Origin of the sequence: Agriterribacter sp. (assembly GCF_035497235.1) — a bacterium.
In the GTDB taxonomy this organism is placed as follows: domain Bacteria; phylum Bacteroidota; class Bacteroidia; order Chitinophagales; family Chitinophagaceae; genus Agriterribacter.
The window spans coordinates 1-115,343 of sequence record NZ_DATJEB010000058.1; the positions used below are offsets into that span (position 1 = coordinate 1).

Sequence of the window (115,343 nt, forward strand, 5' to 3'; positions counted from 1 at the left end):
GCGTGATCTTCTTCGGGGCGGCCGCCGTCGCCGCGGCGGGGCCCAGCGCCAGCAGGGCCACGGCGGCGCTCGCCTGTACCGTATAGCCTTGTGCGCATTCCTGCTACAATTTCATCTATTGGCGTGTGCATAATCTCTCCACCAATCTGTGTCATTTTTGTAAAAAATCCTCCCGAAAAAGTGATGCGTGAAAAAAATGGATGCCGGCCATTCAGGCTGTTTGCATACTCAGTTTTGTTGCACATCAGGTATTGTGCGTAAACTACCTTCCTGAGATTTTCATACGCTTCGGAATTAATGAGAAATGAAGTGCCTCTGAAGGTATACAAAATCGGATCTACAATTGCAGCAAAAGTGTAAGAATAGGCATTGTAATGGCTATAGTGGTGAAAGGCAGTTCCATCAGGTTTCATGCCATCGGTATTACCCATTTGTACCTGCAGGAACTTTTCAATATAAAGTGTCAGACGCTGAATATCCCGTACAGCGTGGGCATCATCGGGACTAAATGCTACAAGGCAGAGATAGGCATCCTGCAATACATAAAAATTATCTTCATCAAACTTGCCATCACTATTGTTCTCGCCACCCAGGTTTATACCCATGCTCCATTGCAGCCAGTCCCATAGCTGGAATTTTAAGTCTTTATCAACAAAAACTGAAGCATTGATTAATGCTTTAAAAAACACCATATCATCGTATCCCCAGGAACTTCCCGCAAACCACCTGCCGCTGCCACCGGCTAATCCTCCATCCAGCATTTGCCTGAGCAGGTTAATGGCCTTATCCCTGCTGTCTGTATTGTTAGTGTGGATATAGCTCCTGGTAAAAGTGGAAAACATATCTCCTATTTCCGAGGGATCTGCAATGTCCTTCCCCCTAATAATATCTCCTTCCACCTCAATGTTATACGTGGTATATTTAAAATTGGCATCATTTAATTCAGCTCCGGAAGGTTTTTCTCCTTTCCCCCTTTCCAGTATTCGTTGTTTTATGGTACCCACTTCTTCCATTTGCTTTGCAGTAGGTGGTATTACAGGCGGGGTTGAAGATAGCGTATCTAACCTATAATAAAAATCACTTGAGTAATAAGTTTCGCTGGCTAATGCATAGAGGTCGGGCATTTGCCTGTCGGAGTACTTCATTTCTGAAGTTCGAATGTATTGTATATTATCAATATATATTGACCCGTTTCCTGTAGTTGGAGCGAGTACGTAAATTTTATCTACGTTCCACCAGTATTTATCATATTGTACATACTCTTTCAGCATGTCGTGCCTGTAACTGCGCAACAACCTTCTCCAACCGTTATAATTTGTATTGAAGCTAAAGCGAAATTGGTCGCGTCCCTGCCAGTTAATAAATTCAATATTAAAAGTGTCTGTAGCAGGTGTTTCATTGTGCACCCACATTTCAAAATGGTTTTGGCCCCATATCAGCAAATTGGCATTTACCAGTTTCTCTTCCTCAGCATCCAGGTCTATAATAAGCGTATCTCCGGCAACCCAGTCCCAGCGCAAAGATTGCATTCCCAGCCGGTAGTGCCGGTTGCTTATAGAAAGAGTTCCTTTTTTTGCTGTATAATTTAAGGGAACAGCTCCTTCCAGGTTGGGCTGGGCGTAACTGAGTGTACTGGTTATAGCCAGCACCATTCCCACAATGATAATTTTATATATCATGTTAAGTGTCAGCCTGCGCGGAATGTGCCATATTACCGCTGCTAATATTTTTGAAAAACGGAGAGAGGGATTAGCCTTAATGGTTAATTGCATGATGCGTTATATCTTCTGTTACGTAACTAAAGTAATAGTATTGAAACCCGGCAGATTATTTTATACTGTGTATACCTTTTCCTGTTCTGCCTGAATATGGTTTTAAGGGTATTGTGAATAATTGTACTATATCAATTATTAAAAGAGGAGAGTTCCTTATAAAAGGTTTTCACTCCTTAAATAATTAAAGAATACTTAAAAATTCTAATTTGTATGAATCGGGGTAATGCAATTATTTATGACCTTCCTGTTCGCCATTCAGTTCAACATCTACTTTTCCCAGGCATAATTGTATGCCTGATGTAGAAAAGACTCAATGCAATAATCATGCAATATTTATGATAAGATAAATTCAGGGAGCTATTGTAACTATGCCTTTGTTCAACATAATGTTGGAATGATATGGGATGCCTGGATGATGTGACAATAGGCATAAAATCCATAAGCATTAATCTTTCAATGGTTTATGCGTTTGCAGGTATTGCTGCCTTGTTACTTTTGCCGTTTTATGTTCCCCGGTGTGGCTCCATCCCGGGGGCATAATTAAATACAATAATTTATTTTTGAAACCGGGCGCCCTGCGAATATCCTGCCATAATACGGCAAACTCACCAAAATTTACATCCGCAAAGCTGTTGGCATTCATGGGCCGGGTAATGCCGTATTCGATGGGCATTTCTTTGTGTTCATTTTCAAAAGTTCCAAAAGCCTTGTCCCATATATTCAGCAGGTTGCAGAAATTAGTATCCATATACAACGGGTTCCTGGCATGATGTACCCGGTGATGTGACGGGGTAAGGATGATCTTATTTAGAAATCCCATGCGGCCGTCTTTCAGCATATTTTCTCCTACATGAATAAACGCGCCCCATGTGCCGTCAATAAACATAATAAAGAACAGGAGCGGTGGATTTACTCCTGCAAGGATGCAGATTGAAGTTCGTATTACATCGGCGTATGGCGCTTCAAGGAAAAAATGGGTGTATGTAACGGAAAGGTTCATGGTTTGTGGCGCGTGGTGCGTGGAATGCAGGCACCATAATATTCTTACTTTATGCGCCAGGAAATGATAAATGAAGTGCGAAAACTCCCATATAATATACCCGTAAATCAGCCAGTACCAGGTAAATGACGTTTTGAAAGGCGCATATTTTTCAAACAATCCTATACAAAAGGCAACGGCGGCTATTGATATAAAACGCGATACAAACCGGTTGAAAACATAAATCAGGAAAGGTACTTTATAGTCTTCCACCTTAAACTTTTTATACGCGGCGCTTCGTATGATTTCAATAACCAGCAACAACGGAATAAATGGTGAAATGGCGCCGAGAATACCCTGTAGTGTAAGTAACCGGCTGTAATCGCCGGATCTGAACATATCTATGAGCTGGCCCATGCCAAAAAAACCAATCACTTCATGGTATAATGTTTCAAAAAAATTCATAATGCAAAAAGTATAGGGTTAATAAATATGCAGGTCAAACACTTTTATTTAGCACAGACTTGGTATTTTCACACAAAATTACAGATATATGGAATTGCAAGAACTGTTTGATCAGGCTGCAACGGAAAGTAAGCGCCTTACTGCAAAGCCAAGTAATGAAACCCTGCTGCAATTGTATGCTTTATACAAGCAATCAACAGAAGGCGATCATGCAGGCGATCCGCCGTCTAATCCTTTCGATTTCGTTGCTAAAGCCAAATACGAAGCCTGGCTGGGCATAAAAGGAAAAACAAAAGAAGCGGCTATGCAGGAATACGTCAATCTTGTAAATAAACTAAAGGAAAACTGACCTGTTTTTCTGTTAGCTCATTACTCCCCTTATATATCCTGCCGATTCAGCAATTCCCGGCAACGCATCTTTCATGTCTTTTTCAAATTCTATACTGCATACTCCGTTATATTTTATTTTACGTAATGCCGCTACCAGGGCCGGGAAATCAATTGCTCCCCGTCCTGCCTCTATTGCCTTACCTTCCGCTTTTGCAGCGGTAACATCTTTCATATGCAGGTCAAAAATTCTTGGTGCATAATCAATTACCGCCTTTTCCGGTTTAATGCCAGCGCGAAAAGCATGCCCTATATCCAAACATAGTCCCATGCGTTTGTCCATTTTGCTGATACGGGTATACACATCCCCGGGTGCGGGATACAATTTATCTTCCGGCCCGTGATTATGAATAGCCATCCTGATACCCGACTCCTTTACTTTTTTTTCTGTATACCGCAGCAGGTCGTAACCCGGAACGCCAATGATGAGGTTTACACCTACCCGTTTTGCATAATCAAACGCGCGGTCAGCTTCGGCTTCCGTTTTCATATAAATAACGCCTACGGCGTATACATGTATACTTCCGTTTTTAAATTTGGTCAGTACCTCATCAATGGTTTGCTGTGAACTGTTTAATGGAAGATGGAAGTCTTTAACAGACAGGTTATTTATGGCCACCCGGTTCATTATGGCAATGGTTTGATCAATAGTGTAATTAACAAAGGAATAACCCGCCATTCCAGTTTGCAAAAATTCTTTTTTCAGCAGGCGAGGGTTCTGTAACGGATTGGCAGTGCCAGTAAATGATGATAAAGAAGATACAGACAAGGCAATGGCGGAGGCCTGAATAAATTTTCTTCTTGATGACATGCGGTATGCTTTTATAAATTCAAATTTAAGGTAAGCAATTTTTGCTTATTGCCCTTATCATGAAAATGTGTTCCTGACTGCGGTACCTGTTTGTTTGCTCTGCTCCATGGTGAAGATGCAGCGGTAAGGTTTGCCGTTTGCCTTATGATCTTTACATTTACAGGAGGGTTAGCGCAGTTGATGAATATAAAACCATATCCATGCCTTTAAGAAATTTTTCATTCAGGAACATCGCGGTAGAAACATTTAACCAGGCAACAGAATCCATTATCCTTACCTGGAAGGAAATTGCGGCTATATTAGGTTTAAAGCAGGATGTTTATAAAAACCCTTTGCACCGTCCGCTCAGCAAACCGGTAAGCGCCATATTAATCGGGGCAGGTAACAGGGGCAATATTTATGCAGATTACGCGCTTATTCATCCCGGTGAATTAAACATGGTTGGCGTTGCCGACCAAAATGCCGTGCGTAACGGGAGGTTTGCGCGGAAGCACAATATTCCCGCAATGAACCGCTTTTATGACTGGGAAGATGTTTTTGCGAGAGATAAATTTGCCGATGCCGTAATTATTGCTACACCCGATGCTTTGCATGCGGCTCCCTGCCTGCGCGCTTTAGATGCGGGTTATGATGTGTTGCTGGAAAAGCCCATAGCGCTTACGGAAGAAGAGTGCAGGCTGATACACGAAAAGGCAAAAGCTACGGGCCGGATCGTGGGCGTATGTCATGTATTGCGCTACTCTCCTTATTTTAAACAGTTAAAGGAGATCATTACTTCCGGCACCATCGGTGATATTGTAAGCGTGCAGCATATGGAACCCATAGGGTTCGATCATATGGCGCATTCCTACGTACGGGGTAACTGGCATAACAGTACGAAATCTTCACCCATTATACTGGCAAAATCCTGTCATGATACCGATATTCTGCGATGGCTTATTAATGAGCCTATAGAAGATGTGCAGTGTTTTGGAGGACTCAGTTTATTTACGAAAGAAAATGCGCCGGCGGGCAGCACAGAAAGATGTACTGATCATTGCGCTGTGGAAGCAACCTGTCCCTTTTCTGCCCTGCAGATCTATTACCGCGACAGGAAAAGGTTGTATGTTTTTGATTTGCCCGAACAGCGCCGTAACTGGGATTATATTATTTTAAAAAAATTAAAGACCACCGATTACGGCCGCTGTGTATATCGTATGGATAATGACCAGCCCGATCATCTCACCGTGAATATGCGTTTTGGCAAAAATATTACCGCTGCCTTTTCTATGGAAGGGCTTACTTCTTATGAAGGCAGAGCCACCCGCATAATGGGCACAAAAGGCGATATTGTTGGAGATATGGAAGCTTATACCATTACCGATTTCCGGACAGGACAAAAAACAACCTGGAGTTTGAAAACAGATTTTCATGGTGGTGGCGACCATCGCCTGGTGCAGGACTGGGTGCAGGCTGTGGGCCACCAGGATGCACAAATACTTTCTTCAACTATTGATGTTTCGGTTGTAAGCCACCTGATGGCTTTTGCCGCCGAAAGGAGCAGGCTGAATCATACCATTGAAGAGGTGAAATTGCAGAAGTGAGGAAGATGAGTGTGAAAATGTGGGGATGTGAGGAATTTGAAAGTGTGGCTGTCGGTACGCGATGAAGGAGCGTCAGACCGCAGGCAGGAATTTGAAAATGAAGGCTGTATGCTAACGATAAACTATGACGCTAAAGGAGAGGTGAATGGTGAGAAGTGAAAAGGAGCAGTTGTATTATCTCATAGCTGATGCCTGACACCTACTTCACCCAGCTTACTCCATAATGCAATAAACCTTCCTCCATTTGTGCATATACTTTTTGTTTCAGCGTTTCTATATCTTTTATAGTTAAGCCATCCACATCAATTGCATCCATAAAAACGGCCCTGCTTTTGCCTGGTGTAAGCGACAGTAATTTTCCATAAGGCATTCTGTTGAATACATCAAGAAACAAAACCGGCTTAATGGGGGTTTGCGTTTCAATGGCAATACGAAAAGCGCCATCGAAAAAAGATTTCAGGGCGCTGCCTGTTTCATTAAACGTGCCTTCGGGAAATATTAAAATAGAAATACCGCTTCGCAACACCGCTTTTAGCTTGCGCACGCTTCTGGAGCGGTCTGCCGCACTGACCCGGTCAACGGTTACTATGGCATGCTTATAAATGTACCCAAACACCGGGATACCGGCGGTTTCCTTTTTACCTAAAGCGCGTATAGGTTGCCGGTAGGTTTTAACAATTACGGCGGCGTCAAGAAAGGAAATGTGGTTGCTGACGAAAATATAGGATCTTTTTTTATCGTGCGGCGATTCATAGATGTTCTTATGCATAATACCCACCAGCGGAAACCATATGTCGCCCCATAACATGCAAATACGGTAGATGGCATTTCCTCCCCATACAGGTCCGGCCAGGGAAGCAATGATTACAAAGGGAAACAGGATAAGCATCAGCAATACAAATAGAAGTATTGCATATATATTGTAGAGCCACGAAAGTGCTTTAGCCAGCAGGTGCATGAATAATCATTGTGCTTTGTGATAAATAGCGCCGGATTCAATTGCAGTTACATTCCCATGCTTCATCCAAATCTATACAGGTAATAACTACCATGCCGCTTTTGGAAGGAGCAAAAATAATACGTACCTGCTGATTATCGTGTGTTATGCCTTCCAGTGCATATTTGGGATCGGGCTTTGAATGCAGGTTACTTTTACTGTAGTTGATCTTACCTTTTTGCAGTATCTCTTTTATTTCGCTGTCGTCAATATGCCGGCAACCCATTCTGCAGCGGGCATGACGGGTATAAATAAGCGGTGTAAGATTCCGGTTAAAGCTGCTGGTTTTTTCCGTAGCCTGCTGGGCGGCATTATTGCGGTAATACAGCCAGAACAAGCCGCAGCATACCAGCAGTAAAATAAAGTACCGCACAAAACGTCCCTTCTTCATTTTAAGGTATTATCGTACCCCATTGCACCGGCAAGTGCAAGCAGCTCCGTTTGCTTATAGCGGTTATCCCTGGTGTCGAAACATTTGGCCAGCTCTTCCAGCAAAAATTGGAAAATACGCCTGTGATCCATGGGTTTGAAATAGGAACTGGTGATGGGAACGCCTATTTTTTTAAAATAGCTTTCTACGTCTTTGTGCGTGTATACCTGGCCGTTCATGGGATCAATATAAAAAAGTATATTATTACCATTTTCTTTTTTCGGATTGAAATAGTCGTAAGCGGTATCAAAATAAGCGAGCAGGTACTGGCGGGGTATTTGAATTGCTTTTACGGGGATATCAAGTAACCCGCACAGCAACTGGAGTAATATGCCATTAATGATTGAATTGCCGCGTTTGGTTTCCAGTACTTTGTTGATGAGAAATTCTTCCGGGTGCTGGTAAGATACTTCAACGCCTTTAAATTTATAGTATGTAAAAAAGATGCGGTTAATAATATTAACCTGTTCCAGCGCGGTAAGATAGCTGTTGAGTTCAAGCCAGATATTACGTTTTATTTTTTCTATTTCCTGTAAAACAGGCGTATCTGCCATGTCGGGGTATTGGTATCTTGCAACCAGCAATGATCCTTCTAACAGATCGTGCCGGGTGGATTTTGCATATGCAGACATGTTGGCCTGTAATTCCTGAAAGTGGAGCCGGTGTATGAGTAATTCTATTTTCCCCTGGATCATTTCATCAGGGGTATTTTCCCATAAATGTTCCAGGTTGGGAATGATGGGCCTGCCATAGCTTACAATTCTGTTGCTAACGGTATCAAATACCTCATGATCCGGATCATCTATAAGATGCAATAGCGCATTTATTTCACGGGTTTCTTCCATGGGAAATCTTGAATAAGGTATAGACGAACGAATCCCCCTTTTATTGTAAGAGAATCGGGATAAATATCGGTTGTACAGGTGGATATATACTATTCTTTTTTTCCACAGGAGGTGGACAAGTAGCCGTAAGCAGGCACCGGATGACTCAATTGCTGTATGGAATGCCGTTACTTTTGTATAGTACTGGTATTATAATACATTAATTTAATCGTATCGGCAGGGGCCGGTTTGCTGCTCCAGTGCGGATGTATGGCCAGCGCCGCTCCAAGCGCGGTTGCCTGTGCTATGGATGCGGCATATACTTCAATGCCTGGAAAGGCTTCCGCCAGCAAATGCATGTACAGCGGATTTTTACCAAACCCTCCGTCAACAAAAATCCGTTTTACATCAGTGCCTTCCAGTACCAGCCCCGTAGAATTGATTTGCCTGCTCATAATATCCAGCATGAGCTGGTGATAAGCCCGCTCGTAGCTGCCGAATGCATTTATATCTCTTTCGGGGAAAACGGTTATAGACGCTGCATCTTTTGCATGCACTTCAGGCAGCAACTGCAAGGCGGCAGCAATGCTTTTATCAAATTTTACAGTAGTATAATAATCCGCAGGCTTGTTAAAATGCGCAGCCAGGCGTTTAACCTGCTGCTCATGCTCGTATCCTGCAAATAAACGCGAAGCTTTTACCGGGCTGCCCTGATAGGTCATATAACACAGGCAATCCTGCTGCAGTTCTTCCACCGTAAGGGGCAGGCTGTTAAATGGGTTGAAGCTGATAGACCATGTGCCTGTGGAAATCAGTATAAAGGGTTCCCTGAAATTGGTGAGATAGGGAATAAGCGCTGCTGAACTGTCGTGTAAGCCAACGCCGGCCCTGAACATTTTCCCCGAAAGCGTTATTTCTTTTACGCCGTCTGATGCAAAAATGGGCGGTAGCTTATCCATCACCCCTTCCCTGTATACCCATTCGTGATAATTGTGTTGCGGGAAATTCCAGAGGTTGGTATGGCAGCCAATGCTGGTAATATCCGAACAGGTTTTTCCGGTAAGCAAATAACTTATGTATTGCGGAAGATGCAGGGAGTAAGCAATTTGGTCGAATACCGCTTTTTGCTCATACTTTAAACGGTATAATTGCATGCCCGAATTTAAACTGCCCAATACCGGCGAAGCGGTATGCATGGAGAGCATTATTTCTCCGCCGTACCTGCTGTAGAATTTCTTTTTTAAATCTTCCGGATAGGGTTTAAGATAATTGTATAAGGGGGTTAACGGGTTGCCATTCTTGTCAATGTGTACAAAACTGGCGCCGTAAGAAGTGAAATTAACGGCTACTATATTAAACGCCTTTAACCCGGTTATTTCACTGAACGATTCCCTGATCCATTGTGTCAGCAATTCCAGGTTTTCACAGGGATACCCGTCCTCGTCTGTTGTTTCGGGAAGCGTGGCGCTTTTTTCATATACTACTTCGTAGGCTTCGTTAAACAGGAATACTTTTTTGTTGGTTTTGCCGATATCGTAAATAGCTATAACTGGCATACTATTGCTCATCATAATATAAAGATAGGAGGTGGGCGTTGAACAGCAAAAAAGGGATAGTGCTTATTTTACTTGTGTTCTGCTCCGAAAAAAAATGGGAGTGAGGGGTGAAAGGTGAGTTACCCTCCGCTATTTTAACTGACTACTCCCTACTGACCGTTGACAGGACAAGACGCTTACTACTTACCACTTTTACAGCCCCGTAGCTACCGTTTTTGTACCCCTGTTTTTGATAAGTTGTTCCCGTATTTTTTCATTGCGGAATAAAGCTATAGGGTTTAGCGCTCCTCCTGCACGGAGCCTGGCTTCGGCTACTAACGGTCGCACATCGGTACGAAAAGCGTGCTGCAATATTTCCTGTGCCTTTACCACATCGTTATTTTGGCGGGCTTCCTGCAGGGCTTTACTGTCGGTTAATAAAGCCTGCGCATAGGCTATAAGTATAGCTTCAACCGATTGCGCCAGGTCTTCCAGCGGATCTTTTACGTTGTGCGATGCGTCAATCATCCAGCCCAGGCCGGTAGCATGGTTCATGCCTTTGGCATCCATACCTTCTACCAGCTCATTAAAGATGAGAAACAACTGGTAGGGTTTAATACTTCCTGCTGTAAGGTCATCATCTCCGTATTTGGAATCGTTGAAATGAAAGCCGCCCAATTTTCCTTCCATCAGTAAAAGAGAAACAATTTGTTCAATATTGGCGTTGGGCAGGTGATGACCCAGGTCAACCAGGGTATAGGCTTTATTGCCCAGCTTGCTGGTATACAAATACGATTGTCCCCAGTCGCCAACTGTAGTAGAATAAAAATTAGGTTCAAAAGCTTTATATTCTACAAACATTTTCCAGTTGTGGGGTAATGCCCTGTAAATTTCCTGTAAGCCGTTTAATGTATGTTGAAAGGCTTCCCGGAAATTAAGCTGTCCGGGAAAGCAGGAGCCATCGGAAAGCCATACGGTTAAGGAGGTGGAGCCCAGCTCCACGCCATGGCGGATAACTTCAATATTATGATCAATGGCCTGCTGGCGGATGGCTTTGTTTACATTTTGCAGCGACCCGAATTTGTAGCTGAACTGCTGGCCGGGCTGATCCTGGAAAGTGTTAGAATTCATGGCATCGAACTGCAGTCCGTGCCGGGCGGCCAGCGCTTTAATATGCGAAGGATTTTCAGGAATGTCCCATGGAATATGAAGCGATATGGCGCCGCTTGATTGGTTGAGTGCGTGCAGCAAGCCAATATCTTCTATTTTTTCTTCGAGGTTACGCGGCTCACCGCCACCCGAAAACCTGCCAAACCTTGTACCGCCGGTTCCCAAAGCCCAACTGGGAATGGCTACCTGGAAGTTGGTAAGTTTTTTTACAATACTTTCCGCTTGTTCAATGTTTGCACTGCTATATGCAAATTTGCTGCGATGTACTTTCAGCAAAGATTCGTTATGGCTTTCCAACTTATATTTTTCTATCTGCATGATCTTATTTTTATGGCATGTAAAAAACCTCTTTCAATGGTATGCTTACCGGCGACTCATCAGCATTCACTTCCATAATATCTTTCATATAATGCCACCACCGTTGCATAACGGGGTGTTGCGGTAATGCCTGCATGGCGGCTTTGTCGTTAATCCTTAAATAACCGAACAGGCTTCCGGTGGCTTCCTCCAGAAAAATAGAATATTCCGCTATGCCGGTTTCTTTTAATAATGCCTGCAATTCCGGCCATATAGCCTCATGCCGCTTTTGGTATTCGGCTTCAAAGCCCTTGTGCAATTTCAGTTTAAACGCCAGGCGGTGCATGCGAATTTGAGATTTAAAATTTGAGATTTGTGGCTATAGTTTATAGTTTATAGTTCTTGGTCTGCAAATGTTACAGGGTTCAGCCGTCAGATTCTGTGTTAGATAACCACTAATGACTGGCTGAATACCTCTTCTTTTTGTATTGCTCATTACTGAAGGCTGATTGCTGACAGTCTTCTTCGAATTTCCTCCCGCCCGTGCGAAAATTTCGGATTTGAATTTTTATTTGGTTCTTCATGTATTCCTTCGAGTTTAGGTTTTCCGCCTTCGGATTTAATATTGCTCTTATCTTACAAAAGCCATGGCAACGCCACCGTCAATGTTCAGCACATTGCCCGTGGCCTTGTTTAATAAGCCCCCTGTAAAAGCAAAGCAGGCGTTAGCGATATCTTCAGGTAAAATAATTTCGTTCAGTAAAGTACGTTTGGCGTAAAACCCGGGCAACTCTTCTACTGTTACGCCGTATGCTTTGGCACGGCCCTGCGCCCATGCGCCCGCCCATATTTTGCTGTCGGAAATAACGGCATCCGGATTTACCACGTTAACGCGAATATGATCCTTTCCTAATTCAGCAGCGTTTAAGCGGCTTAAATGTAATTGGGCTGCCTTGGCCGACCCGTAGCCTGCATTATTAGGCCCGCTCACCAGCGCGTTTTTACTTACAATATTAATAACATCGCCTCCCATATCCTGTTTGCGCATAACGTTTACACCTTCCTGCGTAATAAGAAACTGTCCTTTTACCAGCACATCATACAGCAGGTCCCAGTCTTTTTCGGTATGCTCTTCCAATGGCTTTGAAATAGATAAACCGGCACAGTTAACCACAATATCAACACCGCCAAAAGCCAGGGCCGCAGCTTTAAACGTTTTACGAATCGTATTCGCATCGGTAACATCCAATAGCTCTGCAGAAAAAACGTCTTTACCATAATGATCAGCGAAATCTTTTTTTGCATTCGCCAGCCTTTCTGCATCGTTATCATTTACCATTACTACCGCGCCTTCATCTGCAAATTTTTTGGCAATGGCTTTGCCAATACCTCCCGCGCTGCCTGTTACTAATGCAATCCGGCCGGATAAGGCTTTAGGTTTTGGCATACGCTGCAGCTTGGCTTCTTCCAGTAGCCAGTACTCAATATTAAAAGCTTCCTGCCGGGGCAGGGAAGTATATTCAGAAATGGCTTCAGCGCCTTTCATTACATTAATAGCATTAATATAAAACTCGGCGGCTACCCGTGCTGTTTGCTTATCTTTTGCAAAAGTAAACATGCCCACGCCGGGGTATAATATCACTACCGGGTTGGCATCGCGCATGGCGGGACTATTGGAATGTTTGCATTTTTCGTAATAGGCCGTATACATCTTCCTGTAAGCCTCAAATTGCGGCTTCAGCTTTTCTTTTACAGCGGCAACATCCGCTACACTTTCGCCGGCAGTAAGGTTCAGCACCAGCGGGCTGATCTTTGTTCTTAAGAAATGATCAGGACAACTGGTACCCATCGGGGCTAATCTTTCCAGGTCATTGGAATTGATATATTCCAATACCCTTTCGTCATCCGTAAAATGACCGATCATTTTTACACCGGAAGAGCAGAAGCCCCTGAGTACGGGCGCTAAAGCCGCTGCTTTATCCAATCTTTCTTCTTTGGCTAAAGATTCCAGTTTGGCGCCGCCAAATACGGGTTTGTTTTTTATATTTTCTTCAAGATAAGCTGCGCAGCGTTCAATTACTTCCAGGGTATTGATATAGCTTTCAAAGGCGGTGTCGCCCCAGGTAAACAAACCATGCGAGCCAAGCATTATGCCCCGTATGCCCGGGTTCTCATCCAAACATTGTTTTAATTGTAAGCCAAGGTCAAAGCCTGGGCGTTGCCATTCTACCCAGCCTATGGTGCCGTTAAAAAGTTCCTGCGTAATGCGTTTGCCATCTTTGGCAGCGGCAATGGCAATAGCAGCATCAGGATGCAGGTGATCAATATGCTTAAACGGAAGAAAGCCATGCAAAGGCGTATCTATGGAAGGTGCTTTGGAGCTCAGATCAAAAATGCAGTGATTAAACAGCTCCACCATTTCATCTTCATGATCAATACCACGATATACATTCGTCAGGCTTCTGAGGCGATCTGTATACAAAGCCGCCAGCCCGCTTTTCTTTAACGTACCCAAATCTCCTCCGGAACCCTTTACCCACATCACTTCTGTTTCTTTGCCGGTAAGCGGATCTTTTGCCATTACTTTGCATGAGGTGTTGCCGCCGCCGTAATTGGTAAGCCGCAGATCGGCGCCTAATAAATTAGAACGGTAAATCAGCAAACCCACTTCATCTCCTGCAAGTGCTGCTGCTTTGGCATCATCCCATAAATAGCTCACGTGCTTAAATTCATTTGTTGTAACAGAAGGCATATTTTTTATTTTAGTGTTTTATTAATTTATTTTAGTGAATTGCCGTAACCCACCAGTAAAACGGCTATAATGATGGTAATAATACCCAGCGTAATCATGGCTTTTGTTTTGCTGCTCACATCTTTCCATTCTTTCAGCACAATACCCCAAAAGTTAGCTACTAAAATAATAAAGGCCATGTGCAATATCCACGAACTGGCGCCATTGCCCATCTTGCTTTCGCCCATGCCGTAAAAGAAAAACTGGAAGAACCAGGTAATGCCGGCTAAAGCGGAAAAGATATAATTAGACAGTAGCGGTGTTTTTGCATTGGTGTAATCGCCAAAAGTTTTGTTGCGGGCGTTTAGGATCATACACCATATAAAGTTAGTGGTAAGTCCGCCCCACAGTATTACCACAAAGGTTACATTGTTCTGAAATAAAAACTCTCCCTGCCCCGGATGCGCTGTTTTCCATAATTCATTGGCGGTATCCGCCATTGATTTTCCGGATTCTATACCAAAGTTAAAACATGCACTTAAAATGCCGGATACAATGGAAACCAGTAAACCCAGTCCAAATTTGTATTCGGTTTTGATTTGCATGCCGTGCGGATCGGTACCGGGTATATTGAGCGTTTTTTCTTTCATGATTCCTGCTTTACCGCAGAAAACAATTCCCAGCACACACACCGCCAGCCCTGCAAGGGCATATAACCCCCATTTTGAATGGATAAGCATACTAAATGTATCCTTACCCTCTTTCGGAAAAAAATTATAGTATACAGAAGGTATAAGCGAACCAAATACCATGCATAAACCTAATATAATACTGGTACCCAGCGAAATGCCTAAGTAACGCACACCCAGTCCGTAAGTTAACCCGCCGATGCCCCAAAGCACACCAAACAAATAAGTAATGCATAGAATGCTGCCATCGGTGCTTTTAATGATTTCCGCAAAACCGGGAATGGTTAAATAAGCAGCCAGTGGGGGAACAATTAACCAGGAAAAAATGCCTCCTGCTATCCAGTAACTTTCCCAGGCCCAGCCCTTGACTTTCTTAAACGGTGTATAAAAACTGCCTGACGCGAAACCTCCTATAAAATGATATACAATTCCTAAAATTACCTGCATTCTTTAATCTTTTCTAATGGTATAAGCAATCTGCATTCAAAAGTATACTATACCCCTGTTAAAGCTGTCATGTGCTGTCATGTGTTATTAAAGGCTTGTGCTAACAATTAAAAATAAAGGATACCGAAAGTGGCGGTAAGGTTTTATATGGAATGCCGGGTTGAAAAAAATATCTGCCGGACTGTATATTTGAATTTTACCGCGAAAAGATAATAACAATCATGCAATTATCGGGTGTTTGATGTAAAAAATAATTAAATGCCGGCAAAAAATGCCGCTCACTTTTATATTGCAGCACAATGTAAACCGCTACCCGGCGAAACCGGTTTGATGAAGCCATGTACATAAAGCGGACCAACGGCAACCCGTTTTGGGTGTATATTTAGATTGTAATTGTTTGCTATGCGCGCATATTCCCTGTTATGGCTGTCATTTTTTTTTGGACTTCCTGCTTTTTCCCAGGAGTTTGGCGCTAATCCGCCTTCGGTTAAATGGCGGCAGGTAAATACGCCTGAAGCCCGGGTTATTTATCCCCGGGAACTTGATACAACGGCGCAGCGTATAGCCGGCATTGTTCATTATCTTAACCGGCATACCAGCGCTACTGCGGGTACTGGTCAACGTAAGATCAATATGGTATTGCAGAACCAAACTACCCTGGCAAATGGTTATGTTGGACTTGCCCCCTGGCGCAGCGAATTTTTTCTTACACCCCAGTTCAACAGTTTTCAATTAGGCAGTTTGCCCTGGGCCGAAAATTTGGCTATCCATGAATACAGGCATGTACAGCAGTATATGAATTACAGGAAAGGGTTATCAAAGCTCGCGTATATTATCCTGGGTGAAGAGGGGCAGGCCGTTGCCAACAGCGCGGCTATACCGAACTGGTTTTTTGAAGGAGACGCTGTTTTCCAGGAAACAGCCGTAAGCGGACAGGGAAGAGGGCGGCTGCCCGGTTTTTTTAACGGCTACCGGTCGCTTTGGGAGGCAAATAAAAAATACAGCTTTATGAAATTGCGCAATGGCTCGTTGCGGCACTATATTCCCGATCATTATGCATTGGGCTATTTACTGACGGGCTATGGCAGGGAAAAATATGGAGACCGGTTTTGGACCGCAGTAACCGATGATGCGGCGCGGTTTAAAGGATTGTTTTATCCTTTTCAAAAGGCAGTAAAAAAGCATACCGGAATAGCGTATGGTGATTTTGTAAAAAATGCCCTGCAGTTTTATAAAGAACAATCGGCGCTTTCTGCCGGAGATTCTTTTATTACTACAGGTAATAACCGGTATGTATCGGATTATTCGCTGCCTTACTTTGCAGGTGAAGATTCAATGATCGTGCTGAAAAAAACATATCGCAGCCTGCCTGCCTGGTGGCTGATTACAGCAAACGGAAAAGAAAAGATCAGGGTTAAAGATATTGCACGCGATGATTATTATGCTTACCGTAATGGCAAAATAGTATATACGGCATACGAACCGGACGCACGGTGGAGTGGAAGAGATTACAGCGTAATAAAAGTGCTGGATATAACAACAAAGCAGGTGGTGCAATTAACGCATTGCAGTAAATACTTCCAGCCCAATCTGTTGCAGGATGGTACGATGATTGTTGCCGTGCAGTTTACACCCGATCAGCAGCAGGAACTGCATGTGCTGGATGCAGCCACCGGGGCGCTGTTGCACCGGATGCCTCAACCTGCGGAGCGGCTCATCTATACCTATCCTGCATTTTATGATAAGGATCATGTGGTTTCCTGTATAAGAAATACGCAGGGATTAATGACTGTGGCCATGGTTAACCTGCAAACGGGGAAAACGGATAACCTGCTGCCCTGGAGTTATGAAATAAAAGGGTTTCCCTTATTAAAAGGAGATACGGTATATTTTTCGGCAGGCAGCGGTTACCAGGATGATATTTTTGCGGTGGATATTAAAACAAGAAATCTTTTTAAGCTCACTAATGAACTGTTAGGCGCTTACCAGCCTGCCATTAATAATGCAGGGCGGTTAGTATGGAGCAGCTTTACCGCAAAAGGTTTACAGCTAAAGGGAAAGCAGTTAAAAGCGGAAGACTGGCAGCCGCTAATGCATATTGCTACGGTAAATGCGCCTGATTTGTATTTACCCGGCGCTTTGCAGCAAACAGGCGGTAATATTTTAGACAGCATTCCATATGGTCGGTACCCGGTTTCAACATACGGCAAATTATCGGCTCCATTCAATTTTCATAGCTGGCGTCCTTATTACGAGCAGCCGGAATGGAGTTTTACAGTATACGGACAAAACATCCTCAATACTTTTCAATCGCAATTGTATTATACCTATAACGAAAATGAAGGAAGTCATAAAACCGGCTTTGCCGGCATGTATGGCGCCTGGTTTCCATGGGTAACGGGCGGTGCGTCTTACACATTCAACAGGAAGGTAAACGACAGCGTAAGAACGATACGGTGGAACGAGTTGAATGCTAATGTAGGTCTGAGCCTCCCGCTTGATTTTACGAAAGGCCGGTGGTATAAAAATCTTACGCTCGCTTCTTCTTTTAATGTGGAGCAACTGAATATAACGGGAAGGTATAAAGACAGCATTGCGGGGCCGCTATTCCATTACCTGCAGTTTTCGGTTAACTGGGGTAGTCAAACCCAGCAGGCGGTACAGCACATTAACCCGCATTTTGCACAAAGTTTTTTGCTGCGGTACCGCACCGTTATTAATGATCATACCGCTCATCAATTGCTTACATCGGCATCATTGTATTTCCCGGGCATAGGTGTTAATCACAGTATTGTGCTTAGCGGCGCTTTTCAATTGCGCGATACGGCCGATCAGTACCGTTTTTCCAATAATTTCCCTTTTGCCCGTGGTTATAATGGCATTGATGCGCCACGCATGTGGAAGGGGAGTGTTAATTATCATTTTCCGCTGGCTTACCCGGATTGGGGCTTTGCGCAACTTGTGTATTTCTCCCGTATAAGAGCCAACCTGTTTTTTGATTACGCACAGTCAAAAAGTTTACGTACCGGTGATGTTTTTTCATTCAGAAGTACCGGAACTGAAATTTTTTTTGATACCAAATGGTGGAACCAGCAGGCGGTTAGTTTTGGTATACGGTATAGCAGGCTGATAGATAAGAATGTGGTTGGCGCAAATAACGCCAACCTGTGGGAATTTATTTTACCGGTAAATTTGCTGAGCCGCTAAGCGCTTTGTGTTTTTTGGCAGTTTATGGGTTGTTATTTAAACGATATTCCGTTTATATTGTTCAGCCTGTATACCGCAATATCCCCGGGACCAATTGCTACAGATGAGGAATGTTTGCGGGTATTTAGCATAGTACCATTCTTTGATACTTTTTCAAGGGTGCTGCGGCTTTTGATCGTTAACTTCATAGGATTCACAAAGTCTCTATTCACAATTACCATATAACGGACACCCTCTTTTTCAAGTACCGACACAATTGCTCCTTCTCCTTTTATACTGATCTTTTTAACGCCTTCAGGCAGTTTAGCAAGGCGTTGCGTACCATCCGGAATCTCTTTGCCGGTATGTTCAACAGATATTACTTTAGATGATAGCAATATTCCGGAAAGATTTTGAATTTCCCTGTTTACTGTCCTGATCATTTCATAAACTCCTGTTCTTTTCTTATTGTCACCTATAGGACCGTTATGGTAGGCGTATTGAGATTTATTTTTGGGAGTCCAGTAGGTGAAATATTGTATTCCCTGTGCACCATACGCAAGGTTGGCAAATACCTGCAATCTTATTTCTGCCAGTGTTGGAACCGGGTATAAACCATGTGCCACGCTTAGCGCAAAAGCCCAAAAAGGTTTGTTTTCTTTTTTTGATTCCCCGGCGATGATTTCCAGGTTTTCAAACCATTCTTTACGCAAAGATCGCCCGCCTTTATTTTCAATTACGGGATAATGATCGAACGACAGGAAGGGTACAGGAACACTGTTCATAAACGCCCTCACATGTTGCTGATAAGAAGCTGTACCCAGTTGAGCAGGAACGGCGTAATTAGGTAGCAGGTTCAGATAACAGAAATGCTGGCTATCTATAGCTCTTATACGATTTGCCCATAGGCCTAACGCTTCAAACGCCAACGCGGATGGTTCATCCGTAAGATAATATCCCCCAGTAGCGGGATGATTCATAAAGCGCCTTACTGTGCTTTCCGGATTGGTTTGAAGTTCGGGACAACGTACAATTAATTGAACACCTGCTTGCTCCGCCATATCCAGCATCATGGCCATAGAATCTATTGTAGTGCTGCGTGTAAGGCTGATGGTGATTCCCGCGTTCTTCATTTCTTCATAACGGGCTGCACTGGTTTCTTCAGGGGGAACCCCACCCCAGGCAAAAATGGGTATTTGCGTGGTATCTGCTATCCCGGCATATAGTTTTGCTGTAGTTATTAAATAAAACAAACAGCTTATCAGCACGTTGAATCTCATTACGGTAATTTGAATGTTAAGGATTAAAAAAATGAACACTGGTTTATGCTATCTGTGCTAAGATGTGAGAGGAGAGAGACGTGAAATTCAATCTCTCTCCTTCACGTTTATCGTCTCACGAAACTATTTCCAACCCGGGTTTTGTGCCAGGCCTTTATTCAGCACAAGCTGATCCTTGGGTAAAGGGTATAAATAATAGTATTCCAGCCAGCCTAAGGGAGTAGTATTGTATTCCACATAACCCTCGTTGCCCCCGCCGGATATAGTGAGTTTATTTCCATATTTTGAATTATCTATCCACAATCCCAATTGCTGCTTGTTTAAGTAATTGCCTTTTTTCCAGCGACGCAGGTCATTAAAGCGAAATCCTTCCCCCATCAGTTCTACCCGCCGTTCGCGGCGTATTTCCCATAATACAGGTTCTACATCTGTATCGCGGTTTATATCAAAAGCGCCATCTATACCGGCAATGATCATATTGGGCATATTCACCCGTTTACGAATTTTATTAATGGTAAGATCAGCGATCGCCTGGTCAAAATCCCCCAATTCATAACTCGCTTCAGCATAATTTAAAAGTGCTTCCTCAACCCGGAATATAGGTGCATCGGTAGTATTTACAAAGCCGGTAGCATCGGTGGTAGAATTATAGAATTTATAAAAGTAATATCCCAGTTGAGATACTGCAAATCCCTGCCCTTCATTGAAATTTCTAAAATGAGGTACGGCACGCAACACATTGCCTGCCCATTGCAGGTAAGGTAGTTCTTTGTACCCGGGTGAAGAAATAAGAGACATGGTATCCATATACGCTTTATCAGCCTCTACTCCCGTATGTTTCCAGAAAATTGTGTTTTTAGAGGTGATTTCATTGCCGGTGGCATCTGTAGTGGTAAAAACTCTGTAAGGAGGGGTTACGGTAAAATATAGTCTTCGGTCACGATGTCTGAATTCATCACTGAGAGAATGGTCGCCCTGGTATAAAACGCTTGTGCTGATCGGTTTACCATCCTGGCACAAATAACTTTCAACGGCATCCTTTGTTAAATCGAAATACCATGCTGCTGTACGAAGGTATCGTTGTACGCCATGTACGTTCTGACCGGCTGCATAAGACCTGTACAAAATAATCCCTGCTTTACCTGCAAGGTCCTCTGAATTAAAAATATGATCATAGTCGGGCAACAATGCGGAAAAGTCTGCTGCCAGTTTCGCAGAAGCTGTAACGCAGGCATTTAAATACTGTTCGGCATTACCAATTCCATGGTACTTTCTCCAGGTCCCTTCAAACAATCCAAACCTGGAGATCAGCGCACGTACAACGTGCACATTTACGGTGTTGGCGCCATCTCCCGCTGGATTGATATGCGTTTCTGCCCATAAAAGGTTATCAAGAATGTGCTGTGCAACAGTGTCTCTTGATGTACGGGATGCATACAGAATATCTTTATTATTATCCTTTACCACATGCTCAAGCCAGGGTACATCGCCAAACTTTGACAGCAACTGGATATATCTGCCGCACCTGAATACATAGCCAACACTTCTCCAGTGATCTTTTTCTTTTTGCGACATCTTCGACTGGTCAATATTATCAAGCATAATATTAACACGCCTTATAAATGAAAAATCCCAGTCACCGCCCGATGAAGGCACGGTTTTAAGTTGATAAGCCCATTCGTTTGAGTTGAGAGATTCATTGTAACAAAGATTATCTGAATTGGCTTCTTCAAACAGAAAGGTGGCTGTATTCAGTATGGGGCCTTGCCCATATCCATCAAAAAGGTCGTACAAGCCCCAGGCATAGGTTTTAAAGTTATTGTAAGTTTGAAAAGAGGTTTGCTCTGTTTGCTGATCTAAGGGAACTTTATTCAGGTAATCTTTACTGCAGGATGCGGTTTGCATCAATGCAAATAGTAGTATATACAATCTGATTTGTTTCATAATGCTACGCTTTTAACCATTAAAAATTGAGAGAAAATCCAACGCTCATTTTTTTCATAATGGGATATTGTGCACCATATCCCATATCGCTCAGTTCGGGATCAACTCCCCGGGGAAGATGTTTACTTGTAAGCAAATCATCTCCGCTTATAAAAATTCGTAAAGTATTTATTTTTACTGTAGACAATATTGCAGGAGAAATACTATACCCCAAAGTGACGTTTTTAATCCGCATATAGGCCCCGTTTAACAGGAACCGGGTTTGCGGATACATATTGTACATTTTGTTACCGCCATCTACATAGGTACGGCCGTAATGTGCATCGGTATTATCACTTCTCCAGTAATTCAGCAGTTCGCTGTAAATAGTACCATAATTGGAGGAATATGGAAAAGTGACATCGTTTACAACATAAAGATCCCTTTTGCCTACACCCTGAATGAAGAAGGAAAGATCAAAACCGGAATAAGAAACACTCCCGGAAACTCCATATTGATACCGGCGGTTATTGTTGCCGATTATTTTTCTGTCGCCCGGGTTATCCACCGTATTATCGCCCGTAAATATCACACCGTCTTTATCCAGGTCTTTGTATTTGATGTCACCGGGATTGGGGTTCTGCCCCTGGTATTTAATTACGCCGGGTAGCAGGATTCCACCCATAAGATTTCCGTTAAGGCTGCCTTCTTTAAAATCTTTAACCGCATAAAATCCATCAGTTTCGTATCCCCATATTTCTCCTATTTGCTGCCCCACGTAATACTGCGATAGAAGGCGTGTTTCATTAATATCATATTTTGTGATGAACGCTTTGTTATCTGAAAGGTTAAACGCAATTTGATAGATTACTTTTCCCACCTGGTCTTTCCAGGCAGCCTGCAGTCCCCAGCCGGTTGATTTCAGATCAGCGGTGTTTTGCAGTGGCGGGTTTGCCCCTAACACCGCGGGCAACTGAGCGCCTGGGATCAGCATCCCTGTTGTTTTTCTTTTAAACAAGTCGAAGCTCCCTGTTAGTCTGTTGGCAAACATTCCCAGGTCTATCCCTATATTTTCTGTTGTTACTTTTTCCCAGGTAAAGTCGGAGCTTATCAAACCAGGTGCATTCAATGTGAGGTATCTTATTCCGGAAGCATCTGCCCAGTTTGATGTTGGCCGCGTAGCCATTCCGGAATAAAACAAATAATTACCGATGGACTGATTTCCAACATTGCCATAGCTGGCCCTGATTTTCAGATCAGATAGAACGGATTTTAACGGCTGCATGAATAGCTCATCGCTTATTCTCCAGCCAGCAGAGACCGAAGGGAAAAACCCCCATCGCCTGCCATCCGGGAATTTAGAAGAGCCATCGTATCTTCCCGTGGTTTCCAACTGGTATTTTTCTTTGTATGCATAGCTGAACCTGTAAAAGTAACCACGTACAGCATATTCAGAAAATCCGTCAAAGCCATTCTGATCGGGCTGGATGGTTCCGGTGCCTCCATCTAAGTAAGGAAGGTTAGGATTAATCATATTCGACATCTGCGCATTCAACAATTCGAAGTAGGAATTTTCCTGGTTAAATCCGGCCATAAGATTAAACAGATGGTTGTTGACTTTCCGCTCATAAGCGCCATAGATGTTCAGCGCTCTGTAATCGGTGAAATCGTTGTACTTATAATATCTGGCCTGATCTTCGGTAACACTGGGTGTGGGAATAGTGTTGTTTAGGGTAATCATATCAAATGCCCGGTTATACTGTGTAAGTGTCGTATTGATCTTATCGTAGGTATATTCACCGGTAATATTGAACCCTTTAAAAATTTTCAGTTTTACTTTGCCGGAAAGCCTGATATTGTCAAGCCTGTTGCCGGTGGTTGCACTATGCGCTATGAGATTTTTAGGAGTAGCATAAGGAACATACGTGCCGTTAATGAGAGAGTCTCCCACTAAGGTGTAAGAAGGCAAAACAGATGCTGATCCAAATATACCATAGGCATAGCTGCTGTAAGGGAAGCTTTTATTTGAATTGGAATACATTGTATTTAACTGAACCGTAGCCCAGGGTGTAACCTGCGAACTAATGAAGCCTGTAAGGTTGTAACGCTTATAGCTGTCTTTATTGGTAACAAGTATACCGTTTTCATTTGTATAGGCGCCTGCAATGCGGTAGGATAGATTTTCTGTTCCACCACTGATTGCCATATTATGTGTTTGCTGAAAGGCATTTTTGGATGTCATCTCTTTCCAGACATCATTTTCACGTAAAGGGTAAATAACCCCGTTTTTTATAGTATATCCCGAACCATACGGCCCGGGATTTTTGGCGTAATCGTTTAACAGGCTTAGCCATTCATCTACATTTTGCCCTGCACTCGGTACATAATTCATGTCTTTAAAAGACTGAACAGTCTGTAGGGGGGTGGCTTTTTCCGGTATTTCCAGCGGTTGGCTGAAAACAAAATTATTACTGTATTCTACAGTTGTTTTTTTCAATCCTGCACGATTTTTACTGGTAAGCAGAATAACGCCCCAGGCCGACCGGGCGCCATAGATTGCCGCTGAACCCGCGTCTTTTAATACGGTAACCGTTTCAATATCATTTGGGTTGATTAAAGAAAGTGATGCTACCGGCACATTGTCGAGTAATATCAGCGGTGATCCATTGGAGCCGGAACCGATGCTCGTAGTTCCTCTTATATTCAGTTTGGTTGAAGCTCCCGGTTCTCCTGATGAATAGGTTACCTGCAGGCCGGGCACAACACCCTGCAGCAACTGGGCAATATTTGTTGTGGATCTGCTACCGGTTACTTCTTTCATATTTACAGTACTTACAGCGCCGGTTACATTGCCCTTTTTCTGCATGCCGTATCCCACTACAATAACCTCTGTTTCCGCGGTAACCTCAACCTGCATCCTGATCACTATCGGGGCACCCGGGGCTATAGCCGAAGTGATCATTTTGTATCCTATACGGGTGAACTCCAGTATATCATCTCTATTGGCTTCAACCGTAAATTCGCCGGCAGCATTAGTGCTTACACCTTTGCCGGTTCGGCGAACAACCACGGAAACACTTTCAAGAGGGATACCTTTATCATCGGTTACCACACCGCTTATTATGATATTCTTTTCTGCCTGTTCTTCTGCTTTTTCCACGGCCGGATGAGGTACAGGTTTCTCTTTTATTACCACCGTTTTGCCTGTAATAATATAGGTAAGCGGCTTCCCTTTCAGCACCTCTTCCATAACTTTTTCCAGGGGCATATTACGGATATCTACCGTTACCTGTCCCGCCTTTTCCACTGTCTCGTAGGTGTAAAAGAAATCAAAACCACTTTGCCGCTGAATTTTTTTAAAGATTTTTTGCAGCGGCGCATTTCTTTCCGAAAGCGTAATCTGGGAGTAACTTTTTGCACCTGCCGATAAGCAAACGCAAACACAAAAAATAACAGTTAGTTTCATCGCCTTCAGCAATTGTTTGATTGAATGGCTTCGATTATGCGTTTTGCTCCCGGTAATTGTTTTACACCGGAGAAAAATGCCTCCCTGCATGGGATTGGTGAGGCCAAAAGCCCTTAATTCCATAACTTTGATTTGTTTGGGTTAATGAATAAATTGATCTCGCTGATTGTATTTATGGTGTTAATTCAGGCTATGGCCAGCGTGTTCCACCACTGCTGGCCATTTATTATTTGTTTTTGAAAGGTTATACGGAAGGTGTTGCCGGGTTTAAGGTGTTATAATCACTTTTTGGCCTTGTACACTGCATTTCACATTTCCTGTGGCTTCCAGAATTTTAAGCACTTCTGAAATATTTACCTGCCTCGTTATTGTGCCTCCAAAATGAGAAGTTACTTTTCCCTCGTATGCTATATCCACATCATACCATCTTGACACCTGGCGCATAATCGTTTCTATATCTGCCTTTGTTCCAAAAATAAATTTCCCTGTTTTCCATGCCATCACCTCTTCAAGGTCTGCATTAGCGGTAACAACTATTTTATCGGCGATCTGTGCCTGCTCGCCCGGCCGTAAAACTTTAGCAGCGCCCGAACCGTTCACTTTTATGGCGCCTTCCAGCAATGTTACCTTTGTATTCGCCTCATCGGTATATGCGTTTACATTAAAATGTGTTCCCAGCACCGTCACTTCCATTTTATCGCTTATTACTTTAAAGGGCATAGCAGGATTATGTGCCACTTCAAAATAAGCTTCGCCGGTTATGGATACTTTTCGCTCATTTCCTGTAAATGCTACAGGGTATCGTATAGAGGAACCGGCATTAAGCCATACCTGCGAGCCATCGGCTAATTTCATATTTATTACATTGCTGCCACGGGGGTTAGATAGCGTGTTATACTGCGGTTCCGCAGTCATTCTGCCATCTGCAGTTTCATAGGCAATGTGCCCATTGCCGAGTTTTAGCAATTTCATATTGCCTTGCATGGCTAACTGCCCTTTACCGGCACTATCGAGGTACAGCAGGCTTCCGTTGGCCAAAGTAATCACAGCTTTATTGGTCTTCGGCGCTTTTACATCATTAGGAACAACAGCCTGTACGGTGTCTCCCGGTATATTTTTGTTAGAGAATAAGAAGAAGTAACTGCCCAGCCCGGCAGCTATTATAATAGAGGCGGCGGCTACCCAGCGCTGCCATCCGGTTTTTTTAACAGGTATTGGCTCCTTAACAGGCGAGCCCAGGATATTTTGCAATATTGCATCACCTTTCCTTGCAGGCATATCATTTTCTAATGGAGTTTGTTCCCAGGTAGTTGCTAATAATTTTTCAAGGATCTTTTGATTTTCAGGCAGCAGGCAAAGTAAGGAAAGTTCCTTCCTTTCCTCAGGCGAGCAGGTTCCGGTACGGTAGCGGTTAAACAAATATTGTATGCGTTCATCCTTCATATATGGCCTTGTTGGAATTAACAATGCGTATTCAAGTGAATACTAAAAAACTCCCTGCTAACGGGTATATAACGAACAGGGTGAAAAAAAGGATGAGGGGCAGTACAACTTTTTTAAATAAGCTGGTACAAGACCCAAATAACGGTGGACTGTAGTTTGTATTGCTGACCCACTTCTTCCCGTAAGAACCGGAGCGCTTGTCCCAAATGGGTTTTGATCGTATTAATAGATACACCAAGTTGTTCGGCTATCTGCTTATGCTTTAACCCGTCATGGCGGCTGAGCAGAAATATTTTACGTTGCTGAGGGCTGAGCTTGTTTACTGCCTGCTGTATGGAAATCCGGATTTCTCTTTGGCTGGCAGGATCAACGTTGGGAAGGGGTAGCATATTTTCCTGCTGCAGTTCAGCCAGGATCAGGGTTTCTTTTGCCATTCGCCGCAGTCCACTGATGGCCTGATTATGACAAACCCTGTACAGGTAGGCGTTCATATTTTCTATATTAGCCAGTTTCTCCCGGTTGGTCCATATTTTCAAAAACACATCATGCACGGTATCCTCCGCCATTTCCTGAGAGGCTGTAATGGTGAAGATGTAGTGATAAAGCTTGCCCCGGTATTGATAGAAGAGGGCGGTAAAGGCTTCTTCACTACCTTTTGCTAACTGTAGCAATAATTCTTTTTCATGATGTGGTTGGATATATTCCAATACCTTTTTTTCCAAAAATAATAGAAATTTTAGAAAAGGCCGTACCGGATTTTTCCGTTGAAATTCAGTTTTCTGGTGATGTGCGGCTATTTTTTATTGGATCACTTTAAATGTAATGGCAGGCGCCATTATTTTGCTGCCGTTTTTCAATTGTACAATCATATTGTCCAGTATCATCTGGTCGCCTTTAACCATATTATCTTTTATGCTTTGCCGCCATAGTTCGGGCATTATACTGGTGTCGCTGAAATCATTGATGCGCATGTCGTTGGTTGTTTTGCGTTCTCCGGTAGCCGGATCTTCATAGCTGCTTTTAAATTTGTAAATGGAACGGAAACGAACAATCGCGTATTGATTTCCCTTTTCATCGCGGGCTACTAAGGAGGAATCAATGATACGGGATAGTATAGCCGAAGTAATATCGCCGCCTTTAAAACCGCCAATGGTTATGGTTACTTTAGGCAGTGCAGGTGGGGCGATTGCAGGTTTTTTATTGTTTTGCGCCGGCAGGCTTGCTGTAGAAAAGCATAATAACAGGTATACCAGTTTCTTCATAGAAGGAAATTTGCGGAATATGGCTTTATAAGTTACAAAACGCCTGCAAAATAGAATTTATTATACAGCAATTTTGTTAAAGCTGTTTGGAGTGAAGGAGGCTTCCTGTAATGCGTAAGCTTCAGCCTGGTTCCATCAGCTTCAGGAAATAATTCAAAAGCTTACGAAGGAAGTTCCTTTATATCCCTTTTATTTATAAAAAGCCTTTTAGCTGCGCTTCTCCAAAATCGGCCAGGCTGTTTAGTTTCAAATCGGCGGCATTCCATCGGAGCTGATCCCGCATAACCCGGTCAGGTATAACCACGCATTTCATCCTGGCGGCCTTGGCAGCAATCATACCATTGAACGAATCTTCAAAACAAATACATGTAACGGGGGATGATTGCAGTTCCGCGGCGCAGGCAAGGTAAACTTCGGGGTGGGGTTTGCCAAAGCTTAAAAACTGGGCAGAGGTCATGGCCTGCAGATAGCGGCGGATATTTAATTTATCGGCCACAACATGCACCACTGCCATTGGAGAGGATGTGGCCAGCCCTATTTTATATTGATGCTGCTTTAACAGTGCAAAAATTTCCTGTACGCCGGGCATGGCTACACCCCGGGCATCAATCTTTTCAATTGCTTTTTGAATGGTTAGTTCAATAGCATTATTAATAAAGCCGGGCTTTATTTTAAAATGATGGAACCAGTGGCTAATCCACTCCTCGGTGCGTAAACCCCTGGTATCGTGGTATTGTTTTGTTGTTAGCTGAATATTAAACGCCTGTAAAACTTCTGCTGCCGCTTCTTCCCATAAGGGTTCAGAATCAATGAGCAGTCCGTCCATGTCAAAAATTACGGTATCTGTTTGCATGCTGCAAATATATAGTGAATAGTGAATAGTGAGTTGTGAGTTGTGAGTTGTGAGATGTGAAAGATGAAAAGTAAGATGTGAAAAGTAAGATGTGAAAAGTGAAACGTGAAAGATGGACTTCTGTGTATTCCTTCGGATTTAGGATTTACGGCTTCGGGCTTAACACAGTGAATGTTTGCATCAATGAATCATCTGCTCATCGTTAGCATGCTTTAGCTCATGGCTGATCTGCAAGCTGACAGCCCGGGAAGGCGGAAGGAATGGGTGGAAAGTGCCGCCGGTAATTTATTCCCGGCGGCTGCCCGGCTGAACTTATTGCAATGCAAAAATGGTTTGTACTTCAAATTTCAGCCTGATCTTTTTGAAATCAATATTACCGCTTTCTGTGGCGTCTGCATAAGGCGCGCTTTCTCGGAGCATCATATTGGCTGCCGCCGCATTTTTATATACAGGCATAATGGAGTACTCCACGGGTTCCTGGATGGAAATTGCCGCTCCCGCTTTTTCGCCAATTGCTTCAGCAAGGTAAATAGCTTTATCCTTTGCCTCCTTTACGGCCTGTATTTTTAATTGCCTCCTGAATTGCGCTATTTTACTGTGCGGTGTTTTTACAATATAAAATCCCTGTGTGGCTTCATCGTCTAATTTTTCAACCATCGCGTCTATCTTTTGCATATTGTTGAACTGAATGATATAACTGATGGTTGCCATCATGCCTGGTGTTTTTTTCTTTCTCTGCTGCCAGTATAAACGGTCTGCTCCCTGGTATAATGCAATACTGATCAAAGAATCGGGAATGCCCGCACTTTTACACTGCTCCAGGAATTTCTTTTGAATGGCTTCAATGCTGATTTTGCCTGAACCCTTTTTTTCATACTCGCTTAAGGTAACCTGCACATATATTTCATCAGGTACGATTTCCATTTCTGCGCTGCCCGTTACATTAATCGTTCGGGGATAGGGGTTGTTGTATACCGGGTTATTTACCTGTGCAGCGGCTGCGCTTATAGCAATGGCTAATGCGGATGTGAATACCAGTTTTTTCATAATTATAATTTCAGACAAGATGTTATTCTTTTACTGATTACATATTTACAGGAAAGCGTTGCGCAAGGGTTAACAAAGTTTTTGCAAATAGCCTATATTGCAAAGCAAATGAGGAGCATAAATATTTACTAATGGTTTCATTTTTCGAAAGGCTACGCTATGTAAAACTGGTGCGGAAGATCGTATATGTTATCATCGGAACCCTGTCTTATCCGGGGCTGGCCATGATGAACCGTATTAAAATTTCCGGTGCAGAACATCTCAGGAACTTACCCCGCAGGAATGTATTGTTTGTGAGTAATCACCAAACCTATTTTATGGATGTGATCGCTTTCCTGCATATTTTTTGCGCGGTAAAGTGGAGAAAAGAAAATAAACTGGGCGTTCCCTATTACCTGCTTAATCCATTTACCAATGTATATTTTGTTTCGGCGGAAGATACCATGAGAAAAAATTTCATGAGCAGGTTAATGTCCCTGGCGGGCTCTTTAACAGTTAAACGTACATGGGTGGAAGACGATAAGTCGGTAAGAAAAGGATTAAACCTTTCTGATACCAAAAAAATTTTAAAGGCACTCAACCGGAGCTGGGTGATCACTTTTCCCCAGGGAACTACTACAGCCTTTGCCCCCGGGCGTAAAGGCACGGCTTTTTTGATAAAGCAAAGCCACTGCGTGGTAGTGCCTATAGTAATAGATGGTTTTAATAAGGCGTTTCACAAAAAGAACCTGAAGCTGATGCGCAAAGGCGTGTTGTTAACCGTAAACTTTAAGGCGCCGCTTGCCATTAATTATGAAGATAACCTGGATCATATACTGGATCAGTTGATGGATGCGATAGAGCAAAGTGATAAGTATAAAACTAAAACTATTTAGTTTCTGATCCGTTAAAAAAAAGCGCCTTCAGCTCAAGCGCTTCATCGGGCTTCATTTTTCCACCTAATACCAGTCTCAGTTGCCTTCTTCTCATTGCACCGTCATACAATTTCTGTTCATCTTCCGACTGGGGCATAAGCCGGGGAACGGGAGATGGTGCTCCGGTTGCATTAAGCGCCACGAAGGTATAATACGCTTCATTACTTTTGTATTTATGCTGCCGTTTTAAATCTTCTCCCCATACATGTAAATGTACTTCCATTGAGGTAGTGAATGCCCGGCTTACTTTGGCTTCAATATACACGGCGTTTCCCAGCAGAATGGGCGCTTCAAAAGAGATGTTGTCAACGGAAGCTGTAACTACCGCGGCATTGGCGTGTTTTTGGGCGGCCAGCGCGGCAGCAATGTCCATCCAGTACATAAGCCGGCCACCCATAAGATTTCCAAACACGTTGGTATCATTAGGGAGTACCAGTTCCGTCATTATTATTAATGATTCGCTTACCTTTTTTGAAATGGGTTCCATCAAAAAAATTTGCACAAAGATAAGGATTGGGAACGGGCAATGATTTGTGTGCCGGTGAATATACCCTTATGCAATTAGAAAGGGAACGCGCTGATCAGGTTTGCTTTTACGCGTTGGCAATAAAAGTGTAAATAATCAGCAGGGCTATTAAAGCAACCCTTATGGTTACAATGTTGGAGGTAATACTTTTTTTCATGGTGTTTATATTTTGGGTTTATATTTTGAGAATACGGACTATTAAATACGTTAAAACACCATCGGGCAGCGTAAAATACCGGATGAACCACCATTGCCTCCCAGGCGAATGCCAACTTTAATAGTAGCGGCATAGTACGAATCATTACGGGTAGGCGTACCCCGTTTGTTACCTTCATTATAGTGGGGGATTCTTACGCCGGGACTTACCTGTTGTGCTTTGTTATGCATTTGTTTGGCAATGGTTGCGGTTCTTGATCCCGCACCAAAATAGCTGTCGAAATCACTGTCGGCAATAAAGTCTGTTCCTATATCATCAATATAGTCGGTAAAGGTTTTCCTGTTTACGATTTCAAATGCGGCGCTTACTTTATCGGAGAAGTAATAGCGTATGCCCACGCCGTAGGGAATATTAATCTGTGTGAGGCTGTATTCTTTTTTGTCGGGATATTGAGGCATGCCCTGACCTTCAGTACGCAGGGGTTTCAGGTCAACCCAGGTTTTTGTGCCATTAGGCGCTGTATATTGACCCTGCGGGTTAAAATGAAAAACGCCTATACCGATTACTCCGTAAGGACGGAATTTATGATACAGGTCTTTGTCATCATTTTCAAGAAATACCAGGGGATATATTTCACCTGTTAAAGTAACTTCCTGTATAGGGATACGGGCAGAAAGATTCCTGTTTTTGCGGGCAACTTCGGGGCCGCCTTTATCTACGATAATACTGTCGGCTCCTTCAAGCGTAGTAAAATTTGCGGCAAGTGTTATACCCAGAAACTCGCTTGGACGAATGGTGAGATAAGCACCTTTCATCAGTTTGGTCATTTGAATGTTATTGTCTTTCAGGAATGTTTTACCCGTACCATAGCGTCCGCCTAAATCGCCAAGCAAATTGGAAGGGCCTATATTGATCCCTATTTCGTATACCGGCTTATCAAAAAAAATATACTGACTATACGATTTTACAGAAAAAAAACTTATAGCCGTAATAATACAGGCACGAAAAACCAGGTTGGGTAATTTTTGTATCATGAGAGCGGATTTATGCTTTCAAAAAGTATTGGACTGACCTAATTAACGGGCTATGCTGTAAAATAGTATAGTAAAAAAGAGGCAAGCAGGGGAGGGGCAGATAGCATAGCAATGGCTGCGAAGCAGAAGCATGCTTTAAGGAAGGATCATTTTAATATGTTCAATCTTGTCTTCCAGGTAGATACCACTATCCTGTATAAATCCTAAGCCTTCATAAAATTTTTTGAGGTAGAGCTGGGCGCCGATCCTGATGGGAACAGTTCCAAATAGTTGATACACAGTAAGAATAGAACGCTCAACCAACGCTTTGCCTATGCCGGTTCCCCGTATCTCCGCTGTATTTACCACTCTTCCGATCGCCGCTTCCCTGTACACAATTCCGGGTGCAAACAGGCGGGTATAGGCTATAAGGTTATTTCCGTTCCATGCGCATAAGTGCCACGCTTTCTGATCGTTATCATCGGCATCAACGAAAGCGCATGCCTGCTCCACTATAAATACTTTCATGCGCAACTGCATTATTTTGTACAACTCATGAACCGTGAGTTCGTCAAATGTTTTAGCCTTCCACTGCAATTGCATAAGAATTTGATGTATGGTAACAAAATACAAAGCTCAAAATTCAAAATAAATGCATCAGGAACCAAATTATATACAGATGCCTTGTACCTGCCAATAACATATTTTCTGGATGATTGATGCCCTGCACTGTAAAATTCAGTGTGATTGCCTTATTGATTAGGGGAGCTCTATTGGAGAACTCACCATGACAGGTTGAATCCGAAGGAGAAAGTTCGAAACCCGAAGCCAAATGCAACTATAAGCTACAAATTAAAAAAATCACAGGGAGAGGGGAGTAGGGAGAAGAGGAGTACTCAGCCTGCGGTTAGTAGCTACACACCTGATAGTTCTCATACTTCACACCTGATCATACCTCTCTTAATACGCCAAACTTTTTATCGAAGGTGGGAGCATGCTTATACAGCATATCAATAAATGATTTGCCGTACCGGGCGTAATAGGGCAATATATTTTCAACTCTTTCCTGCAGGGTATTGCGGGGAAACAATGCCGATTTTAATTGGTGAAGTTGAGCGCTTTGCACGGTATACTTTCTTTTTTCGGCCCTGAGCATTTTCTTTTCTACGTTTTTCAGCGCTTTTACCGCTTTTGCTTCTATGGCGTTAACATGCTGTGTAAGGGTGGTATCCACCGGGTGGGTAACTGTTTCAATATGCTTATAAAAATCTGCCATCTGGCGCATTTCTTTTTCAAGTGTTAACTGGAGGCTGCTGCGGGCATTTACAATATCCTTCAGCAACAGGGCCTCATCTTTAAAAAGCGCTTCGGCAGAAATACCGAGTTTATCCATGAGCTGCCCCATTTTTTTTTCTACGATCAAAAAAGAATTGCGTTGCAGCAGCACAGGGTAAGGTACTTTATAATGCGTGAACATTTCTTTTAATTCAAGCCAGTAAGCCACTTCAGAGCCGCCTCCTATAAATGCCACATTCGGTAAAATGGTTTCCTGGTATAAACCGCGCAATACCACATTAGGACTGAACCTTTCGGGATGCGCATGTAATTCGTCTATTATTGCCGCGGAAGAAAAACAGGTATTCGTATTATTAATTGTAAAACTATCGTTGGTTTTAATAATTCGCTCCCGGGTACCATCTACCATATAGAACAGGTTAATGTTCCTGGGATTAACCTGGGCATGGTAGGTGCCGGCGAGTTGTTGCGCCGTTTGTGTAACAATTGTTGCGGGGGTATGCCGGAAAAGATCGTCTTCAAACACCCCCGTCATTGTTTTTTTTAGTGTTGCGTCATCGGCAATCAGCACTAACAATCCGTACGATTCAAACAAGCTGTTCACCAATTTTAATGTAGCCTCCTGCACGGTAGAAGACTGGCAGTAACAATTTTTTAGCAGTGTAACCAGTTGTTGCCCATGCTCCAATACCCCCAGCTCTCCGCTGATGCGATGGATCAAAGCATCCATCCCTTTTGTATGCATTCTGCCAACCGCGCCTGTTTGATGGGTTTCCCATACCAGCTTATCATGGTTTAAAAAAATATGGTTGAGTTCTTCCAGGTCGTTGTCTTCACTGCCCATGTAATATACCGGCACAAAATAATTTTGCGGGAACGCCGTGTTCAGCTCATCGGCCAGTTTAATGGCATGCACAATTTTATATATAAAATAAAGATAGCCGGTAAACAGGTTAGGCTGGTGTGCGGTGCATACGGTAAACGTATTGGAAGCGGTTAATTTTTCTATATTGGCTCTTACCTTTTCGGAAACCGTAATGCCTTTATATTGTGTTTTGAGTGCGGCTACTAAAGTAGTACGATCGGTGCTGAATGCTTTTCTTGCATCAATAGCTCCTGCAATTCCCTGCAGGTCGGGCGTATATTGATAAAAGGGTTGTAGCGATGTATGCTGATGCAGGTAATCTATAGCCAAAGCAGAAAAAGCTTTGGTACTGTCGTAACTGATCCATTCGGTGGTAAAATTCATATCATTCACGATAAAATATAGGGCAAATTAGCTAATTCATATAAATGGATGGGGAATTTACATTTTTATTAAGAGAAAGCGTGTATGCGATAGCTATAAAAAAGTGCAACCTCCTGTATGAGGAGGTTGCACCTGAAGTTGATTGACACTAACCCACCATATATGTTGAATAGATTACCTCAGGAGAGGCATACTGCATGGGTTCAATTTTAAACACAATAAAGATACGGCCATTTTTGCCCGGTATCAATACCGTAAAGCGGGTATTACATGTTATTTTTTTTTACGAATAAGAATGCTGCTGTTCCTGTAAAAATCTTAAAATCAAGCAATTACCGCCTGGTTGGTGAACACGCGAACTAAGGTATTTAATCACTACCGGCTTTTTCAGCAAAAGCCGTAGGAGCAGAGAAGCCGGTGGTTTAATTAAAATGAACTCCTTTTACTATGCCCAGTTCCAAACCGCGTAATTCAGCCAATCCGCGTAAACGGCCAATAGCGGAATAACCCGGGTTGGTCGTCTTATTCAGATCATCCAGCATTTGATGACCATGATCCGGCCGGAAAGGGATAGGTTGTGCAGCCTGTTGCTGAATAGTGAGCAGGGCTTTCATTACGGCATACATATCCGTATCACCATCAAGATGATCTGCTTCATAAAAGTTTCCCTCCTCATCTCTTTTTGTGTTGCGTAAATGAGCAAAATGGATGCGGCTACCCAGCTCCCTGATCATTGCCGGCAGGTCATTAGCCGGATTAGCGCCCAGCGATCCTGTACAAAAGCAAATGCCGTTTGAGGGTGTTGCTGAATAAGAAATAATATCCAGGAAGTCTTGTTGCAAACAGGCGATCCGTGGTAAACCCAGTATATCAAAAGGAGGATCGTCCGGGTGAATGGCTAACTGAATGCCCAACTCGGCTGCTGCGGGGGCTACTTGTTGTAAAAACCAGGCAAGATTGCTTTTTAATGCCGCACGGTCAATATCCTTATATTTTTCCAATTCTTTTCTCATTCCTTCCGTGGTACGTTTTTCCTCTCCCGGAATACCAAACAAAATAGTATTCACCAGGCCTTCCTTTCCGGCTGCTGTGTAAGTACTGTTTTTTTTAGCCGCCTTTTCAATAATAGCGGCTGGATATGTTTTTTCCGCATTTTTTCTTTGCAGGATGTGTATATCAAACAATGCCAGGTCGCTCCAGTTAAAATAGAGCGCTTTTGAGCCGTTGGGCATGGTATAATTAATATCTGTTCTTGTCCAGTCGTTCACCGGCATAAAATTATAGGTAACTATTTTTACACCGCAGGCAGCAAGGTTGGCAAGCGATTGTTTATATTTTTCAATCAGTTCAGCGTAATTGCCGCTGCGTGTTTTTATGTTTTCGTGTACAGTAAGACTTTCCACTACGCTCCATTCAAAGCCCCCCGCTTTCAATTCGTCAATACGTTTATTGATCTCTTCTTTCGTCCATACTTCCCCGTGAGGAATGTGGTGCAGCGCGGTAACAATACCGTGAACGCCCGCCTGTTTAATATCCCGGAGACTTACCGGATCATTTGGCCCGAACCAGCGCCATGTTTGTTGTAATTGTTTGGTATGCATGTTATTGTTATTGTTTATAGCCTTATACTAACTTTTAAGTCAACGCCCCGGTTCGTATCACTTCGAAACGGAAGATGGTTCGTGCGGACACGAACAAGGACATTGTCACTAAGACGCGAAGAAAATAAAACCTGAAGTTCAGAACTTTGTGTCTTTGAGTCTTAGTGGCATATCTTCTAAACCGGCCCTTTCGGGACAGCCTCTTCAACATTGTGCGGAAATATACGTTAAAAAGTGAAAAGCGAAAGATTTGATCTTCCGCTTTTCAGTATAGTCAGGAGTCATGGAATTATTCCGCTGGTATTTCTGTCAAAGGCGGCACATTATTCTGAAAGCCGTCATAACCTTCATTCTGGTTTAATATACCCTCCACATTACTGTTTATGGCGCCCTGGGGTATGGGCCAAAGCACATGGTATGGGCTCATTGTATACCTGTCGCCATGATTGGTTACCACGCCTTTGTTATAAAAATTATTCTTCTCCATGATCCGGTCATAAAAGAAATTATCGGTAGTGAAGTTTTGCAGGTTATAGGTTTTGCCATTGTAAGCAGTTTTTCCGGTTTGGGCAAACAAATACGATATGCGGGTAAGTTCCACCTTGCGTGGTTCTTCGTAATACAATTCCCTGCCGCGTTCATCTAATATAGTGCCGATATTTACCTCTGCTGCAGTTATGGGTGCTGCACCTGCACGGGTTCTTACTTTATTGATGTCTTCAGCGGCAAGGTCATTCTGATCTTTCCAGTAATAGGCTTCAGCTCTCAGTAAATAGGTTTCTGCCAGGCGAAATACATACCAGTCGGTATGTCCGCCGCTGGGGGTTGCATTTTCAATGTCCGGAATGTATAATTTGTAATGCGGCCAGTCGAACCAGCTTCTGATGGTATCGGCACAAAGAATACCGCCGGAAGAATTGTAGAGTTGCAGCGGTTTTCCGTAATAAGGGTCGGGAGGATTCATTGTTTTTAATGCGGGGTTGTTGTATACCAGGTCTTCCATCCGCATCCAGTTGCCCGGCGCATGACGCAGATCGTTCGGATCGTCCCACAAAGTATGCGTGCTGTACCAGGTGGCGCGGCAACGCCCTATGGCCCTGCCAAAATTAGTGGCCTGGTCATAATCAATATTGGGATTATTCTTTTTTAAAGCATCTGTTGTTCCCCTGTTGCCTCCGGGTGTAATAATATTATTGGAAAACCAGTAAGGTGCGGCCTGCCGCATGGTAGAACCACCACCGGCGAAATCACCATTATCTTTATATCCGTCCCTGTCTATCACCAGCATTAAGGCTTCGGTGTTTTCTGCTCTTGCTTTATTAAGCGGACGATGCATATCCCAGATTACATTTTTAGAAGCGTCACCCTTATCAACGCCAAACCGCTGGGTCATGAGGGCATGTACGCCGCCATCTATAACGCGACTGGCCGATGCAATAGCGTCATCGAAGTTCCCTAATGCAAGGTTCACTTTGGTAAGCAAATGGCTTACGGCGCCTTTGGTTACCTCGCCTCCACTGGCTTTTGCCGGAACCCATTGTTCCGCGAATTCCAGGTCTGTCTTCATTTTTTGAAGGATCACTTCCCGTTTTACCGAGTAAAAATCAAGCCGGGGTGCTGTTACTTCCTTCATTACCGTGGGAACATCACCAAATTCATTGGTGAGCATATAATACCGGTAAGCCCTGTGAAAATAAGCTGCTCCCAGTACGGCATTTTTTTCTTCTTCTGACTTCCATTTAGGCTGATCAATATAAGATATGGCTGTATTGGCGTATTTTATACCCTTATAACCCTCGTACCAGTACCAGCCAATCCTGTTAAAATCCGTATGGTTTAATTGTGCGGTAGGGGTAATCTGCAAATTCAAGTCCTGCGCCGGTCCCGATTTATCCGTGGTGCCTTCAATAGCCATCTCCGAAAAAATCAATTGCGTAATAATAGGAGCGCCATCTCCAAACCATTCGTAACGCAAATTACGCTCGCATGCCACTAAAACACTTTTTAACCCTTCGGGCGTATTAAACGTATTTTCAGGCGTATAAAAAGATAATGGTTGCGGTGCTAAAAAGTCTTTCTTGCAGGAACCCATCAATGTAATTATCGCAATTGCCACCAGGGATAATGCAGGTTTATATATTATTTTCATTTTCTGATATTTATGTAGTGATTGGATATAGTACTCAATTCTTTACTTCACGAAAAGATTTTATAAAGTAAGATTTAAGCCCAATGTATATATCCGTGGCGTAGGACCACTGTTTTCCGGATCCCAGTATGTCCATTGCTGTGCATACATTCCTGCATTTTTTATAGTGAAAAAGAATTTCAGGTCCTGCGTGCTGATCCTTTTCAGCAGGGCTTTTGGAACTGCATAAGCAAGCGCCACATTGTCTAAGCGGATAAATGATTTTTTCCGGTACACGCTGTAACTCGCACTCCCATCATTTGAAGCCAGCCGGGCGTAGTCGTTTGTTGGGTTGTCGGCTGTCCAGAACGGGAATGCATAGGAATTTACACGATCAGGGAACGCATTGCTCCTGTTCTTTGCCTGGTTATAGGTGGCCATATGACCCCAGTACGAATACATCATAAATGAAAAACTAAAGTTCTCGAAGAAAGTAAACTCATTGCGTAATGTCCACCGGAAGCGTGGCTCGGTATAACCCAGGAACTCCCTGTCGTCATCAGTATACTTGCCGTCATTGTTTACGTCTTTGATCTTAAAATCGCCGGGGTAAACACCATATGCACGTGCCTGGTCAAATTCAGCGGTTTGCTAGATACCTAATGCGTTTTGATCCCATATCGCATCTAATGGATGGCCTATAAACCATTTATTGGCTTTATCATCCGCTTCTTTTTGCCCTATCACATTTCCATTGGCGTCTTTTATATCCGTTTTAGCGCCATAGAGATGCACGATTCTGTTGCGGTTCAAAGAGAAGTTCAATGAGGTGTTCCAGGTAAAATTATTTCTCTGAATATTCCTGGAGTTAAGACCTACTTCTATTCCTTTATTATCAACCTGCCCAAGGTTGTCCCAAACAAAACTAAAGCCCAGGATGTCGGGTAATGTGCGTTTAACCAGCAGGTCATTTGTTTTGCTTTTGTATACATCAATGCTTCCATCTATCCTGTTATTGAGCAGGGCAAAATCAAGTCCCACATTAAAAGCGGTAGTAGTTTCCCATTTCAATAATTTATTCTGCATGTTATTCACATACAACTGCGATACCTGCTGGATATTTCCGTTGGGCAGTACGTGCAAATACTTCCCGGTTTGCAAATCAGCTAACGCCACGTAACGCCCGATGTCCCTGTTACCATTGAGCCCATAACTTACTCTCAGTTTGCCATAATTCAACCAGTTGGATTTCAGGAATGGTTCATCACTGAAAACCCAGCCTAATGCCGCAGAAGGGAATGTAGCTCTCGGGTTGCTTTGTCCGAACGCTGAGTAGCCATCGCGCCTTGCCGTTAAAGTAAGCATGTAGCGGTCTTTATACGAGTAAAATAAACGGGCCATTAAGGCATCCGCGGTACTCACCTCATCTCCGAACTGGGTACCATCGCCCTCATCGCTGTACACACAGGTATTGCATGGAACGGTAATGGTTGCGGCTCCCATATTGTGGTAGCCCAGTACATCACTGGGTTGAAAGCCGGTGCCCACCACTTTGTTACGCCATACCTTGTATTTTTCCGCATTGGCCAATAAGGTTACATCTACATGATGATCCCTGCCAATATTTTTACTCCAGGTAAGCAGGTTATCTACCTGCCATTGATAGATATTGCGGTTTTCTCTTGTTGCAATACCTCCAACATTTGTCCAGTCCTGGTATTTTGAAGACTGCCCGTTAAAATAATTATACCATTCAAACCGTGGTGTAAAGTTTAGCTGGTATTTTATATCAAATGGCAGTGAAACCTTTGCATAGATACTGGAATTGAGGGTGTAATACTTTTTCAGGCGATCGGTATATTTTGGAACGGAAAAGGGATTTGCTCCGCCGCTGGCTTCATCGTTGGGCCTGTAACGATAATCGGTTGAGTCGTTATTCCAGAAAGAACCCCAGGGAGAATTTGCTGTAATCAGCGTCCAGTCTACCGGAACGGCGCTTTCGTCTCTTACGCTAAATTGCGTATTGGTACCCACACTTAGGAAGTCGGTTACTTTAGCATCTATATTAATACGGCTGCGCATTACATTATAATCATCACCCACCACAACGCCTTCGTTTTTCATATAGCCCATAGACCAGTAATAGCTTATCCTGTCCTGCCTGCCGGAAAGGCTTATATTATAATCCTGGCGCTGGCCGTTATGAAACATCATGTCGTACCAGTTTTGTGTACGCCCGGCTTTGTAATTGGCAATTTCAACCGGTTGCAGGTTTAATCTTTGCAGCCAAACGGTGAGGGGGTCGGCAGTAGGATTAGAATTGTCGTAAGCCAGCCAGTCGGCTACGGGTATGCTTGATGGTAATTGGCGGGGATCATCAAACTGGTAAGGTTTAGCTTTTGCAATGTTCGTGCTGTATTGCGCGTTTCTTCTCCAGGTATATAAAAATTCCTCGGCATTGTACACTCTTTCATTAACACTCATGGTAGCAAGCCCGGTGCTTGCATTGAAATTAATAACCGGTTTGCCTGTTTTCCCTTTTTTGGTGGTAACCTGAATTACGCCACTGGCCGCTTTTGCGCCATATACTGCTGCAGAGCTTGCATCTTTTAATACATCAATGGTTTCAATATCATTGGGGTTAATGTCGGCCAACGCACCATAATAAATAATGCCATCTAACACAATAAGCGGGCTGGAGCCTGCATTCAACGTGTTTTTTCCTCTTACCTCCAGCGATGCATCTCCTTTGGGAGAAGCGGTAAACCCGATATTCAAACCCGGAATATTTCCGCGTAAGATATCCTGGATGGATGATGGTCTTTCGTTTTCCAACTGGGTGGCCTTTACTGAAGACACGGCTCCTGTAAGATCTTTCTTTTTGGCCGTGCCATAACCAATCACCACCACCTGTTCTAACTGGGAAGCTTCTGCTGCTTCCAGCTCCACGTTAATATTTGATTGGCCTTTTACGGCAATGGTTTGTGTTTTGAAGCCAACCGATGAAAATACAAGCTTCCCTGAGCCGGGTACTCCGGTTAACCGGAATCTGCCTTCATCATTGGTGGTAGTACCATTAGTGGAACCCTCCACGCTAACGGAAATTCCGGGAACGCCATTGGGGCGCTCGGCCGTGGTTACCCTGCCCTGCACAGTAATATCCTGTGCGAGGGTAGTTTGCCACTGGCAAAGCAGGAGGATGCATAAAAGCACCGGCAGCCTGCGAAGTTTTCTCTCCTTCATAATAGCAAGTTTTGTTAGTTATTAATAATTGGTTTTGGTTTGGCGCTTTTCTCAGTCAACGGTATATCGTTAGTTTATTAATTTTCTTTCTTCCTGGCAGGCTGATAGCTCAAAGTTGTCGGCTCATACCCGATACCTCATACCTGATACCTCCTCTAAAATCCAATAGCATTACCTCCATCTACCGGTAGCACTATGCCGGTAATATAGGCTGCCGCATCAGATGATAAATACACTGCCGCATGCGCTATATCTTCCGGTGTCCCTAATTTGCCCATGGGTGTGCGGGATAAAACCCGTTGCTTTCTTTCTTTATCGCCATTGAGCGCTTTGGAAGACATATCCGTTTCAATGAAACCGGGGGCAATACAGTTTACCCGTATACCCAACGGAGACAGCTCTACCGCCAGCCCCCTTGTCATTCCTTCTACCGCTGATTTTGCTGATGTGTATGCAATTACTTTTGGTATACCATACTGCGATGCCATAGAGCTTATCATAATGATCACTCCCTTTTTGCGTGTTACCATTTTTTTTGCACACTCCCGGCTTAGTGCAAATACGGCCTGCTGGTTAATGCGGATCACTTCTTCATATTCTTCATCACTTACTTCCAGCGCATCTTTTTTTAAATGAATACCGGCATTGTTTACCAGTATGTCAATAGCGCCATGTTCTTTTTCTATAGTAGAAACAAATGTTCCGATGCCTCCTAAATTGTTAAGATCAAAAATGAATCCTTTACATTTTTCTCCCAGCGCCTTACACGCTTTGTTCATGTGTTCCTTATTCCTGCCTGTAATAATCACTTCTGCGCCGTATTCAATAAATGCTTTTGCAATAGCAAATCCGAGTCCCCTGCTGCCACCGGTGATCAATGCTTTTTTTCCTGTTAAATGAAACTTGTTGGTTGTTGTCATAAAAATGAGTTAGATCAATGTTGTTCGTCTTTTACTTCACCCGGTTTAAGTGGTTAGTGCAGACAATAACCACGGCTCAAAAGGGCAAAGCTCCGCCACCCGGCACATATAGTGTTTTTTCCCGGAACGTCTTTAGCGGCTATTATGTATACCTGAACTAAAAGGCAGTTATTGTTTTGTTGCTATTTCTAATGCTTTAGTTGTAGTGTAATACTTTGCTGTCATATTGGGTACTTCCCATTCCGGGAGCTTACCTTCTTTTATATATTGTAAATATCTTTCCATTACCTGTCCAAAGTGGGCTTCATGCCCTATGTCGTAGGATGCGGGAATAATTACTTTCCATTCCCTGCCCTGTTTTTCGATGGTTACACCGGGGTATTTTGCGGCAATGGTTCTTATAGCTTCCTCCACCGCTGTGCCAAAATCGTCATCCTTATCACCGGCAGGTATAAGGTATAGCATGGGTTTGTAATTTTCTGCTTTGCCCTGGCGTATTTCCAGTGTGGCTTTGGTACCTTTTATGATTTCATGATGCGTGTCGCCGCCTTCAGTGGCTTTATAATCCCAGCGGGTAATGATCTTAACGTGAATATCTTTTAAGGTATAATTCATTTCGCCGTTGGCATGCGTATTTAAAATGGAATCCTTAACGATATCTGTTTTCAAAAATTCGGGATAAGTGTTTTTACCTGTAATGGATGCGTATTGCGACAAGGTTAGAGGCGTTGGCCAAACGCGGGCAGTATTGATCTGAATATCTTTTGTATAATCCAGTGACACTCCGGGGAAACACTGCCACTGTACAAGATCAACAAGGTGTGTTCCTACATCGGCTATGGCATCTCCCTGCTGCGCTGCATCAAAAAACCATTCCGGCCGCACCAATGGTTTACCCGATACGCTTTTAAAAAAGTAGTGTACACTTTCAATCATAACGGCAGGGTCTTTTTCCGTTCCTTTTTGTAATTCGCCAAACAAGCCGGGCATATGCATCAGTTCCTGCTGCAGTATATTGGTAATTTCCGAACGCTCTGTCATAATATCATAAAGAAGCACATTTTTCTTTCCCGCATCATCAAATGCCTGTACCAGTTTGGTAAAATTAGTACTGTTGATGACCATGGGTTTATCGGCCAGCACATTCAACCCGGCAGCTACAGCCCTTTGTATATAATCTGTTTTTAACCGGTTGTTGCCCGACAGTACCACTACGTTGCCTTTCTTTTCCTCCAGCATCTTTTCGGCAAAATCAGTTCCCGTATATACCTGCTCATTCCAGTGCGTGGGATTTTCCGTCCTTTGGTTATATTGTTTCACCAGGTTAAGGTAAGATTGCAGTTCCGGTCCATCCGGCGCATATACATGCACGGTAGTATCTACACCGGGATAGCCCACCTTTTGCACCAGTGCGGCATGAAAATGGCCGGGATCGAGTGTGATGAGTTTCACCATGCTGCTGTCTTTTATGGATTCATCTTTTTTATCGCCTGAAGACTGGCAGGCCGCTGCTCCTATCATTAAAGCCGAAAATAGTATGGTTGTATATCGTTGCATAGTGTTGTTTTACCTCACCTTCTTTTCCTCTCCGCACAGCAGAGAGGAACGGCGCTTTAGAATAATTTCAAACTTGTGGTTCTTCCACTTCAGCTTAGAATATAGCCAAACAAAGCTGTAACCCTTTCTTGATTTTCAAATTACCACATGTCCTCTTTAGCCTCATCCCCGCCCGGCTGAACGTTGTTCGGGCGGGCTCTTATCCTTCTCCTTGTGGCGAAGGACGGTGCTGCAGAATAATTTCAGGCTATTGGTACTTCCCAATCTTCTTTAGAATATATCCCCGTCCATATCCTTACAACACGGGCGGGCAATCGTTCAGCACCTTCATAAACAATAAACCCCAAACCATAAACTGTATTCCAATTTCAAATCTCAAATTCCAAATCTCAAACATTATATCATCGTTCTTACATTAAACCCTTTTTCAATCTGGTACGGCCATCTTTGTGAACGCACAAGCATGGCATTGGCTTCATCGTCATTTTTAAAGCGTTCCGTTACGGGATCCCAGTATAGTTTCCTGTTCAGCTTCATGGCACTATGGTTCAGCAGGCAAACCGAGCATGCCCGGTGACCTACTTCTATTGGTGCAATATTGGGCACTCCGGTAATGATGCTGTTCAGCCAGTTGGCATGATGATCTTTACTGTCAACAAGATGAATTTCATTTTCGCCAATGACTGATGTAAGGATTTTTGGATCGCTTGCATCAAGCGCTTTTGCATTTTTGCCTTTTACTACCGGATCGCTGGTTGTTGCGGAATAACTGCCCCGTGTAACGAATATCCATCCTTCGGTGCCCATAAATTTTACGCCATTGGGATAGTCATTGCTGGCCAATACTTTTACTCCATTTACAAACAGGCTTTCCGTTTTGTAATTGCCATGCACATCCCACAAAGCTTCTTTAGCAGGCCAATCAGACTTACCTGATATTTCAATGGGGCCTGTATTTTCTGTTCCCATTCCCCAGTTGGCAATATCAAAGTGATGAGCGCCCCATCCGGTGATCATGCCTGCGCCAAACTGCTCGCAGCGCAGCCATCCGGGGCGGGAGAAATCTTTTTGCGGATGTACTAATTTTTCGGTGTAGGGAACGTATGGTGTGGCACCCAGCCATTTTTCATAATTTAAGTTTGGCGGAACCGGCATTTCTTTTTCCACGGTGCTTTCTTCCGGTTTGTCAATTGGAAGCCCTACATAAATGGTATGTAGTTTTCCTATGCGGCCATTGCGCACCAGTTCACAGGCTTTCTTAAATTGCGGCATGGAGCGTTGCTGGCTGCCCACCTGAAGTACGCATCCCGACTTCATTACTTCATCACTCAGTATTCTTCCTTCGCTGATGCACAGGGAAGCGGGTTTTTCCATATACACGTGTTTACCTGCCTGCACGGCGTGAATAGCAGGAAGCACATGCCAATGATCGGGCGTTGCAATAATTACGGCATCTAAGTCTTTATTGGCCAGCAGTTCTTCGTAGTGCTCATAGGTTTTTGTGCTGTTGTAACCCAACTGGCCTTTTTTTATATAATAATCATCCACTAATTTTTTAGCGCTTTGTACCCTGTTGCTGTCTAAGTCGCATACCGCCAGTATTCTTGCACTATCCTGTTTTATTACGCCGGGAATATCCCAGTCGCGGGCAATTCTTCCGTTGCCGATAGCGCCTACATTAATACGGTTAGACGGCGCGTATTTTCCCAATACTGATGCAGGTACTATAGAAGGTATATGGGCAAGCATAGCAGTGCCTGCCGCACCTTTTAGCGTGTTTTTAATAAAATTTCTTCTTGAGGATATTGTTTTTTTTCTGCTCATGATAACTGTTTTTTATTGAACGTTTCTTATTTCATATTAGCTCTAAAAATTTCCAGTTGATCTGCGTCATCAATAGGGCAGGGGATCGCCCGGGCTTTTTGCCCTTGCTTTTGAATAATCTAACGGCTTATTATTGTCAACAACCCATATAATGCCGCCCATAATATGTTGTTGAAATTCGGCTGTGGCGTAGGTAGCAATGTCGTGTCCCAATGAAGTATACCATTGCCTGCCGCCATCGAACTGGTGACACCATACCGAAGGAGAAGAAGTGCCACCATAATAGGTTGGCTTATCTTTGTCATCCAGCGGGGCAAGATCATGCACTATTAATACATGAATATCGGGGTTGTATTCTTTAAAGAAGTAACATTCATCATCTCTCTCCCACACCTTAGGTAAAAATGAAGTAGAAGGATGATCTGCATCAATGATGATCTCTTTGAAAGACTGATGCTTCGCATGGCGCAAAAATGAAGCGCCAATTAATCTTTTAAACCAGGGCCAGTTTCTTTCCGTGCCGGTTGCGGAGTGAATGCCCACAAATCCGCCACCTGCCTGCACGTAGCGCATCAATGCCACTCTTTGTTCATCGGTGTCAAAAACATCATTATTGGTATTGTTGAATATAATCAGGCTGTATTTTTTCAGATTGCTTTCTGTAAAGTCGGACGGGTTTTCAGATACCGTTACAGAAAAACCATACTGGTTCGCCAGTTGCTGAATGGCGGCTACACCGGCTGCCCTGTTTTCATGCACATAGCCGTTCCCGTTTTTGGTATATACCAGCACATTCACTTTTTTCCAGTTCACTTTGGAGCCACCCTTTGATTTGTTTTGCGCTGCAGCAAATAATGCCAGGCATATACATGTAATAAATAGCAAGCTTTTTTTAGTCATATTTTTATATTTCAACTTATACTTTATCTGGTATTTCCATGCGGTCTGACGCTCCTGCATCGCGTACCGACCGCAATATTCCTCATATTCAGATTTTCAAATTCTTCAGATTTTCACATTTTCCACCTTCACCTCCGGTGGATGCGCAAAGCTTTTCCAGGCTTCTTCCGCCTGCTGCGGTGTTATCGTTCCATCATAAATCAGCATCCTGTATTTCAGCACATAGTTTTTTTGCGGTTGAAGCGCCCAGTCTTTATTGCGGGTTGGACTGAAGCTAAAAAACACATCGCCCCTTTTATTAGCGTCTACGGGCCAAACCCGCATGGGTTCGGGGAAATTGTAATTAGCAGGGAAGCTCATGAATAAAATGCCGGCATGTCCTTTCTCCAGGTCGCCGTCAATCATACACCAGCGGGCGGTAGATGCATCGGCTTCTTTTCGTGTTTTACCTTCAGATGTAAGGACTTTGCTATTGGCGTTATTCCATTCTTCCGTACCCCTGAAGCCAAAGCCGCCATAGCGGTATTCTTTTAGGGTAACAGGGCTGTCGGTGGCGCAATTCAAAATGGAAGTAAAGTCGCAGAGCCACATATTGTTCCCGGTATTATACACTCTTATATCCCAAACTTCATTCATTGCCGTTTTTTCCATGCCTGCTGCGGGCAGGTTAAAAGCCACATGTTCCTGCAGGGCCTTGAATCCCGCATATACATTACCGTTATTTGTTGAAATGAAGTTCCTGAACCGAACCGTTCCTTTTTTATCGCCTATATTCCAGAAATCCACTTCCTTATTTTCAAAAAGCACATGTGTCCAGGGGTTCCATAGGCCCATGTGGTGGTGGTGATCGGGCGGATTGATGCGCGTAAGCACCGTTCCGGAAGGCGCCCATAAAGGATGAATGAAGCCGCTGCGTTTAAAAACAGAATCTACGCCGGCAGGAGGATACTGTATAGCAAAATTATATTGCAGTACATTTTTACCGTTCTCTTTGATCAGTACGGCTTTATCATTTGTAGTTAATTGCAAAGAAGCTGCTGCAGGAGGGGAAGGACGGCTTATTTTAACCAGTTCAAAAATTCTTTTTGCAGCGCCGCTTTTCCTGCTCACCATCCACCACAGGTAGCGGTGATAGTTGTTTTCAACCTGGAAAGCTACTGCTGTGCTGGTTTTACCTGTGATTTCGCGGAGCGATAACAGGGAATCCGGCAGGCCGGTTATGGCATCCAGGTTAATATACACAGGCGCGCTGATACTGTTTTCAACAGCGGGAAGCGTTAGCCTGGCAATAACCTGGGCTCTGGTTGCGGGTAAATACCATAGTATCAGCATAGCTATGGCTAAGGGCAATTTTATTTTCATATGTAATCAAAAAGCAATCGCTGCAAAATCAACAACCGTTCTTTAAAATTAATGTTAAGGTAAAAATAAGGAGATAGGATGTTCTTTCCAACAGGTGGCGTTGATGAATGACTATCCTGTTTGCCGCACTCGTTCCCGGCAACGTTTGCATTACATTTACTTCAGCCAAAGGGCTAATAATTTAGAAAAGATTTATTCCTGCAGGTAAATATACGCATGAATGACAAAGGCAGTATATCTTTATCCTATGCAAACCGCACAGCCTGTAACCATAAAAGATATTGCACGTAAGCTGGGTATTTCGGCGTCTACAGTTTCCCGTGCGTTAAGGGGAAGTACTGAAATTAATGATGATACGCGGAAATTAGTGCAGGAGCTGGCTAAAGAGCTGAAGTATACACCCAACCCGATTGCGCTTTCCTTAAAAGAAAAAAGGAGTAAAGTAATAGGCGTTATCGTTCCCGAGATCGCCAATTACTTTTGTTCGGCCGTAATAGCAGGTATTGAAGATATTGCTTATAATATGGGCTATCATGTGGTGATCTTTCAGAGTCATGAAAAATACGAAAGGGAAGTAACCAATATTAACCTGCTGGCATCGCGCCGGATAGATGGTTTGATCATTTCTGTTTCCAATGAAACAAAAAAAGGCGCTCACCTGGCTGAGCTTATTGATAAGGGCGTTCCGGTAGTTATGTTCGACAGGATATGTGATGAAATAGATACGCCCCGCGTAGTTACCGATGACGCGGGTGGTGCTTATAACGCTACCTGCCATCTTATAGAGCAGGGCTACCGGCGTATAGCCCATCTTACTATGGCACCCTATTTATCGGTTACCAAAAACAGGATGAAAGGATATATGGAAGCCCTGAAAAAATATAAGATACCTGTTGAAAAAAAATGGATACTGCATTGCGATTTTGATTTTGCGGACATTAAAAAAGCACTCGTTAAATTATTTAAGAACGGTCCGAAGCCAAATGCCGTGCTGGCTACCAGTGAAAGAATTGCTATTGACTGCTTTGAGGTATTAAAAGAAATGGAGCTCCGGATACCTGCGGATATTGCAATGGCGGGCTTTTTTGATAATCCTGTCTGCCGTTTTATTGATCCGCCTTTAACGGCCATACATCAGCCCACTTTCGACATCGGCCAGTCGGCAGCCCGGCTGCTTATTACCATGATTGAGAACAATATGCTGCATCACCAGTATAAAACCATTGAATTAAAAACAACAATGGAGGTGAGGGCCTCTTCGATGAGGAAATGAATTTGCTATTTAAGATTTGAGAGGTGCAGTTGCAGGGCACAAGTTGCAAGGACAGCCTGAAACCTGAGCCCTGAAACTTTTTCCCTACTTCATCCTCGACCATATTTCATAAATGGGATCGCCTTTAGAGCTTAAGCCGGAGTGTATCCAGTTGCCGTTTTCTATTTTGCCGTCAAAACTAAGTGAGGCTCCAACTCTTGTACTGTCGCGCGAAAAAAATTCGATGTGTTCCGTGTATTTTCCGTTGGCAAAAGTATAGGTGCCGCCGCCTGTACCCGAAAATTCACCTGTTTCTATATTAATGGCTGCCCATTGAAAGCGGGTTGCAGTTAACAATTTTAGTGTTCTCCTCGGTCTCAGGGGTATATCTCCCATTTTATCATCTTGTTTTCGCTGCGTGATGCGCCAGTTGCCGGCTAAATCGCTTTTCCCGTCATCCGTTCTTTTCCATTGCATTTTTTTCCCGCTGATGGTGCTGGAAAGTATATTATTGCTGATGCTGTATTCGTGGCTCAACGTTTTTCCCACCTGCAATTTATCGCTGCTGTTAAACTCCACTTTAAGGATAATACGGTTACCTGAAGCCGTTAGTGGTCCTCCAAAGCTATGGATGAATTTTTTATTGACCTTGTCGTAGCGGGTAAGCATGCAATAACCGTCTGCAATAATGAGTAACTGCTCAATGCTGCCTTCTGCGGTATGCCAGGCGCCGTTAAGCGGGGCAGGATCGTTGTAAACACCTGAAAAGCTTCCGGGAACAAAAAATCCCGCAAACAGCAATAAAAGGAATACCGTTTTTACGGCATGTTTGGGCAGGTGGCTCATAAAAAATGTTTTAATCGTATTATGGATGTTTCTGCAGGAGTTATGGATCAGGAATTGCAATAAAGATACCCATCCACAAACGTTTGACCAAAATTTTGGCAGATATAAAATGAATGCATTTTTCCTCCTATCTTGCAGTTTCCTCCTATACGCAATTATTTGAATAATTAAAATATCTAAATTCCAACTGATCATGAGCATGGTTGATTCTTTTGAAAAAATTTCGTGCCGGATACTCCCCGATTTTAAGGCAGGCTCCCGGTTCGCTGCGCAGGAAGTGGTAAACCTTATTAAAGAGCGGCAATTGCAGGGCAAAACATGTGTTTTGGGATTGGCTACCGGTTCTACGCCTAAAACCTTGTATGCCGAGCTCATCCGGTTGCACAAAGAAGAAGGCGTGAGCTTTAAAAATGTAATTGCTTTTAATTTAGATGAATATTATCCTATTGATAAAAATGCCCTGCAAAGCTATCATCGTTTTATGCGGGTTAACCTCTTTGATCATATAGATATTGACCAGGCTAACTGCCATATACCCAGCGGCGAATGGCCCAAGGATAAGGTAAAGGAATATTGCGCCCGCTATGAGCAAATGATTGATGACGCCGGTGGTATTGATTTGCAGATATTGGGCATTGGTGTAAACGGACATATCGGGTTTAATGAACCCGGCTCAAGCGTATATTCCAAAACAAGGCTGGTAACGCTTGAAAACTCAACAAGGCTGGCTAATTCGTATGAATTCGTTAATATTTCGCAGGTACCCCGCCTGGCGGTTACCGCAGGTATAGGCACCATCATGAAGGCTAAAAAAATATTGCTGATGGCGTGGGGGCAGTCTAAAGCCCCGGTAGTAAAATCCGCTGCGGAAGATAATATAACGGAATCCATCCCGGCTTCTTTGCTGCAAAACCACGATAATTGTGTTTTTGTTTTGGATGAACTGGCGGCTTCAGAGCTTACGCGCATTAAATCGCCGTGGCTTACGGGCGACTGCGAGTGGACACCCAAGCTCATTCGCCGTGCGGTAATTAACGCGGCAATCAAACTGAACAAGCCGGTACTGAGCTTAACAAACAGCGACTATACCGATAACGGGCTGGGCGATTTGCTGGTGGAAAAGGGTGATGTATATGAAATTAACCTGCAGGTATTTTATATGCTGCGCGACAGTATTACGGGCTGGCCGGGCGGCAAACCCAATTCAGATATTCCCCAGCATCCTGAGCGGTCAACGCCTTATCCTAAAAAAGTGGTTATATTTTCCCCGCATCCCGATGATGATATCATTTCTATGGGAGGCACTTTTCAGCGCCTGCACGACCAGGGGCATGAAGTACATGTAGCCTACCAAACCTCCGGCAATATTGCGGTTACCGATGAGTTCGTGACGCGCTTTCTCGATTTTGCGGTAGGGTTTGAAGATATGTTTGGCATTGACAGTAAAAAGTCAAAACAAATATCCAAAGAAGCGCGTGAATACTTTGCCGGCAAAAAAACGCGGCAGTCAGACACACCCGAAATCAGGAACATCAAAGGGCTTATCCGCCAGTGCGAGGCCAAGGCTACCTGCCGGTATGTGGGGGTAGGAGATGAGCGCGCTCATTTTCAGAACCTGCCATTTTACGAAACAGGCACTATTGAAAAGAAGCCGATGGGCGAAGCCGATGTGCAAATAACCATGAAGCTGCTGCGGGAGTTAAAGCCACAGCAGGTATATTGTGCCGGCGACCTGGCTGACCCCCATGGCACACATAAGGTATGCCTTGAAATTGTTTTTGAATCGCTTAAGCGTATTAAGGCTGCCGGCGATGAATGGGTGAAGGATTGCTGGGTATGGTTGTATAAAGGCGCCTGGCAGGAGTGGGATATTACTGAAATTGAAATGGCTATACCCATGAGTCCGGAGCAGGTATTGAAAAAGCGCTTTGGTATTTTTATACACCAGTCGCAAAAAGATTCCGTACCGTTCCAGGGAACGGATGCCCGTGAGTTCTGGCAGCGGGCGGAAGAACGCAATGCCAATACCGCCGACCTGTATGCCCAGCTGGGACTGATTAAATACGCGGCAATGGAAGCGTTTGTAAGATGGCATTATTGAGAAGTAAGTGGTGAGTGGTGAGAGGAGGATTATCACTGCATCGTTAGTATACTTTAGCTGATTGCTGAGGGCTGAAGGCTGACTGCTCAGGAGGAGAGGCGGAAGGAGGAGTTATCACCTGTCTTATTATTCTTTTGGCATTTTTAGGTTGCCGCCTTATCTTTGCCGCCCAAACGACCAAAAATGGCCCCGTAGCTCAACTGAATAGAGTATCTGACTACGGATCAGAAGGTTTCAGGTTTGAATCCTGACGGGGTCACAGAACTACATTGAAAATCAATTATTTACGTTGATTGGGGTAAAGGTGGGGGTAACCCCTTTTTAAAAAAGTACTTGATTCTGATTTTCTAAAAGAATTAATGGCTGTGAAATCTCACAGCCATTTTTATTTAAAATGGAATGTAGTAGGTCAGCCGGTTTAAAGTAATGATTCACGGACCATTTTAGCAACAGATTTTTTAATCAATTTCTTCTCCTGCTCTGAGAAGTCCAGGCTATCCCCGCGGGAACTTAGCCCGCTAATTTTTCTTTTGAAGTTTTTAATGTCGGGCAGGTAGTCAGTAAAAAACCTTTCTGCCTTTACGTACCGCCACAAATATAAATCCGGGATCTTTTTAAGCGCTGTATTGATCTGCTTAATTTCTACCTGGGAAAATTCCAGCGGCTTGCCCTTGGTATTGGTACCGGCAATTTTCCTTTTATAGTTCTTAATCTCCGGCAGCAGGTCCAGAAAGAAGCTATCCGCTTTAATGTAAGTCCAGGTATTCATAAAAAAAGTGCGTTACAGTCGCACCCCTGACAAATTTAATGATCCTTACCCGGCTATTCTACAATTGAATCAATTTTACTTTTGATTTTATCTATGCAGGTTGACAACAATGGCTTACCATGTATCCTTGCATCCAGCATAGAAGCAAATGCCGCTGTTTTGGGCTCATTACGGGCACTATAAGCCAAAGCGGTAAGGTGTGTGCCATTGTCGTTTATTTGTATCCGTAAGCCCTTGTATTGTTCTTCATGTATTACAGTGCTAAACCCTGATCTTTTTACATTCTCATGATCCAGGCTGATTAGAAACTCACAGGGATCAAATGATACCGTGGTTTTGCCTTTAGGGCTCTTAATGCCGTGCATATCTGCCATTAGCTTGTTAAGTCTGTCCTTTTCTTGCTGTGAGGGCTGGCAGGTCTGCCAAATAATTTCATCTGCGTTATCCTCCGGATGGTATGCTTCGCCGTTATGGTGCAGGTCTATAAGCAGGGCTTTTGCCTGCTGTATTGTATTTATTGATTCAGGTAATATCGTTTTCATCTTATTGAGTTTAGAAAGTGAAAGAATATATTGCATCCAGCTATTGAAATCTTGTGCTGGGTCCTCCGGGTATGTGGTAGATTTTATTTTTATCATTGTTAAACAATTTCGGGCCTTATTGAGAGTGACCGGTTAAAGGAGTGTGTTAACTTTTACTTCTTCAAAATGAAATTCCCCTTCGCCTGTGTAACCCTGGGTTTGGCATATAGTGTGCAGGTTAAAAATATCATCGCTTGTAAGCGTTTCATTTTCTTTGAGTGCTTGTAACCGACAAAGCCGCAATACTTGCGGTTTCGTTGTACACACGGCCAACAGGTCGCGGGATGCATAGGAGTGCCATGTATCTGTTTTATATAGTAGAAACATGATATTAAGTTTATGTAAGTTTTTGAAAATGGGCCGCCCTGCAGATTAGCGGCCCTGTTTGCAGTCGTTAAAGCAATTCCCTCTTTAAAATATCAAGTTTTGTTTTAGGGAATATCCAGCCTGCGCCACAGGTAAGCCGGAAGTTGAAGCGGCCACCCAGTTCTTTTAATTTGTCTTTAATGGGCTTGGTATCACCTATCACCGCTACTGCACGGTCACTGTAATCAATGATATGTACAGAGCCGGCCGGCACCTCAGTGCTGTTTGCTTTTTCAGTTTTGGTAAGTGCTGGTATAAAGTAACGGCCTTCGCCTGCAGCCAGTTGAAGGGCTTCCAGGGTTACCCCGTAGTTTCCATTAAAAGAAATATTGGCCTTGCTTACCTGCCAGCCGCTATACTTTTCACCAAGGTAGTAACCATGGCCACCGCTATACTTTTCGCGGTTCTCTTCACCTTCTGCTAAGTGTATTGTATCCACGCAGTTAAGCGCTGCCTTTTTCATTTCCTCGAATAGGTCCCGTGTATGAGTGCTGAAGGCCAGGTAAATTGTTTTGGTGCTATGGAAGGCAAAATAATCTGTCATAATATCGCTGTCATCTTCCATGAGGTTGGCAACAATAACGGCTTTAACACCTTCAGGAATAGCGGTTATAACTTCTTTACCACGCTCAATAGCTTCCCGAGTTGTATTGTCCTTCTCTTCCTGCTGCTTCTTTTCAGTGGCTTTCCTGTCTTTAATAATCTGTGCAACATCAATAACCAGGTTGTTTAATTCCTCTTCGGGCATGATCTCACCCTCTTTGTAATAGGTGCCAATGCCAAACTTTTCGCTCACTGGTTTCAGGTATTGTACAGTATGGAAGTCCTTTTGTTTAATGTCAACACATTTGTAATGAGTGCCCCAGTTCCCAGTAGTATCAACATCATAAACCACGTACTTAATAGCCATGTCATGACCGTAACCTTCAAATCTCAACAACTGCCCGCGTTTGATCTCATATACATCTTTAGCTGTAGGTAGTTCACCGGCTTCGTTCAGTTCATCAAACTTTGCAAGGGCTTCCAGGTGTGCAGCCTTAATAGCTGCTTCGGTTGCCATCTTAGTTACGGAAAGCAGGCTAATACTTTTGTCTGTAAAAGGGGAATACATAAAGCTGCCATCCCTGTTACCCTGGACCTTTTGAGCATTGGAAACTATTACACCGCCATGGCGTTTCATAGTGGTGATCTTCCAATCAATACCATTGAGTTTAAGAGATGTTTCACCGGTCCAAACGTGAAAACTTTTACGGAAAGATGTGTTTTCCGTTTTCTGAAAATGAGTTACATTTGTCATACCATTAAAAATTTGAGTGATTGAATTTTACCGGCTGTTAGCGCAGCCGGTTTTATTTTGTGTCTACCTCATAAAGGTAGTGAATCTTTTTCGTACCACATAATAAAACAGTAACTATTTTCAAGGAAAGGTTATTTTCTTAATCAAATGTAACGTAGGCCGGTAAAGGATTTCATGTTCTCTTTCGTTAAAGAGTTTATAGCCTTGTTAATAGTCGGTTTCTCTTCTAAAGAAGGGTTTACTTTCCCTGATACATATGAAATCAAATGCGGGTTTGTATTCGCATTACTATTTCAGTTTCTTATACTGCAGCGGCTTTTTCTTGTGCTATTCCCTTTTTAATTTCAAATCCTGAAAACGGACCCCACCCGGTCAACGAAAACGCGTTTCCTTTTCAGAACAGACCCCTACCTTATATACATATACACCAATATTGTATGCAAATGCAATAGATGAACATTTATATAATTTACTTCTGTTAATCGGGAAAACTTTTCATCCGAATCAGTATCTTTATTGTGCCAAGGGAGAGTTGGCATTAAAATTTACAAACAAACTTTAATGGCACTCTCCATGGACGAAAAAGAATTAAAAAAACTATATCAGGCTGTATCGTCACAGTTGGATATTGGCGACTACGACACATTCAGAGGCAAAATGCAGACCTCCGAAGATCGAAAGCGTTTTTATGATGCCGTTGGCGTAGAAGATTTTGATCTTGGTAAGTACGATGCTTATGAAAGCAGATTGGCTGGTAGCCAAAGAAAGATTCCTACTCCACAGGAAGTTTTTAGCGATGAAGGACCTGCTCCAAAAAGAAGGATACCAACTCCGCAAGAAGTTTTTGGTGATGAAGAACCAGCTCAAAAAAGAAGGATACCTACGCCCGAGGAAGTGATTGGCGAAACTCAAACGAACGATTCTTCCACAGATCCCGTGTTAAGACTTTGGAAGGGATTAAAAGAAGACGGCAATTACACCAAAAGCCTATCGGAGTTTAAAGCAAAATATAGTACTCCTGAAACCATTAATAACCTTTATAACGGGTTAACGCAGGACGGCCAATATTCAAAGAGTAAAGAAGAATTTTATTCTCAATACTTTCCCCATTTAACATCTAAGAAAAAAGCAGGTTCACCCGCTTCGCCGCTTGGGTTCGAGATTTCCCGGTTTGATTTTCAAAATCCATATGCTTCAATTAAAAAGAATTCTATTGAGGTTGCAGGGCAGCAAGTAGATATGGGTAATACGTTTGGTCCTATACCTCCACAGGAAGTAGATAAGAAAGTAAAGGAACTCAGGGAGAAGGTGAGCCAAGGCAAGGCAAGCAAAAGCGAAATCAATAACATTTCTTTGGTAACAGGGATGGCGCCGAAAGCAATTGAAACGGCTATAAAAGATCCGGAAACTTTTAAAACCATTCTGGCAGATACTAACAAGCAGGCAAAGGTTGAATATTACGCAACACTTGACAGCGGTGCGAAAGCAAGGCTGGCTCAGTGGGGCATTGATACAAAACAGCTTGTTGAAAATGAGCATTATGCCCATGCTGTTCAAGTAAACCTGAATGATAGTAGAAAGCAGGAACTAAAAGCGCTATCGGATAATCACCCATTCTTAAATCTGCGTGCCAATGCAATGGTAAAGCCTGTGAGAGACGAACAGGCTGAGTACGATAAAAAGGCCGCTGAGATTAATAAGTCATACGATTTGCTGTTTGAAATGGTAGGTGAATCTGCTGCCAATGATTATGCCCGGATGAATCCTACTGCCGATCCAATGGAGATAGGGCTGGAATATGAAAAACGTGCAAACCCTGACAGATATAAGCTGAGACAAAAAGCCGGTGGTTCTTCACCGCATGACCGGGATATAATGCAGAAGGGTATAGATGCTTTATACGCAACGGGAGATCCACATGCAATTACTCTTGCTGAACAGGATGAAAAAAATATTGATGATCGCTTCCCTGACAAAAAGAATGCAGAGATATATCATAAACTTGGTGCCATCATTTATAAGCAGGGCAAGAACAATCCTATTTTTAATGAAAACCCAACACCCGCTGATTTGGTAGTGGCTGCCCGGCAACTGGATGAAGAAGATAAGCAACATTTTTACAAGCACATACTACCATTAGAATCCAGGATCATAGGTAGCAATGTTCCTGTAACCGGCGCTGTAAATAAATTCGGTGAGGCTATTGCTACCACAGGAACCGAAATGTCCAATACGGTAAGGGATATACCTATTTGGAATGACTGGATTAAGCGCACAGAAAAGGATCAGGCGAAGGACCAGCTTAAACAACCTTATGAAACACGCTTTCAAAATGTAGGAGAAAATCCTGAAAGTGTAGCAACCTTAAAATACCTTAATAGTAAACCTGAGTTATCTGATGCTGAGAAGGCACAGAAGGGGGAATTAGAAAAATATACCAATGTCAGGTCCACTTTGAATGAGATCATGGATGGCATGGGTAACGTTGGCGGGCAGGTGTTCATTCAGGCTATAGGAACCCGCGGGCTTGGTAACGTATTGACCAGGGCAGCCAAAGGAGCGGGTTTATTAAAGACGGGGAGGGCATTACAGGCTATTGCCAGTGAGGATGCTATTGCCAATGTTGCCACTGATATAGGTGTTACACGGGGAACGCTGGATGCCATTGCTTCTACCATTACTTCTTATGCTTCCAGTTACGATGCGGCAAAGAGGGCATCACTTGAACTGTTCCCTGATGATAAGGATACAGGCAGCCGCTATGCGTATGCAAATATTGTTGCAGTAGGAAATGCTGCCAGTGAGAGAATTTTTAAGGACGAAAAAATACTTGATGCTTTTGGTAAAAGTATTTCCCCCGGTGTTAAGTCCGTGGTTAAAAGTGTTGCGGCCGGTGACCTTCCAAAAAAAGCATTGCTGCCAGAGATTCGCAATGTATTCAGAAATGGATTCAGGCTGCTGGGGCATGGCTTTGTTGAAACCAATAAGGAAGCTATCGAGGAGGTTGCTGCAAGTGGTGCAGATAGCGCCGCAAAGCTTTTGCTTGCTCCTGGCAAATTCAATGAAAAGGAGGCTTTTGACGATGCGCTGAGCACTTATACCACGATGATGCTGCACGGTGGACCAATAGGTCTGCTGGCAGGATATAGCAACTTCAAAGCTTCGCATGCAGCATTGCCCCTACTTTCCCAACTTGGGCCAAATAAATCCTTTACTGATGATGTTAAGAATGAGATTAACCGGCAGGTACTGTCCGGGGAGATTTTGGACCAGGAACACACCGATAAAATGGGACTGGTAACTGAAGCAGTGAGGATTAATGAAAAGGATATGCCTATGCTGGAGGAAAGGGGAGTGCCTGAGAAAGCAAAGATGAAGTACCTCAGCATACTACTTCACGAAAAAGGACTTCAACAAAAAATGGATGCTGCTACTGATCCTGTTATCAAAACATCCATTAATAAAGAGATTAAAGCGGCACAGGAGACACGATTAGGTATTTACGAAAATAAGCTTACTGTTGATGATAATTATATCCCGGTTGAAAATAAGCCTGAACTCATACAGCAGGATGACATAAATACTGAGGAATCACCTCTTTTACAGATACAGGCAGGCTTATCAAGCGAGGCAACACCGGAAGAAATTAAAAGCTACCACCAAAGGGTAAAGCCCGTCACAAGTGCCATCCGTAATGCAGCTAAAAAGATTCGTGAATTTGAAATGAAGGATAGCAGTGGTGAAAAGATCACCGGTGCATTCATGGACATATCGGGAATTCCCAGGCATGTTGTCGCAAAGGGGCTGGAAATAGTGGCTGATAGCATTGAAGCCGGTGCAAGCCTTGCAGATAGTATCAGGTCGGCTGTTCAACATATAGCAGGACTGCATCCTGATAAGAACCCCAATGAGATCAGGGAAGTAGTTGCCAACCATCTTGAAGGTGTATGGGGACAGAATACAACTCCACACAGAGGTACAAAAGCAGGTATCACCCAGGCAACCCAAACTGGTAAGATTACCGGTGATAAAATTTCAATGACGCCCCGCCAAGCTTTGCATAAACAAATCAAAGATTTTATTCGTGGTGAGAAGGTGGGATTTAAAACAGGTACTGAAACTGAAAAGGCGAAGAGTGTAGCAATGGCGGGAAGGATTAAAGAATCTCTGAATGATGCAAAGAATAAAGGCTTCATTGCACCGAAACAATGGGAATCATTATTTAACCGGGCAAATAAGATCGGGACCAGTGGCAAGCGCTTTGATAAATATGCCGACTACCTTGACAAAGTGCTTAATGATGCAGATTATGAGGCAAAGCTTGATACCGGTAAAAAATTAAAGGATAAAATTACCGCTGGTGTCAATACAAAGGCATCCGAAAAGTCAGCATATACCCAGCAATCAGTAAAACGTTTTTCAAAAATAGATCCATCCAAAGTTGAAAGCATTGATGATTACAATGCCATAGCAAGTAAGGTAGTGAGTGTAGCTGAAGGATTGAAGGCTTCTACACGCAACGGCATGGCTGTAACTAAAAATGAAGCCTTTGAGGTTGACCGCAAAGCAATTGATGATTATGTACAGGCACATGAAGCATATTCAAACCAAAGGGCAAAGGATAGGCTCTCAGAGGACTATTCAGACCTGGTGACCGCCGGTGTGATTGATCCTAAAACCATGTCGTTAAAAGACATGAATGAGCTTATTGATGCGATCAATGGTGAAGACCAGAACGCGGTACAGCACGCGGCTGAATTGTTTGAGGCCAGGGAGCAAAAACTTCAGGCATTACGCATTGCCGTTGACTATAATCGCATTGCGTTGGAAAATGATCCTTCCTATTCAAAAAGCGAAAATGAGATTATAGCCAAACTTAAACAACTTGACACCTCCGCTATGGATGCCGGCTCTCTGGCAAGTCTCAATGATATCATTAACAACATCGTTGTAAATGATGATTTCACTGGTTCGGAAAAGATGGCAATCCTTGCAGATACCCAGGCTGATATCCAAAAGGCACAGGAGGATATAGAAAAGTCCGGTATTAAAAGTTTAGGGAGTATTCGTAATACACTGGTTCAGGGTTTTGCCAGCATGGCCCAACAGCATGATTTTATATTTAAGTCCACCAAGCTTGCTTCATTGATTCAAAAGCATGCCGGTATTTCCGGCGTTTTTGATGGCCATGCAAAGGCCAAGGTGCTCCAGGATGAAACTGTAAATGCTACTACTAAAATGAAGGATGATATGGGTAGGAACATTGATTACCCTATCAATAGAATCCGCAGGGGTGTCCTGGCTGATGTTACAAACAACTATGGCGGTACCACAGAAGAAATAGCTGCTGAATTCAACCGCAGAAAAAACTGGATCAGGCAATCAGCCGAAAGGATGATGCAGTCTGATATACCTGAAGAGGTTAAGGAAGGGAAGATAACAATGGAAGTATATAATGAACTTCTGGAAAATTCATTCTCAGCCCAAGATGTAGAAAGGAAGTCCTCCAAGGACAATATTAGGATTGTGAACTTTTGGCGTAACCAATTTGATAAACGAAAGGATTTAACCAGACAAAATGCTGAGCAGTTCAATAATAAAATATGGGAAGACGTTGAAGGATATACCGCCACCAAATTAAAAAATCCGGGTGGGAATGCTGGCATAACGCCGGAAGAAATAAAAGAAGTATTCACTGCTACATACATCAGCAATAAAGTCACTCAGAAAATTGCGGGTTCAAAAAATAGAAAGGTCCGGAGTGTTAATCTTCCTGCTGGTAGAGTTCTCGACCTGGATTTTGATAAAGTACAGTCACAGGTTTTCTACAGAACTAATTACGATGTAGAGACCAGCAAGGCCATTGAAAAAGTAAGGACATTCTTTACTGATCCACGTGCTGATAAAATATTTGGAGGCGTGGGCAACAAAAGAATAGTGATGAACTCCATACGTGAAGCAGTAAACGCACAGAGAGGGCAAATGCCGCCATTAACTCCTGGTGACAGGATTGTGAATGGGCTCACCAATACGATCCGGGCAAAGGGCGTACGAATTGCATTGGGATCAATTTCCCAGGTAATTAAGCAATATCCCTCGGTTGCAATTAATACAGTGGTTAACCTGGGAGCAGATGCACACCTCTTTGGCAAGGCGTTCATGATACCTAACAATATCAAACTGTTTGATCAGTTTGCCATTGCTCTGCGGGGAGAAGCCAAAGCCGGGTTTAATAAAGATGTGCAGCTTGGTGAGATTACTAAATTTGAGTTAGGATCAGACATTGCCGTGCTGAAAATGACAATAAAGCAAAAAGCCGAAAAGCTTTCTGATTTGATAATGGCAGCCCTGGTTCGGTCAGATGTATCAGTAGCGAGGACATCATGGCTTGCATACTATATGCAGGATTTAAAAAAGCAGGGAATAAAGCTGGACAATATCAACTGGCAGGCCGAACATGAAAATCCGAACCTGGAAGCAGCAGCGTATGCTGAACAGCAGGTCAGCCGTACACAGAACCCCAATGATGTAAGTTCGGGCAGTTCATTCTATAGGGATTCCCGGGGTACCAGTGGGTTCTTTAAGAACCTGGTGCTTCCATTCTCCACCTTCGTAGTAAATACCCGGGTGCGCATGACCAACGATGTACAGAAAATATTGTATGGTGGCAATAAAGCTGAGGCATTTAAATCCCTTGCCGGCGCGGCTGCCGAAATGACTGCCTTTAATGCGGTAAAAACCTACATCATTGCATACCTCACCACAATGGGCGCCAGGGGTGTTGCAGGGCTGTTTGATATGTGGGATGAAGAAGATGAAGCAACAGCTCAAAACAGGGAGCAGTTGACTATAGAAACATCTCAGGGTAATTTAAATGTATCTGCCAAAACTAAAAAGATGGTGGCTAATTCAGTAAGTGATTTCTTCTTCTCCGGATTGGGATCCTTAACACAGAGTTCAGCGAATGAAGGGATGAATGCTCTATATAAACTGGCAGCCACGGAGTACTTCGCTGATGGCAGTATCAACAAATACCCGTCATTGTTCTACAGCCGGTCTGTTACGGACAAAACACCTGACTATGCTCCTTACGGCTTGTATGGCACCCTGGCATCAAAAATAGCCTCTGCTAAGAACAGCGCCCGTTACTCCTTCACCGGCAATTATCCAGGCGTAACGAGGGGATATGAGGACGTAGACATAGTGTTGACTGAAGAGGAACGTAAGCTGTATACCATATCATTTATCGTTGATGCTTTGGGTATAGTTGGTGTGTCCGATGCTGACCTCCTTATGCTCAACCAGCGGTTAAAATGGATAGCAGACAAAAAGCTGGCTGATAAATACGGGGTACAGGATAAGTTGATGGAACGGAATGTGAAGCCACAGTAAATATTACTATATTTGTTATTGTATGCCTATCTCAGGATACATAAATTGTCTGTCCCTTATGTTCATATTTCGGTAGTCAGTATTACTCCGGTAGTCTTTGTAAAACTTTTAGCCCTGCCCACCAAATTTTACAAAAAAATGCACGCGTAACAGCACTTTTTGACATTTGTTAATGATGCGACATGAATTGTTTTCAATATTACTTCTTGTTCTTATTACCGGTTTCTCCGGGGATGAAAAGGAAGTGGGAAGATGTTCCGGGGATGCTTATTGCACTGCCTGCAGTTCATGCAATTATTGTAAAAATTGCAGTGTTTATGGCGGAACATGCGGTGTATGTGCTCCAATTAAGAAAAAGCCAAAACAGCAAATATATATTCCGCAAGGCAGAAAGTTGAAAACAACTGCCGACCAGAATACATCCGAATCAGGTGTAAGCAGATACTATCAAACCACGCCAAAGAGTAGATCAAGCACCCCATTAGGAAATCATTATTATGTTGAAAAGACGTATTCGGGCATTAATATCGGGGGGATGCTTTTTACAGTCTCAGTACTTCGTGATAAATACATTAAAGGCGTTGAAGAGTACAAAAGCTTCGGTTATCCAAACCTTACACAGTCCCCAATCACTCTAAAAATTGTTAATGAACTACATCCCAGCATTAAGCTCTACACGAATATTGATTACAGCGGAGCAACGTTTTTCAATCCGATAACTTACTATAATATATATAGTTTAAATTCAAAAAGCAGAGGTCAAAAAAATGCATACTTTTTTACTTTTAAAAGGATCGCCACAGGGACGCCAATAGTTGAACATTACGTTTTGCAATTTGTAAACGGGAAACTGTCTGTGATGCCTATTCTTAAGTGCGATGAATTAGGTTATGCTATTCCAAATAAGAATGACAAGGAGATGCTGCTGCTGCAAGGAGAGTGGAATAAAACTGCAGGGGAAAGGGAAGATTCACACCACAAGTACAGCATATATAAGTATGAATACCATTCCCAACGGGTAGAAAAAAAACTAATTGGAACCACAAAGTATAAATATGCTGCAGCCATGAATGCTACAATATTGGATATATTTAATGCTATAAAAAGGCAAGAGCCTGCTGTCGTATCAGATATTGATATCTCTGATTACGAATGGTGAAAGGAAAACCGCAATTCTGATTTTATAACATTACACATGAGCGCACTATTCCCGGACCAACCATTCCAGATTACTTATGGCAGCACTGTGCTGACAATACGCCCGGTTGACATGCCGAACCGGCTGGCATATCACATTACTTTCAGCAGTGAACGCAAACCCCTACTCATTGTCCGGGCAAAGGACTTCAATGCAAGTCATTTCTGGACATCAATGCCGGAAGGCAGGCAGAAAGAAGCAGAAGGTGTGGGGAAACTTATTGAGGAGTATCTTGCAGGTCAACAAAAGAAACCGCAATAGAACTAACGATAAACCACATTCGCATGAAAAAATCCACAGTTGACTGGCCTGCCGCCATGAAACCTCTCATAAAAAAGTATGAAAAGGCAAAGCATCCGCTGGAAGCAAAAAATTTGTATGAGATGCTGGTAATGGTAGTGCTATCCGCACAAACGACAGACGTGCTGATCAACCAACTGGCACCTGCACTGTTCAAGGCGGTTCCTACAATGGCTGCACTTGCAAAAGTCCAACCAGAAGATCTGTATCCCTATATCTCCAAAGTCCGGAGTTTTGGAAACAAAGCCAAATGGTTGGTTCAGATTGCAAGCGTGCTGAAAAAAGATAGTGCTATCCCTTTGACGATGGATGAACTGGTTAGCTTACCAGGTATCGGTAGAAAGTCTGCAAATGTCATCAAACGTTTTGCCAAAGCAAAAGCGGAAGGAATTGTGGTGGATGTTCATGTGTTACGAGTAGCGCCAAGACTTGGTATTGTGAAGGACGACAAGCCCGATAAGATGGAAAAAGAGATGATGGCTATTCTCCCGGAGACTGAATGGGACGCGGGCATGTGTATGTCATTTTTGGGGCGTGAAATTTGCCGTCCAGAGCCACTGTGCGAATCTTGTCTTATGAATAAGGTTTGTGCCTATTATCAAAAACTAAAAGCAGGTTAATGCAGTATGATATTGATATTTTGGAAGTACAGAAACAGACGCTAAACGTTGAGTATAGAAGTATGAGGGGTGATATGATTTTATCCTCAAATTACATTCATGTAAATCCTTTCATCACTCCCTTGCCAAAGGACATTGGTGGTTACAAAATCGTTTTACAATGGATCGGAACAATGGATGATCAATTCACGGGGGCAAAAATTCTGGAAATGGAAGCGCTCCAGGCAGTTTTTATCCTACCTGAAGGAGAAAATGATGACATCCAATTGCAGAAAGTGATAGCACTATCCCAACAGGCATTTGCTGCCGAAGTATCAACGTTCTGTGCAGGTACACCACTCAAAGATTTTCGATTTGAGGAGATGGACTTTGCAGAGATTGCTGATGAAATCATAGCCTATATAGAGAAGCGATAGGCTATGAATATACTAACTCCGGCACCTCCTGATAGATTACTTCCTCATGCGGGTTATCACGTTTCAGGAAATCTTTGTGCAGCGGTGTGGCCTTCATTTCTGCTGATGCTACCTGGTAGTTGGCGATATCTAATATTTCCTGTTCGTTGAGGTCTTTATACAGCCACGCCTCAGCTAAGTCACCTGGTAGGATTGTAGGCTGCCTCTCCTTGCTGTTATGTATCTGTTTCATCAGCGTATTTGCGTTGGTTGTCACCATAGCAAAAGTGTTGGTAGTAACACCTGTGTCAATGTTTGTATTGGGTTGCCAGATGCCTGCCATATAGAATTCTGGCTGATTGACCATTTCGATATGGTAAGGGAACTTCTCTGGTGTCTTTAGGAGCTTCCCTGACTTGCCAACTACCTGCACGTGCCGCCATTCATAGAACCCTGCAGACGGTATAAGGCAACGCCTGTGCAAAGCTGCATCCTTGTACATTTTGTCAAGTAACTGTTCACTTGTCGCATTTAAGGTTGTGTAGGCCGGCTTCCATTTGCCGGAAGGGTCTTTATATCCGAACCTGAAGTTCTTTATCTTCTCTGTTGTATTTACATAAGGTGGCAGGAACCCCCACTGCATTTCCACACGTTCAGTTTCATGGGTACCGGCTTTAGGTCTGATAATGGGATAATCTCCATAGTCAAACCCTTTGTGAATTGCCATTTCATCATTTAGAAAAGCGAAGCGCCTTTCCAGCGCTTTCAACCGGATGTATTCATCTCTGGTTACTTTGATGCCGTTGTAATAACACATATTGAAATTATTTTGTTAGTACCTCTTCAAAAAACGTACTTGAAAATAACGAATATCCAGTAAGGGATTTCTAAAAAGTAGAATACAATCAGAATCGAGCTGCCAACAGTTAATACCTTTTGCGAATCAATCCGTCCCATCTTCCTCATCAAATTCAGGCATAAAGCAATGAAGTATGCTACAAATGGAAACACGAAAAACTGAACTATCAATACCATTATTACAGTTGGATAAAATTCCGCTGTTTTATAGAAGGGATGTCCAAATTTGAGAAACACCATTTGCAAGCATGCCATGACGGTGGCAAATGCTGTTATCCTAATAATTTTTTTCCTTAATTTTTTCTTCTCAATTTGTTCAAAATCTACCTTAATGTCTCGTAGTAAATCAGGTACTCCCTTCAGCATAGTTGTATTATTGGATTTACTAAAGTATTAAAATCTCTCAACTCCTGCCGCCCTAAACAACAACTTCTCCCCGAATTGTTTTTTTACACTATCAATGGCCTGGTAAAGCCTGATATTCTCTTGTGTATCATCAAAGAGGCTGATCTGATAATTACCGGGAATAAGGTTGGTGAATCGTATTCCTATCAAACGTACAAGCACCCTCCGCTGGTATAATTTATCAAACAGGTCCCTTGCCGTTCTCAGTAAAACATGATCAGCATTTGAATAAGGTATTGCCTTCTGCACGGTATGGGTTTCAAAGTCTGAATACCGGACTTTAACCGCTACACAGCCAGTAAGCTTATTCTGGCTCCTGAGCTCAAAGGCGATTTTTTCAGTCATGCGGACCAGTTGCCCATGCAGGAAGTGAATATCAATGGTATCTTGTGAAAAAGTGTTTTCTGTTGAAATGGATTTTTGTTCATGATAAGGGATAACAGGAGTTTCATCAATGCCATTAGCTTTTTTGGAAAGTTCAATGCCATTTTTGCCAAGGAGGTTATGCATCATTTCCGTCGGTATATCTGCCAGCACCTTCACCGTCTCAACCCCCATTTTCAATAAAAGAAAAGCGGTTTGTTTTCCTACGCCAGGTATTTTAATTACACTAAGTGGAGCCAGGTATGATCTTTCATTGCCGAATGGTATTTCAATCTGCCCGTTGGGTTTTACTTCATTGGTGGCAACCTTGCTGATGAGTTTATTGCTGGCAAGGGCAAAGGAAATGGGTAGGCCGGTTTCCTTGGTTACTCTTTTACCAAGTTCCTTACTGAACAGGGAACAGCCAAAGAACTTATCCATTCCCGTGAGGTCAATGTAAAATTCATCAATGGAAGATTTTTCAAACATAGGAGCCGTATCCCTGATCACATCGGTAACCAGGTTGGAATACTTACTATACTGTTCCATATCGCCTCTAACAACAATGGCATGCTGGCATAAGCGCCTGGCTGTCTTCATGGGCATGGCGCTGTGTATACCGAATTTCCGGGCCTCATAGCTGCATGAGGCTACCACACCCCGGTCACCACTACCACCAATAAGAACGGGCTTACCTTTCAGCTTGGGGTTATTCAGGCACTCTACCGATACAAAAAATGTATCAAGATCCATATGGGTGATATGCCGCTCAGATGCCAGCATAGCTTCTCATTTTATAGCCCACTTTTTCCATAAAATGAACTTCCAAACTACACACGTCAAAATCTGCTGTTACCTTTCCTTTAGCACGGTAGAAGCCGCTCTTACTAATCGGGTATCGTCTGAATGAATCAGGGAAGTGAACGGTGTCAATCCAGTCAAGATTAGCATCTATGAATGTGCCAAAACTCATTACTTCATGCTTCACTGTTGGAACTACCTTATAGGCAATAAAATAGATCAGCACAGTAACGGTCTTGCCTATATGCTTATCTATGTCGCGGGCATATACATATTTTTCAGGATCGTCATCCACCAGCCCAAAAGGATTACACAGCGGAAAGCCCAGTATCTCCAACTGATCGTATAAATCGTCTAATGGATGGTCCACCAGTTCAGGAAGGGTAAATTCAACAGGCTTCTCCTGGAATAAAGAAATACCTGCGGGAATATGATCTTTATTTTTTGCCTGCAGGAAATTGGCTTCCCAGAGCAATTTTTTTTTGGATTTGCCGGTAAAACCAAAAGCACCTACGCTTACCAGTAAGTTCAACTGTTCCCGAGTGATGGCCGTGCGTTCAATAAAATCCTGCAGGTGCAGGTAAGGACCATGGCGCTGCCTTTCTTCCAGTGCGCGTTCGGCCATTGCCGTTTCCAGTCCTTTGATATGAACAAACCCGCAATACACTTCACTTCCCTTAATATTCGTATAGTAGTCACTGTTATTAACACAAGGGGTTTTGATATCGCCACCCGTTTTGAGCAGTTCCAAAAAATAAAGTTCCCTGGGATAAAATCCCCCGAAGTTGTTGATCACAGCCACCATGAACTCTTTGGGATAATAAGTCTTTAGGTAAAGGCTCATATAGCTCTCTACTGCGAAGCTGGCCGAGTGGGCTTTATTAAAACTATAACCAGCAAAGCTTTCCATCTGGCGCCATACTTCAGCTGCCAATGCATCAGGATGCCCTTTTTTTTTACAACTGGCAAAGTATTTTTCTTTAATCAACTGAAAGCGGTTATTGGACCGGTATTTCCCACTCATGGCCCTACGCAACACATCTGCCTCACCCAAATCAAGGCCGGCAAAATAATGCGCTACTTTTATCACATCCTCCTGGAACACCATTACGCCAAAGGTTTCTTCCAACAACTCTTTCATAACCGGGTGCAGGTATTCAAACTTTCCGGGATTATGGTAGCGGTAAATGTATTCTTTCATCATACCGCTTTGAGCCACGCCGGGGCGTATGATAGAACTGGCGGCAACCAGCGTGGGGTAGTCATCACATTTTAATTTCTTCAGCAATTGCCGCATGGCAGGCGATTCTATATAAAAGCAACCGATGGTATTCGCACTACGGATTTGGGCTTTTACTTTTTCATCTTTTCTGAAGTTTTCAAAATCGTGGATATTGACATCAATGCCTTTGTTCTTTTTGATCAGCTCCAAACTCTCTTTTATATGCCCCAGTCCGCGCTGTGACAATATATCCAGCTTAAACAATCCTATATTTTCAGCAACGAACATATCTAATTGAGCTGTGGGAAATCCTTTCGGTGGCATGAACACAGCCGCGTAATCATGAATGGATGATTCTGATATGAGTATGCCACCGGGGTGAATGGAAAGGTGATTGGGGAAGTTCTCCATCAATTTGCCATACCGCAAAATCATTTGTTTGATGCCGTCATCCGGGGGAGTACCTGTGGCAAGAGCGTCAATTTCTTCTTTGGGCAAACCAAACACTTTACCCAGCTCTCTTACAGCAGCCCTGTACTGGAAGGTGCTGTACATGCCCAGCAATACTGCCTGGTTCTTTCCATATCGTTTGAGTACGTAATCAATGATATCATCGCGGTTCCGGTGGCTGAAGTCAATATCAAAGTCAGGAGGACTGGTGCGGTGAGGGTTTAAGAACCGCTCAAAATATAAATTCAGTTCTATCGGATCCACATCGGTAATGCGCAGGCAATAGGCTACAATGGAGTTCGCACCGCTTCCGCGGCCCACGTAATAAAACCCTCGTGATTGCGCATAGCGGATAATATCCCAGGTGATCAGGAAATATGCGTTAAAGCCAAGGTCGTTGATGATCTTCAGTTCTTTGTCTACCCTTGCTTTTGCCTCTTTGTTTTCCCCATACCGGTATGCCAACCCGTCCATGGCCAGTTTTTCCAGCAGCCTGCGATCATCTTCTTTTGAATAGCTGAAAGTTTTTTTGTTTTTATCGGTATGGAAATCCATTGTGATATTACAGCTATCTATGAGCTTATAGGTATTGGTAACAATGGAAGGATATTGCTTGAAGGCATCCAGCAGCCGGGATGGTGGTGAAAAATATTCCTGGTCGCTGCAAACGGCTTCTAAAGGTAGTTTGGTACCAACCACATTGCAGTCAATTGCACGCAGCAGTTTATGTAGGTTGAAATACGCTTTATTTTGAAAGGTGACCGGTTGACGAATGACCAGTTTTTCTCCTATAGTGCTCACGTCTATACCAAACAGCTTATTCACCTCCCATGGTAGAATGCCAATACGCTCATTTGCGAGCAATTCCCGGACTTCTTTCTTACCGGTTGGATAAATGACATAGCCATCCCAAGGATCGTCAAAAAACGGGGTATTTTCTGCTCTGGCGGGGAATGGTTTTTGTTCCTGTATGTGAAAGGACAAAAATGCATTGATCCACCGAAAACCTTTATTGTTTGCTGCCAGCAGAATGTACTCCAACCTGTTGCCATTGCGAACCTCCACGCCTACTACGGGCTTAATACCTGCTTCCTGGCAGAACTTAACGAAGTCCCATGTATCGCAAGTTGAATTGATATTGGTAAGAGCCAGGGAGGTAACACCAGCTTCCACAGCAGCGCTAACCAGTTCCTGGGTGCCGAAAGTTCCGTGCCGAAAACTAAAATATGTCTTGCAGTTTAGATACATACAAGAGCAAGAATACTAAATAATTTAGTAATATGTGATAAAAAAAATAGTATTATTTATAAGTGATTGAAGATTATAGCTTTAAATTTTGCTCGCTTTTATCTATTTTATTTTGATTTAGTGGATCCCAATTTCTTTTTCAAACAAGTGGAAAATTAATTAAATCCAATGCCCTATTACTTATTCCGCACTTTTCCACACGCTGTTGATATTTAGCAGTTTGACAGAACAATTAGGCCGGTTACATTTGAAAAATCCTGATAAGTTATTATTAGGTTTGTCGAAGCTCTTTGAAAAAGCCGCAGTTGGTAGCTGCGGCCGTAAATTAGGATCAAAATGATTTGCTTTGTGTGGTACAAATATACCTCGTAACTCATCTTCTTCCTCCTTTCCTCATTTAATGTTGAAAAATGGTGCATTAAGCACACGAAATATTTTACTTACTGCGCTCATTTTTTAAAGGTTTAATTAGCAGTACTAAAGCTGAAAATGAAAAAAGCCCAGCGAAAGCCAGGCTAAACTTTTGGGTATCTCCACCCTGAAGGAGTAGTTAATAACCTTTAAAAAATGCATATCATGGCTTTTAAACCAGAATGCAGATGTGAAGACGGTATAGTTTATACCCCATTCATAACTGTAAAAGGTAAGAGAGTCTACAGACGCGACGGGAAAGTATTTGCTTTTCCCTGTACCCGTTGCAGTAAGTAGAAAGTGCTGATCATTGATTAGCAGAGCCGGGCAAAGCCCAAAATGCAATCCTTTGTTAAGGATTCGGTTAAGCGCTGACTTAACCATTTATTAAGAAGCCTGTTTGGTGTTTCGAGCACCTTACGGGCTTTCTTATTTAACGCAAAAAGGTCGCCGGAATTACAACCGTTCGACTAATAAATGTTAATTTATACTTTTCTATGGCTGCTTTTATTTTGTAAAAAGAACTATCTGATTCAAAGGTTGGGTTTCCGGGAAATTGGGATATCCGGGTTTGTTTTATTAAACAAACATAATAATTATTTTAACGTAACAATACATTATTTTAATTTTAATCGTTGTAGTGTCTTTTAAAGCCCCACTCCCAAACCTATCTTCCACTTAGCCGGCATTGGCACATTGAATATTTCAGGATCGGATAGTACCAGCCGAATCTGCATGATGCGGAGCGCTCGAAATTCTAATAAGTCTTTGAATTATATTTTTTAGCAGCTCTTAAGGCTGGGGAAAAATGATCTGTTATTTATTATACGGTCCTCATTTGGACAAACTAAGCCAATTTGTTTTATGAATAACTTTTCCTGAACCGCCATTTTCTACCGAGGGCCATGCCTATACCTGTGCTTTCCGTTTGCTTTAAATAGTACCGCACCTACCAGGTTCACTTTTCATAGAAAGATGCGGAAATGTAAGATGAACTTTGTAAATTAGATTTCGTTTCCCGTTAGCAACAGTCGAGCCCTTCGGAGTGGTGTCCGGGGGCTTTTTTATGCGTGCTCATTCAGGTTAAGAACGGCCTTTCGGTGTTCGGTTAAGAAATCAAAACATTCTTTAATTATTTTACTGTTCTGATCCGGTTGTACAACATCATAGTCCAGCCAGGATAGTTCATTTATCTCTTCCTTAAAGTGTTCCAGGTCTGATATGTAACCTTCATCATAATTAAAACGCACTAAAAGCCTGGGTATAGACATTTTTACAATAGCCGCCTGCTGGGGATGGTTTAATAAATGTTCGTCAAAGTAATAATCGTTAAAGGTTGACATGGCGCAACGATTTAGGATATAAGTTATAATTTTTAAAGATGCTAAACCAAATTTTTAAATCCGGAGACATAAAACTAACTTGCTATTCTCCTACAAGGGTTAGGGTTGAAACTAATACGGGGCCTGTTTTTACAGTGCCCTTTTTTATTGTAGACCCCGGATGTACCTTGCAGCATGGTAACACAAGAAGAAATTTCCGAAATGGAGCAGTATTTTAAAGCCGCAAATTTGCCGGTAAGCATTAAAACGAAGGAAGGGCTAATAACTAATGTAAAGCAATACATTGGATCGCATTTGACGATACTACGGAGCCATGAGATACTCAATGCCTATGAGGGTTATTACCATAATCTATTAGCCTTAAAAGATATTTTGAGTGGAAAAGTTTGAGATCATACCGGGTAGAGATACGCCTGGTTTAACAGATGTGATGCATAACGAATCACCGCGATGCAAGCTATTGGTCAGTGACCTGAACATAAATGATGCATATGAGGGAGACCCCGAATACCCTGTGAAGATTTTTGACTTTGTAGATCCTACCGATGGGCACTACTACTGGGCAGAGGTCACGATCGTTAAGATGTTTGAAAGCGGGAGCTATGAGCGGCTGATAGAGGACTGCTGGAAGTGGTGGTTAGCTTTGGAAATAAGAAAGCGGAATATGGAAAGATTTTCGGATGATTAAAGCACAAAGCAACAACAGTTATTACCCTGCCATTGCTTTGATCAATGCCTTTATTGGTTTTTAGGACATTGCATTGGATTTCTGATCCCTGCAATTCCAAGTTTAGTTTGGACAAGCATTTGTAATAGCCAAGCTACTTTCTTACAACCGATTCGGGAAAAGCCTTGGCAATTTTTTCCATAATATCTTGGGGGATTGATGAAAGATCCGGAAATAACTTCGTCCCCTGCCGTGTAAATTTTATATCATTTGTATACGATTCCAATTCTGGTACAGCAGATACTAATTTCTTAATTAACGCCTTTTTTACAAGTTTTTCTGGATCAGGCATTTTCCCTCTGAATTTTAATGTCATAACCTTTTTTTCAAATCTACTCAATTTGATTCTAAAACGGCAACAAGGGATTGTTTTTAATAAGATTCCAAGTTGGAAGTACTCTTGTCGGTTATTATTTGGAGGATGAACTCTGGAAATTCGTATGAAGTTTAGATTCCTTCCAGCCCCTTTCCTTTAGGGCGCACCTTCACCTTACCATTCTTCGCCTCATAGGCTTCTATAAGCCGTGAGAATGCCAGGTTATAAATATCATTGAAGCTAACCCCCTCCAAATTAGCGATGGTCTGCATCTTCTCCAAGACAGGCCCAGGTATTGACCTTACCAATACATTATTAGATGTTTCCTGGTCCGGGGTAATGTCTTTGCGCTTAGCTGCCATAACAACAATTTAAATAAAGGTACTCAAACCTACTGATATTTTTGATAGCATTGATAGTGTGGATAACTTTTTTTAAAATAATGTATGTTATCATTGATATTTATGATAACATTGATAACTTTGAATTCTTTCACACCTCAATAAAATATTTGTTATGCCACACATTACCCGGCATCCATCTTTGCAAGCAAATGAACGCGGTCCCCCGATACACGGCTTGCCTGGAATTTAAACTACCTGTAAGCAGTGCCCGTTTTTAATCCCCCTCCATTTAATCACCACAAAAGCATAATTCAATGAAAAAAGAAAACCTGCATAGTAAAGTTGAAATCCCCTATGATTTACGGGTGATGTGTGTAAATAAGGAGAACTGGATGCTGGCGGGCAGGCTGATAAAAGGACCCGCGTTCGGTGAGATATGTACCGTTACCAGGATTATAGAAGACAATGGCGGTTTGTTTTACGGACTGAAGGAATGGGATGATGATTATGCTGATTGGGCAGGATCTGTATTCTTCAGGTTGCAGGGTGAAAGGTAATTGCCTTCCTTAATCAATCCAGTTACACAGTCAATTTTTAAATTTTTAGAACCAAAATAATGAACACAAATTTATTGTTATGAACACAGTCAACATACAAGTTCAAGCTGAAACCATTAACGAATTATTTGGTACAGCAAGTGCTGATCACTTTTGTGAAAGCATTGAATATTTTTTTAAACATTCGCTAAATGATGCGGAAAACTTGAGTGAGATAGCTAAACACTATTTTTTAATAACGGAATTGAAAAGCTTCCTGAAGAAATTGGAAAAATGCAGCGGATTCCCATTCACCCTAAATGAGACAAATGGGTAGCAGCGTCAATGGATGGATATGATGGTATTTTGGTAATGAAAGGAAGCAGCAAGTTTAAGCCTGGAATTGTCCAGGCTTTTTGTATTTTAACAAAAAAACTCAAATGCCATCCCATCAAGAACAGGTAAGAAAGAAGCTTAAGCGTATTTTATTGATATGGCTATTTGCAAGGGATGCTTATTACTTCGCCGAATATTTTCATAACCCAGATACTCATGAAGAGCTGAACTACATAGAGAATTCGAGAGATAACCATCACATGGATTTTATAAGACATCTGATGTATAGAACACTTGTTATAGAGCTGTCAAAGCTTTTTTGTAATAGGAATAGCGATAAGTTCAATTTATTTAAGTTCATTGCTGCCTTAAAGCCAGGCGGGTTTCATCGGACTTTAGAGGTGGATCCGAATATTCTTGAACAGTGGGAGCAACAACTAAAGTCGCATAGTTCAACAATAGAGAAGATAATCTCTTTGCGCGACGAATACTATGCACATGAAGATGACGGCGCAACAAACCTGGCCCTGTTGGATGTAGGATTCAAGCAGATATGGGAGTTACTTGAGATTGTATGGGACATCATAAAGACTATTGAAAATGTTGTACTTGATACGCATATAGAGGACTGCATTTCAACATTCTCCCAGAGAGAGAGTTTTCACTTTTTAAGGATATTATCTGAGGTTGATAAAAAGCGGACAGGTTAAAGAATGAGGGAAGTGTTTCTTGAAGCCACTAATTACAGGCTACTTTTTAAATCTCTCTTTGAGTTGCTCATTGATATCGCTTGGTTTATTGTCCTCTGCTGCGGTTTGATTATATGGGTTTCTGCTCCAATTTTTCAGTGTCAGGTAAACGCTGGTATTTTTTTGTAACAATGGCTTCCAGTTATGCATCTTTTGCAACAGGTCCATTACCATTTCCTTGGGCATGTCCCTCCTGATCTTCAAATACTGCTTCAGTGTTATTTGCTCCTTCATTTTCGCCACATTGGGAGCGTTTTTCTTAAGCCAGGCATTAAAGCCATCGAATAGTTTCTTTTCTTCTGCTGTTGCTTCGGTTTCTTCCTGATCAACGTGGCTCCCTGGCTGGCTCCTTTCTGGCTCCTGATTGCTCTGTAATGCAGCAGACCTGCGGCTTTTACTGGCTCCTTTCTGGCTCCCTGGCTGGCTCTTTTTGTACAATACTGTTACTATGTGCTTATCCGGGAATTTGGATATTGTTATGAAGCCCTCTCTCTCAAGTTGTTCTAAAAAAATCTCCACCTTTTTCCTTCCCCATCCCCACTTGCCAGCAATTTTTCTGGTAGTAATAATCATCGTACCATCCTCAGCGATACTCATTATATCCACCAATGCCTCAAACCGGCTGTAAACCCGCTTTTCTGTGAATAGTTCACCTTGTATTATCGCTCTATCCAAATATATGCCCTCAGACATGCTATCAGTTTTTGTTATGATCAAATTTTGAACGGTGGTAATCTTGACTGGCCCACAAAGAAGCACAATACAACCAACATAAAGGAGTGTTGTCCCTTGGCATTGCAGAATTAGCGTTCCCACAGTGGTTTGGAGGTATCACCCTTACGATGGATACGGTCCATACGTGCCTTGCGCATCATTTCGTCATATTGTTGCATGTATCGCAGGCCGTCAAGCGTGGTGCTGTAGTGTTTGCCGTCGTAATGAATGTAACCTGCCTCTATCAGCCGGGGAAGGATATTTCCTTTGATTCGTTTCCAGGCAGACAGGGAACCAAGTGGGCTGATCAATTGCGGTCCCTTGCTGTGCAGGTAATACATAACCCTGATATCCTCAGTGCATATGTCAACACCAAGTTTTTTATTCAATTTTCGCAGGCACCGGGTGGCAAAAAATATAATTTTTAGGGCTTTCATTCTAACTGGTTTTACTATAGTTATTTAAATTTCGGTTTTTACCTATTTCGGATATTTTGGTTCAGATACTAATTCCAATTATGCACGTACACACATGAAAGAAATTTATTTTATTCATTCTGTTGCTATGGATTAAGTTAGGAACCAATAAAAACTGCATCATGAAATGGTAAATGGTGCCTGCCATCTTTAAGATTGAACTTGAATTGATAAAAAGTCCAGCTTTTATTGATAGCAGGCATACATTTATTCCGAAATTATGACCCCACCAAATCCGAACTTTCTTTTATATAAATGCCAATTAAAAAAAGATTCGGCCAAAACATGAGTAAACTGGCTGAGCTCACCTGTACTTGCCGGGGAGGCTGTTGGCTGCTGTCGCGCAATGTGATCAAGAAAAGATTCACCAGACCTGACTGATCCTGTGTTTAATCCATGGGCCATCCTTTCTATATTGCCGCGAGATTCCTCCCGGTGTTGGTATACCTCATAATAAGGTGCACTTTCCAGAAGTCTTATCCCGAATGCCCGTACAGGAATCCACCTGCTTATAAGATCATCATCCAAATTAACATCATGATCAAGCCGGGCAAAATGGTAGTTCATCGCCACCAGGTCGTCAATAAAATTGCCTTGAAATGAACACCTAATGGCAATTTCATTTGGTTGGTATAAATACAGATAATGCTGGCAAGGCGGGCAGTCCGGGGTTTTACCATTAGTAAGCCGCGTAAAGTATTCCGTCCTGTCTTTCTTTTGCTTTGCATTGAAGGGTGCCCACCCCTTCGGCAGTTTAAACCTATCCGGACTTGTCGCTTCTGCTTCCTGCTTTTCGTCCCAACAAATTTTGTTCAGCTTGGCAATTGCTTTCTGGTGCTCTTCAGTGCGCTCAGGAACTTGTTTGCGCTGATGTTCGTCATAAGCTAAGTAGTAGATTTCAAATTCATCGTTCCTTTGCTTAAACTCAGCTTCCAGCACTTGTAGCCGCGCCTGCAGCGTTTCTTTTTCGGATAATGTTACCTCTGCGTTGGGTAATTCTGGTTTGGTTTTCATGATTTCTTTTAGTTTAAAAATTTACAATTGAATTGTTACAGGTCGGTGGTGTTTACTCAATTAAAAAGTGTCGTCAATCCACCTGAGCAGCCTGTGCCGCTCTCTGCCTTCATGAGAATTCTGATGAAGTGTTTCAAAGATGGCTACCAGTACAGGGGTGTTCATATCCTCTCGGAAGCTTCCCTGGACCCGGATAAACGCAGTTATCAGCTCGGTGGGCCAGAATCTGATTTGTTTAATGAGTGGCTTTAGTTCAAATTCTTCACACCCGGATTCCCGTTTGTTTTTAAACTTTCTCCCACCGGGAGCAGAAATAAAGGGATAATTTTCAATTTCGGAAAGGATGTCTGCGAAGTCGGCCCGTTGCATCGCTTTGCGATGGTATTCCGGGATCTTTTCTTTTTTTGACTTTGCCATGTTTTAAAATTTAAAAATTATTAATTGGGTTTGTAAAAAACTTGGTGTTGGACCGCTTTTTTAGTTCCAGATGGTGCCACATGTACCGGGGACCTGCAGTCATTTTAAGCCTATGCAACCCCTCAGCCGAACTCATGGCCGTTATGTCCCCTGGCTGCATCTCAGCGCCGTGGTGCTGCTCATACTTAACTACAACACACATTTCAGGGAAGAATAGAAAGGCTGTAATAGGCTTATAGAATGTATCCACGCATGCGGATATCTTTTCCAGTTGCTTAGATCGTCCCGTCTTGATAAATTTTTTTGCTGCCTCCGGGAAATTCCAGTTTAGTCGTTTTTGTACCAAGTGGCGTACCGTGCGCACTGGTGTTTTTGTTTCGTTACATGTTGTTGGTTCCATATTTAAGTTGATTTTGATGTACGTTATTGGAGGTAGTGTCCCATGCTGAAGGATAACCTTCAGGTGTAACCTCTATCAGTGATCCATCCTTCAGAACCTCGAGGCGTTTACCATCACGAAATAGGATGCGCGGTTGGTTAGCGGGTGGGGTTGCCCGTGAGGTATGTTTAATATTGATTGAATGCTGTTTGGCGGCATTCACCAGAGCACCAAGGCTTGGAGGCTTTGCCTGCATGGCTTTAAGGCAAGCTGCATACTGCTTGGAAGCTTTCCTGAAGTCATATTCAGGGTGATTCTGACTGATTGCCTGGAAATAATCTTCTCCATTGGTACCGAAGGTTGAAGCTATATCACAGCCTATAGCATACCAATTGTTATACCCGGAGGTTAAATCAGTGCCGCTTGCCCGCACTTGCTCTATTATTGCCTTAATAGTATGCCCCTCCTTCCCACTGTCACGTGTTGAATCAAAAAAGCGAACCGGAGCTATAACCTTTTTAGGTTCAACGTGGTATGAGGTTAACGGTATGGCGCTGTGGTTAAAATATGCATCAGGGTCGTGACTGTAGCCACGTAACCTGGTTATGTCTTTGCAGGCTTTGTCAATTATGATACCTATCCCCTTAAAATATTGCTCTATAAACAGAAAATGTTCCTTGTACTTTTCTGGATGCGCTATTGTGAATATGACGAAGAATCCTGTACCCGATACTGACAGTCCTACATAAGCGACATTTTTTATTTTCGATATTTGAGTTTTTAAATCTGAGTAGTTGCTGATATGCTGGTTTCCTTTCAGATCAATATCGATTGAGAGAAGTCCACTATACTTAATAATCCCTTCCAAGGTCCTTGATAAAAACACTCCTGCTATGATAATAGCAGGCAGCAGTGCTTTCATCTGGTCTCTTATGAGTTTGTCGGTAGTTGCGCGAATTTCCTCGACTTTATGCGCGTACTTGGTAGACCGCAACCAGGTAAGTAAGTTGATTGCTGCCAATTTGGTCGGACTGTAATAGTCGGGAGTGCAGCTTACTTCAACATTCAGACAACTATCCATTTTTTTCAATTTTGCGGTTATTTGAAGATGGTGTAACTGCAGTTTCAATTTGCGGCTGTTGGCAACCGCACCACCGCAATCCTATATATATAGGATTGCGGTGGTGCGGTACTGCAACTTTGAAGCCCTTTGCGGTACAATTGCGGTACGTTGCGTTTTGCGGCACTGCATTGAGAACCACCGCAATTTTGCGGTACGTTGCGGTTTGCGGTAACATTATCATTATTTTAATTTTTGTCTGTAATTTCCATCTGCCTCTTTGGTAATAAGGCCATCCTGCTGCCACCGATCAATGCGATACTGGGCAGCACGTGATTTGATACTTTCAATGGTCTCAATACTTTTTGTAAGCTCACTGTAGCTCATGGTACTATTTTCACTAAATATTTTCTCAATGAGTTCCAACCCTTTTCTCGGTAAAGGGCCAGATTCGGCCCCCTCAATTTGGACTATATAACCAAGCTCAGAATCAAACTTAAATTTGATTAAGGGCACGTCATCCGGGCTTGCCTTTCGTAACAATTTTGGAACAACTGTAACTATTTCATCTTTTTTCGTCAAACCAATTAAAGCAAAACATTTCCGTTGAAATTCGCTACCGTAATGCCCACGCTCTTTATCACTGCCAGGGTTTTGGTGTATAGTTAATATGACTGCGCAATTAAATTCTATAGCTATTGAGAGGAAAAACTGAATTGATCTTTGACTTTCTTTTTCATCGTTCACATTTTGCACAAAGTCTGTTGCGATATCAACGAATACCATCATTACGCCGCCAAACTTTGACTTTGCCGCCTGGCATATGCCATAGAGAGTTTTCTCATATTCGTAACGGGCTAATTGGCGAAAATTGTAGGAGAGGAAGTGGTCTGGTGTACGTTCTAAACCAGCCCTTCGAAGGATCGAATTAACATTGTCCTGGTGATCATCTTCCGATTGTTCGGAGTCAACATGGATAACAGCAAAATTTTCGGTATTTGGTAAAACTTGTATGTCGGGAGCGCCATGTACTGAACCGTCTTCGGTTAAGCATCCGGAAGCCATGGAACATATAACTGAAGATTTAAATGCTTTAGAGGTTGCCCCAACACCTGATATGTTCCCTTTTTTTGCGAAATCTGCGCCGCCAATCTTAACTGTCGCAGGCCACCGATTAATCTTTTTTTCCATAGTGACGCGCATGTAATCGAATCGTAGCAAATCGGCATTACACATTTCTATACACTCCTCGTAAAGTTGTACGTCATTCAAATCTGTTTCCAGTATTTGAATTTCCTTTTTAGGAAATGGTTTATTATCTTTGGGCACCTGTTCTCCAATTAAAGCCCCGTTGTATGATGATTCCATATGAAGGGGTTTTTTATTTGGTAGAAGTGGTGATTATTGCAGACAGCGCCTGGTCCACCTCGAATTCTTTATAAAGCACCCTACGGCCTATTCGGTAAGCTTTAAGGATCCCTTCCATGGTCCATGCGTGCAACGTGGGTAAGGTGATGTGGTATTTGTCAGCCACTTGTGCCCTCGTTAGATAATTGACTGACTTTGGGCTATTTTTTGTGATCGGATTTGACAAGAAGTATCCTTCTATTTCTTGCCGAAACAGGTTCCTTACCTCTATTATAGAAAGCTGCGTAAAAATCATTTTTTCCATTATTGATAGTTTATACAACAAAGGAAAAAAAGATAAATATCAATATTAGTTGGGAGGGGTTACTAATAGGGGTTACTAATAGGGGTTACTGTTTTTCACGAAAGTCTTTGAGCTTTGTTTTTGCAATATCCTGGGCATGGGGAAAGTCTTTTAGGAATTGTACTAATGCAAGAAGCTCAGCTTCAGTTTCGGGCTTGTATTTTTTTTTATTCCCCGTCAACGTTGTATAATATTCGCTCTTAGCCTTTTGTCCTCGTTCATTTTTCCAATCTGTTGAACCTTTAATTGGCAAGCTGTGGTTGCATTGTTCTTGGTATTGTCTGGCAAATATATGTACTCTATGAGTATACCCGCCCTTTGCCCTTTTTTTGAGAAAATCAAGAATGGCACCATCACAATAGCCATCCAATGTTATTTTAATCTGGTTTATTATTGATAAGGTTTCTCTGTATTCAATTGGCGCTCCCCAAAAAGTTCTCGGGTTACTTGGAAATGTGCTGTTTAAAACAATGTTTACCAAGTCAGTAGTATTTTGAATTGGAGTATCTATACGTTTTGCTATCTCATTTTCTTCTAAATACGATTCTGAAATTTTTATTATAATTTGAATGGTTTCTTTTGAAAGATTACATGCCTGAAGTAGAAGACCTAATTTATACGGCGCTGATGTAACTGGATCCAATTTGGATTTTTCATGTACATTTCTTTTAAAATCTTCTAATTCATCCGCATAAAAATCTTTTTTATTTCCTGTATATGCTTCTTCTCTTTTGGTAAGAGCAACCTCAAATTGCGATATATCATTTAATGGAAGCCGGAGGTAATAATTTAGGACATACTGCTCCAGGACTTCAGGAGTAAATATAATATCACAGTGATGGAGCTCTTTTAATACTTCTGTTGGAATGAACTCAACAAGTTGAATAGGCAACTGACTGGGGCGATAATAATTTTTGTCATCAATTGAACTATTTTTCGAATAGTCATCTACAGTATTACCCATGTTTAAAGTTTGGACTACAATTTAACGGTAACAGTCAAAGTCATAATTATACTGCTTTCAGAATATTCCGCTTAGCCCATATTTCCTTCATAATTACAGCATGTTCTTCTTTGGATATCCTTATGTATTTCAAAAACGATTTTTCGGTTTTGTGGCCTGTTATAGCCATAATGGTAATGGTAGGGGTGCCGTGCAGATATTCATTTGTGGCAAAGGACCGGCGGGCAGTGTGTGTGGTTACTAAATTAAATTTCTGTGTATCCGTCACATCTTTACGGCCTCCCTTGGTTATGGAATGGCTCCCCATCTTTTTCAGGCTTTCAGTTTCCGCACAAACCTTTTTTAAATATTCATTGAGTTTTTCATTTGAGATTGCCCGGGGAAGGGCTCCATTTCTCTTTGCAAGGATTTTCTTAACTACCGGATGGACAGGTATTGTAACCGGATCCCCTGTCTTTACCTGCTTAATCCTGATAAACCCGTCCGCAATATTAGATGGCTTTAGAATAGAAAAATCTGAAAACCTCAGGCCCGTATATGCACCGATCAGAAATAAATCACGTACGTTATCCAGCTTTTCGTCTAATTCCAGGGATTCGATTTCCTGCAGTTCCGTATCATTCAGATAAATGGTATCAGCTTCCTCAGATGTTTTAATGAAATGTGCACTTGCATACTCCATATTGGTATTAATCTTTTTTCTGGTAGCATCCGCCATCACAGCTTTAATACGCTTAATATGGGTTCCGATGTAGTTTAAACTAAAGTCTTGGGCAGTAAGATATTTTGAAAATTCGTGATGAAAATCCAAATCTATATTATCGAAATCGAGTTTTTTATCAGCCTTCTTGCTGAACTCTACCAGGTGGTTATATGTTGTTTTATACCCTTTGGCAACACCGGTGCGAATTGGTTGTTTGCTACGAGGATTTAACCGCTGCCCGGCTGAGGAACGTTTTACGAAATCATCGAAGAAATCCAGGAAGGTAATTTTTTCACTGCCCTTTTTTAAGGCCTGCTCTATCAATGGTTTTAATATTGCAGGAGAGGGTTCAGCATGACCGTTTTCATTTTTGAAATCCAGGAAGACCTTGTTAATGGTACTACGGATATTATTAAGCCGCTGATTGAACTCCGGATGCTCCTTAAATTTAGGCGTATTCCTGGCGCTATTAGTAGAGGCATTCCAGTGTTGAGGTATAATAGATTCTTTTGTGTAAATCTTCAGGGAATTGGCATTGTAATTAACCAGTGCATAGATTGAAGTTGCAGCAGTTGATTTAGGTCGCTTCAGGTAAAATTTAATTTTCATTTTACTTCATTTCTATCCAAATATAATACAAAAATTAGATTGGGGTAAGATTTGGGGTAAGATTATTTTTTACTTCAACAGATGTTTGTTTAGCAGAGGAGTACCCAAAAACGTTATGTAGATTGAATTGTATCTACCAAGGAAGATAAATTGAGATAAAATAAGGTAAACCATACAGTGACCCTGACGGGGTCACAAAAAAAGTCTCAACAGAAGTTGGGGCTTTTTTGTTGCAAATTATTAAAGTATACTTTGAGCTAAATGATTACTATTAATTGATTTAAAATCAATTGATAGTATCTTGTTTGAAGCTATTATCAATTCTTTCATTTTGAATTGAGGTCATTTTCAATTCAAGTTTTTATATCGCCAATATATTAGTAAGATAACTATATACCATAACCTTCAGCATCATTTTGGGATGATAGCTGGATGTTCCACCTCCTTTATATTGTTCCATCAAAAGTTTGAGGTCTATTTTTTCTACCACATTGTTCACTACACGAACCGGGTGGTTTGCATCAATAAGCTCATCAAATGAAGGGGGAATAAGCAAGGCCTGGGTGGGGGAATAATCTTTAAATACAGGTTTTGCCATAGCTGTAATTTATATTCCAAATATAAGCAAAACCCTTTACTGTATTGACTTACATCCAATTTATTTATACAGCTCCTTTGTGGAAAACCTAACCCACATTTTGTTTTCACCACAAAAAAGGCTGCCCTTTTGAGACAGCCCCTTAATAATTGTTTTAGTTTTCTCCTCTCACTTTCTCCCGCTCTCTTCTTCCTTCAACGGCATAGCCGGTACTACCATTCGGTTACAAATACGGATGGCATATCATTACCGCTCTAAGGTAAAGCTGTTTACTTCGTTCATTGTTAGTCCCAGCGCTTTAGCCACCCCTTCTCCATAAGCGGGATCGGCTTTATAGCAATTCCTGATATGCCGGATCTGTATGAATTTTTGAGCACCGCCAACCTGTGCCGCGGTATTTTTAAATAACAACTCTTTTTTATCATTAGTCATTAACCGGAACAGGTTGCCGGGCTGGGAATAATAGTCAGCGTCCACCCTGTGATCCCACGCGGTAGCATCGCCATGAAGTGCTAATGGCGGTTCTTTATATTCAGGTTGTTCCTGCCATTCATTAAAGCTGTTGGGTTCGTAGTGTTTGGTACCGCCGTAGTTACCATCCACCCGCATAGCTCCGTCTCTGTGAAAGCTGTGATACGGGCATTTGGAAGCATTTACCGGTATCTGGTAATGATTTACGCCCAGGCGGTAACGTTGCGCATCGCCATACGAAAATAACCTGCCCTGCAACATCTTGTCCGGCGAAAAACCAATGCCGGGAACAATGTTTGCTGGGTTAAATGCAGCCTGCTCTACCTCTGCAAAGTAATTTTCCGGGTTGCGGTTCAGCTCAAATTCGCCAACCGGAATCAAAGGAAAATCTCCCTTGGGCCATATTTTCGTTAAATCAAAAGGGTGGATATGGTAGCTGTTGGCTTCCGCTTCCGTCATGATCTGGATAAACATTTTCCATTTGGGAAAATCGCCTCTTTCAATCGCATCAAACAGGTCTCTTTGATGTGTTTCCCTGTCGCTTCCCACCAGCTTTGCTGCTTCTTCGTCAGACAGGTTTTCAATGCCCTGCTGGGTTCTGAAATGGAATTTCACCCAATACCTTGTATTGGCTGCATTAATAAAACTGAAGGTATGGCTGCCAAACCCGTGCATATGCCGGTACGATTTTGGAATGCCCCTGTCACTCATTACAATAGTTACCTGGTGCAGGGCTTCGGGAAGTAATGTCCAGAAATCCCAGTTGTTATCGGCGCTTCTTAAATTGGTTTTGGGATCTCTTTTAACTGCGTGATTTAAATCAGGGAATTTCATGGGATCCCTGAAAAAAAACACCGGTGTATTGTTGCCAACCAGATCCCAGTTGCCCTGTTGGGTATAAAACTTCATGGCAAAACCACGGATATCGCGTTCCGCATCCGCCGCGCCACGTTCCCCTGCAACAGTGGAAAAGCGCACAAACATGTCGGTTTTTTTACCAATGGCACTAAAGATATCTGCTTTAGTGTATGGAGTAATATCGTGGGTTACCGTAAAGGTTCCATAAGCGCCAGAACCTTTGGCATGCATACGTCTTTCGGGAATAACTTCACGGTCGAAATGGGCCATTTTTTCTAAGAACCAAAAGTCCTGTAATAGAGCAGGACCCCGTGCCCCGGCGGTTTGAATGTTTTGATTGTCGGGAACAGGATTACCTGTTGTTGTTGTTAATTTCTTTTTATTTTCCATAGCTTCTGTTTTAATAATGATGATAGGATGACAATATTACTTCTTTAGTAGTAGAGAAAAGCATTTACAGGTTATTTTATATATCTATGGCAAATAGACATACGCTATATCTTACTGTAATTCTATAATCAACTCGCATTCAGCAGTGTTCTATAGTGTGGGGCAGGATAGTGTTATTTGCCCCGGTAATAGCTTGCACGGTGGGGCGGGGTGGAAATAGTATTAAAACAATTCCTGGTATGCTTTCTCTCCCTGTTTTTTTTCAAACTCATCTATAGCGTTTTTTATAGCGCATGAAACCATTCTTTCGCTTTCTATGGAAATGGGCTCGCCGTTTTTTCGCGCACCTTTAAGCCATTCTCCTTTTTGCTTCGTTTTAAATACTATGAACTCGTTTTTGTCTGCCCGGCTTTCTACAATCACGGTATAAGCAATTATCCGCTCTTTGTTTTTATATTTAAAAAAAAGAAATTTAGTGGGACGCCGTATGCCAACGCGTTTATTAATAACATAGCCAAGCTTTTCGCTTGGAAGAGAAATTTGAAAGGATTGCATACACAGAGGGTTAATACACTAAGGTACATGAAATTAGCCCGACATGAAAGTCGCGGTAATGCAAAAACTATCTGTTAACAAAATATTATTCCCGCAAATTGTATTAAAACAAGGGTAAAAAGGAAGAAATGAAAGCGAAGAGATTGACGCCTCTCCTTTCCTTCTTTCGGTTAAGAGTATGTTCATAGGTAAAATATAATAATGCGTGGGCGGAAAGCATATTGTTTATCGTTAAAACGAATTGCTAAAAATAATATGGAATAAGTTTTTGCCAATTAGCATTGCAAACCTATTTTTGCGCCGGAGAGTTGGCAGAGCGGTCGAACGCGGCGGTCTTGAAAACCGTTGACTGTAACAGGTCCGGGGGTTCGAATCCCTCACTCTCCGCTGAAAGCAATTATAAAACACGCCAAAGGCCCGCAAATTCTACATTTGCGGGCTTTTTTGTTTTGGTATAATAACAAAATATGCCAAAACAATTCAAGATTGTGGTGAGTGATTAGGTGAGTGGTAAAAGTTAATTCAAAAATCACTCACCAATGTGCACGTAACTATCTGCTATTCAATATGTACATAATTAAGCATCTTGTTTTTTACGGGGCGCAATTCTATATTTGTAAACCTGAGTTTCGATAATATAATCAATTGCCTGTTTCTCAATTTCCGCGTTGGTATCTATCCTGAGTTCCGTAAGCCAGCCATCCCATTCACTGCGTTTAAAATACAGCTTCTTCCCTTTTTTAAAATGAGGCAGACACACTTTTGGTAGTACAGTTACTTTAAACAACGGCATTCCAATTCATGTTGTGAAAGAAATGCTGGGACACCATGCTGTAAAGCAAACGGAAGAATGCGCGATAACGGAACAAGAAACGGTTAGTAAAGAAATTAGTCATTTTATTGATTTTTTATTTCTTCAAAAGAAGTATCTTCTGAGTTTTTGGAGTTATTCCTGTTCCGGGGTGCAGCGCAGGCTCCGGCGCCGCAGCAACCCATATTGGTTAAAGCTGTCAGTAAAAAGAAGGCTGCCGCTATAACGCTCAGGGTATCCGGCGTTTGTATGGCCTGCACCGTAAAGAATATTCCAAAAGCCAGGCGAAGCCATCGCATAAAATGCCAGCCGGTAAATAATGTTTGTTTAACCGCTTCCATAGTTTAGTTGTTTAAATAAGATGAATACATGGCTACTTCTTTTTCAGATTCATAATTTATTTTGTAAACCGCTCCAGCCGCCGCCGTTAAATACTGCTTTGTAGCCATTGGACTCTAATATTCTTTTCGCAGTGCCACTTCTCATTCCTGAGGCGCAGCAGCAAATGATAGATTTATTTTTGTCCTTAAGTTTTGATAAATTATTGCTCAACTGATCCACCGGAATATTGATTGCGTTTTTGATGTGTCCACCCTCAAATTCGCCTTTGCTCCGCACGTCCAAAACAACAGCTCCCTGTTTTATTAATTGGCTGTAATCTGTTTTGGGCGCCATCCCTAATAAGTTTTTAATTGTCTGTAACATCATGCTGATTTTTTTATTTCCTCTTTTTTAGCTAATTCAATTCTGCAGCATCCTCTTTTTTATTATTAAAAATTTGCACGCCATTATATTTTACTTCCCAGGTTACAGGCAATGCTTTCTTTAGCATGCTGCTTACTCCGCAATATTTTTCCTGCGAATCAGTAACTGCGTGCTGTGCGGCTTCTTTGTTTTCGGCTGCACCCTTAAATTCGTAAATCACATGGATGGCAATGTATTCAATTGGCGCTCTTTTACTGATTTCGCCAATAACTTTGATGTCAAAGTCATCAGGTTTTTTATCAGCCTTTCTCAGTATGGCAGCAATATCCATTCCGGTACATCCGGCAAGAGCCGTTAGTACAAATGGTTTGGGAATAGGCCCGGTATTTTCGCCGCCCACTTTTTCCGGGCCGTCCATTACAATCGTGTGTCCGTTTACCAATGCGTTAAATTGCATTTTGCCCATCCACTGTACATCTATTTCGTGTGCCATGTGTTGTTTGTTTATATATTATGGATTACACTTTTTAATTTTTCTCTTACTTCGCCTGCTATATCGCCCAGTTTTTCGTTCTTTATGGCCATCATGGAAGCCACCGGATCCACTGCCGAAACTTCTACCTTTCCATCTTCCCGCTCCTGCACAATTACATTGCAGGGAAGCATGGTTCCAATAGTGTCTTCCACTTTTAACGCTTCATGTGCAAAGTGCGGATTGCAGGCTCCAAGAATTTTATACCTTCTGAAATCAACATCCAGCTTTTTTTTCAACGTTTCTTTTACATCAATTTCCGTAAGAATGCCAAAGCCTTCTTTTTTCAGTGCTTCAGTAACATTATAAATCGCTGTATCGAAATCATCTCTGACGGTTTTAGAAAAATAGTAGCTCATTTTATTTTGTATTTATATGAATTAAATAATTATTTTACAAAGTTGCCTCAATAAAACAATGTGGTCGGGTACTTATGTTACACAAGAAAAATTTTAACCACTGACCATTTTGGAAATGATTCCTTTTTGCGAACCCACTTCGGCAAGTAAGACCCCACCAAAATGCAGGATAATAAACGGAAGCAAATAATACAAAGACAAGATATGTACCGCTTCCAGGCTGTCTTTGAGGTTCTTTGGCCCCGCTTCAATTAAAAGACCTGTAGCGAGGCTAATTCCAAGAAAAAAGTAAAATACAATATATATCCAGGCCTGTAGTTTTTCCTTTAAAGTTGCCATTTTAGAAAATGGATTCCTGAATTCCATCTGCCCGAAAAATGGAAGGATCATTCTTAAACCATACAAGCCTATCAAAGCATAGCCAATGTAAATATGCCAGTTCCACATTGGTTTCCTGATTTCTTTGGCCATTTTTATTAACTGATCCTGCGTAAGGGAAATATTTAATGTCTTTAAATTGGCATCAATGATACCCGCCATTTGGTCTTTGTTCATCCAATTCATCCTAAGAAAAATGGTGATGAGTAGTAACACAATGCATAACGCTATCGCCCAATGCATCAGGCGAAATGTGATGGTGAATTTTCTTCCTGACATTTTTTTGAATCGAATTTAATCTTTAATACTGCTTTTTTAAATGATGACAATCATGTTTTAAAATGTTATTTGTTAGGTTCTGAAACCTTGTTGATATTTTGACAATATATTTTCACTTTCCTTCTGAAATTTAACAGAGTAATGGCTTTCAGCGTACAGGAAAATATTTCAACTTTGCCTTTAACAGTTTTTTTGCCACAAAGACACGAAGGATTCTTTCTGCAAAAGCATAAAAGCAAAGCTTTTCTTTATGGCTTTATGGCGAAATTACTTTTTGGTATCGGCTTGTCCGGATTAGCGATCTGTAGGTACTTTCCTTTCCGAAATATATCTTTTGAGCCTCACATATAAATAATTTTCACTTTAATTTTCAAATTACTTTCCAGGTTAAAAGATGCCTTGCTGAATTTTGGTTTGTTCCCGATTCCGATGGATTGGTAATTTGAAAATCCGATTCCTTCTTTCGGTAAAATATGACCCTTTTTTATTCTGCCATCGTTATCTTCATCATGCAAAATATTAACTGCATATTTCCCTTCGGGCAAATCTTTAAATATTGCAGAAGCATTTCCATTTTCTATTTTTCCAACCACCTTTTTAAAGTGTTTTTCATAATGCTCATCCGGAAAAGCATCTTTCCTGTTATATAATGCAAATACCACCGTGCCTTCATTATTTCTAAGATTGCGGACCTCAACATTTAATAAAAATAATTCTTGCTTCTGTGGCTGGAAGGAACTGAATGTGAGAAAAGTAAATAACCCGGTAACCAAAATAAAAATGTAATGCTTCATACTTTGTAATTTTTAATTCATAATTGACTTCGATTTCTTCCTTCGTAATTCGTAATTTTTAATTCGTAATTTAACCGTATCCACAGCATAATATACCACCGGCACTAAATATACCGTAAGAATTAAAGAAGATAAAAGCCCGCCGATAATCACCCATGCCAATCCGTTTTTCCATTCGCTGGCGCTTCCTTTTGCCAGGGCAATCGGCAGCATACCGAATACCATAGCAATAGTGGTCATAAGAATGGGGCGCATCCTTGTTTTACCCGCTTCTATTAAAGCATCTTTAAAATGTATTCCTTTTTCTTTTAACTGGTTGGTATAATCCACAATCAGGATGGCGTTTTTGGTTACCAATCCCATCAGCATGATCAGTCCCAATAAAGAAAAAAGGCTCAGTTGATTCATGGATAAATTCAATGCTAAAAATGCACCGGTAATGGCTACGGGAATAGAGAATAATACCACGAAAGGGTATACAAAACTATCGTAGAGGGCCACCATAATCAGGTAAATTAAAATAAAGGAAATCAGCAATACGGAAGCTAATGCGACAAAACTATCGTTCTGTCTTTTAATATCGCCACCCCAGGACATATTTGTGCCGGCGGGCAGCGGATTTGTTTTCAAGTAATTTAAAACATCATCCGCTACCGTTCCCGATGGCCTTCCCAAAGCATTTGCAGTAAGGGTAACCGCCGGCTGCCGGTCTTTTCTTTCTGATAAAGAAGGGGAATTGCGCTGAACAACATCAGCAAACTGCGCTACCTGTATAGGTATCCCGTGTACATTGATGATGTTTAGTACTTCAATATTCCCCCGGTTTTTACGGTCCAGATTATCCAACCAAATCCGAACAGGATATTCGGCACCATTTTCCGTTAAAGTAGCATCGTCATTTCCTGAAAAAGCGGTTCTCAAATTCAACCCTACATAGCCGGTTGAAAGTCCAAAACGCTGCATTTTATCCTTATCAGGAATTACCTGAAACTCAGTACTGCCTTCCTCTACAGACAATTGCACATTATCTGCACCGGGAATTTTTTCAAGCGCTTCTTTCAATTCTTTGCCTGATTGCATGACCCTGTTTACATCGTTTCCGCTCAAAGTAATTTCAATAGGCGCCGAACGCGGAATTAGACCCAAAGCCGCTATTGAAAAATGTATCGCCGGATATTGATTTTGTAACGCGCTCCTCAATTTTATCATATAACTTTCTGTAGTTTCTTTGGGCCTTTCTTTAGCATCTTTTAGCTGAATGGTAAATTCGGTTTTGTTGATAGCGCCCACGCCCAAACTGCCTATGCCTGTACTTGGCCCGCCAATATTGCTAAATAAAGTGGCTACTTCAGGCTGCGCTGAAATGAAATTTTCTATTTTATGTGAGATGATATTATTTTGTTGCAGAGCCGTGGTTTTGTCAAACTCCATGTACAAACTAAATTTTCCCTGGTCGCCGGTAGCGATTAATTCCTTGCCGATGATACCTTGTTTCATCATTACGCCGGTTAATGCAAAGAGCAAAACAATAACGCCTACGGTAATTAATTTATGATTCAGCACCCACGATAATTGCCTGCCATACCAATTAATGAAGCGCGATAATTGGGCTTCGAACCAAAGTAAAAAACGATTGAAGATGTTGGTGGGTTTCATGTCTTCCGCCTTGCCTATACGCGAAGCCAGCCACGGTGTTAGCGTAAACCCTACCAGCAAACTGGTTAGCGTAGACGTGATGACCACCACAGAAAATTGCTTCAACATATCGGCAACAAAAACCTGTAAAAAAAGAATCGGTAAAAAAACAACCACATCCACAAGCGTGATGGATACTGCAGCAAAACCAATCTCCATACGGCCGTCCATAGCCGCAGTTCTTTTTTCTTTTTTCATGTCTAAGTGCCGCTGAATATTTTCCAGTACTACGGTAGCATCATCCACCAGGATGCCAATGATTAAAGACATGGCAAGAAGTGTCATCAAATTGAGCGTGTAACCCAGCATCCACATTACCGCAAAAGCAGTTACTAATGAAGTGGGTATGGCAATCAGCACTATCAGGGAATTTCTTACACTGCGCAAAAACAATAGCATTACCAGCGAAACCAATATTACCGCCAGCGTTAAATCAAACACCACAGAATTCACCGCCGCAATGGTGTTGTTGGTGCTGTCGTCCGCAATGGCAAAATGTACCTTTTCAGATTGGTATTGTTTTTCTATGGATTGCAATTTTGCATGTACCGCTTTGGACACATCCACCGCATTGGCATCACCCTGTTTTTTCAAGAGCATGCCAATTCCGTTTTTGCCGTTGTACCTGTTTACAGAAGTGATTTCTTTAATGCCATCTGTAACCGTTGCCACATCTTTTACATACACCGGGCTTCCGGGTACAGGCATGGCCAGTTGTACATTTTTTATTACTTCAATATTGGTAAATTTCCCGGTGAGCCTTACCGAATTACTTACATTTTCAGTTTGCACTTTTCCGGCAGGAATGTCAATGCCACTGCGGTTAATAGCTTCGGATACCTGCATCAATGAAACCCGGTACAACTTCAATTTTTCCTGGTCCACTTTCACCTGAATTTCACGTTCTTCACCACCCAATAAAGTGATTTCCGCCACTCCTTTTATTTGTTGCAATTGGGGCAAATAATCATCTTTCATTTGCTGGTAAAATGCGGTTGCGGGCATATCACTTGTCGCGCTTATTTGCATGATGGGCAAATCATTAGGCGAAACTTTACTCATCTCAGGGCTTAAAATATCCTGCGGTAAATCTTTGCGGATATTATCTATATAACGCTGGGCATCCTGCATGGTTTTATCCAAATCAGTACCGTATTTCATGTTGGCGATAATCACTGAAGCACTGGGCAGCGATTTGGTATTCATGTACTCCACGCCTTCCAGGTTAGAAAGCGCATCTTCTATTTTTTTGGAAACAGAGCTTTCTACTTCTTCTGGTTCCGCACCGGGATAGATGGTTTTAATTACCACTACCGGCTGGTTAAAATCCGGCATTAATTCATAACTCAGGTTATTAAACCCGATAATGCCAAGCAGGGTAAATAACCCGAATAACACGATGATGAGGGAGGGGCGCTTTATGGATATTTGTGTGAGGTTCATCTTTGAATTACGAATTACGAATTTTAGTCGTGATTTGAATTTTGCCTAAAATTTTGCAGATTTCTTCAGCATCTTTGAAAAGACTTTCAAATTCAGTATCAGTTAAATAGTCTGTTTTATTGAGCAGTTTCAGCCGGTAAGTGCTTTCTCTTGCTTCTTTATAGGCAATCTCAAGACGGTTAAGAAAATCTTTGTCAGATACGCCGCCAATAGCTTCTTCCACATTGGCTCCGATACCTGTACCAGAGCGCAATAATTGTTTGGATAGAACATATTCCCTTTTATCAGCGATTAAATATTTGTATAAATTCACTATCCTAATTGCGAAGGCTAATGATTTGTCCTGAATGGTGTTGTTACGCTTCATGATAATATTTTTTTGATTAGCGATGGCAAGTGTTTTGAAATTCGTAATTCGTAATTTTTAATTTTTAATGGATATTGCCGCTCCATCATATAAGTTGATAAATCCACCGGTAATAATAATATCGCCTGCATTTAATCCATCCTTAATGACTACACCTTTTTGCAATCGCTGGTTTATAGAAATATTTTGAAGAACTGCCTTATTGTTTTTTACCACATAAGCTTTCGGCTCTATATCCGAACCCACAATGGCAGAGGAAGGAATCAGCAAAGCATCCTTTTTGTGCATTTCTGAAATCAGCACTTTGCCAAACATGCCTGATTTTATTTTTAAATCCGGGGTATTATTGATTGAGAACTGAACCTGGAAACTGTTAGCTGCATTGCCTTTGCTGCCGATCAGTATTGTTTTCCCTGAAAGCATCAATTCATCATATGCATCGGCTTTTAGGGAATAATTTTGATTAAGATGGAATAAATGCAAATCATTTTCAGGAATACTAACGGTAAAACGTAAACGGGATATATCCGTAATTTGAAGTAAAGGTGTACCCGGCGCCGCAAAGGCTCCAATCTCAGAAAATCTCATCGTTACAATTCCTGAAAAAGGCGCCGTTACATTGGTTTTGGCTATTTGTTCCAGGATGGTATTGCGTTGTACTTTTGCTGATTTTAATCCTAATTGCGCTTTCTCCAGTTGCACCCCTTGAATGGCATCAGCATTGGCTAAAATGGTATAACGGTTTACATCAGCTTCCAGTCCTTCTATTTGAACAGATACAGCTTGTAATTGCAATTTCAATAAAGCATTATCCATTTTTATAAGCGTTTGTCCTTTTTTTGCATAACTACCTATATCCACAAAAATGGAATTGATTTTCCCCTGGGTTTCTGCACTTAGTTTCACCTCTTTTTCAGGTTCAAAAGTCCCGGTAAAATATTGTTCAGCAGTAATAGATTGAAGCTTCAGGGTATCTGCCTGCACATTCACGGGCTGTTCTTTATTATAATAATAAATTTTATTCTGTGCCATTTTCTTATTTCCTTGCAGCTTGAAAATAACTGCTCCTATTAATACCACAGGAATAATTATGTACAATATTTTTTTCATTATTTCTTGCATTTTATTTGCTTACGCAGTCTGATGGCTATCGTGGTATCAACTGCTTCGTAATTTTTAATTCGTAATTGACAAATTCCCTGTCAGTTTCTTTAACTCCAGATCAGCCTTCAGATAGTCCACTAATAACGATAAATAATTTTGCTGCACTTCACGCAATGCATGATCAGCCATCAGCACATCGTTCAGATTGGCGACTCCTTGTTTTTGCTGGATAATCGTTTGCTCATAAATAGATTGTGCCTGTTCTATCTGGCTCTGATTTAATGACATTGAATTTTGCGCCACTTTCTTTTGGTTCATGGCGTTTCCAATTTGCATATCATTTTGGCCGGCAATCAATTCCAGTTGCAATTCATTATTTTTCAGTTCTATTTCTTTTTGATTTCTTTTTCTTTTTAAAATATTTCCATCAAAAAGCGAATAGGCAAATTGAATCCCGGCAAAACCTATCGGGTGAAACTTTAAAAAATTATCCGGCCTTTTATCATATCCAAAACCATTCGTACCATAAGTTCCAAATAACGCTATCGCAGGTAATGCCGATTTTTTTAAATTGCTCAAATCATTTTTAAGCAAACGATTTTGAGTAGCAGTAATTTGCAAATCAATAATGTATTTTTTGTTATAGTCTCCTATAACCTTATCATTGATTTCCGGTATTATTGCTATCATTTCTTCTGCCGGAATACCCATTAAAAATTTCAAAGCCTGCATTACCTGGTACAGTTTACTGCTGATGATTTCTCTTTGCATTTTTAATTGGCCGGCCTGCAATACTACCTTGTTTACATCCGTTCCAGTGGCCATCAATTGCGCTTTAAGCAATTGCATATTGCGCAATAGCTTTTGCGTATTAGCGAGGTTGCTATCTATAAATTGTATTTGGTGAATTAATATTTGGGCATTGTAATAGAGGTTGGAAATTTCAAAATAAATTTGCTCTTCGGTTTTCTTCAATTGCAGATTGCTAAGTTCTGTAGCTATTTCAGCTGATTGAATGGCGCCTTTAATTTGTGGATTATACAATGGCATGGCAAATTGCAAGTGGGCATTGATATTATGCGGTACGCCGAACTGAGTTTCTTTGTATTTTCCTTGTGGCCCGCCAAAAACAGACATCGGCATCAACTGATAGGGAAGATTGGTAAAATACCTGTAATCCGCATTTACGTTCAGCTTGGGAAGTAAATTTCCTTTTGCTTCTAACTGTTTTTGACCCCCTATTTCCACATAGTTTCTTTGTATATGAAGGTTCTTATTATACACTTGTGCTGTATCAATGCATTGTTGTAAAGTCCATAACTGTGCCTGTACGGATTGGGCAAAAGCCCATATCGGAAAGAAGATAAAAACCATCTTTAGTTGGTAAGTATTTACTAACATAATGAAGCAAATAATTTTTTTTAATCCTCCCGGTGAAGTACTGATCCTTCCACCGGAAGCTGTGCTGATTATCTTTTATCCATTTCTACCACCCACATTCCACGTAACTCATTTGCCGCATAGCCGGTTGCTTTATCGGAAGGGTATAATACGCTTATCTTCTTAAAAGTTTCAGATTCTATATTTCTACCCTTTACACCATGACATTTCAGGCACATAGCATTGGTTACAATGGCGTAATAGCCCACCATTTTGCCATTGATTTCAACCATAGCCGGTTTGGGCATTTCACCTTTTCCCATTTCGTCCTTCATGTTTTTGATATGCATCAATGCTGCTTCATTTGCCTGGTTTTTAATATTCCGTGGTTTATCGGTCACTCTTTTCACTGACGCGCCTAAAAGTTTCGCCATACTGTCTGTAAGTGGTATGGCCTCTATGTTGCAGAATTCCACAGCGTATTTTGTACCCCTGGTATTTATGGCATTCATCAGGTTTTTTCCTAAAACGGATTGGGCTTCCCCTGCTATTTTTTTCCCTTCGGATAGATAATTAATTTCCGTTTCAGGCAATTTTATCACATCCGCCTTTGCCGCTTTTTCCGTTTCTGTATTCTGACTTAAATTATTATTGTTGCAACCGTATGAAGATGCAACAATTACAAAGCCAATTCCCATTAAATTATTCCATTTCATTTTCAGACTTTATTCATTTTATAATATCATATCAATAGATACCCGATTTTTGAAGGTGCGTGCTATCCATAACAAGCCAAGTGTGAGCAATGTTCTGAATACCATGGCGATAATGGTTTTATTTTCATAAGGCTCTTCATCCCATATCCGGAAAAATAACACAATGAACGCTGCAATTAGTATCCATACTGTAAAACCAATAATGGAAGCGGTCCAATTTTTTCTTTTGAAAAAGCCATACGATGCTATAAGATACAGGAAGCCACAAATAAAATTAGCCCACACAACAAATAGTATATAATTGCCTTCTTTTTCGCGCATTCCAAATAAATCTAAAATTACCGAACCACCTGCAAACACTGTAAGTAAGCCAAAGAAGGCAGAAACTAAAGCTCCAATTTTTACAATTTTATGTTTCATTTGTAATTCATAATTTCTAAATGTTACCCCGTCTTCTCTACCATCTTCAGCACCCCATTCAGCACCTTATTTCCCTCCTTCACCAAGTCCGATTGATGTCCGAATATTTTCCATTTCATCACTGCCAGGCGCATGCTTCCCATAATAATTGTTGACACAGTGGACGGTCCTACGAAGTCACGGAAACTTCCTTCCTGCTGTCCTCTTTTTATAATGGCATCAATTTCTACCTGCATCATTTCCATCATATCGGATACTTTCTCCATTAATTCTTTATTGAACTGGAATATTCCTTCTGAAAAAATTACACTGACTATTGCCGGCTTTTGAGCAAATGTTTTTAATTGGGATGTAAAAATATCTTTCAACAATTCTGAAGGGGTTCTTCCTTCTTTCGCTGCTATCGCGGATACTCTTTCTTTCATTTCCAGCATAAAATAATCTAAAAGCCCAAGCATGATTTCATTCTTACTTTTAAAATGACGGTACAGCGCGGCTTCTGATAACCCAATATCAGTTGCCAGGTTTTTAGTGGTTAATTCCTGTATGCCCTGCCGGTCAATAATTTGAGTGGCTATCTCCATTATTTCTATTTGCCTGTTGGTAAAATTTTTATTAGTCATGCTATGTTAGTAAATGCTTACTAACACAAAGTAAGGGTAATTTAAAATCCCTGCCAAATAATTTCAGCAAGTAATTTTAATAACACTTACCTTCTCCGGATTGTACTCCAAATTTTTTAAGCCCCCATTCTAACGGACAAAACCTTGTAATGGAAGATTGCAGCAAGTTAAAGCCTACAAAAGCCGTTAGCCACAACCAGTTAGTGCTATGCAATTGCGACAGGGTTACACTAAACAAGATCATTGACCCTGCTACTGTTCTTACAATTCTTTCTCTCATGATGAATGTATTTTTTATAGTTATCATTTGTTTAAAATCCATATTGTTCTACTGCCAAAACAAATCCCCTGACAGGAAAATCGGTTTTCTCTGTTTTATTATATTCTTTAATTAATTCGAGTACTTTCTCGGCCTTTTCTTTTTGAGTAAAACTGAACAGCATAATGGAATTGTACGAATCGCCGCCACTTCCAAACCAGCTATGCATAAGACTTGCTGAAGCGCCTTCTTTAAATCCTGCTATTTCTGATACACTGAATACTGCTATTCCTGTTTTTTTAAAAATGTCCGCAACTTTATCCTGGCATTCTTTAATGCTTGTTATGATCAGTAGTTTCATGTTTTTGATTTTTAGGTATGCATTATTTTACTTTTTTACGCATCATTCTATAATACAGAAGCGGTACTACCAGCAAGGTTAGAAAGGTGGAGGTAACCGTGCCTCCTATCAGTGAAATAGCCAGCCCCTGGAAAATCGGGTCAAATAATATAATTACCGCACCTAATGCTACCGCTCCTGCAGTCAGTAAAATAGGTGTTGTTCGCACAGCTCCGGCTTCTGTAATTGCTTGTTTCAGGGTTACCTTTTGCTTTAACCTAATGTTAATAAAATCAATCAGTAATACTGAGTTTCGCACCATAACGCCGGCCAGGGCAATAAATCCAATCATAGAAGTAGCCGTAAAATAGGCACCCATCATCCAGTGTCCCGCTATAATACCGATGAGTGATAACGGAATGGCGGAAAGCATGATGACAGGCACTTTAAAATCCTGGAACCACCCCACGATCAGCATGTAAATAACAATAATTACTACTGCAAACGCAATACCCAAATCACGGAATACTTCATACGTTATCTGCCATTCGCCATCCCATTTCAGGGAAAAATGATCTTCTGATTCCGGTTGTTTCGTGTATTCTTCATGTAAGGTATAACCCGCCGGAAGTTGGATGCTACCGAGCTTTTCAGAAATTGCACTCATGGCATACGAAGGGCTTTCCAATTTCCCCGCCATGTCTGCTATAATGTGTACCACCCTTTTTTGATTTTTCCGGTAAATGCTTTTTTCTTTTATTCTTTTGGTAATGGTTACCATATCGCTTACCGGCACTACGTTCCCCTGCTGACTAACTATTTTAATATTTCCCAGATCGGCTAATCCCGATTTATCTGCATCGCTTAATTGAAGGTTGATATGTACCGGATTAAAGCTGGAAGGCAGATGTAATACGCCCGCATTCATTCCCGAAAGCGCCGCATTCATGGTGGCCACAATTTGTGCAGGCGCTATCCCATTCCGCATCGCTTTTTCCTTGTCTATTTCAAAGTGGTATTCCGGTTGGTCATCTTCCACCATCCAATCTGCATCCACCACATCCGCGGCAGAAGCCATCAGGTTTTTCACTTGCCTTGCCACTTCAATCTGCTGCTCATAATCCGGCCCATAAACTTCTGCCACCAATGTAGAAAGTACCGGTGGCCCCGGTGGAATTTCCACCAGTTTTACATTGGCATTGTATTTTTTCCCAATCTCATGTATGTCCGGCCGCATCTGCTTTGCAATATTGTGGCTTTGTAATTTCCTGTCTTTTTTATCCAGAAGATTTACCTGAATATCGGCTACATTTTCACCGCTCCGTAAATCGTAATGCCTTACCAATCCGTTAAAACTTATTGGCCCTGCAGTACCCACATACGCCTGGTAATTGCGTACTAATTTTTGTTGTGAAAGATATTGCCCGATTTCACGGGTTACCGCTGCTGTTTTCTCCAACGTAGTTCCTTCGGGCATATCAATCACCACCTGAAATTCATTTTTGTTATCGAAGGGAAGCATTTTTACCGCCACGCTTTTTGTATAAAACAATGCCATAGAACCCAGCAGCACTGCAAACAATACACTCATAAAAGCCCATCTCTTTTTTCTTGATTCCAGCAGGGGATTGATGAAGCGGTAGTAGATTTTATAAATACCCGTTTGCTCTAATGGCACCGGCTCTTTTTGCACCCCATTTCTCTTTGCTTTTTCACGCAGGAAAATATAGCCCAGATAAGGCGTAAGTGTTAAGGCCACTATCAGCGAAAGCATCATGGCAATGGAAGCGCCTATTGGCATTGGGCTCATGTACGGACCCATTAAGCCCGACACAAAAGCCATGGGCAATACCGCCGCTATGACGGTGAGGGTTGCCAAAATTGTGGGATTGCCCACTTCGTTAATGGCATAAATAGCTGCCTGTTTAAAAGGCAATCTTCGCATCTTAAAATGGCGATGCATATTTTCCGCAATGATGATGGAATCGTCCACCACAATACCGGTTATAAATACCAGTGCAAACAGGGTAATCCGGTTCAGCGTATAATCCATCAGGTAATAACTGAGCAGCGTAAGCGCAAAGGTTACCGGCACCGAAAGAAATACTACCAGCCCGCCACGCCAGCCCATAGCCAGCATTACAAATAAAGTAACCACCACAATGGCGATAAATAAATGAAATAACAATTCCGCTACTTTATCCGAAGCCGTTTCGCCATAATTCCGGGTGGTGCTTACATGTACATCAGAAGGAATAATATTGTTTTCAAGATGTTTTACTTTATTTAAAATTTGTTCGGAAAGCTTCATGGCATCCGCACCTGCCTTTTTGGCTATAGATAAAGTAATAGCCGGGTATTCCGCATTGAACTGATGTGCATTTCCAGTATCGCCCATAGCATAACCAAAGGATACATACTCCTTTGCGGAAGCAGGTCCATCTTCTATTTGAGCCACTTGCCGAAGGTAAACCGGCTGTTGTCCATTAACACCTACTACTAAATTTGCCACCTCCTCTGCCGATGCTAAAAAACTTCCTGTTTCTACAGCAAAAGCCGTATCATTTTTTAATAAGCTTCCCGAAATCATCTGCGCGTTGTTTCCGCGAATGCTATTATTAATGGTTAAAAAATCAACCCGGTTGGAAGCCATTTTTTCTTTGTCCGGCATCACTTTCACTTCGCGGCTTCTTCCTCCCAGTACATTGATCTCTGCAACATCCGGAATTTTTTTAATTTCATTCTTTAATTCTTCACTCAGCTGTCTCAATGTATAATCATCGTACTTATCACTCCAAACAGTGAGTCCTAAAACCGGTACATCATCAATGGCTCTTGATTTTACCAGCGGCATGGTAGCCCCTTCGGGCATTTTATCCATGTTTTTCATAATCTCATTATAAAGTTTCACTAAGCTCCGCTCTACATCTTCTCCTACATAAAACTGTACAATCAACATCGCCTGTCCTTTCATGGTAGTGGAATACACGTATTCCACGCCTTTAATATTGGAAACTATTTTCTCTAAGGGCGCCACTACTTTTGATTCCACTTCTTTAGGTTCAGCACCGGGAAAACCAATAAAAATATCGGCCATCGGCACTTCTATCTGCGGTTCTTCTTCACGCGGTATCAGCCAGGTGGCATAGGCGCCAATGAGCAGGAACACCACCATTAATAGTAAGGTTAATTTAGAGCGGATAAAACTTTTCGCTATTCTTCCTGCAATCCCTTCGTTCATAATTTATCTGTAATTAATCAGTTTTTAAATTAATTCCTGTGTTATACCAAATGAGCAAACCACATCCTGCAATCATATTGGCTTTACTTTTACCGGAACCCCGTTATATAATTTACCCTCGGCAGATGCTATAAAACTTTCGTTTTTATTGAGTCCGGAAAGTATTTCCACATTATTCCCGTATGTTTTTCCAAGACGCACATACCTGAGCAAAGCAGTATTGTTATTGCTCACCGTATAAAGAGCAGTAAGTTGCCCGATATGATTAATCGCACTTAAAGGAACCAATACGGCTTCACTATTTATTGCAGGTGATTTATCTTTTGTAATGATGTTTACATTGGTGTACATCCCGGCATTCAGGCTGTTTTGTGCTTCCTGCGGCAGGTTTATTTTTACTACATATTGCCCGCCGGTGGCTATAGATGAGGGGCTGATTTCTGTTACCGTTCCGTTGAAAGTTTTATCTATTGATTTTATGAAAATGGTAGCAGGGGATTTTAATTGAATCCTGCTGATTTCAGTTTCGGGTATCACTGCACTTACCAGTAAGTTTTTATTTTCCTCTACAACCAAAATAGGCATTCCGGGATTTGCCATGCTTCCTGCATCCATTAGCTTTTGTGCAACCACACCTGAAAACGGTGCGGTAATATTCGTATAAGCAAGTATGGCATTGGCTTCTGCTTTCATTTGCCTGGCTGATTGCAATCCTGCTTTTGCCGCCTGGTATTGAAGGGTAACATTGTCCAGCTCTTTGGCTGTTGCACTTTTTTGATGGTATAAACTGGTGAATCGTGCGTAGTCTTTTTCTGCGCTTTTAAAGGATGCCTCCGCACCGGAAATCATTGCATCGGCCTGGGCCCGTTTTGCCAGGATATCTTCATTGCTGATGGTAACCAGCAATTGACCTTTGTGTACATGGTCTCCGGCTTTTACTTTTATACCGGTAATATATCCCATTACACGGGTACTGATATTGGCAGAGTGGGATGATTCAATTTGCCCTGTTACCGCTATAGAATTATCTGTATTTATCAATGGATTTTCTACGCTAACCTCTATCGCCGGTGTTTTTTCCTTTACCACATCTTTTTCAGAAGATGAAGAACAGGCACCCGCGAATAAGGTAATCAATCCAAGAAGCAATAAGGTGCTATTTTGTTTACGTTTCATCTGTAAATATTTGTTGTTTTTAAATGGTCTGATGGAGCTCACAGGATGGCGTTTTGCCTTTTTCATGTTCCTGTTTTGTTGCTTGCCATCCTGTTTGGTTCATAATTAATTTTGATTACTGGTGTCTGTTGTAGTTAAAAACCGGATGTATGCCTGGCTTACATTGCAACTGAAAACGGCCTGCACCAGCATTAATTTTTGCCGGGATAATTGAGTTTGTGCGGTAAGTACATCGGTAGTATTCACCAATCCTTCTTCGTAACGGTTTTGCAGAATGCGCAATGCTTCACCCGCCTGGGCTATAGCAGCATTTTGCTGTTTTATTTTGAACAAAGCGTTCGCCAGATCCCGGTAAGACTTGTCCAGCATCATTTGATTTTCCTGTTGCATGGAATGAAGCTGTACACCCAGTTTATCCTGTTCTAATTTTAACCCCGCAACCTGCCGTTTGATATTGTTTCCGTCAAAAATATTCCAGGTAAGTTGTATGCCGGAGAAATAAGAATTGGCATTGAACCCGGTAATTTTTTTATCATTTAATTGATAAGAACCAAATGCATGTAAGCGGGGCAAATATTTCATCTTTAAAGACTTCTCCATCAGCCCCGTGGCTTCCATTGCTTTTTCTATCGCTAAGAGATCAGCCCGGTTCTGCGGCAGGCTCATTTCTGTTTTCTCTAAGGCCTGATCTTGTTTCATCTCATCTGTAGTATATAAAACGCCTGTAGGTTTGTTCATTAAAACACTCAGGTAGTCAGCCGCATTTAATTCATTATTTTTTGCTTCATTCAGATTGCTTTCCATATCCAATACCTGTACTTCCACATTGAGTAAATCCGATTTTTGAATCAATCCCTGGAGTACCCTGTTGTTAGTGAAATCATAGATTGATTTTGCAGTTGACAACGCTTCTTCTAAAACTGCCACGGCCTGGTGTGTCATTTGCAATTGGTGATAGGCTTTTTGTGTTTCAAAAATCAAATGCGCTTTGGTTCTTTTGGTTTTAAGCTGATAACTTTCTACCTGAACCCCGGCGCTCTTTTTCATATAAACCGCATCCATATTGATCAGTGGTTGCAACACTTCAATTTTAGTAGTAAAATCGGAAGTTCCTGAAGGATGATTTAATTTATCCGGATTGAAGTCGGCGGCAGTTACCGTTCTTTGCTGCAGTTTAAATCCAAATACATATAATGGATTATTTGTGGCAAGCGCAGTGTAAGACAAATTTACCTGCGGAAGAAAACCCGCATTGCTTTGCTTATATTTTTCCTGAGCGATGGCTTCATCAATTTTGGCGGACTGAACGGCGCTATTATTAGAAATAACCGCATGTACAGCTTCTTTCAAAGAAAGAAATTCCGTTTTTTGTTGTGCCTGGGCATTGATTAAAAATAATCTCAAAAAAAATACGGTAAAAAATATCCTGCTGATGACTATATATCTTTTTCCCAAAATCTTCATTTGCCTTTTTTAATATTTGTATGGAATAATTAAAATGAAAGGCAAAATTGCGCAAGTGGCACAACCTTTTTGGGAACATTTGTTGGATAAGATGCTGTAATGCGGGTACTCGTTCAGCGTTAGAAGCTGAAAGGGTATTGAATTAAAAATGCCAGATACCTGAATGGGCGGTATTGAGCCTGTTGCAGCGCTTTTAAATGACCCGTGTTTCCGCTACAACAATTCAATTGTATTTCTTCCCAGTTTCACAATCCCTTTCTGCTCCATTGTACGTAGCAAACGGCTTACGGCTTCTCTATGCGTATTTAATTCACCTGCAATTTGCTGATGGGTTATGTACAGGGAAGATGTATGTAAAGCTTCTTTTTTCTTTTCTAAATAGTTCAGTATTTTTTTATCCAGGCTATTGAAAGCGATTAAATCAATTACTTCAATCAGTTCTGCGAAACGGCTGCTGTAAGTATTGTTGATGAATGCTTTCCATTCGGGATATTTGAATAGCTGATCTATTAAATCGGCAGGCACCATCAATACTTCCGTTTCATCTTCCGCTATCGCTTTTATCATGCTTTTCTTTGTAGACTGGCAACAGTTAACTGCCATCGCGCATGTTTGAGAAGGATACAAATGGTACAAAAAAACCTCGCGGCCTTCCTCATCTTCCCTTACAATGCGCAAAGCGCCACTTAATACAATTGGCACAAAAAATAAAACATCGCCGGGAAGAATTAAAGCATCACCGCTGGAAAGCGTTTTTTTACGTGATTTAGAAGTGATTTCTTCTACTAAACCCGGGTTGGAAAATAAGGCATTGAGTGCGTTCATATTCTGTAAAGTTCCGATTTTATTGTATGCAAAAATAAAACGTTGCAGTTCAAAATATGAATGACTGCTTTATTGCTTTAATTTTAACTGAACCGCTTGTTGGGTTGCTTTTATACCTAAGGTGAGCCAGGTGGCAAATACAAAAGGAAATGTTAGCGCGGGCAGGTTCATGTGCCGCATTTGGATCATGATCAGAACAGACAATACAACCGATAGGAAAGCCATGAAAAAATCCCCGGCTTTGTTACCCGCAAAAGTAATAGCGCAAAGCACAGCGTTATAACTTAATAATCCCAGGTAAATATCATTTACAGATTCTTTTAACAGGCAGGCTATTATAGCGCTTAACGCAATGCTTAACATAGCATACATTGCAGCAACTGGACGATTAATAAAAACGCCGATACAAAACAGTATTCCCGCATAAATATCTCCCTGGAAAATAACCTGCCCGAAACCGAGGGAAAACAAGGTAAGATAATCATTTGCGTATGCGTTGGTTACTCCCTGCTGCGGCTGAACCAAAGCCGGGCAATAGTGAACAACGGCTAAAAACAGCCAGGTTACCACGATAAACGGGAATGTAAAAGCGGGAATTTTTTTCCTAATAAACAAATGCTGTATCATAGTTGCCAGGGCTGAGCCGATGAGTATGGCGCTCCAAATCAAAATTGTTGGCTGAAAGAAACAAATTAAAGCAACACCCGCCAGCGCGGCACTAAAGCCATATATCCCGTCATTGATTTCATCTTCATTATATTTCAGCCACTTTGCAGTAAAGGTTCCGGTTACTACAGATAGTATAGCCGCAATGCCCATCAGGTATGAACCACAGCATATTCCTGCAAGAAAAAACAGGCCTGTCCATGCATTATTCTGTAACATAATTTGCCCGATACCTTTAAGGAAAGGGGCTACAATACCTAAAAAGTTTTGCTTTTGCTTAATCATTTGTTTAACAAAGATGAAGATAATGGAAGATTTTTTTAGTTCAGGTATAAATATAAAAACGGTTGCGTATGTGCGCACTGCTTATTGCAATAATAGCCAGGTACAGATAGCCGTCAATAGCTAATGAATAATACCGGCAAGTATACCCGTCATCTGTATATTTGTCCTTAACCCAACACAATGGAAGCTGAGAACGCGAATAAATTAAACTCTGTCATTCTAAAAACCAAACAACATTTTCATATTCTTGATGGCTTGAGAGGCGTTGCAGCGTTGGCTGTTGTAGTTTTTCATTTCATGGAATGGATCTACCCGGACCCTATCAAAAATTTTATCGGGCATGGCTTCCTGGCAGTAGATTTTTTCTTCTGTTTATCCGGATTTGTTATTGCCTATGCTTATGACAACCGCATAGGGAAAATGGGGATATACGAATTTTTTAAATCAAGGCTTATCAGATTACATCCTTTGGTTATTGCAGGTTCAGTGCTGGGCTTACTGGGCTTTTTATTTGATCCGTTTGGTGGCGATTCAGCAATATATAGCACCGGAAAAATTATTTTACTTTTTGTTTGTTCTGTTTTTCTCATTCCCTTTCCGGTAATGGAAGATCGTGCATTTAACCTGTTCGGTTTCAATGCCCCTTCGTGGTCGCTATTCTGGGAATATGTTGCCAACATTTTTTATGCTGTTATTCTTTCTAAGCTTAGCCGCCGCTGGCTGCTTTTATCAACCCTGGTTGCAGCGGCAGCGCTTTGTTTTGTTAGCTACCGGGCAGGAAACTTAATGGGTGGTTGGGCTGGCGAAAATTTTCCCGAGGGCGGTGTGCGCATTGCTTATTCCTTTTTAGCAGGACTATTCATTTACCGCACTAACTGGATTATTAAAAACCGCCTGGGTTTTGCGGGATTGGCTGTATTGTTATCGTTAGCTTTTGTAATGCCCCATTTTACATGGAACTGGCTGGCAGAAGGAATGGTCGTACTGGTTTATTTTCCTTTGATTGTTTCATTGGGTGCCGGTGCCAGGTTAGCCGCAGGGTGGAAGAAAATTTGTGTGCTTTCCGGTAAAATATCCTATCCGCTGTATATGACGCATTATGCGGCAATATGGGTGTTTGGGCATTATTATACCAATAATAAGCCGGAGGGAACCGGCCTCGTTTTTATTGTAATAACAGGAACAATACTTTTAATTGGCCTCGCTTACCTGGTAATGATTATTTATGATATACCTGTTCGGAGATATTTAACTAATAAAAGGCAAAAAAAATAATACTTTTACAAAAGGCTTTAAACTATGGTAACAGGTAAAGCAGTTATCCTATTCTTTGCTGCTATTTATTACTAACATACTACTATTTTTATATTTTATACCCGGTTAATATATTATGAAAATTGCCACTTATAATGTTAATGGTGTAAACGGTCATCTGCCGGTACTGCTTCGCTGGCTGAATGAAACAACGCCGGATGTTGTTTGCCTGCAGGAGCTCAAAGCACCCCAGGAAAAATTTCCGGAAGAAGCTATGCAGGCTGCGGGCTACAACGCCATCTGGCATGGGCAGAAAAGCTGGAATGGCGTTGCCATACTGTCACGTAACCTGGCAATAAAAGAAATAAGACGCGCGTTGCCTGGCAATAAGGAAGATACCCATAGCCGTTATATAGAGGCGATCATTAATGGAATTACCATTGGCTGCCTGTACCTGCCCAACGGCAATCCGGCCCCGGGTCCAAAATTTGATTATAAATTGCGCTGGCTGGAGTGCTTTACCCTGCATGCGGCCGAATTGCTTGCCGCCGGCAGCCCCACAGTGCTTACGGGAGACTACAACATTATACCCGTTGAGCAGGATGTTTACAAACCCGAACGCTGGGTAGAGGACGCGCTGTTCCGGCCGGAAGTTCGCGCCGCTTTTAAAACATTGCTGGCACAGGGCTGGACGGATGCCATACGAAAGCTTTATCCTAACGACAAAGTATATACGTATTGGGACTATTTCCGTAACGCATACAGCAGAGACGCGGGTTTGCGTATTGATCATTTCCTGCTTAGTCCAAACCTCAGCAACCGCCTCACCGGCGCCGGCGTTAACGGTAATGTAAGAGGCTGGGAAAAAACAAGCGATCATGCCCCTGTGTGGATAACACTATCTGATGACTAAACAGATCATCATTCACCTTACCTTGAACTGTATATGCCTTGGTAAAAACCGGCGTTGGCACACAGACCAACTCCCGTGGTCTTTGCGTAATTTTCTTAGCGCGCTTTGCGGTAAAAAATATCTTAGATGAAATATTCAATGAGCCTATTCACCAGCTTTCTGCTCACAACATTTTTACATACTCCAAATGCCCAAACAAACTGGTATCCCGAAAAGGGGAAAAAATATATCATACTTTCCGAACAATCAAAAAGCCGTGTAGCCATTGCCGATATAGCAGCCTCTGGAATAGTATGGGAATGGAGACCTTCCGTTCGGCCCGATATTAAACCGCAGCATGTCGGGTGGTTTGAAGCGATGAGTGATGCAAAGCCGGTTGAAAATGGAAAATATATACTTGCCTGTGCTTCCGGCGGAGGTTTGGCGCTTATCCGCGTAGCCGACAAGAAAACAATATTTTATGCGTATGCCGGAGGTAACACGCATTCTGCTGAACAACTGCCCGACGGAAATATTGTGAGCGCTTCCAGTACGGGAAATTTCATGAGCATTTTTGTTACTGCCGGTAAGGATGATCCCGAACAAACAGTACGTAAAGATTTTTACCTGCGCGATGGGCACAACCTGGTATGGGATAAAAAGAAAAAACGATTGTATACCGTGTCCCGGGATCAGTTAAAAACATACAGGTATAATGCAGACAAAAATAATCCCGCGCTGATAGCGGTTGACTCTGTAACCATGCCCGATAGCGGTGCTCATGATCTCTACAGAATATATAGCAAAGATGGGCTGTGGCTCAGCACCCATTCGGCCATATTTAAAGTTGATGTGCAAAGCAAAAAAGCGGAGAAGGTAAGCACCCGGTTCGGAGAAAATATAAAAAGCGTGTCATCCGGACCTGAAGGATATCCCACGATCATTATCCGGCCCAAAGAAAAGTGGTGGACGGATGAAGTATCAGATATTGAGGGCAACAGCATTTTCAAACAGCAGGGATTAAGAATATATAAAGCGAGGTGGTTGCTATGAACGCTATCGCACATATCATTACTCAAATGAAAATAGAATTTAAAAATATAGGGCTCCTCAATTTAATAATCGTTTTAAGTTTGATTCCATTTGGGTTATTTCACTCAGGGAGAATTGGATTAGACTTAAACAATTTGATTCCGCCGGTAGAATTCCTGGAAAAATTATATCTCTTTTATAACCTGGCCTTATTTGGACCGGTGATCATTGTTCTTGGAATTATTAAACTTTTCAATGCAAACAGAAAGCTGTTGAATATTGTTGTGGGCATTGGTCTTATCCTTGTTGCAATGATGTGGGGATATGGCATGAGATCGTTTGGTGGATATATTTAACACCAGTAACATCATTTTCAAACCGTATTTTACGGTTTTGTATCTTGCAGTGATCCGGGATTCAAAAAATTAGCACCTTATGGCAAAGGCAACCATTCTTTTTCTTTATTGTTTCTTATCACTCACCACTTTTGCACAAACCAAACCCAATATTGTTTTTATATTGGCAGATGATATGGGTTATGGCGATTTGGGCTGCTACGGCCAAAAACAAATTGAAACGCCCCATATAGATCAACTGGCTGCCGGCGGAATACGGTTCACCCAATTTTATACCGGCACATCTGTTTGCGCTCCTTCACGTTCCGCCTTACTCACAGGGCAGCATACCGGGCATACGCCTGTTCGTGGCAATTATGAAATTCAGCCTGAAGGGCAATTACCATTACCCGATTCAGCATATACTATGGCTGAAATGCTGAAGCATGCAGGATACGTTACAGGCGGTTTCGGCAAATGGGGATTAGGCTACCCCGGGTCGGAAGGAACGCCCAATCAACAGGGGTTCGACCGCTTTTTTGGTTACAACTGCCAGCGCCAGTCGCACAATTATTTTCCCGATCACCTGTGGAACAATGACACCAGGATAGATTACGATAATACGCCCATCAACCAGCAATACTACGCGCCAGACCTTATACAAAAGGAGGCCCTTGCATTTATGGATGAGCATAAAGCACAACCTTTCTTCCTGTATCTCTCCTACACGTTACCGCATGCCGCTTTGCAATTACCCAAAACTGACAGTTTGCTGGAATATTATAAAAGAAAATTCAACGAACAGCCCCAGGCCATACCAACCTTGTGGGATGGTAAAGGCTACCAGCCCCAGGCTTACCCGCATGCGGCTTATGCAGCAATGGTAACCAGGCTGGATCATTACGTGGGACAGGTAGTGGAAAAATTAAAAATGCTGGGAATTGAAAAAAGTACACTTATCATTTTTACAAGCGATAACGGCCCGCACCGCGAAGGCGGTAACGACCCCGCATTCTTTAACAGCAGCAGCGGCTTCAGGGGAATAAAAAGAGACCTGTACGAAGGCGGCATCCGCACGCCCATGATAGCTTATTGGCCGGCTGTTATTGCAAAACCCAAAGTATCGGGCTTTACAGGAGCCTCCTGGGATTTTATGCCCACTTTTGCCGCAATAGCCGGAGCGCCTGCACCACCGCGTACGGATGGCGTTTCCCTGCTGCCAACGCTCTCATCCAAAGGCAAGCAAAAGCAGCACCGGTTTTTATACTGGGAGTTTCATGAAGATGGCGGCAGACAGGCCGTTCGCATGGGCAAATGGAAAGGGGTACGCTTAAACGTTATGAAGGAGGCCGGCAACCCCCTGGAATTATACAACCTCGATTCCGATCCGGGTGAAACAAAAAATGTTGCCGTTGAAAATGCTGCCATCGTGCAAAGCATACAAAAGATCATGCAAAATGAACATATAGAAATTGCGCGTTTTCCTTTCCTTAAAAATTGATCATGAAAAAGCTCCTGCTAATACTACTTCTCATCTTTGCGGTAAGTTCGGCCATAACAGCACAGACAAAGAAGAACCACCCCAATATCATTATCATTGTTTCAGACGATCATGCTTATCAAACCATCAGCGCTTATGGCAGTAAGCTGATGCAAACACCAAATATAGACCGGATTGCAAAAGAAGGTGTATTGTTCAATAAAGCCTATGTTACCAATTCTATTTGCGGGCCAAGCAGGGCTGTGCTGCTTACAGGTAAGTACAGTCATAAGAACGGCTTTAAAGACAATGAAACTTCTGATTTTAATGCCGGCCAGGATCTGTTTGTAAAACAACTGCAGGCTAACGGCTATCAAACTGCCTGGATAGGCAAATACCATTTGGGAACAAAGCCGCAGGGTTTTGATTTCTGGCAAATATTTCCGGGACAGGGCAGTTATTATAATCCCGATGTTTTAATGATGGACGGAAGCACTAAAAGAATAGAAGGATATGCTACCAATATTGTTGAAAATATAGCGGAAGACTGGCTCGATCGCCGGGATACGAGCAAACCTTTTTGCCTGGTTATCGGGCATAAATCAACCCACCGTACATGGATACCCGACACCACGGATATGGGTATGTTTGATAATGTTACTTTTCCTTTGCCCGAAAATTTTTATGATGATTACGATAACAGGGCCGCGGCAAAAGTGCAGGATATGACGATTGCCAATACCATGATACTGGGTTATGATCTGAAAATGTTGCCCCCCGATAACAACGAACCCGCCATCACGCGGATGAATGCTGCCCAGCGCGCCAAATTTGATGCCTGTTACCAACCCATTTATGAAGATTTCAAAGTCCGCAACCTCTCGGGTAAAGCACTAACAGAATGGAAATATCAGCGTTATATGAAAGACTACCTGAGCACAGCAGCCTCATTAGACAGGAATATAGGACGCACATTAGATTATTTGGACCAGCATCAATTGGCTAATAATACCATAATAATATATTTATCCGACCAGGGATTTTATATGGGTGAACATGGCTGGTTTGATAAACGCTTCATGTATGAAGAGTCGTTCAGAACGCCGATAATGATGCGGTACCCCGGCGTAATTAAGCCGGGTACAAAGCTGAACGAATATGTAATGAACCTTGATATTGCGCCTACCTGCTTAGCTGCCGCCGGAGTAGCTATTCCGGATGACATACAGGGCAAATCCATACTGCCTTTGCTAACCGGTAAAAAAGAAAAAGGCCGGGAGGCGATGTATTATCACTATTATGAAAATGGAGAACATGCCGTATCGCCTCATTTTGGTGTGCAAACAAAAAAATATAAGCTCATCCGTTTTTATAAAAGAGTAGATAGCTGGGAACTGTACGACCTGCAAAAAGATCCGCACGATATGCATAACCTGTATGGTAAAAAGGGATATGAAAAAATTACACAGCAGTTGAAATCCCGGCTTAATGCATTGATAGTACAATATGAAGATGAGGACGCGAAACAAATAATAAACGGAAAATAGCCTGAACAATAATAATAGCAATTGTAATTACATACAAAATCACCTTATACGCGGCAAAATGAATAAGAACAACCTGATAGCTTTAGCATTTATACTATTGTGCCATATAGCTTTTGGACAGGAGGCAAAAGAAAATTATGTGCTGATACAACCCGGCGATACGGAAAAAGATATTATTGCCAAAGCGGCGAATGTAACACCTTCGCCACGCCAGTTGCGGTGGCAGCAACTGGAGCTAACCGCTTTTTTCCATTTTGGAATAAACACATTTACCGATAAAGAATGGGGCGATGGAACGGAAGACCCTCAAATTTTTAATCCCACGGCATTAGACGCGAAGCAGTGGGTGCTGGCCGCCAAGAACGCCGGCATTAAACAGGTGATCATTACCGCAAAACACCACGATGGATTTTGCTTATGGCCTACAGCAACTACAAATCATTCGGTAGCAGCCAGCCCCTGGAAAGCGGGTAAAGGGGATGTGGTAAAGGAAGTAGCCGGTGCCTGCCGCGCCTACGGCATTGGGTTTGGTATTTATGTATCACCCTGGGACAGGAATGCTTCGGTATACGGAACAGATGCCTACAATGATTTTTTTGTTGCGCAACTTACGGAATTGCTCACCCGCTACGGCCGCGTGGATGAAGTATGGTTCGATGGCGCCAATGGCGAGGGCCCTAACGGGAAAAAACAGGTATATGATTTTGAAAGGTGGTATCAACTGATTCGTAATCTACAACCTGCCGCCACTATCGCCATTATGGGGCCGGATGTAAGGTGGGTAGGTACTGAAAGCGGGTATGGCAGGGAAACGGAATGGAGTGTGGTGCCTGCCAATAATTTGGATCAGGCGGAAATTGCATCCGGATCACAGCGCGATCTTGTTTTTAAACCCCAGGGCGATATGACGGGCAACGATTTGGGCAGTCGTGAAAAAATATTAAATGCAAAAGGGCTGGTATGGTACCCCGCCGAAACAGATGTATCTATACGGCCGGGCTGGTTTTACCATGCAAAGGAAGACGATAAAGTAAAGACGCCTAAAAAACTCCAGGACATATATTATAGTTCGGTAGGGAGGAACGGCGTTCTACTGCTGAATATTCCCCCGGATAAGCAGGGCGTGATACACAAAAATGATGTAGCCAACCTGGTAGCGTGGAGGAAAATGATTGCCGGAACCTTTGCCGTTAACCTGGCCAATGGCGCGGGCACAAACATAGGCAAAAGCGGAAAACATATGCTTGATGGGGATTACGATACCTACTGGATTACAAAAAGAAAGGATACCACGGCCGTAATTGAGCTGAACCTTAAAGGAAGCAAAACCTTTGATGTGCTGTTGTTACAGGAAAATATTACCATCGGCCAGCGTATTGAAAAGTTTGTACTGGAATACCAGGAAGGAAATGAATGGAAAACCATTGCCACCGGCACAACGGTGGGGTATAAGCGACTGATCCGCTTCGACCCGGTAACGGCAAAAAAAGTAAGGCTTCGTATCCTGTCATCAAGATTAAACCCTACGCTCTCGGAATTGGGATTGTATAAGCAGGTGCAACCGTGAAGGAGGGTGTCGGGTATCAGGTATCAGGTTGTCTACTGCAACTTGATAATTGCACCCCGTACCCTGTAACTTGTACCCTGCAACTTGTAACTTATATCCTGCCCCTAACTAACCGTAAGCGTATTACCACTAACCTTAACGGTATATTTCTTTAAAGGAGCCGGTGCCGGGCCCATGGTTACCGCTCCGCTGACACTGTATTCACTGCCATGGCAAGGGCATTTAAACCCGTTGTCGCCTATATAATTTACCGTACATTGCTGATGTGTACAAATAAGGCTTAAAGCCACAAAAGAGGCTGCTGCATTGCCGGCAGCCGTTCTGATAACAATAACACTGCCGCTGGTTTTTGAACTGCCTACTGCCGTAAGTTCAGAAGTAAGATTAGCGGTAATTAAAGCGTTTCCCCCTCCACCGCCGCCGGGATCAGGTGTGGCATTATTATCGGAAGATTTGGAGCAGGCTGCTAATAAGCTTCCCGCGCATACGGCAACGGTTAGCTGGCTGATATCATGAAGAAAATCCCTTCGTTCCATATAATTTTTTTTATGATGAAGAATTAACGTTTCTTAGCAAGATTGAAAGAACGTGAAATATTGAACCCAAAATAAATATCGCCCTTACCCCAGCTTCCCGTAGTACGGCCAAGGAACAGAGGCTCAACCATACCCTGGGAGTTGGTTACATGCACCTGGAAAACATGCCCCCCGGTTTCAATATCAAAGCCGGCTGAAAGAGAATTGTATACCTTGAATGAATTGACCTGGTTACCCGGCATATAATTGTACTCAATGTTAATACTCGAACGTTTCGTGATCTTCATTCTTCCGCCCATCCCCAGCACAAACACATCATTTTTGTCGGTGGCGGCAGGCACCAGGTTATAATGCAGCCAGGCGGGCGACAATTGCAGCGACAAATTACGGGTAAACTTTCGCGCTGCCAGCAACTGCAGCGTG

101 protein-coding genes, 2 tRNA genes and 1 pseudogene (1 of these 104 running past the window's edge) are annotated in these 115,343 nt (G+C 42.2%); 25 read left to right on the forward strand and 79 right to left on the reverse strand.

Features of this window, described 5'->3' with window-relative positions; genetic code table 11:
- Together VL121_RS20735 and VL121_RS20740 are read right to left on the reverse strand one after the other, a co-directional pair.
- Positions 1-1,772: chondroitinase family polysaccharide lyase (locus VL121_RS20735; RefSeq protein WP_325408527.1), on the reverse strand; the 1,772-nt coding region annotated here is incomplete at its 3' end.
- Between the two features lie 448 nt (positions 1,773-2,220).
- Positions 2,221-3,219, reverse strand: a complete 999-nt coding sequence (locus VL121_RS20740) for a sterol desaturase family protein (protein ID WP_325408528.1) — start codon at positions 3,217-3,219, stop codon at positions 2,221-2,223.
- An 88-nt stretch (positions 3,220-3,307) separates the two neighbouring features.
- Between VL121_RS20740 and VL121_RS20745 the strand changes: the two genes are divergently transcribed.
- Entirely contained in the window at positions 3,308-3,568 is a 261-nt protein-coding gene (locus VL121_RS20745) for an acyl-CoA-binding protein (protein WP_325408529.1), read from the forward strand.
- 12 nt (positions 3,569-3,580) lie between these two features.
- Here the strand turns inward: VL121_RS20745 and VL121_RS20750 are convergent, their stop codons facing one another.
- On the reverse strand, positions 3,581-4,417 hold the full coding sequence (locus tag VL121_RS20750; RefSeq protein WP_325408530.1) for a sugar phosphate isomerase/epimerase family protein: 837 nt from the start codon (positions 4,415-4,417) through the stop codon (positions 3,581-3,583).
- A 200-nt stretch (positions 4,418-4,617) separates the two neighbouring features.
- On the opposite strand from VL121_RS20750, the gene VL121_RS20755 reads away from it, so the two are divergent.
- Both VL121_RS20755 and VL121_RS20760 read left to right on the forward strand, forming a co-directional pair.
- Positions 4,618-6,000: a Gfo/Idh/MocA family protein gene (locus tag VL121_RS20755; RefSeq protein ID WP_325408531.1), complete on the forward strand. Its 1,383-nt coding sequence runs from the start codon at positions 4,618-4,620 to the stop codon at positions 5,998-6,000.
- A 27-nt stretch (positions 6,001-6,027) separates the two neighbouring features.
- A complete protein-coding gene (locus VL121_RS20760; RefSeq protein ID WP_325408532.1) occupies positions 6,028-6,159 on the forward strand; it encodes a hypothetical protein in 132 nt (43 codons plus the stop codon).
- Between the two features lie 40 nt (positions 6,160-6,199).
- Here the strand turns inward: VL121_RS20760 and VL121_RS20765 are convergent, their stop codons facing one another.
- From VL121_RS20765 to rhaT, 8 genes are all read right to left on the reverse strand, one after another.
- Entirely contained in the window at positions 6,200-6,958 is a 759-nt protein-coding gene (locus tag VL121_RS20765; RefSeq protein WP_325408533.1) for a lysophospholipid acyltransferase family protein, read from the reverse strand.
- 37 nt (positions 6,959-6,995) lie between these two features.
- A complete protein-coding gene (locus VL121_RS20770) occupies positions 6,996-7,388 on the reverse strand; it encodes a DUF4258 domain-containing protein (RefSeq protein ID WP_325408534.1) in 393 nt (130 codons plus the stop codon).
- Positions 7,385-8,272: a transglutaminase family protein gene (locus VL121_RS20775; RefSeq protein ID WP_325408535.1), complete on the reverse strand. Its 888-nt coding sequence runs from the start codon at positions 8,270-8,272 to the stop codon at positions 7,385-7,387. Before VL121_RS20775 ends, VL121_RS20770 begins: the two co-directional genes overlap by 4 nt.
- A gap of 167 nt (positions 8,273-8,439) precedes the next feature.
- Positions 8,440-9,822 (reverse strand): FGGY-family carbohydrate kinase, encoded by a 1,383-nt coding sequence (locus tag VL121_RS20780; RefSeq protein WP_325408536.1) that lies wholly within the window; start codon positions 9,820-9,822, stop codon positions 8,440-8,442.
- Positions 9,823-9,999: 177 nt separating this feature from the next.
- On the reverse strand, positions 10,000-11,274 hold the full coding sequence (locus VL121_RS20785; RefSeq protein ID WP_325408537.1) for a sugar isomerase: 1,275 nt from the start codon (positions 11,272-11,274) through the stop codon (positions 10,000-10,002).
- 10 nt (positions 11,275-11,284) lie between these two features.
- The gene (gene rhaM, locus VL121_RS20790) at positions 11,285-11,599 is read right to left on the reverse strand and encodes an L-rhamnose mutarotase (protein WP_325408538.1); all 315 of its coding nucleotides are present in this window, start codon (positions 11,597-11,599) and stop codon (positions 11,285-11,287) included.
- 285 nt (positions 11,600-11,884) lie between these two features.
- Positions 11,885-14,005 (reverse strand): bifunctional aldolase/short-chain dehydrogenase, encoded by a 2,121-nt coding sequence (locus tag VL121_RS20795; RefSeq protein WP_325408539.1) that lies wholly within the window; start codon positions 14,003-14,005, stop codon positions 11,885-11,887.
- Between the two features lie 26 nt (positions 14,006-14,031).
- Positions 14,032-15,120: an L-rhamnose/proton symporter RhaT gene (gene rhaT, locus VL121_RS20800; protein WP_325408540.1), complete on the reverse strand. Its 1,089-nt coding sequence runs from the start codon at positions 15,118-15,120 to the stop codon at positions 14,032-14,034.
- Positions 15,121-15,522: 402 nt separating this feature from the next.
- On the opposite strand from rhaT, the gene VL121_RS20805 reads away from it, so the two are divergent.
- Entirely contained in the window at positions 15,523-18,327 is a 2,805-nt protein-coding gene (locus VL121_RS20805) for a hypothetical protein (RefSeq protein WP_325408541.1), read from the forward strand.
- Positions 18,328-18,359: 32 nt separating this feature from the next.
- Here the strand turns inward: VL121_RS20805 and VL121_RS20810 are convergent, their stop codons facing one another.
- The 8 genes from VL121_RS20810 to VL121_RS20845 all read right to left on the reverse strand — a co-directional run bounded on the left by VL121_RS20810 (position 18,360) and on the right by VL121_RS20845 (position 29,580).
- Positions 18,360-19,586, reverse strand: coding sequence for a beta-galactosidase (locus tag VL121_RS20810; RefSeq protein ID WP_325408542.1), 1,227 nt, complete (start codon positions 19,584-19,586; stop codon positions 18,360-18,362).
- A 123-nt stretch (positions 19,587-19,709) separates the two neighbouring features.
- Complete coding sequence (locus VL121_RS20815) at positions 19,710-21,530, reverse strand: RagB/SusD family nutrient uptake outer membrane protein (RefSeq protein WP_325408543.1); 1,821 nt, start codon at positions 21,528-21,530, stop codon at positions 19,710-19,712.
- 19 nt (positions 21,531-21,549) lie between these two features.
- Positions 21,550-25,098 carry a TonB-dependent receptor gene (locus VL121_RS20820; RefSeq protein WP_325408544.1) on the reverse strand — a complete coding sequence of 1,183 codons (3,549 nt, stop codon included), beginning with the start codon at positions 25,096-25,098 and terminating at the stop codon, positions 21,550-21,552.
- 144 nt (positions 25,099-25,242) lie between these two features.
- A complete protein-coding gene (locus VL121_RS20825; protein ID WP_325408545.1) occupies positions 25,243-26,418 on the reverse strand; it encodes a FecR family protein in 1,176 nt (391 codons plus the stop codon).
- 113 nt (positions 26,419-26,531) lie between these two features.
- Complete coding sequence (locus VL121_RS20830; RefSeq protein WP_325408546.1) at positions 26,532-27,140, reverse strand: RNA polymerase sigma factor; 609 nt, start codon at positions 27,138-27,140, stop codon at positions 26,532-26,534.
- 78 nt (positions 27,141-27,218) lie between these two features.
- The gene (locus tag VL121_RS20835; protein WP_325408547.1) at positions 27,219-27,680 is read right to left on the reverse strand and encodes a hypothetical protein; all 462 of its coding nucleotides are present in this window, start codon (positions 27,678-27,680) and stop codon (positions 27,219-27,221) included.
- Positions 27,681-27,873: 193 nt separating this feature from the next.
- Positions 27,874-28,533, reverse strand: a complete 660-nt coding sequence (hxpB, locus tag VL121_RS20840) for a hexitol phosphatase HxpB (RefSeq protein ID WP_325408548.1) — start codon at positions 28,531-28,533, stop codon at positions 27,874-27,876.
- A gap of 312 nt (positions 28,534-28,845) precedes the next feature.
- The gene (locus VL121_RS20845) at positions 28,846-29,580 is read right to left on the reverse strand and encodes an SIMPL domain-containing protein (protein WP_325408549.1); all 735 of its coding nucleotides are present in this window, start codon (positions 29,578-29,580) and stop codon (positions 28,846-28,848) included.
- A gap of 131 nt (positions 29,581-29,711) precedes the next feature.
- On the opposite strand from VL121_RS20845, the gene VL121_RS20850 reads away from it, so the two are divergent.
- Positions 29,712-30,455, forward strand: coding sequence for a lysophospholipid acyltransferase family protein (locus tag VL121_RS20850; protein ID WP_325408550.1), 744 nt, complete (start codon positions 29,712-29,714; stop codon positions 30,453-30,455).
- Here the strand turns inward: VL121_RS20850 and VL121_RS20855 are convergent.
- From VL121_RS20855 to VL121_RS20915, 13 genes are all read right to left on the reverse strand, one after another.
- Positions 30,448-30,981, reverse strand: coding sequence for an acyl-CoA thioesterase (locus tag VL121_RS20855; protein WP_325408551.1), 534 nt, complete (start codon positions 30,979-30,981; stop codon positions 30,448-30,450). The genes VL121_RS20850 and VL121_RS20855 overlap by 8 nt on opposite strands.
- Before the next feature lie 246 nt (positions 30,982-31,227).
- Positions 31,228-32,211 carry a hypothetical protein gene (locus tag VL121_RS20860; RefSeq protein ID WP_325408552.1) on the reverse strand — a complete coding sequence of 328 codons (984 nt, stop codon included), beginning with the start codon at positions 32,209-32,211 and terminating at the stop codon, positions 31,228-31,230.
- A 135-nt stretch (positions 32,212-32,346) separates the two neighbouring features.
- Positions 32,347-32,793 (reverse strand): GNAT family N-acetyltransferase, encoded by a 447-nt coding sequence (locus VL121_RS20865; protein WP_325408553.1) that lies wholly within the window; start codon positions 32,791-32,793, stop codon positions 32,347-32,349.
- Between the two features lie 346 nt (positions 32,794-33,139).
- Positions 33,140-34,735: a bacillithiol biosynthesis cysteine-adding enzyme BshC gene (gene bshC, locus VL121_RS20870; RefSeq protein ID WP_325408554.1), complete on the reverse strand. Its 1,596-nt coding sequence runs from the start codon at positions 34,733-34,735 to the stop codon at positions 33,140-33,142.
- A 422-nt stretch (positions 34,736-35,157) separates the two neighbouring features.
- The gene (gene uxuA / locus VL121_RS20875; protein WP_325408555.1) at positions 35,158-36,336 is read right to left on the reverse strand and encodes a mannonate dehydratase; all 1,179 of its coding nucleotides are present in this window, start codon (positions 36,334-36,336) and stop codon (positions 35,158-35,160) included.
- A gap of 289 nt (positions 36,337-36,625) precedes the next feature.
- On the reverse strand, positions 36,626-38,485 hold the full coding sequence (locus VL121_RS20880) for a RagB/SusD family nutrient uptake outer membrane protein (RefSeq protein ID WP_325408556.1): 1,860 nt from the start codon (positions 38,483-38,485) through the stop codon (positions 36,626-36,628).
- 60 nt (positions 38,486-38,545) lie between these two features.
- Positions 38,546-38,929 carry a hypothetical protein gene (locus VL121_RS20885; RefSeq protein WP_325408557.1) on the reverse strand — a complete coding sequence of 128 codons (384 nt, stop codon included), beginning with the start codon at positions 38,927-38,929 and terminating at the stop codon, positions 38,546-38,548.
- Positions 38,930-39,115: 186 nt separating this feature from the next.
- Positions 39,116-41,707 carry a SusC/RagA family TonB-linked outer membrane protein gene (locus VL121_RS20890; RefSeq protein WP_325408558.1) on the reverse strand — a complete coding sequence of 864 codons (2,592 nt, stop codon included), beginning with the start codon at positions 41,705-41,707 and terminating at the stop codon, positions 39,116-39,118.
- Positions 41,708-41,862: 155 nt separating this feature from the next.
- Positions 41,863-42,627, reverse strand: coding sequence for an SDR family NAD(P)-dependent oxidoreductase (locus VL121_RS20895; protein WP_325408559.1), 765 nt, complete (start codon positions 42,625-42,627; stop codon positions 41,863-41,865).
- 168 nt (positions 42,628-42,795) lie between these two features.
- On the reverse strand, positions 42,796-44,184 hold the full coding sequence (locus VL121_RS20900) for a putative oxidoreductase C-terminal domain-containing protein (protein WP_325408560.1): 1,389 nt from the start codon (positions 44,182-44,184) through the stop codon (positions 42,796-42,798).
- A gap of 396 nt (positions 44,185-44,580) precedes the next feature.
- A complete protein-coding gene (locus VL121_RS20905; protein WP_325408561.1) occupies positions 44,581-46,008 on the reverse strand; it encodes a Gfo/Idh/MocA family protein in 1,428 nt (475 codons plus the stop codon).
- 69 nt (positions 46,009-46,077) lie between these two features.
- Complete coding sequence (locus VL121_RS20910; RefSeq protein ID WP_325408562.1) at positions 46,078-46,908, reverse strand: ThuA domain-containing protein; 831 nt, start codon at positions 46,906-46,908, stop codon at positions 46,078-46,080.
- A gap of 105 nt (positions 46,909-47,013) precedes the next feature.
- Positions 47,014-48,270, reverse strand: a complete 1,257-nt coding sequence (locus VL121_RS20915; protein ID WP_325408563.1) for a DUF6807 domain-containing protein — start codon at positions 48,268-48,270, stop codon at positions 47,014-47,016.
- A gap of 220 nt (positions 48,271-48,490) precedes the next feature.
- On the opposite strand from VL121_RS20915, the gene VL121_RS20920 reads away from it, so the two are divergent.
- A complete protein-coding gene (locus VL121_RS20920; RefSeq protein ID WP_325408564.1) occupies positions 48,491-49,543 on the forward strand; it encodes a LacI family DNA-binding transcriptional regulator in 1,053 nt (350 codons plus the stop codon).
- Positions 49,544-49,627: 84 nt separating this feature from the next.
- Here VL121_RS20920 and VL121_RS20925 read toward each other — a convergent pair whose 3' ends face one another.
- Positions 49,628-50,368, reverse strand: coding sequence for a hypothetical protein (locus tag VL121_RS20925; protein ID WP_325408565.1), 741 nt, complete (start codon positions 50,366-50,368; stop codon positions 49,628-49,630).
- A gap of 193 nt (positions 50,369-50,561) precedes the next feature.
- On the opposite strand from VL121_RS20925, the gene nagB reads away from it, so the two are divergent.
- The gene (gene nagB / locus VL121_RS20930) at positions 50,562-52,469 is read left to right on the forward strand and encodes a glucosamine-6-phosphate deaminase (protein WP_325408566.1); all 1,908 of its coding nucleotides are present in this window, start codon (positions 50,562-50,564) and stop codon (positions 52,467-52,469) included.
- A gap of 185 nt (positions 52,470-52,654) precedes the next feature.
- A tRNA-Arg gene (locus VL121_RS20935) sits at positions 52,655-52,728 on the forward strand.
- A 159-nt stretch (positions 52,729-52,887) separates the two neighbouring features.
- On the opposite strand, the gene VL121_RS20940 is transcribed toward VL121_RS20935, so the two are convergent.
- The 4 genes from VL121_RS20940 to VL121_RS20955 all read right to left on the reverse strand — a co-directional run bounded on the left by VL121_RS20940 (position 52,888) and on the right by VL121_RS20955 (position 55,482).
- Positions 52,888-53,238 (reverse strand): hypothetical protein, encoded by a 351-nt coding sequence (locus VL121_RS20940; protein ID WP_325408567.1) that lies wholly within the window; start codon positions 53,236-53,238, stop codon positions 52,888-52,890.
- Between the two features lie 53 nt (positions 53,239-53,291).
- Positions 53,292-53,780 (reverse strand): hypothetical protein, encoded by a 489-nt coding sequence (locus VL121_RS20945; protein ID WP_325408568.1) that lies wholly within the window; start codon positions 53,778-53,780, stop codon positions 53,292-53,294.
- 132 nt (positions 53,781-53,912) lie between these two features.
- A complete protein-coding gene (locus VL121_RS20950; RefSeq protein WP_325408569.1) occupies positions 53,913-54,146 on the reverse strand; it encodes a hypothetical protein in 234 nt (77 codons plus the stop codon).
- 67 nt (positions 54,147-54,213) lie between these two features.
- Positions 54,214-55,482, reverse strand: coding sequence for a hypothetical protein (locus VL121_RS20955; protein ID WP_325408570.1), 1,269 nt, complete (start codon positions 55,480-55,482; stop codon positions 54,214-54,216).
- Positions 55,483-56,043: 561 nt separating this feature from the next.
- On the opposite strand from VL121_RS20955, the gene VL121_RS20960 reads away from it, so the two are divergent.
- The 5 genes from VL121_RS20960 (at position 56,044) to VL121_RS20980 (ending at position 65,408) form a co-directional block, all read left to right on the forward strand.
- Positions 56,044-62,874, forward strand: a complete 6,831-nt coding sequence (locus VL121_RS20960; protein WP_325408571.1) for a hypothetical protein — start codon at positions 56,044-56,046, stop codon at positions 62,872-62,874.
- A 172-nt stretch (positions 62,875-63,046) separates the two neighbouring features.
- Positions 63,047-64,033 (forward strand): hypothetical protein, encoded by a 987-nt coding sequence (locus VL121_RS20965; RefSeq protein WP_325408572.1) that lies wholly within the window; start codon positions 63,047-63,049, stop codon positions 64,031-64,033.
- Between the two features lie 36 nt (positions 64,034-64,069).
- Positions 64,070-64,333, forward strand: a complete 264-nt coding sequence (locus VL121_RS20970; protein ID WP_325408573.1) for a hypothetical protein — start codon at positions 64,070-64,072, stop codon at positions 64,331-64,333.
- Between the two features lie 23 nt (positions 64,334-64,356).
- Positions 64,357-64,992 (forward strand): endonuclease III domain-containing protein, encoded by a 636-nt coding sequence (locus tag VL121_RS20975; RefSeq protein WP_325408574.1) that lies wholly within the window; start codon positions 64,357-64,359, stop codon positions 64,990-64,992.
- A complete protein-coding gene (locus VL121_RS20980) occupies positions 64,992-65,408 on the forward strand; it encodes a hypothetical protein (RefSeq protein WP_325408575.1) in 417 nt (138 codons plus the stop codon). The genes VL121_RS20975 and VL121_RS20980 overlap by 1 nt, the downstream gene beginning before the upstream one ends.
- Position 65,409: 1 nt before the next feature.
- On the opposite strand, the gene VL121_RS20985 is transcribed toward VL121_RS20980, so the two are convergent.
- The 4 genes from VL121_RS20985 to VL121_RS21000 all read right to left on the reverse strand — a co-directional run bounded on the left by VL121_RS20985 (position 65,410) and on the right by VL121_RS21000 (position 72,488).
- The gene (locus VL121_RS20985) at positions 65,410-66,204 is read right to left on the reverse strand and encodes an SOS response-associated peptidase (RefSeq protein WP_325408576.1); all 795 of its coding nucleotides are present in this window, start codon (positions 66,202-66,204) and stop codon (positions 65,410-65,412) included.
- 434 nt (positions 66,205-66,638) lie between these two features.
- Positions 66,639-67,796, reverse strand: coding sequence for a DNA polymerase IV (dinB, locus tag VL121_RS20990; RefSeq protein ID WP_325408577.1), 1,158 nt, complete (start codon positions 67,794-67,796; stop codon positions 66,639-66,641).
- Positions 67,783-70,734, reverse strand: a complete 2,952-nt coding sequence (locus VL121_RS20995; RefSeq protein WP_325408578.1) for a DNA polymerase III subunit alpha — start codon at positions 70,732-70,734, stop codon at positions 67,783-67,785. The genes dinB and VL121_RS20995 overlap by 14 nt, the downstream gene beginning before the upstream one ends.
- 1,475 nt (positions 70,735-72,209) lie before the next feature.
- Entirely contained in the window at positions 72,210-72,488 is a 279-nt protein-coding gene (locus VL121_RS21000) for a hypothetical protein (protein WP_325408579.1), read from the reverse strand.
- Between the two features lie 201 nt (positions 72,489-72,689).
- On the opposite strand from VL121_RS21000, the gene VL121_RS21795 reads away from it, so the two are divergent.
- Together VL121_RS21795 and VL121_RS21005 are read left to right on the forward strand one after the other, a co-directional pair.
- Positions 72,690-72,878, forward strand: a complete 189-nt coding sequence (locus VL121_RS21795; RefSeq protein ID WP_414635437.1) for a DUF6965 family protein — start codon at positions 72,690-72,692, stop codon at positions 72,876-72,878.
- A complete protein-coding gene (locus VL121_RS21005) occupies positions 72,865-73,176 on the forward strand; it encodes a hypothetical protein (protein ID WP_325408580.1) in 312 nt (103 codons plus the stop codon). The genes VL121_RS21795 and VL121_RS21005 overlap by 14 nt, the downstream gene beginning before the upstream one ends.
- Positions 73,177-73,309: 133 nt before the next feature.
- Here VL121_RS21005 and VL121_RS21010 read toward each other — a convergent pair whose 3' ends face one another.
- Positions 73,310-73,531: a hypothetical protein gene (locus tag VL121_RS21010; protein WP_325408581.1), complete on the reverse strand. Its 222-nt coding sequence runs from the start codon at positions 73,529-73,531 to the stop codon at positions 73,310-73,312.
- Positions 73,532-73,662: 131 nt separating this feature from the next.
- Positions 73,663-73,893 (reverse strand): hypothetical protein, encoded by a 231-nt coding sequence (locus VL121_RS21015; protein ID WP_325408582.1) that lies wholly within the window; start codon positions 73,891-73,893, stop codon positions 73,663-73,665.
- 296 nt (positions 73,894-74,189) lie between these two features.
- On the opposite strand from VL121_RS21015, the gene VL121_RS21020 reads away from it, so the two are divergent.
- On the forward strand, positions 74,190-74,432 hold the full coding sequence (locus VL121_RS21020; protein WP_325408583.1) for a hypothetical protein: 243 nt from the start codon (positions 74,190-74,192) through the stop codon (positions 74,430-74,432).
- Between the two features lie 419 nt (positions 74,433-74,851).
- A complete protein-coding gene (locus VL121_RS21025) occupies positions 74,852-75,457 on the forward strand; it encodes an AbiU2 domain-containing protein (RefSeq protein WP_325408584.1) in 606 nt (201 codons plus the stop codon).
- 39 nt (positions 75,458-75,496) lie between these two features.
- On the opposite strand, the gene VL121_RS21030 is transcribed toward VL121_RS21025, so the two are convergent.
- The 13 genes and pseudogenes from VL121_RS21030 to VL121_RS21085 all read right to left on the reverse strand — a co-directional run bounded on the left by VL121_RS21030 (position 75,497) and on the right by VL121_RS21085 (position 86,415).
- On the reverse strand, positions 75,497-76,189 hold the full coding sequence (locus VL121_RS21030; RefSeq protein ID WP_325408585.1) for a hypothetical protein: 693 nt from the start codon (positions 76,187-76,189) through the stop codon (positions 75,497-75,499).
- Positions 76,190-76,299: 110 nt separating this feature from the next.
- Positions 76,300-76,647 (reverse strand): hypothetical protein, encoded by a 348-nt coding sequence (locus VL121_RS21035; RefSeq protein ID WP_325408586.1) that lies wholly within the window; start codon positions 76,645-76,647, stop codon positions 76,300-76,302.
- A 246-nt stretch (positions 76,648-76,893) separates the two neighbouring features.
- Positions 76,894-77,700 carry a hypothetical protein gene (locus VL121_RS21040; protein WP_325408587.1) on the reverse strand — a complete coding sequence of 269 codons (807 nt, stop codon included), beginning with the start codon at positions 77,698-77,700 and terminating at the stop codon, positions 76,894-76,896.
- Between the two features lie 60 nt (positions 77,701-77,760).
- Positions 77,761-78,117, reverse strand: a complete 357-nt coding sequence (locus VL121_RS21045) for a hypothetical protein (RefSeq protein WP_325408588.1) — start codon at positions 78,115-78,117, stop codon at positions 77,761-77,763.
- A gap of 10 nt (positions 78,118-78,127) precedes the next feature.
- Positions 78,128-78,517, reverse strand: a complete 390-nt coding sequence (locus tag VL121_RS21050) for a hypothetical protein (protein WP_325408589.1) — start codon at positions 78,515-78,517, stop codon at positions 78,128-78,130.
- On the reverse strand, positions 78,498-79,625 hold the full coding sequence (locus VL121_RS21055) for a BT4734/BF3469 family protein (protein ID WP_325408590.1): 1,128 nt from the start codon (positions 79,623-79,625) through the stop codon (positions 78,498-78,500). Before VL121_RS21055 ends, VL121_RS21050 begins: the two co-directional genes overlap by 20 nt.
- Before the next feature lie 174 nt (positions 79,626-79,799).
- Positions 79,800-80,924 (reverse strand): AAA family ATPase, encoded by a 1,125-nt coding sequence (locus VL121_RS21060; protein ID WP_325408591.1) that lies wholly within the window; start codon positions 80,922-80,924, stop codon positions 79,800-79,802.
- A gap of 13 nt (positions 80,925-80,937) precedes the next feature.
- Positions 80,938-81,228, reverse strand: a complete 291-nt coding sequence (locus VL121_RS21800) for a helix-turn-helix domain-containing protein (protein ID WP_414635436.1) — start codon at positions 81,226-81,228, stop codon at positions 80,938-80,940.
- A gap of 85 nt (positions 81,229-81,313) precedes the next feature.
- A complete protein-coding gene (locus tag VL121_RS21065) occupies positions 81,314-82,231 on the reverse strand; it encodes a hypothetical protein (protein ID WP_325408592.1) in 918 nt (305 codons plus the stop codon).
- A gap of 46 nt (positions 82,232-82,277) precedes the next feature.
- Positions 82,278-83,543: a site-specific integrase gene (locus tag VL121_RS21070; RefSeq protein WP_325408593.1), complete on the reverse strand. Its 1,266-nt coding sequence runs from the start codon at positions 83,541-83,543 to the stop codon at positions 82,278-82,280.
- Between the two features lie 373 nt (positions 83,544-83,916).
- Positions 83,917-84,141, reverse strand: a pseudogene (locus VL121_RS21075) (transposase); the annotation flags it as partial.
- Between the two features lie 246 nt (positions 84,142-84,387).
- Positions 84,388-85,860: a catalase gene (locus VL121_RS21080; RefSeq protein WP_325408594.1), complete on the reverse strand. Its 1,473-nt coding sequence runs from the start codon at positions 85,858-85,860 to the stop codon at positions 84,388-84,390.
- A gap of 222 nt (positions 85,861-86,082) precedes the next feature.
- Positions 86,083-86,415, reverse strand: a complete 333-nt coding sequence (locus tag VL121_RS21085; RefSeq protein WP_325408595.1) for a hypothetical protein — start codon at positions 86,413-86,415, stop codon at positions 86,083-86,085.
- Between the two features lie 302 nt (positions 86,416-86,717).
- Between VL121_RS21085 and VL121_RS21090 the strand changes: the two genes are divergently transcribed.
- Positions 86,718-86,802, forward strand: a tRNA-Ser gene (locus tag VL121_RS21090).
- Between the two features lie 190 nt (positions 86,803-86,992).
- Here VL121_RS21090 and VL121_RS21095 read toward each other — a convergent pair.
- The 21 genes from VL121_RS21095 to VL121_RS21195 all read right to left on the reverse strand — a co-directional run bounded on the left by VL121_RS21095 (position 86,993) and on the right by VL121_RS21195 (position 106,277).
- A complete protein-coding gene (locus tag VL121_RS21095) occupies positions 86,993-87,208 on the reverse strand; it encodes a hypothetical protein (RefSeq protein ID WP_325408596.1) in 216 nt (71 codons plus the stop codon).
- Positions 87,209-87,312: 104 nt separating this feature from the next.
- The gene (locus VL121_RS21100) at positions 87,313-87,567 is read right to left on the reverse strand and encodes a hypothetical protein (RefSeq protein ID WP_325408597.1); all 255 of its coding nucleotides are present in this window, start codon (positions 87,565-87,567) and stop codon (positions 87,313-87,315) included.
- Between the two features lie 49 nt (positions 87,568-87,616).
- A complete protein-coding gene (locus VL121_RS21105) occupies positions 87,617-87,934 on the reverse strand; it encodes a rhodanese-like domain-containing protein (RefSeq protein WP_325408598.1) in 318 nt (105 codons plus the stop codon).
- A 28-nt stretch (positions 87,935-87,962) separates the two neighbouring features.
- Entirely contained in the window at positions 87,963-88,424 is a 462-nt protein-coding gene (locus VL121_RS21110) for an OsmC family protein (protein ID WP_325408599.1), read from the reverse strand.
- Positions 88,425-88,435: 11 nt separating this feature from the next.
- Positions 88,436-88,822 (reverse strand): DUF302 domain-containing protein, encoded by a 387-nt coding sequence (locus tag VL121_RS21115; RefSeq protein WP_325408600.1) that lies wholly within the window; start codon positions 88,820-88,822, stop codon positions 88,436-88,438.
- A 93-nt stretch (positions 88,823-88,915) separates the two neighbouring features.
- Positions 88,916-89,479, reverse strand: a complete 564-nt coding sequence (locus VL121_RS21120; protein ID WP_325408601.1) for a cytochrome b/b6 domain-containing protein — start codon at positions 89,477-89,479, stop codon at positions 88,916-88,918.
- A gap of 341 nt (positions 89,480-89,820) precedes the next feature.
- Positions 89,821-90,273 (reverse strand): DUF2141 domain-containing protein, encoded by a 453-nt coding sequence (locus VL121_RS21125; protein ID WP_325408602.1) that lies wholly within the window; start codon positions 90,271-90,273, stop codon positions 89,821-89,823.
- A 12-nt stretch (positions 90,274-90,285) separates the two neighbouring features.
- Complete coding sequence (locus VL121_RS21130; RefSeq protein WP_325408603.1) at positions 90,286-93,411, reverse strand: efflux RND transporter permease subunit; 3,126 nt, start codon at positions 93,409-93,411, stop codon at positions 90,286-90,288.
- Positions 93,412-93,418: 7 nt separating this feature from the next.
- On the reverse strand, positions 93,419-93,778 hold the full coding sequence (locus VL121_RS21135; protein ID WP_325408604.1) for a four helix bundle protein: 360 nt from the start codon (positions 93,776-93,778) through the stop codon (positions 93,419-93,421).
- 57 nt (positions 93,779-93,835) lie between these two features.
- Entirely contained in the window at positions 93,836-94,888 is a 1,053-nt protein-coding gene (locus VL121_RS21140) for an efflux RND transporter periplasmic adaptor subunit (RefSeq protein ID WP_325408605.1), read from the reverse strand.
- Positions 94,889-94,954: 66 nt separating this feature from the next.
- The gene (locus VL121_RS21145; RefSeq protein WP_325408606.1) at positions 94,955-96,283 is read right to left on the reverse strand and encodes a TolC family protein; all 1,329 of its coding nucleotides are present in this window, start codon (positions 96,281-96,283) and stop codon (positions 94,955-94,957) included.
- 68 nt (positions 96,284-96,351) lie between these two features.
- Positions 96,352-96,978 (reverse strand): Tll0287-like domain-containing protein, encoded by a 627-nt coding sequence (locus VL121_RS21150; RefSeq protein WP_325408607.1) that lies wholly within the window; start codon positions 96,976-96,978, stop codon positions 96,352-96,354.
- An 18-nt stretch (positions 96,979-96,996) separates the two neighbouring features.
- A complete protein-coding gene (locus tag VL121_RS21155; protein WP_325408608.1) occupies positions 96,997-97,398 on the reverse strand; it encodes a hypothetical protein in 402 nt (133 codons plus the stop codon).
- A gap of 23 nt (positions 97,399-97,421) precedes the next feature.
- Positions 97,422-98,021, reverse strand: a complete 600-nt coding sequence (locus tag VL121_RS21160; protein ID WP_325408609.1) for a TetR/AcrR family transcriptional regulator — start codon at positions 98,019-98,021, stop codon at positions 97,422-97,424.
- A gap of 76 nt (positions 98,022-98,097) precedes the next feature.
- Entirely contained in the window at positions 98,098-98,301 is a 204-nt protein-coding gene (locus VL121_RS21165; protein ID WP_325408610.1) for a YgaP family membrane protein, read from the reverse strand.
- Between the two features lie 31 nt (positions 98,302-98,332).
- Entirely contained in the window at positions 98,333-98,641 is a 309-nt protein-coding gene (locus tag VL121_RS21170) for a vWA domain-containing protein (RefSeq protein ID WP_325408611.1), read from the reverse strand.
- Positions 98,642-98,663: 22 nt separating this feature from the next.
- Entirely contained in the window at positions 98,664-101,861 is a 3,198-nt protein-coding gene (locus tag VL121_RS21175) for an efflux RND transporter permease subunit (protein ID WP_325408612.1), read from the reverse strand.
- A gap of 72 nt (positions 101,862-101,933) precedes the next feature.
- Entirely contained in the window at positions 101,934-103,037 is a 1,104-nt protein-coding gene (locus VL121_RS21180) for an efflux RND transporter periplasmic adaptor subunit (protein ID WP_325408613.1), read from the reverse strand.
- A 105-nt stretch (positions 103,038-103,142) separates the two neighbouring features.
- Entirely contained in the window at positions 103,143-104,501 is a 1,359-nt protein-coding gene (locus VL121_RS21185) for a TolC family protein (protein ID WP_325408614.1), read from the reverse strand.
- Between the two features lie 213 nt (positions 104,502-104,714).
- The gene (locus tag VL121_RS21190; RefSeq protein ID WP_325408615.1) at positions 104,715-105,326 is read right to left on the reverse strand and encodes a Crp/Fnr family transcriptional regulator; all 612 of its coding nucleotides are present in this window, start codon (positions 105,324-105,326) and stop codon (positions 104,715-104,717) included.
- A 69-nt stretch (positions 105,327-105,395) separates the two neighbouring features.
- Positions 105,396-106,277: an urea transporter gene (locus VL121_RS21195; protein ID WP_325408616.1), complete on the reverse strand. Its 882-nt coding sequence runs from the start codon at positions 106,275-106,277 to the stop codon at positions 105,396-105,398.
- A gap of 180 nt (positions 106,278-106,457) precedes the next feature.
- Between VL121_RS21195 and VL121_RS21200 the strand changes: the two genes are divergently transcribed.
- The 7 genes from VL121_RS21200 to VL121_RS21230 all read left to right on the forward strand — a co-directional run bounded on the left by VL121_RS21200 (position 106,458) and on the right by VL121_RS21230 (position 114,384).
- Entirely contained in the window at positions 106,458-107,552 is a 1,095-nt protein-coding gene (locus VL121_RS21200) for an acyltransferase family protein (RefSeq protein WP_325408617.1), read from the forward strand.
- Between the two features lie 115 nt (positions 107,553-107,667).
- Positions 107,668-108,444: an exodeoxyribonuclease III gene (xth, locus tag VL121_RS21205; protein ID WP_325408618.1), complete on the forward strand. Its 777-nt coding sequence runs from the start codon at positions 107,668-107,670 to the stop codon at positions 108,442-108,444.
- Positions 108,445-108,570: 126 nt separating this feature from the next.
- Positions 108,571-109,476: a DUF6528 family protein gene (locus tag VL121_RS21210; RefSeq protein ID WP_325408619.1), complete on the forward strand. Its 906-nt coding sequence runs from the start codon at positions 108,571-108,573 to the stop codon at positions 109,474-109,476.
- Positions 109,477-109,502: 26 nt separating this feature from the next.
- Positions 109,503-109,811, forward strand: a complete 309-nt coding sequence (locus VL121_RS21215) for a hypothetical protein (protein ID WP_325408620.1) — start codon at positions 109,503-109,505, stop codon at positions 109,809-109,811.
- Positions 109,812-109,890: 79 nt separating this feature from the next.
- Positions 109,891-111,291 carry an arylsulfatase gene (locus VL121_RS21220; protein ID WP_325408621.1) on the forward strand — a complete coding sequence of 467 codons (1,401 nt, stop codon included), beginning with the start codon at positions 109,891-109,893 and terminating at the stop codon, positions 111,289-111,291.
- A gap of 2 nt (positions 111,292-111,293) precedes the next feature.
- Positions 111,294-112,817, forward strand: a complete 1,524-nt coding sequence (locus VL121_RS21225; protein WP_325408622.1) for a sulfatase family protein — start codon at positions 111,294-111,296, stop codon at positions 112,815-112,817.
- Between the two features lie 58 nt (positions 112,818-112,875).
- Complete coding sequence (locus tag VL121_RS21230; protein ID WP_325408623.1) at positions 112,876-114,384, forward strand: alpha-L-fucosidase; 1,509 nt, start codon at positions 112,876-112,878, stop codon at positions 114,382-114,384.
- A gap of 104 nt (positions 114,385-114,488) precedes the next feature.
- Here VL121_RS21230 and VL121_RS21235 read toward each other — a convergent pair whose 3' ends face one another.
- Complete coding sequence (locus tag VL121_RS21235; RefSeq protein ID WP_325408624.1) at positions 114,489-114,920, reverse strand: QcrA and Rieske domain-containing protein; 432 nt, start codon at positions 114,918-114,920, stop codon at positions 114,489-114,491.
- A 23-nt stretch (positions 114,921-114,943) separates the two neighbouring features.
- Positions 114,944-115,343, reverse strand: the final stretch of a protein-coding gene (locus VL121_RS21240) for a DUF5777 family beta-barrel protein (RefSeq protein WP_325408625.1). 497 nt of this gene lie beyond the right edge of the window; the window shows 400 of its 897 coding nt (coding positions 498-897); its start codon lies beyond the right edge, outside the window; its stop codon occupies positions 114,944-114,946.

Coding starts and splice junctions, on each gene's coding strand:
- VL121_RS20805 (WP_325408541.1), top strand. CDS start 15,523: ATGCGCGCATATTCCCTGTTATGGCTGTCATTTTTTTTTGGACTTCCT.
- VL121_RS20910 (WP_325408562.1), bottom strand. CDS start 46,908: ATGACTAAAAAAAGCTTGCTATTTATTACATGTATATGCCTGGCATTA.
- VL121_RS20965 (WP_325408572.1), top strand. CDS start 63,047: ATGATGCGACATGAATTGTTTTCAATATTACTTCTTGTTCTTATTACC.
- VL121_RS20860 (WP_325408552.1), bottom strand. CDS start 32,211: ATGATACAAAAATTACCCAACCTGGTTTTTCGTGCCTGTATTATTACG.
- VL121_RS21220 (WP_325408621.1), top strand. CDS start 109,891: ATGGCAAAGGCAACCATTCTTTTTCTTTATTGTTTCTTATCACTCACC.
- VL121_RS21065 (WP_325408592.1), bottom strand. CDS start 82,231: ATGGGTAATACTGTAGATGACTATTCGAAAAATAGTTCAATTGATGAC.
- VL121_RS20795 (WP_325408539.1), bottom strand. CDS start 14,005: ATGCCTTCTGTTACAACAAATGAATTTAAGCACGTGAGCTATTTATGG.
- VL121_RS21175 (WP_325408612.1), bottom strand. CDS start 101,861: ATGAACGAAGGGATTGCAGGAAGAATAGCGAAAAGTTTTATCCGCTCT.
- VL121_RS21045 (WP_325408588.1), bottom strand. CDS start 78,117: ATGGCAAAGTCAAAAAAAGAAAAGATCCCGGAATACCATCGCAAAGCG.
- VL121_RS20905 (WP_325408561.1), bottom strand. CDS start 46,008: ATGAGCAGAAAAAAAACAATATCCTCAAGAAGAAATTTTATTAAAAAC.
- VL121_RS20895 (WP_325408559.1), bottom strand. CDS start 42,627: ATGACAACAACCAACAAGTTTCATTTAACAGGAAAAAAAGCATTGATC.
- VL121_RS21215 (WP_325408620.1), top strand. CDS start 109,503: ATGAAAATAGAATTTAAAAATATAGGGCTCCTCAATTTAATAATCGTT.
- VL121_RS21130 (WP_325408603.1), bottom strand. CDS start 93,411: ATGAACCTCACACAAATATCCATAAAGCGCCCCTCCCTCATCATCGTG.
- VL121_RS21800 (WP_414635436.1), bottom strand. CDS start 81,228: ATGGAAAAAATGATTTTTACGCAGCTTTCTATAATAGAGGTAAGGAAC.
- VL121_RS20950 (WP_325408569.1), bottom strand. CDS start 54,146: ATGTTTCTACTATATAAAACAGATACATGGCACTCCTATGCATCCCGC.
- VL121_RS20945 (WP_325408568.1), bottom strand. CDS start 53,780: ATGAAAACGATATTACCTGAATCAATAAATACAATACAGCAGGCAAAA.
- VL121_RS20750 (WP_325408530.1), bottom strand. CDS start 4,417: ATGTCATCAAGAAGAAAATTTATTCAGGCCTCCGCCATTGCCTTGTCT.
- VL121_RS20835 (WP_325408547.1), bottom strand. CDS start 27,680: ATGAAGAAACTGGTATACCTGTTATTATGCTTTTCTACAGCAAGCCTG.
- VL121_RS21015 (WP_325408582.1), bottom strand. CDS start 73,893: ATGGCAGCTAAGCGCAAAGACATTACCCCGGACCAGGAAACATCTAAT.
- VL121_RS20820 (WP_325408544.1), bottom strand. CDS start 25,098: ATGGAATTAAGGGCTTTTGGCCTCACCAATCCCATGCAGGGAGGCATT.
- VL121_RS20810 (WP_325408542.1), bottom strand. CDS start 19,586: ATGAGATTCAACGTGCTGATAAGCTGTTTGTTTTATTTAATAACTACA.
- uxuA (WP_325408555.1), bottom strand. CDS start 36,336: ATGCATACCAAACAATTACAACAAACATGGCGCTGGTTCGGGCCAAAT.
- VL121_RS21115 (WP_325408600.1), bottom strand. CDS start 88,822: ATGAGCTACTATTTTTCTAAAACCGTCAGAGATGATTTCGATACAGCG.
- VL121_RS21160 (WP_325408609.1), bottom strand. CDS start 98,021: ATGACTAATAAAAATTTTACCAACAGGCAAATAGAAATAATGGAGATA.
- VL121_RS20850 (WP_325408550.1), top strand. CDS start 29,712: ATGGTTTCATTTTTCGAAAGGCTACGCTATGTAAAACTGGTGCGGAAG.
- VL121_RS21060 (WP_325408591.1), bottom strand. CDS start 80,924: ATGGAATCATCATACAACGGGGCTTTAATTGGAGAACAGGTGCCCAAA.
- VL121_RS20785 (WP_325408537.1), bottom strand. CDS start 11,274: ATGCAGATAGAAAAATATAAGTTGGAAAGCCATAACGAATCTTTGCTG.
- nagB (WP_325408566.1), top strand. CDS start 50,562: ATGAGCATGGTTGATTCTTTTGAAAAAATTTCGTGCCGGATACTCCCC.
- rhaM (WP_325408538.1), bottom strand. CDS start 11,599: ATGCACCGCCTGGCGTTTAAACTGAAATTGCACAAGGGCTTTGAAGCC.
- VL121_RS21170 (WP_325408611.1), bottom strand. CDS start 98,641: ATGAAACTACTGATCATAACAAGCATTAAAGAATGCCAGGATAAAGTT.
- VL121_RS20975 (WP_325408574.1), top strand. CDS start 64,357: ATGAAAAAATCCACAGTTGACTGGCCTGCCGCCATGAAACCTCTCATA.
- VL121_RS21145 (WP_325408606.1), bottom strand. CDS start 96,283: ATGTTAGTAAATACTTACCAACTAAAGATGGTTTTTATCTTCTTTCCG.
- VL121_RS21030 (WP_325408585.1), bottom strand. CDS start 76,189: ATGTCTGAGGGCATATATTTGGATAGAGCGATAATACAAGGTGAACTA.
- VL121_RS20920 (WP_325408564.1), top strand. CDS start 48,491: ATGACAAAGGCAGTATATCTTTATCCTATGCAAACCGCACAGCCTGTA.
- VL121_RS20740 (WP_325408528.1), bottom strand. CDS start 3,219: ATGAATTTTTTTGAAACATTATACCATGAAGTGATTGGTTTTTTTGGC.
- VL121_RS20900 (WP_325408560.1), bottom strand. CDS start 44,184: ATGCAACGATATACAACCATACTATTTTCGGCTTTAATGATAGGAGCA.
- VL121_RS21210 (WP_325408619.1), top strand. CDS start 108,571: ATGAAATATTCAATGAGCCTATTCACCAGCTTTCTGCTCACAACATTT.
- VL121_RS21155 (WP_325408608.1), bottom strand. CDS start 97,398: ATGAAACATAAAATTGTAAAAATTGGAGCTTTAGTTTCTGCCTTCTTT.
- VL121_RS21100 (WP_325408597.1), bottom strand. CDS start 87,567: ATGGAAGCGGTTAAACAAACATTATTTACCGGCTGGCATTTTATGCGA.
- bshC (WP_325408554.1), bottom strand. CDS start 34,735: ATGAATTTTACCACCGAATGGATCAGTTACGACAGTACCAAAGCTTTT.
- VL121_RS20825 (WP_325408545.1), bottom strand. CDS start 26,418: ATGAAGGATGAACGCATACAATATTTGTTTAACCGCTACCGTACCGGA.
- VL121_RS21225 (WP_325408622.1), top strand. CDS start 111,294: ATGAAAAAGCTCCTGCTAATACTACTTCTCATCTTTGCGGTAAGTTCG.
- dinB (WP_325408577.1), bottom strand. CDS start 67,796: ATGCTGGCATCTGAGCGGCATATCACCCATATGGATCTTGATACATTT.
- VL121_RS20885 (WP_325408557.1), bottom strand. CDS start 38,929: ATGATGTATTCGTACTGGGGTCATATGGCCACCTATAACCAGGCAAAG.
- VL121_RS20755 (WP_325408531.1), top strand. CDS start 4,618: ATGCCTTTAAGAAATTTTTCATTCAGGAACATCGCGGTAGAAACATTT.
- VL121_RS20815 (WP_325408543.1), bottom strand. CDS start 21,530: ATGAAACAAATCAGATTGTATATACTACTATTTGCATTGATGCAAACC.
- VL121_RS21190 (WP_325408615.1), bottom strand. CDS start 105,326: ATGAACGCACTCAATGCCTTATTTTCCAACCCGGGTTTAGTAGAAGAA.
- VL121_RS20980 (WP_325408575.1), top strand. CDS start 64,992: ATGCAGTATGATATTGATATTTTGGAAGTACAGAAACAGACGCTAAAC.
- VL121_RS21150 (WP_325408607.1), bottom strand. CDS start 96,978: ATGAAATGGAATAATTTAATGGGAATTGGCTTTGTAATTGTTGCATCT.
- VL121_RS20775 (WP_325408535.1), bottom strand. CDS start 8,272: ATGGAAGAAACCCGTGAAATAAATGCGCTATTGCATCTTATAGATGAT.
- VL121_RS21085 (WP_325408595.1), bottom strand. CDS start 86,415: ATGCAATCCTTTCAAATTTCTCTTCCAAGCGAAAAGCTTGGCTATGTT.
- VL121_RS20970 (WP_325408573.1), top strand. CDS start 64,070: ATGAGCGCACTATTCCCGGACCAACCATTCCAGATTACTTATGGCAGC.
- VL121_RS21105 (WP_325408598.1), bottom strand. CDS start 87,934: ATGATGTTACAGACAATTAAAAACTTATTAGGGATGGCGCCCAAAACA.
- VL121_RS21135 (WP_325408604.1), bottom strand. CDS start 93,778: ATGAAGCGTAACAACACCATTCAGGACAAATCATTAGCCTTCGCAATT.
- VL121_RS21080 (WP_325408594.1), bottom strand. CDS start 85,860: ATGGAAAATAAAAAGAAATTAACAACAACAACAGGTAATCCTGTTCCC.
- VL121_RS21140 (WP_325408605.1), bottom strand. CDS start 94,888: ATGAAAAAAATATTGTACATAATTATTCCTGTGGTATTAATAGGAGCA.
- VL121_RS21180 (WP_325408613.1), bottom strand. CDS start 103,037: ATGAAACGTAAACAAAATAGCACCTTATTGCTTCTTGGATTGATTACC.
- VL121_RS21110 (WP_325408599.1), bottom strand. CDS start 88,424: ATGGCACACGAAATAGATGTACAGTGGATGGGCAAAATGCAATTTAAC.
- VL121_RS20865 (WP_325408553.1), bottom strand. CDS start 32,793: ATGCAATTGCAGTGGAAGGCTAAAACATTTGACGAACTCACGGTTCAT.
- VL121_RS20770 (WP_325408534.1), bottom strand. CDS start 7,388: ATGAAGAAGGGACGTTTTGTGCGGTACTTTATTTTACTGCTGGTATGC.
- VL121_RS21120 (WP_325408601.1), bottom strand. CDS start 89,479: ATGTCAGGAAGAAAATTCACCATCACATTTCGCCTGATGCATTGGGCG.
- VL121_RS20915 (WP_325408563.1), bottom strand. CDS start 48,270: ATGAAAATAAAATTGCCCTTAGCCATAGCTATGCTGATACTATGGTAT.
- VL121_RS21025 (WP_325408584.1), top strand. CDS start 74,852: ATGCCATCCCATCAAGAACAGGTAAGAAAGAAGCTTAAGCGTATTTTA.
- VL121_RS20890 (WP_325408558.1), bottom strand. CDS start 41,707: ATGAAGGAGAGAAAACTTCGCAGGCTGCCGGTGCTTTTATGCATCCTC.
- VL121_RS20940 (WP_325408567.1), bottom strand. CDS start 53,238: ATGAATACCTGGACTTACATTAAAGCGGATAGCTTCTTTCTGGACCTG.
- VL121_RS20955 (WP_325408570.1), bottom strand. CDS start 55,482: ATGACAAATGTAACTCATTTTCAGAAAACGGAAAACACATCTTTCCGT.
- xth (WP_325408618.1), top strand. CDS start 107,668: ATGAAAATTGCCACTTATAATGTTAATGGTGTAAACGGTCATCTGCCG.
- hxpB (WP_325408548.1), bottom strand. CDS start 28,533: ATGCAAACAGATACCGTAATTTTTGACATGGACGGACTGCTCATTGAT.
- VL121_RS20855 (WP_325408551.1), bottom strand. CDS start 30,981: ATGGAACCCATTTCAAAAAAGGTAAGCGAATCATTAATAATAATGACG.
- VL121_RS21000 (WP_325408579.1), bottom strand. CDS start 72,488: ATGTCAACCTTTAACGATTATTACTTTGACGAACATTTATTAAACCAT.
- VL121_RS20780 (WP_325408536.1), bottom strand. CDS start 9,822: ATGATGAGCAATAGTATGCCAGTTATAGCTATTTACGATATCGGCAAA.
- VL121_RS21195 (WP_325408616.1), bottom strand. CDS start 106,277: ATGATTAAGCAAAAGCAAAACTTTTTAGGTATTGTAGCCCCTTTCCTT.
- VL121_RS21010 (WP_325408581.1), bottom strand. CDS start 73,531: ATGACATTAAAATTCAGAGGGAAAATGCCTGATCCAGAAAAACTTGTA.
- VL121_RS20765 (WP_325408533.1), bottom strand. CDS start 6,958: ATGCACCTGCTGGCTAAAGCACTTTCGTGGCTCTACAATATATATGCA.
- VL121_RS21230 (WP_325408623.1), top strand. CDS start 112,876: ATGAATAAGAACAACCTGATAGCTTTAGCATTTATACTATTGTGCCAT.
- VL121_RS20985 (WP_325408576.1), bottom strand. CDS start 66,204: ATGTGTTATTACAACGGCATCAAAGTAACCAGAGATGAATACATCCGG.
- VL121_RS21165 (WP_325408610.1), bottom strand. CDS start 98,301: ATGAGAGAAAGAATTGTAAGAACAGTAGCAGGGTCAATGATCTTGTTT.
- VL121_RS21235 (WP_325408624.1), bottom strand. CDS start 114,920: ATGGAACGAAGGGATTTTCTTCATGATATCAGCCAGCTAACCGTTGCC.
- VL121_RS20995 (WP_325408578.1), bottom strand. CDS start 70,734: ATGTATCTAAACTGCAAGACATATTTTAGTTTTCGGCACGGAACTTTC.
- VL121_RS21095 (WP_325408596.1), bottom strand. CDS start 87,208: ATGCCGTTGTTTAAAGTAACTGTACTACCAAAAGTGTGTCTGCCTCAT.
- VL121_RS21050 (WP_325408589.1), bottom strand. CDS start 78,517: ATGGAACCAACAACATGTAACGAAACAAAAACACCAGTGCGCACGGTA.
- rhaT (WP_325408540.1), bottom strand. CDS start 15,120: ATGCAGGTAATTTTAGGAATTGTATATCATTTTATAGGAGGTTTCGCG.
- VL121_RS21020 (WP_325408583.1), top strand. CDS start 74,190: ATGAAAAAAGAAAACCTGCATAGTAAAGTTGAAATCCCCTATGATTTA.
- VL121_RS21200 (WP_325408617.1), top strand. CDS start 106,458: ATGGAAGCTGAGAACGCGAATAAATTAAACTCTGTCATTCTAAAAACC.
- VL121_RS21070 (WP_325408593.1), bottom strand. CDS start 83,543: ATGAAAATTAAATTTTACCTGAAGCGACCTAAATCAACTGCTGCAACT.
- VL121_RS21795 (WP_414635437.1), top strand. CDS start 72,690: ATGGAGCAGTATTTTAAAGCCGCAAATTTGCCGGTAAGCATTAAAACG.
- VL121_RS21040 (WP_325408587.1), bottom strand. CDS start 77,700: ATGAAAACCAAACCAGAATTACCCAACGCAGAGGTAACATTATCCGAA.
- VL121_RS20845 (WP_325408549.1), bottom strand. CDS start 29,580: ATGAAAAAACTGGTATTCACATCCGCATTAGCCATTGCTATAAGCGCA.
- VL121_RS20745 (WP_325408529.1), top strand. CDS start 3,308: ATGGAATTGCAAGAACTGTTTGATCAGGCTGCAACGGAAAGTAAGCGC.
- VL121_RS20925 (WP_325408565.1), bottom strand. CDS start 50,368: ATGAGCCACCTGCCCAAACATGCCGTAAAAACGGTATTCCTTTTATTG.
- VL121_RS20960 (WP_325408571.1), top strand. CDS start 56,044: ATGGCACTCTCCATGGACGAAAAAGAATTAAAAAAACTATATCAGGCT.
- VL121_RS21185 (WP_325408614.1), bottom strand. CDS start 104,501: ATGAAGATTTTGGGAAAAAGATATATAGTCATCAGCAGGATATTTTTT.
- VL121_RS21035 (WP_325408586.1), bottom strand. CDS start 76,647: ATGAAAGCCCTAAAAATTATATTTTTTGCCACCCGGTGCCTGCGAAAA.
- VL121_RS21125 (WP_325408602.1), bottom strand. CDS start 90,273: ATGAAGCATTACATTTTTATTTTGGTTACCGGGTTATTTACTTTTCTC.
- VL121_RS20880 (WP_325408556.1), bottom strand. CDS start 38,485: ATGAAAATAATATATAAACCTGCATTATCCCTGGTGGCAATTGCGATA.